At 44.5% G+C, this 87,907-nt stretch carries 47 protein-coding genes and 4 pseudogenes (1 of these 51 running past the window's edge); 34 read left to right on the top strand and 17 right to left on the bottom strand.

The features are described 5' to 3' along the window. The coding region (locus OIU26_RS20850; RefSeq protein ID WP_436449182.1) for an amino acid adenylation domain-containing protein at nt 1-15,891 on the top strand (15,891 nt) is incomplete at its 5' end. Nucleotides 15,892-16,433: 542 nt separating this feature from the next. Here the strand turns inward: OIU26_RS20850 and OIU26_RS20845 are convergent. Then, a complete protein-coding gene (locus OIU26_RS20845; protein WP_264217889.1) occupies nt 16,434-16,994 on the bottom strand; it encodes a hypothetical protein in 561 nt (186 codons plus the stop codon). A gap of 436 nt (nt 16,995-17,430) precedes the next feature. Here OIU26_RS20845 and OIU26_RS20840 point away from each other — a divergent pair. The 12 genes and pseudogenes from OIU26_RS20840 to OIU26_RS20785 all read left to right on the top strand — a co-directional run bounded on the left by OIU26_RS20840 (nt 17,431) and on the right by OIU26_RS20785 (nt 32,231). Beyond that, a pseudogene (locus tag OIU26_RS20840) lies at nt 17,431-17,865 on the top strand (Rrf2 family transcriptional regulator). 78 nt (nt 17,866-17,943) lie between these two features. After that, nucleotides 17,944-18,072: a hypothetical protein gene (locus OIU26_RS20835; RefSeq protein WP_264217888.1), complete on the top strand. Its 129-nt coding sequence runs from the start codon at nt 17,944-17,946 to the stop codon at nt 18,070-18,072. A 33-nt stretch (nt 18,073-18,105) separates the two neighbouring features. Further along, a pseudogene (locus OIU26_RS20830) lies at nt 18,106-18,756 on the top strand (FMN-dependent NADH-azoreductase). Nucleotides 18,757-19,224: 468 nt separating this feature from the next. Next, on the top strand, nt 19,225-21,132 hold the full coding sequence (locus OIU26_RS20825; protein ID WP_264217887.1) for a carbohydrate-binding protein: 1,908 nt from the start codon (nt 19,225-19,227) through the stop codon (nt 21,130-21,132). Between the two features lie 196 nt (nt 21,133-21,328). Then, nucleotides 21,329-22,042, top strand: a complete 714-nt coding sequence (bglS, locus tag OIU26_RS20820) for a beta-glucanase (RefSeq protein WP_013371213.1) — start codon at nt 21,329-21,331, stop codon at nt 22,040-22,042. A gap of 676 nt (nt 22,043-22,718) precedes the next feature. After that, nucleotides 22,719-23,342, top strand: coding sequence for a GNAT family N-acetyltransferase (locus OIU26_RS20815; RefSeq protein ID WP_264217886.1), 624 nt, complete (start codon nt 22,719-22,721; stop codon nt 23,340-23,342). Between the two features lie 443 nt (nt 23,343-23,785). Further along, the gene (locus tag OIU26_RS20810) at nt 23,786-24,526 is read left to right on the top strand and encodes a LytR/AlgR family response regulator transcription factor (protein WP_264217897.1); all 741 of its coding nucleotides are present in this window, start codon (nt 23,786-23,788) and stop codon (nt 24,524-24,526) included. A 1-nt stretch (nt 24,527) separates the two neighbouring features. Then, nucleotides 24,528-25,829 carry a sensor histidine kinase gene (locus OIU26_RS20805; RefSeq protein ID WP_264217885.1) on the top strand — a complete coding sequence of 434 codons (1,302 nt, stop codon included), beginning with the start codon at nt 24,528-24,530 and terminating at the stop codon, nt 25,827-25,829. 123 nt (nt 25,830-25,952) lie between these two features. Further along, nucleotides 25,953-27,995, top strand: coding sequence for a serine hydrolase domain-containing protein (locus OIU26_RS20800; RefSeq protein ID WP_264217884.1), 2,043 nt, complete (start codon nt 25,953-25,955; stop codon nt 27,993-27,995). Between the two features lie 316 nt (nt 27,996-28,311). Beyond that, the gene (locus tag OIU26_RS20795) at nt 28,312-29,295 is read left to right on the top strand and encodes a LacI family DNA-binding transcriptional regulator (protein WP_264217883.1); all 984 of its coding nucleotides are present in this window, start codon (nt 28,312-28,314) and stop codon (nt 29,293-29,295) included. Between the two features lie 198 nt (nt 29,296-29,493). Continuing rightward, the gene (locus OIU26_RS20790; protein WP_264217882.1) at nt 29,494-30,729 is read left to right on the top strand and encodes an MFS transporter; all 1,236 of its coding nucleotides are present in this window, start codon (nt 29,494-29,496) and stop codon (nt 30,727-30,729) included. A 26-nt stretch (nt 30,730-30,755) separates the two neighbouring features. Then, nucleotides 30,756-32,231, top strand: a complete 1,476-nt coding sequence (locus tag OIU26_RS20785; protein WP_436449185.1) for a glycoside hydrolase family 32 protein — start codon at nt 30,756-30,758, stop codon at nt 32,229-32,231. Nucleotides 32,232-32,481: 250 nt separating this feature from the next. On the opposite strand, the gene OIU26_RS20780 is transcribed toward OIU26_RS20785, so the two are convergent. After that, nucleotides 32,482-33,495, bottom strand: a complete 1,014-nt coding sequence (locus OIU26_RS20780; RefSeq protein WP_436449181.1) for a LacI family DNA-binding transcriptional regulator — start codon at nt 33,493-33,495, stop codon at nt 32,482-32,484. Nucleotides 33,496-33,812: 317 nt separating this feature from the next. Between OIU26_RS20780 and OIU26_RS20775 the strand changes: the two genes are divergently transcribed. The 9 genes and pseudogenes from OIU26_RS20775 (at nt 33,813) to OIU26_RS20735 (ending at nt 63,955) form a co-directional block, all read left to right on the top strand. Next, complete coding sequence (locus tag OIU26_RS20775; RefSeq protein WP_013371222.1) at nt 33,813-35,201, top strand: MFS transporter; 1,389 nt, start codon at nt 33,813-33,815, stop codon at nt 35,199-35,201. A 1,031-nt stretch (nt 35,202-36,232) separates the two neighbouring features. Continuing rightward, nucleotides 36,233-36,448: pseudogene (locus tag OIU26_RS20770) on the top strand (GNAT family acetyltransferase); the annotation flags it as partial. A 634-nt stretch (nt 36,449-37,082) separates the two neighbouring features. Then, nucleotides 37,083-38,294 (top strand): ACP S-malonyltransferase, encoded by a 1,212-nt coding sequence (gene fabD, locus OIU26_RS20765; RefSeq protein ID WP_264217878.1) that lies wholly within the window; start codon nt 37,083-37,085, stop codon nt 38,292-38,294. After that, nucleotides 38,281-50,928 carry a non-ribosomal peptide synthetase gene (locus tag OIU26_RS20760; RefSeq protein WP_264217877.1) on the top strand — a complete coding sequence of 4,216 codons (12,648 nt, stop codon included), beginning with the start codon at nt 38,281-38,283 and terminating at the stop codon, nt 50,926-50,928. The genes fabD and OIU26_RS20760 overlap by 14 nt, the downstream gene beginning before the upstream one ends. A 23-nt stretch (nt 50,929-50,951) precedes the next feature. Then, nucleotides 50,952-60,311, top strand: a complete 9,360-nt coding sequence (locus tag OIU26_RS20755; protein ID WP_264217876.1) for a non-ribosomal peptide synthetase — start codon at nt 50,952-50,954, stop codon at nt 60,309-60,311. A gap of 12 nt (nt 60,312-60,323) precedes the next feature. After that, a complete protein-coding gene (locus OIU26_RS20750; RefSeq protein ID WP_264217875.1) occupies nt 60,324-60,674 on the top strand; it encodes a hypothetical protein in 351 nt (116 codons plus the stop codon). Nucleotides 60,675-60,713: 39 nt separating this feature from the next. After that, entirely contained in the window at nt 60,714-61,406 is a 693-nt protein-coding gene (locus OIU26_RS20745) for a response regulator transcription factor (protein WP_264217874.1), read from the top strand. 4 nt (nt 61,407-61,410) lie between these two features. Beyond that, nucleotides 61,411-62,463 (top strand): HAMP domain-containing sensor histidine kinase, encoded by a 1,053-nt coding sequence (locus tag OIU26_RS20740; protein WP_165083924.1) that lies wholly within the window; start codon nt 61,411-61,413, stop codon nt 62,461-62,463. Nucleotides 62,464-62,788: 325 nt separating this feature from the next. Continuing rightward, the gene (locus OIU26_RS20735) at nt 62,789-63,955 is read left to right on the top strand and encodes an esterase FrsA (protein WP_264217873.1); all 1,167 of its coding nucleotides are present in this window, start codon (nt 62,789-62,791) and stop codon (nt 63,953-63,955) included. 184 nt (nt 63,956-64,139) lie between these two features. Here the strand turns inward: OIU26_RS20735 and OIU26_RS20730 are convergent. Together OIU26_RS20730 and OIU26_RS20725 are read right to left on the bottom strand one after the other, a co-directional pair. Next, nucleotides 64,140-64,385: pseudogene (locus OIU26_RS20730) on the bottom strand (TetR/AcrR family transcriptional regulator); the annotation flags it as partial. A gap of 140 nt (nt 64,386-64,525) precedes the next feature. Further along, on the bottom strand, nt 64,526-65,401 hold the full coding sequence (locus OIU26_RS20725) for a LysR family transcriptional regulator (protein ID WP_436449180.1): 876 nt from the start codon (nt 65,399-65,401) through the stop codon (nt 64,526-64,528). Nucleotides 65,402-65,534: 133 nt separating this feature from the next. Between OIU26_RS20725 and OIU26_RS20720 the strand changes: the two genes are divergently transcribed. From OIU26_RS20720 to OIU26_RS20705, 4 genes are all read left to right on the top strand, one after another. Next, on the top strand, nt 65,535-66,383 hold the full coding sequence (locus OIU26_RS20720; protein ID WP_264217871.1) for an alpha/beta fold hydrolase: 849 nt from the start codon (nt 65,535-65,537) through the stop codon (nt 66,381-66,383). Between the two features lie 156 nt (nt 66,384-66,539). Further along, nucleotides 66,540-67,778: a YbfB/YjiJ family MFS transporter gene (locus OIU26_RS20715; RefSeq protein WP_264217870.1), complete on the top strand. Its 1,239-nt coding sequence runs from the start codon at nt 66,540-66,542 to the stop codon at nt 67,776-67,778. Nucleotides 67,779-67,856: 78 nt separating this feature from the next. Continuing rightward, nucleotides 67,857-68,645 carry a glutamate racemase gene (gene murI, locus OIU26_RS20710; protein WP_264217896.1) on the top strand — a complete coding sequence of 263 codons (789 nt, stop codon included), beginning with the start codon at nt 67,857-67,859 and terminating at the stop codon, nt 68,643-68,645. 277 nt (nt 68,646-68,922) lie between these two features. After that, complete coding sequence (locus tag OIU26_RS20705) at nt 68,923-69,315, top strand: tautomerase family protein (RefSeq protein ID WP_264217869.1); 393 nt, start codon at nt 68,923-68,925, stop codon at nt 69,313-69,315. Between the two features lie 156 nt (nt 69,316-69,471). On the opposite strand, the gene OIU26_RS20700 is transcribed toward OIU26_RS20705, so the two are convergent. Then, nucleotides 69,472-70,023, bottom strand: coding sequence for a GNAT family acetyltransferase (locus tag OIU26_RS20700; RefSeq protein ID WP_264217868.1), 552 nt, complete (start codon nt 70,021-70,023; stop codon nt 69,472-69,474). A gap of 231 nt (nt 70,024-70,254) precedes the next feature. On the opposite strand from OIU26_RS20700, the gene OIU26_RS20695 reads away from it, so the two are divergent. The 5 genes from OIU26_RS20695 (at nt 70,255) to OIU26_RS20675 (ending at nt 73,980) form a co-directional block, all read left to right on the top strand. Then, on the top strand, nt 70,255-70,866 hold the full coding sequence (locus OIU26_RS20695) for an MBL fold metallo-hydrolase (protein WP_264217867.1): 612 nt from the start codon (nt 70,255-70,257) through the stop codon (nt 70,864-70,866). Between the two features lie 167 nt (nt 70,867-71,033). Continuing rightward, nucleotides 71,034-71,180 carry a hypothetical protein gene (locus tag OIU26_RS20690; RefSeq protein WP_013371239.1) on the top strand — a complete coding sequence of 49 codons (147 nt, stop codon included), beginning with the start codon at nt 71,034-71,036 and terminating at the stop codon, nt 71,178-71,180. Nucleotides 71,181-71,529: 349 nt separating this feature from the next. Further along, nucleotides 71,530-72,276, top strand: a complete 747-nt coding sequence (locus OIU26_RS20685) for a DeoR/GlpR family DNA-binding transcription regulator (RefSeq protein ID WP_264217866.1) — start codon at nt 71,530-71,532, stop codon at nt 72,274-72,276. Further along, complete coding sequence (locus OIU26_RS20680) at nt 72,273-73,106, top strand: Cof-type HAD-IIB family hydrolase (RefSeq protein WP_264217865.1); 834 nt, start codon at nt 72,273-72,275, stop codon at nt 73,104-73,106. Before OIU26_RS20685 ends, OIU26_RS20680 begins: the two co-directional genes overlap by 4 nt. Before the next feature lie 574 nt (nt 73,107-73,680). Further along, entirely contained in the window at nt 73,681-73,980 is a 300-nt protein-coding gene (locus OIU26_RS20675; RefSeq protein WP_264217864.1) for a hypothetical protein, read from the top strand. Nucleotides 73,981-75,387: 1,407 nt separating this feature from the next. Here OIU26_RS20675 and OIU26_RS20670 read toward each other — a convergent pair. From OIU26_RS20670 to OIU26_RS20660, 3 genes are all read right to left on the bottom strand, one after another. Then, the gene (locus OIU26_RS20670) at nt 75,388-76,608 is read right to left on the bottom strand and encodes a CynX/NimT family MFS transporter (protein ID WP_264217863.1); all 1,221 of its coding nucleotides are present in this window, start codon (nt 76,606-76,608) and stop codon (nt 75,388-75,390) included. 201 nt (nt 76,609-76,809) lie between these two features. Further along, nucleotides 76,810-77,607 carry a dihydrodipicolinate synthase family protein gene (locus OIU26_RS20665; protein WP_102163732.1) on the bottom strand — a complete coding sequence of 266 codons (798 nt, stop codon included), beginning with the start codon at nt 77,605-77,607 and terminating at the stop codon, nt 76,810-76,812. A gap of 312 nt (nt 77,608-77,919) precedes the next feature. Then, on the bottom strand, nt 77,920-78,108 hold the full coding sequence (locus tag OIU26_RS20660; protein WP_165083947.1) for a cupin domain-containing protein: 189 nt from the start codon (nt 78,106-78,108) through the stop codon (nt 77,920-77,922). A 465-nt stretch (nt 78,109-78,573) separates the two neighbouring features. Between OIU26_RS20660 and OIU26_RS20655 the strand changes: the two genes are divergently transcribed. Then, on the top strand, nt 78,574-79,488 hold the full coding sequence (locus tag OIU26_RS20655) for a LysR family transcriptional regulator (RefSeq protein ID WP_029515234.1): 915 nt from the start codon (nt 78,574-78,576) through the stop codon (nt 79,486-79,488). A 469-nt stretch (nt 79,489-79,957) separates the two neighbouring features. On the opposite strand, the gene OIU26_RS20650 is transcribed toward OIU26_RS20655, so the two are convergent. Then, nucleotides 79,958-80,905, bottom strand: coding sequence for a cation diffusion facilitator family transporter (locus OIU26_RS20650; protein WP_264217862.1), 948 nt, complete (start codon nt 80,903-80,905; stop codon nt 79,958-79,960). Nucleotides 80,906-81,195: 290 nt separating this feature from the next. Here OIU26_RS20650 and OIU26_RS20645 point away from each other — a divergent pair, with 290 nt between their 5' ends. Then, on the top strand, nt 81,196-81,495 hold the full coding sequence (locus OIU26_RS20645; RefSeq protein ID WP_436449184.1) for a Tn7 transposase TnsA N-terminal domain-containing protein: 300 nt from the start codon (nt 81,196-81,198) through the stop codon (nt 81,493-81,495). A 158-nt stretch (nt 81,496-81,653) separates the two neighbouring features. Here the strand turns inward: OIU26_RS20645 and OIU26_RS20640 are convergent, their stop codons facing one another. The 4 genes from OIU26_RS20640 to OIU26_RS20625 form a co-directional block, all read right to left on the bottom strand. Further along, entirely contained in the window at nt 81,654-81,830 is a 177-nt protein-coding gene (locus OIU26_RS20640) for a hypothetical protein (protein ID WP_264217861.1), read from the bottom strand. Nucleotides 81,831-81,870: 40 nt separating this feature from the next. After that, on the bottom strand, nt 81,871-81,975 hold the full coding sequence (locus OIU26_RS20635) for a hypothetical protein (RefSeq protein ID WP_264217860.1): 105 nt from the start codon (nt 81,973-81,975) through the stop codon (nt 81,871-81,873). 305 nt (nt 81,976-82,280) lie between these two features. Beyond that, entirely contained in the window at nt 82,281-82,625 is a 345-nt protein-coding gene (locus OIU26_RS20630; protein WP_436449179.1) for a LysR substrate-binding domain-containing protein, read from the bottom strand. Between the two features lie 23 nt (nt 82,626-82,648). Further along, the gene (locus tag OIU26_RS20625) at nt 82,649-82,879 is read right to left on the bottom strand and encodes a phospholipase D family protein (RefSeq protein ID WP_264217858.1); all 231 of its coding nucleotides are present in this window, start codon (nt 82,877-82,879) and stop codon (nt 82,649-82,651) included. 60 nt (nt 82,880-82,939) lie between these two features. Here OIU26_RS20625 and OIU26_RS20620 point away from each other — a divergent pair, with 60 nt between their 5' ends. After that, entirely contained in the window at nt 82,940-83,266 is a 327-nt protein-coding gene (locus tag OIU26_RS20620; protein ID WP_264217857.1) for a hypothetical protein, read from the top strand. Between the two features lie 220 nt (nt 83,267-83,486). On the opposite strand, the gene bla is transcribed toward OIU26_RS20620, so the two are convergent. From bla to OIU26_RS20600, 4 genes are all read right to left on the bottom strand, one after another. Beyond that, a complete protein-coding gene (gene bla / locus OIU26_RS20615) occupies nt 83,487-84,398 on the bottom strand; it encodes a class A beta-lactamase (protein ID WP_264217856.1) in 912 nt (303 codons plus the stop codon). Between the two features lie 1,048 nt (nt 84,399-85,446). Beyond that, a complete protein-coding gene (locus OIU26_RS20610; RefSeq protein ID WP_264217855.1) occupies nt 85,447-86,673 on the bottom strand; it encodes an MFS transporter in 1,227 nt (408 codons plus the stop codon). Beyond that, nucleotides 86,670-87,803: an MGDG synthase family glycosyltransferase gene (locus OIU26_RS20605; protein ID WP_264217854.1), complete on the bottom strand. Its 1,134-nt coding sequence runs from the start codon at nt 87,801-87,803 to the stop codon at nt 86,670-86,672. Before OIU26_RS20605 ends, OIU26_RS20610 begins: the two co-directional genes overlap by 4 nt. 22 nt (nt 87,804-87,825) lie before the next feature. Next, on the bottom strand, nt 87,826-87,907 hold the 3' end of the coding sequence (locus OIU26_RS20600) for a polysaccharide deacetylase family protein (RefSeq protein ID WP_058830807.1). It continues 620 nt past the right edge of the window; the window shows 82 of its 702 coding nt (coding positions 621-702); its start codon lies beyond the right edge, outside the window — the gene reads right to left on this strand; its stop codon occupies nt 87,826-87,828.

The following is an 87,907-nucleotide window of genomic DNA, read 5'->3' as shown; positions in this document are numbered from 1 at the left end:
GAACAGCTGGATCAGGTGGCGTATGCGTCCATTCCAGTAACGGAAGAGCGTAGCTTCTATCCACTATCCTCGGCGCAAAAACGACTGTATGTGCTGCATCAGTTCGATCCGCAGGATGTGAACTACAACATGCCGTCGGTGCTGCAAGTGAGCGGTCCGCTGGACGTGAAACGAGTGGAACATGTATTCCGTCAACTGATCGCCCGCCATGCGACGTTGCGTACCCGTTTTGAGCTGGTGGACAATGAGCCGATGCAATGGATCAAGGACACCGTGCCATTCGAGGTGGAATATACGAAGATACAGGCAGAAGATGTGATTACGGATACAGATCAGGACACAACTACAGATAGGTACACAAGGGTCAACATAGAGGCGCAACAGCTGGTGCGGCGCTTTGTCCGTCCGTTTGATCTCAACGCTGCGCCGCTGCTGCGAGTAGGCTTGGTGGATCTGGGCGTTCAAGGAGTAGAACAGGAATCCCAACATCTGCTTATGCTCGATATGCACCATATCGTCTCAGATGGGGTGTCCCTGGAGGTCCTGACTGATGAGTTTGTCCGTTTGTATGGCGGTGAAGAGCTGGCGCCATTGCGGATTCAGTACAAAGATTATGCCGTATGGCAGCAAAGCGAAGCCCATCAGGAATGGATGCAGCGTCAGGAAGCGTACTGGCTGAACACCTTCCGAGGGGAACTGCCTGTGCTGGATCTTTCTACGGACTTTGCCCGCCCAGCGGTACAGAGTACGGCAGGGGATACGATCGAATTTGTACTGGAGCGTGAGGTTAGTGAACGCCTGAAAGAACTGGCTGCCCAGACCGGCTCTACCCTGTATATGGTGTTGTTGGCGGCGTACACCACGCTCCTACACAAATACACAGGTCAAGAGGACATGGTTGTCGGTACGCCGATTGCCGGACGACCGCATGCCGAACTGGAGAGTCTGGTCGGTGTATTCATTAACACACTGGCGATTCGTAATTATCCGTGTGGCGACAAATCGTTCCTGGATTATCTGCAGGAGGTCAAGGAGCAGGCACTTAATGCTTATGAGCATCAGGACTATCCTTTTGAAGAGCTGGTTGAAAAACTGAATGTAGCGCGGGATACGAGCCGGAATGCGCTGTTTGACACGATGTTTGAGCTGAAAACAATGGAGCAGCAGGATTTCGAGCTGGAAGGGCTGACCTTGAGCTCCTATCCACTGGACAATCAAACGGCCAAGTTTGATCTGAGCTTGGAGACGATAGAGCAGCCGGAAGGCATTCTGTGCAGTCTGGAATACAGCACAGCGCTGTACAAGCGGGAGACCATCACACGATTGGCACAGCATTTTGCGGAAATCGTTCGAGCGATTGCCTATCATCCGCAGCAGCCACTGGCAGTTTTGAATATGGTAACCGATGAGGAACAAGAGCAACTCATCTACGGTTTTGGAGAAGTGGGCGTAACGGATGTTGCTGCGGTTGGAGTAGGAGCCCTGTTCCATACCTATGTGGAAGAACAGGCCCAGCTTATACCAGATCATGTGGCGGTGGTATACGAGGAGCAACAGCTTACGTACCGGAAACTGAACGAGCGTGCGAACCAATTGGCGCGCAGACTAAGAAATGAAGGTATCGGACGCGAGTCGATTGTCGGCATTTGGAGTGAGCGCTCGGTAGACATGCTGGTCGGCGTACTGGCAGTATGGAAGGCTGGAGGCGCATATGTGCCGCTGGATGCGGATTATCCGTCCGAACGCATTCGTTTCATGCTGGAGGACAGTGGTGCGACGGTGCTGCTAACGCAAACCGGTTTGCAGGAGCAAGCAAAGGCATGGCTCGAAGAAAGCCGACAGGCCTTGGCCGGAGGGCAGACTGAGAGTGAGCTGGAGACGGCGGTTAGCGTTGAAACGATGGAAAGAGACAACCTGAATAAAGGTTTGAGCTTGAAATCAGATTCGAAGTCTGACAGCGAAGCAGCATCTGAATCGGCAACAAAGCTGTGTCTGCGTACTGTATTGGCATTGGACGATGAGTCACTGTACATCGGAGATACGACAGACGTCGATCACATCAATGAACCGCACGATCTGGCGTATGTGATCTATACATCCGGAACAACCGGACGTCCGAAGGGCGTCATGATTGAGCATCGCAGCTTGGTGAATACAGCTGTGGCATATCGCCGGGAGTACCGTTTGAACCAGTTCCCAGTACGACTGCTGCAACTGGCCAGCTTCTCCTTCGACGTGTTCGTCGGGGATATTGCGCGGACGCTTTATAACGGCGGCACGATGGTCATCTGTCCGAAAGACGACCGACTTGATTTTAGCCGTCTGCACGGTTGGATTCGTGATTATCAGATTACCGTGTTCGAATCGACTCCGGCCCTGATCGTACCGTTTATGCAGCATGTGCATGAACAGGGGCTGGACATGAGCAGTCTGGAGCTGCTGATCACCAGCTCAGACAGTTGCAATGTGGCGGATTACCGGGTGCTGCAAGAACGGTTTGGCGCGGAGATCCGCATCATGAACAGCTATGGCGTCACGGAAGCGGCGATTGACTCCAGCTTCTACGACGAAGAACTGTCGAAGCTGCCAAGTAGCGGTCATGTGCCAATTGGTCAGGCATGGCTGAACGCACGCTTTTACATCGTGGACAGCCAGCTAAATCCGGTGCCGATCGGTGTACTGGGCGAACTGTGCATCGGCGGAGCCGGGGTCGCACGGGGGTACCTAAACCGTGCGGACCTGACGGCGGAAAAATTCGTAGCGAACCCATACGTACCGGGCGAACGACTGTACCGCACAGGCGATTTGGCGCGGTGGATGCCGGACGGCAATGTAGACTTTATCGGCCGAATGGATGATCAGGTCAAAATCCGGGGCTTCCGGATTGAACTGGGCGAGGTGGAAGCGCAGCTGCTGACTGTGAATGGCATTGAGAAAGCCATCGTCACCGCCCGGGAAAACGAAAACGGAGACAAAGATCTGTGCGCGTATGTCGTAGCCTCGGAGGTGCTGAATTTGCCGGAGCTGCGCAGCACACTCCAGCCCAAACTGCCGGGCTATATGATCCCGACGTATGTCGTACCACTGGATCAATTCCCGCTGACACCAAACGGGAAAATTGACCGCAAAGCGTTGCCAGCACCGGAAGCGAGCCTCGAAGGAGGCACGGAGTACGTAGCGCCGCGCACACCGCTGGAAGAACAATTGGTACGTATTTGGCAAAGCGTTCTGAATCATCAGCGGGTAGGCGTCAAGGATAACTTCTTTGAAGTGGGAGGACATTCACTGCGTGCCACCACCCTGATGGCGAAAATCCATCAGGAGCTGAATCACAAGCTGGCCTTGCGAGATATTTTCCAATATCCGACAATTGAACAACTGGTACAGGTGATGGGTGAAGATCAGACCCAGCAAACGTATGTATCCATACCTGTGGCGGAGGAGCGCGACTATTATCCCGTTTCCTCGGCGCAAAAACGGATGTACGTGCTGAGTCATCTGGAAGGTGGAGAGGTGAGCTACAACATGCCAGGAGCTTTGATTATCGAAGGTTCCTTGGATAAAAAGCGACTGGAGCAAGCCTTCCGCCAGCTCATCGCCCGTCATGAAACCTTGCGAACCCGATTCGAGATGATCGATGGCGAGGTGATTCAGCGGATTGAATCTAACGTCCCATTCAGCGTGGAGTATGTGCAGGCAAGCGAAGAAGAGACACCGCAGTACGCACAGGACTTTGTACGTGCCTTTGATCTCGCACAAGCCCCGTTGCTGCGGGTTCAGCTGATCGAAAACGGACCGGGGCGTCACGTTATGCTCTATGACATGCACCATATTATTTCGGATGGCGTCACGGAAGGAATTATCGTGCAGGAGTTCTCTCAATTGTACGAAGGCAAGGAGCTCCCGCCACTGCGTATTCAGTACAAGGACTATGCCGTTTGGCAGCATGCAGATATGCAAAGTGAACGTCTTCGTGCGCAAGAAAGCTATTGGCTGAACACCATGTCTGGTGAAATTCCGGTACTGGATATGCCAACGGATTTTACAAGACCCGCCGTACAGCGTCTGGAAGGAACTCGATTTGAGTTTGCGATCTGCATGGAGGACAGCGAGCAGTTGAAGCAGCTGGCCGCGCAAACCGGATCCACCTTGTACATGGTGTTGCTTGCAGCGTATAGCACACTCTTGCATAAATACACGGGTCAAGAGGACATCATCGTCGGCACGCCGATTGCCGGAAGACCACATGCGGAGCTCAGTAGCCTAGTAGGCGTATTCCTGAACACGCTGGCGATTCGCAATTATCCGTCTGGTGATAAAACGTTCTTGGACTACTTGCAAGAGGTCAAAGAGCATGCGCTCAGTGCGTATGAGCACCAGGAATATCCGTTTGAAGAGCTGGTTGAAAAGCTGAATGTAACGCGGGATACGAGCCGGAATGCGCTGTTTGATACGATGTTTGAATTGAAAACATTTGAGCAGCAGGAGTTCGAGCTGGAAGGGCTGACCTTTAAGCCGTATCCGACGGACGATCATACGTCCAAATTTGATTTGACCTTGGATGCTGTAGAGCAGCCAGAAGGCATTCTGTGCAGTCTGGAATACAGCACGGCGCTGTACAAACCTGAGACCATCGCGCGCTTTGCACAGCATTTTACTGAACTCGTACGAGCCATTACACTGCATCCAAAGCAGCCACTGGCCGCTTTGGATATGGTAACTGTCGAGGAAAAAGCACAAATCCTCTATGGTTTTGGAGATGTAGGCGTATCAGATGTTACTGCGGTTGAAGCAGAAGCCTTATTCCATGTCTTTGTGGAAGAACAGGCACAGCTTGTACCAGATCACGTGGCGGTGGTGTACGAGGAGCAACAGCTTACGTACCGGAAACTGAACGAGCGTGCGAACCAACTGGCGCGTAGATTGCGAAATGAAGGTATCGGACGCGAATCGATTGTCGGCATTTGGAGTGAACGCTCGGTAGACATGCTGGTCGGCGTTTTGGCGGTATGGAAGGCTGGAGGCGCATATGTGCCGCTGGATGCAGACTATCCGTCCGAACGCATTCGTTTCATGCTGGAGGATAGCGGCGCGACGGTGCTGCTGACCCAAACGGGATTGCAGGAGCGCGCACAAGCATGGCTGAGTGAAAGCCAAGGGGCTCTGGACGATGGAAAAGCTAAGGGTGAACTGGAGACGGCGATTAGCGCTGAAATGATGGAATCAGGTGCTCTTCATGGAAACCAAAATGGAACTGCAGATTCGAAGTCTGACAGCGAAGCAGCATCCCAATCCGTAGCGAACTTGCGTCTGCATACCGTACTGGCGCTGGACGATGAGTCGCTGTATACCGGGGATACGACGGATGTTGAACTGATCAATGAACCGCACGATCTGGCGTATGTGATTTACACCTCTGGCACAACCGGACATCCGAAGGGCGTCATGATCGAACATCGCAGCCTGGTAAATACGGCTGCGGCGTATCGCCGGGATTACCGTCTGAACCAGTTCCCGGTACGACTGCTGCAACTGGCCAGCTTCTCCTTCGACGTGTTCGTCGGTGATATTGCACGGACGCTCTATAACGGCGGCACGATGGTCATCTGTCCGAAAGACGACCGGATTGATCCAAGCCGTCTGTACGGATGGATTCGCGATTACCAGATTACCGTGTTCGAATCGACCCCGGCCCTGATCGTACCGTTTATGCAGCATGTGCATGAACAGGGCCTTGACATGAGCAGTCTGGAACTGCTGATCACCAGCTCAGACAGCTGCAGCGTGACGGACTACCGGGTGCTGCAAGAACGGTTTGGTGCGGATATCCGCATCATCAACAGCTATGGTGTCACGGAAGCGGCAATTGACTCGAGCTTCTACGACGAAGATTTGTCGAAGCTGCCAAGCAGCGGGAATGTGCCGATTGGTCAGGTCTGGCTGAACGCCCGCTTCTACATCGTGGACAGTCAGCTGAATCCGGTGCCGATCGGTGTACTGGGCGAACTGTGCATCGGCGGCATCGGGGTCGCACGGGGCTACCTGAACCGTGCGGACCTGACCGCCGAGAAATTCGTAGCGAACCCGTACGTACCGGGTGAACGACTATATCGCACAGGTGACTTGGCGCGGTGGATGCCGGACGGCAATGTGGACTTTATTGGCCGGATGGACTATCAAGTCAAAATCCGGGGCTACCGGATTGAGCTGGGCGAGATTGAAACGGCGATCCAGCGGGTGCCAGGTGTGCGTCAAGCCGTAGTCATCGACCGGACGGACGAGCGTGGACACAAGTATTTGTGTGGATACATTACGGGAGAAATCGAGGTGCAGATCGAGGAAGTGCAGGCAGAGCTGGAAGCCGGACTGCCAGCGCACATGGTGCCTGCACGTCTGATGCGGCTGGAGACGATCCCACTGACCCGCAACGGCAAAATCGACCGCAAGGCCTTGCCAGAACCGGAAGGCAGCATCCATACGGGAGCAGCTTATGTGGCCCCGCGTACGAAGGTGGAGCAAGTACTGGCTGCGGTATGGGCCGGAGTGCTCGGCGTAGAAGCGGTAGGCACGCAGGATAACTTCTTCGAGCTGGGCGGCGATTCGATCAAAGCCCTGCAAGTCTCGTCCCGCTTGCTGCAAGCAGGTTATCGACTGGAGATGAAAGATCTGTTCAGTCATCCGACGGTGTCTGCCTTGGCGCTGAAAGTCCAATCGGTGACAAGATTGGCAGATCAGAGCCAAGTGGTGGGCACTGTGAAGCTGACACCTGTTCAGCATTGGTTCTTTGAGCAGAACCTGACGGATGCTCATCATCATAACCAGTCCATTATGCTGCATAGCCAGGACGGTTTTGATGAAGTGGCCCTGCGCACAGCGATGGACCACATCGTTAGCCATCACGATGCGCTGCGGATCGTTTTCCGTTCTACCGAGCACGGGTATGAAGCTTGGAACCGCGCGGTGGGTGAGGGCGAGCTGTATACGCTGGAACATATAGACTTCAGCTATGAGATTGAAGTGTCTGCGGCGATCGGGGCCAAAGTAAATGAAATTCAGGCGGGCATTCATTTAAGCGAAGGACCGCTGGTGAAGCTGGGGCTGTTTCATTGCCCCGATGGAGATCATTTGCTAATGGCTATTCATCACTTAGTGGTGGATACCGTATCCTGGCGCATTTTGTTCGAGGATCTTACGACAGCCTATGAACAGGCATTGCACGGACAAGCGGCTCGTCTTCCGCACAAAACGGATTCGTTCCGTAACTGGGCTGAGGCACAGTCTCACTATGCGAACGGTCCAGAAATGGCAGCAGAGCTCGCATTCTGGCAAGAAGTGGAACAGGGAAGGTATGAGCCGCTTCCAAAAGACCAGCCACAGTCATCTTCCTTGAATAAAGACAGCGAGCTTATGACAGTCACGTGGACGGCTCAGGAAACGGAGCAGTTGTTAAAACAGGCGCATCGTGCCTACAACACGGATATGAATGATTTGCTACTGACCGCACTCGGCATGGCTATTCATCGCTGGGCGGGGATTGAACGCGTACTCGTCAACCTGGAAGGCCATGGACGGGAATCCATTTTGCCAGAGCTGGATATTACGCGCACGGTAGGCTGGTTTACGAGTCAATTCCCGGTTGTGCTGGATATGAGCGCAGGACAAGATCTTTCACAGCGCATCAAACAGGTGAAAGAAGGGCTCCACCGGATTCCGCAAAAGGGCATTGGCTACGGGATACTGAGATACTTGTCCGCCGCATGCGAGCAAGAGCGTTTTGGAACCGAACCTGAAATTAGCTTTAACTATCTCGGACAATTTGACCAGGATATGCAACATCAATCCATTGGCGTGTCTCCTTACTCTAGCGGTGCCGAGCTTAGCGCATATGCAGCCAGATCGCACACGCTGGATCTGAACGGATTGATTTCGGAAGGTCAATTGCAATTGACGATCAGCTACAGCCATCAGGAATATCGCAGGGAAACGATGGAGCGGCTAGCTGAAGCGCTCAGAACCAGCCTGCAGGAAATCATCACGCATTGCGTAGAACGCAAACAGCAGGAGCTGACGCCAAGCGATGTTATGCTTAAACCTGTAACCTTGGCCGAGCTGGATCAGTTGGTAGCGCGGACTCGTGACATCGGGGAACTGGAAAATGTGTATGCATTGACACCGATGCAAAAAGGGATGTTGTTCCATAGTCTAATGGATGCAGAATCAGGGGCTTATTTTGAACAAACGACCTTTGATTTGCGCGGACGCTTCCAGGCGGATATTTTCCAAGATAGCTTGAATCAACTGGCGCAGCGGCATGAGATCTTTAGAGCCAATTTCATCAGCGGGTGGCAGGATGAGCCCGTACAGGTGATTTTCCGCCATAAAGATGTTGGTTTTAGATGTGAAGATTTGCGTCATTTGGATGATCAGGAACGTGACGCGTATGTGCAGGAATTTATTCGCCAGGACAAGGCAGCTGGATTCGATTTGTCCCGGGATGCGTTGATGCGCGTGGCGATTTTGCGGACAGGTGATGAGGATTATTATTTTGTATGGAGCTCTCATCACATCCTAATGGACGGCTGGTGTGTGGCGTTGGTAACGGATGAGGTGTTTGAGGTTTACTTTGCAGCGATAGAACATAGAGAACCGAAGCTCGCCCCTGTGACTCCATACAGTCAGTATATTGCGTGGCTGGAAGCACAGGATGTAGAAGCAGCGGCCTCATACTGGAAGGAATATTTGCTGGGATATGATCAACAAACTTCGATTCCGACCGGAAAAGTAGGCGCGAAAGCGGACGGCGAACAATTTGAGCATGTACTGTGCGACCTAGGTAAGGATTTGACAGGACGCATGGAAATGGTAGCCAAGCAGTATCACGTGACCACCAATACGCTACTGCAAACAGCCTGGGGTTTACTGCTTCAAAAGTACAAGGGTAGTAACGACGCCGTCTTTGGCGGTGTAGTATCGGGTCGCCCGGCAGATATTTCAGGGATCGAAAATATGGTGGGCTTGTTCATTAACACCATTCCAGTACGTATCCGCAGTGGAGCTGAAGACATCTTTGCCGACCTGATTAGAGCGAATCAGCAGCAGGCGCTGGCTTCTCAAGATTACGAAACGTATCCGCTGTATGAAATTCAAGCCTTGACCGAGCAAAAGCAAGAGCTGATCCAGCACATTATCGTGTTTGAAAACTATCCGGTGGAGGAGCAGGTCGAACAGCTTGGCGAAGGTGCGGAATCGGATTTTGTCATCAGCAATGCAGGGATGATTGAACAAACCAACTATGATTTCAATCTGGTCGTCATGCCGCAGGAAGCGATGAAAATCCGATTCGAATACAATGCGAAGTTATATGATCGGGAAGCGGTGGAACGGACGCAGGGTCATTTAATACAGCTGCTGGAGCAGGTGGTAGCGCAGCCGGACATTCAAGTGCAGGAGCTGGATGTGTTAAGCGAGCAGGAACGCGAGCAAATTCTCCGTGTATGGGGAGATACAGCTGCTGAGTATCCAAGCAAGCAAACGATTCATGGCTTGTTCGAAGCACAAGCCGTGCAGACACCGGAACAGCCAGCATTGTACTTCGAAGGAGTGCAGTTGACCTATCGCGAGCTGAATGAACGTGCGAATCGTCTGGCTCGTACCTTGCGCAGTCAAGGCGTGACGAAGGATCGGCTGGTGGGTCTGATGACCGAGCGTTCGGTAGACTTGATTGTGGGTATGTTAGGCATTTTGAAAGCTGGGGGCGCATATGTTCCAATCGATCCGACATATCCAGAGGAGCGTATCCGCTACATGCTGGACGACTCGGGAGCAGAGTTGTTGTTGACACAAAGCCATCTGGTAGACAAGGTATCTTTCAATGGAAACGTGCTGGTGCTGAGTGGGGCACCGAGTGTGTATCACGAGGATGGCTCCAATCTGGAGCCGTTGTCCGGTCCGAACGATCTAACGTATGTGATTTATACGTCGGGTACGACGGGGCAGCCGAAGGGTGTCATGGTAGAGCATCGCAATGTTGTGCGTTTGGTGAAAAATACAAACTACGCGCAGTTGGATGCTGACACGCGCATTTTGCAGACAGGCGCGATTGTTTTCGACGCATCCACCTTCGAAATTTGGGGAGCTCTATTAAACGGTGGACAGCTTGTGTTAGTGAGTCAGGATGTCATTTTGGACGCGCTCAAGCTTAAGGAAGCTGTCCGCAGTCATGGCATTACCACGATGTTTCTGACCACACCGCTCTTTAACCAGCTGTCCCAGCAGAATCTGGCGCTGTTCGCGGGGGTACGGGAGCTACTGGTTGGTGGTGATGTGATGTCCGTACCACATATGAACCGGGTGCTGGAGGCCCATCCGTCCCTGCGAATCAGTAACATCTATGGCCCTACTGAAAATACGACCTTTTCCACAGTACACGCGATCACCGGTGTACAATCGGAATCGGTGCCAATTGGCAGACCAATCCATAATTCGACAGCGTATGTTGTGGACCGTTCGATGCGGCTTCAGCCCGTGGGGGTATGGGGTGAACTACTGGTAGGCGGTGACGGGGTAGCACGTGGTTACCGCAACCGTCCGGACCTGACATCCGAAAAGTTCATCGACAGCCCGTTCCGTAGCGGAGAACGCTGCTATCGCACAGGCGACATGGTACGCTTAAATGCGGATGGTTCGCTGGAATATAAGGGGCGGATCGATGCGCAGGTGAAAATTCGGGGCTACCGGATCGAACTGGGCGAGGTAGAAACGCAGCTGCTGAAGCTGGAGGCAGTGCGAGAAGCTGTGGTCATCGCACGGGAAGATGAGCAAGGGCAAAAGCAGCTCTGCGCTTATGTGGTCGCCGATGAGGAAGTTGTCGCAAGTGAGCTACGCAGCGCTTTGAGCCAGAAGCTGCCGGGTTACATGATCCCTTCCTATGTGGTACAGCTGGAACAAATGCCGCTGACACCGAACGGTAAAATCGACCGCAAGGCCCTGCCAGCACCAGAGGGTAGCCTGCAAATTGGAGGCGACTATGTTGCACCTCGGACATGGGTGGAAGTGAAGCTGGCGCAAATCTGGCAGGATGTACTGGGTCTCACTCAGGTCGGCGTGAAGGAAAACTTCTTCGAGATTGGCGGGCACTCACTACGGGCGACGACACTGGCCTCGAAGATTCACAAAGAGCTGAACAAGCCACTTCCACTGCGCAGTATTTTTGAAGCACCAACGATTGAGCAACTGGCCGTTGCACTGGAACAGCTGGATCAAGTGACGTATGCCTCTATTCCGGTAACGGAAGAGCGCAGCTTCTATCCACTGTCCTCGGCGCAAAAACGACTGTATGTGCTGCATCAGTTCGATCCGTATGATGTGAACTACAACATGCCGTCGGTGCTGCAAGTGAGCGGTCCGCTGGATGTGAAGCGAGTGGAACATGCATTCCGTCAACTGATCACCCGTCATGCATCCTTGCGTACCCGCTTTGACCTGATCGACAGTGAGCCGATGCAATGGATTGAGGACACCGTGCCGTTCGAAGTGGAATATACGAAGGTACAAGCAGAGGGTGCGACTACGGATACAGACACAAGGGTCGGCAAGGAAGTGGATGAGCTGGTGAGTCGCTTTGTCCGTCCGTTTGATCTCAAAGCTGCACCGCTGCTGCGAGTAGGTTTGGTGGATCTGGGCGTTCAGGGAGTAGAGCAGGAATCCCAACATCTACTTATGCTCGATATGCACCACATCATCTCGGATGGGGTGTCGATGGGGGTACTGACTAATGAATTTGTCCGCTTGTACGACGGGGAAGAGCTGGCGCCACTGCGAATACAGTACAAGGATTATGCCGTATGGCAGCAAAGCGAAGCCCATCAGGAATGGATGCAGCGTCAGGAAGCCTACTGGCTCGACACCTTCCGGGGTGAACTGCCTGTACTGGATTTACCGACAGATTTTGCCCGTCCGGCGGTGCGTAGTACAGCAGGCGATACCGTGGTGTTCGGACTGGAACGCGAAGTGAGCGAACGTCTGAAGGAACTGGCGGCGCACACCGGCTCTACACTGTATATGGTGTTGCTGGCGGCGTATACCGCCCTCTTGCACCAATACAGCGGCCAGGAGGACATCGTCGTCGGCACGCCGATTGCCGGACGACCGCATGCGGATTTGGAGCCGATCCTCGGCATGTTCGTCGGTACGTTGGCACTGCGAAACTATCCGACAGCGGAACATACCTTCCGCAGCTACGTGGAAGAAGTGAAGGTTCGCGCCCTGCAAGCCTACGAGCATCAGGACTATCCATTTGAGGAGCTGGTGGAAAAGCTGAATGTGAAGCGGGATATGAGCCGCCATCCGCTATTCGATACGATGTTTACCCTGCAAACGACCGAGGAGGGCGAACTGCAACTGGCAGACCTGAGCTTCCGTCCGTACGGCCTGGAACAAACGCCAGCGAAGTTTGATCTGACGCTGGAAGCCAGAGAGGAAGAGGCAGGCATCCAGTTCGGATTGCAGTATGCAACCGCGTTGTATCAACGGGAAACCGTTGAACGGATGACACGTCACTTTATTCGCTTGGCCGAAGCCGTCGCGGCGAACCCGGATGCGAAGCTGGGTGAGCTGGAGCTCATTACGACTGAAGAAACCGAGCAGATTCTGAAGGTATTCAATGATCCGAATGCGCATAGCGTACGCGGAACACTGCAAGGGCTGTCGCTCAGCGAACGTTTTGAAGAGCAAGCGAAGAACCATCCTGAGCGGATAGCCGTGGTGTCTGGGGATATGGCGCTAACCTACGCTGAGCTGAATGAGCAGGCGAACCAATTGGCTCGTGTGCTACGGGCGAAAGGGGTTGAAGCAGATCAACCAGTAGGCGTACTGCTGGAACGTTCTGCGGATCTTCTGGTGAGCATTTTGGCGGTACTGAAGGCCGGAGGCGCGTATGTGCCAATGGATACGATGTATCCGCAGGAACGGATCGACTATATGCTTCAAGACAGTGGGGCGAAGGTTGTAATCACAAGCAGAGCCGCCAACCTGTCACTTCAACTGCCATCGACAGTACAAGCTATCGTTCTTGACGATGAGGACGTACAGGCTCAATTGGGAGCACAGGATGCGAGCAACCTGATCCCTGTCGCCGGCCTGTACAACCTGGCCTATATGATTTACACGTCAGGTACAACCGGTCAGCCGAAAGGGGTCATGATCGAGCAGGGCAGTGTCAGCAATCTGGTAGATGCTTTATACGAGCGCGTATACAGCCGGTATGATCAGCCGCTTCACATCGCATGGCTGTCGGCCTTTGTATTTGACGCTTCGGTGAAGCAAATCTTTGCCAGCTTGCTCTTAGGCCACACCTTGCATGTGGTGTCCCGTGACGTCAGCCTGAGCGGGGAGCATTTGATTGCGTACTACCGCACACACCGGATTGATTTGTCGGACGGCACACCTGCGCATCTGCATATTTTGAACGAAAGTGTCAGCGTGACTGAAGCGCCGGATGTGAAGCATTACCTGATCGGGGGCGAAGCCTTATCCGTGCAGCTGGTAGATGTGTTCCTACACAAATGGTCCGGGTATCGTCCGGTCATTACGAACGTGTATGGTCCGACGGAAACGACGGTAGATGCGACGGCTTATACGATTGAAGATGTAGAGTCCCTGCATGTACTGCTGGAAAAAGGGGAGCATACGGTATCCATTGGAACGCCGATAGCGAACCAGGCAGTATATATCCTGAACAACCAGCAACAGCTGGTGCCGATTGGTATCGCGGGTGAGCTCTATATCGGAGGTGCAGGTATCGCACGAGGATACCTCAACCTGCCGGAACTGACGGCTGAGAAGTTTGTTCCGAATCCGTTTGCTAATGCGACAGCCGCTGATCAAGCGGACAGCACTTACGCAAACCGGATGTACCGAACGGGCGATCTGGCACGGTGGCTGCCGGATGGCAGTATCGAGTATTTAGGTCGGATCGACCATCAGGTGAAAATTCGGGGGTATCGGATTGAGCTGAGCGAGGTGGAAGCACAACTGCTGACCGTGGACGGCATTCGGAAAGCCGTAGTCACAGCATGGGAAAACGAGGACGGACACAAGGATCTGTGTGCCTATATCGTTGCTTCGGAGTCGCTGAGTCTACCAGAACTGCGGAATGCGCTGCAGCCGAAGCTGCCGGATTACATGATCCCGACGTACGTGGTACAGCTGGATCGTTTCCCGCTGACGCCAAACGGGAAAATTGACCGGAAGGCATTGCCAGCACCGGAAGCACGCCTTGAAGGAGGCCTGGAGTACGTGGCACCGCGGACGCCACTGGAGGCCAAGCTAGCCCAAATCTGGCAGGATGTCTTGAAGCTGTCCAGCGTAGGCGTCACCGACTCATTCTTCGATGTGGGGGGGCATTCCCTGCGGGCAACGTCGCTGGTGGCCAAAATCCATCAGGAACTGGACAGCCGAATGACACTGCGTGAGGTGTTCCAGCACTTTACGATTGAGCAGCAAGCCCAGCTCATCGTAACGCACGGGACAGATGCCTATACGGTGATCCCTGCCGCGACGAAACAAGCCTACTACCCTGCTTCCTCGGCTCAAAAACGACTGTACATTTTGAGTCATTTGGAAGGTGGAGATGTCAGCTACAATATGCCGGGTGTATTAGTAGTGGAGGGGCCGCTGGAGGCCGATCGACTGGAGGATGCGTTCTGTCAGTTAGTAGCCCGTCATGAAACGCTACGAACTTCCTTTGAAATGGTGGACGGTGAGGTCGTTCAGCGGGTTTACGATCAAGTGGAGTTTGTCGTAGAACGCCTGCAGGCCAGTGAGTCCGAAGCGGAAGTGTATATCGAGTCCTTTGTACGCAGCTTCGATCTTCGGCAGGCACCGCTGCTGCGTGTCCGTCTTATTCAAACCGGACCCGAGCGCCATCTCCTGATGTACGACATGCACCATATTATTTCAGACGGGGTATCGTCTAACAATATCGTGCAGGAGCTGGGACAACTGTACGAGGGACAGGCCTTGGAGCCGCTGCCAATTCAGTACAAGGACTATGCGGTGTGGCAGCAGCAGGAAATGCAGCGTGAGTCCTACCAGCGCCGGGAACAGTTCTGGCTGGAGCATTTAGCCGGGGAATTACCGGTACTGGATCTGCCGATTGCTTATCCTAGACCTGCTGTTCGCAGCTTCGAGGGGGCAATGTATGAGTTTACCGTGGCCCCGAATGTATCCGAGCAGTTGCACCGGATAGCGGCACAGACTGGAAGCACATTGTATATGGTGCTATTGAGCGCCTACACCGTCCTGCTGTCCAAATACAGCGGTCAGGACGATTTGATCATCGGTACGCCGGTAGCAGGCCGCTTGCTGCCTGAACTGGAGCCGCTGATCGGCATGTTCGTCAATACACTAGCCATCCGGCACCAGCCGCAGGGCAACCAAACGTTCCACAACTACTTGCTGGAAGCCAGAGATCGTACGCTGCAAGCCTTCGAGCATCAGGATTATCCACTGGAAGAGCTGGTGGAAAAGCTGGATGTAGCGCGGGATGCAAGCCGTAATCCGTTGTTTGATACTATGTTTGTACTGGAAAATACGGAGTCGCAGGAAGCGCAACTTGAAACACTATCCTTTAGTCCTTATGTTAAGGAACACAGGACCTCCAAATTCGATTTGACCTTGTCTATGAGTGATGAAGACGGGCAGATCAAGGGTTCCTTTGAATATTGCACAAAGCTGTTTGGCGCAGATGCTATTGAACGATTAACCGGAGATTTGATAGCAATCCTGTCACAGGTTGGAGCCAATCCAAATCTGCTATTAAGCGATATTCAGGTGAATTCGGACGAGCAGCCAGAAGGCTTCTCGCCGGATTCCATCGACTTTATGTTCTAGATCAGTTTTCAGTTTTCTAAAAAAAATGATTTCACTTTGCAGGCAAGGGCAGCGGCTCCGTCCGATGGCCCTTGCCTGAAATATTTTTCCTGATATAACAACGATCCGTTCTTATTTCGTCGCTCTCTCAAATTGCTTTACTCGGTACAATAACTGTCTCCTATACACTGACATGCCCATAAACACAGCCATGAAGCCCCAGCCATTATGCAATTTGATCACAATAGGGTAGGAGATGCACCAGACAGCATGAGTAGCAACATCATATTGTCTGAGATAATCAAGAGTTTGACGGTATGAGTTATGGTAACTAAACACTTATGTGAAGAGGCAGCACATGCTCAATCTGATTTGATCTGGACTATGTAAAATGATTAAACCCCAGGGACCTATCCATCTGGAAGGAGCCCTGAGGTTTTTTGTTATTGAGCAAGAAGGCCTTGCCTGTAGTAATACGAAGCGGTCTCAAAATCTTTTTGGTGATAATAAGCTTCAGCTATACGGATATACAATTCGCTCATTTTTTTGTGAGCTTGCTTTTGTTAATATATAGTGTGAGCTAAAAAGAAGTGATCCAGAGCTTGTGCTAGATTTCCATTACAGGAGTCAATGCGTCCTATTAATATATTGAGCTGGGCTTTTAAATCCAAGTTCATATTTACATGCAAAAAATCATCACAGATCCTTTTCGCTTCTTCAATGTTTTGAATATCAATGTATAGATCAGCAAGCTCTAGTTTGGAATTGATCAGGCCTTCTTCATCGGATAACAAGGAGTAAGGCTCAATAGATTTCTCGTTATAGGTTAAAGATTCATCATATTTCTTGATCTTTTTGTACAGAATACCCAATTTTTTATAGCATACTCCCATCGTCATTGAAATTTCGCCAGACTTATAAAATGTACTGTTTTGTAGATTAATTTGCTGAGCCTCCAATAAATGAGTTAACGCAGAAGTAATCTCATCCAGATGGCAGTGAAAGATGCCAAGGTTGAGAAGAACATTGACATAAAGCAATTTGTCGACTGTAAATTGCTTGGTCAGCAGCAGAGCATTGTTGGAGCTTTTTAAAGCCTCCGTCAACTGATTGGTGCGATACAAAATTTGACCCTGCAGATTATATGATTTGGCTCTAATAGCGTAATCAAAAGGAGGGGCATGCTGAATGACATCTTCAATATATATGAATGGATTCAGGGAATCAGTTCAGCCCTTCACCTGGTTCTAGAACTTCTCCTACTCCTTCCTGATGGACAGGAATATCATCCTCCAGTCTATTAGCAGATGGATTTAATCCATGATATATTGAATGCACAAAGAACCGTTTCTTTCATAAATGGTGGGTCGCACTTCCATTTTGCCAGGAAACGGTTTCCTTTTTGTTTTACATCTTTGAGAAAAAGCGGTATTCCTTTGGGGGGATGCAGTTTATGAACGACCAATAAAAGTAAAAAAAGTTGGTGCTTGCATTTCAAAACCCCTCTTGACTTTCATTTTAACCTGTAACTATAACGGTTTCATTGAGAAGGAACCAGTAATGAAAATAAGCAGCAGATTCTCAATAGCAGTTCACATTCTTTCCTTGCTAGCTACCGCCAAGAATGCGCACTATGCATCGATATGGATTACCGATATCGTCCGTACAAATCCGGTTATTATTTCGGAAAATAATCGGGCAGCTAAAGAAAGCGGATAGGCGGTGCGAGCTGGCGCAGTGAGTGCCTTTTTGATTAAAGGACTCGAAGAATTTATACGGTTGGATGTTTAACGGACGGTGGAAGTCGTGAAAGAGGGGAAGCTTTTCATATCCATGAACTGCCGAATCCCGACTGCTCGGTCTGTGCAAATGTCCAAGCTGTTCTGGAACTGATCGTTAAGAGGAGTCCCATATGCAATGGAAGCGATCCTGGCTGACATTACGATGTGTGAGTCGATTTCCGAGCTTGCAGAGCATATCAATCGGAAAAGGTGAAGTTTTTTTGAATCTGTTGTAATGTTTGTTATTACAACTTATAAATCCCGGAAATATTTGAGAGGGGAGGTACTCAGAATGGAAGTTGTTTTCCGCAGCTTCGAGCTCAATCCGAAAGTCAGAGAGACGTGGTTATGGATGTCCATTACATTCGATGCCCATCGGTTGGCGATATGGGCACGGGCACGACAGCAAACATATCCTTAATTATTCCAATCATAACAAAGGAGTAGATTTATCATGGCAACTGTATTGTACATAACTGCTCATCCTTTCAAAGACGATACTTACAGCTTATCGGTCGGTAAACAGTTTATCCAAACCTATCAGGAGGCCAACTCTGGCGATGAAGTCATTCATGTAGATCTGTACCGCATGGATCTTCCGCAAATCGACGCTCATCTTCTAAGACGTTGGGGGCAACCGCCAAGTGGTCCTTCCTTCGATGAATTGAGCCAGGAGTCGAAGGTCAAAGCGGAACGGATGCGCGAGATTGTCGATTAATTCATGGCGGCTGATAAAATCGTCATTGTCAATCCGATATGGAACTTATCTTTTCCGTCGGTTTTGAAAACGTACATTGACGCAGTTACGGTTACAGGAAAAACCAATAAGCGATCCGATAATGGGCTGCGGGGTTTGTCTGGTTTGACGGGGACTCAGCAAGGCAAAAAAGTAATGCACATTCAGGCTTCCGGTATGGTTCTCTCCCACGGGAAGTTTAAAGATGTCGAGTTCAGCCACAGTTATGTAAAAGCTATCATGAACTTGTTGGGTATTGATGAAGTGCAGGCTATTTTTGTTGAAGGTATCAGTGAGCAGCCGGACCAAGCACAGAGCATAAAGGAGCGAGCAATGCGTCAAGCCATATTGGCAGCTCAAGAATTTTAATGTAACAGCCTAAAGAAAAAATATTGAGTGCTATGTTTGGCAATTATCAAAACTTGATTTCGGCACAATATCTCGCTATGACTTAGTTATACCGATTGGGGGTCGAAGGTCTCAAGAGTGAAGCTAGGATCGCTTGATTAGATGTCAGTATTTCACGGAGCAAATCATTAGGTTACATCCCTTTTGATGTGCTCTTTTTAATTTAGAATGATATTGTTATATTTGGTAGAGTACGCTATAATTGTCCCAAATAAAACCATTATTATAAATAGAATTACATAATTGATGCTAGCGTTCCTTCTTGTAGAATGTTTCCAAACAACGATTTGTAAGCGATTTCAATCCAATTCTATCTCTTACCATTCTTCACGTCATTCTCCTTACGGGTAAAGGTCTGAGCATATCCATAAATTTGATATATTTACGGATAGCTCGGCTTTAGACCATATAAAAAACGGAGGTTATGTTATGATTAGAAAATGTCTAGTTTTATTTCTTTCCTTCGCTTTATTGCTGAGTGTCTTTCCCATGCTAAATGTAGATGCTGCCAATCGACCACTGGCTAAACTACCTGGAAATTCCAACCCTCTAATGGATCACAAATTGGGAGCTGACCCGTATTCATTGGTATATGATGGAAGAGTGTATATTTACATGTCAAGTGATACGTACGTGTATAACAAGGATGGATCGATTAAAGAGAACGACTTTAGTAGGCTGGATCGTATCCAGGTCATATCCTCCACAGACATGGTAAACTGGACGGATCACGGAACGATACCAGTCGCAGGTGCCAACAACAAAAACGGTGGAAGAGGCATTGCCAAATGGGCCTCTAACTCCTGGGCTCCAGCAGTTGCGCATAAAAAAATAAATGGCAGAGACAAGTTCTTTTTATATTTCGCCAATGGGGGAGCAGGTATTGGTGTCCTGACAGCGGACACGCCTATCGGACCTTGGACAGATCCCCTTGGCAAAGCACTTGTGACACATAGTACACCTGGGATGGCTGGCGTGACTTGGCTTTTTGACCCGGCTGTACTGGTAGATGATGATGGCACGGGATACCTGTATAGCGGTGGCGGAATTCCTAATGAATCCGATCCGGCTTCCATTGCAAATCCGAAAACCGCCAGAGTCATCAAATTAGGCGCAAATATGACAAGCGTTATCGGAAGTGCCACCACTATTGATGCTCCTTACCTGTTTGAAGATTCCGGTATTCATAAGTACAACGGCAAATATTACTATTCGTACTGTATCAACTTTGCCGGAACACACCCTCCACAGTACCCTGCTGGTGAAATCGGCTATATGGTTAGCGACAACCCGATGGGTCCCTTCACTTATAAAGGTCATTTCCTGAAAAATCCGTATACGTTCTTCGGCGTTGGCGGCAACAACCACCATGCTGTATTTAATTTTAAGAATGAATGGTATGTCGTATACCATGCCCAAACGGTCAGCAAGGCTCAAATTGGAGCTGGAAAGGGCTATCGCTCTCCGCATATTAATAAGCTGGTGCACAAGGAGGACGGAAGCATCTCTGAGGTGCAAGGGAATATGACAGGAATCGCGCAGCTATCCAATATGAATCCGTATACCAGAGTTGAAGCGGAGACCATTGCCTGGCAAGCAGGCATTACGACCGAACCCACGCAAGCCAGCGGCGGCCCGATTGGCAATCTGAATGTGACCAACATCCATAATGGGGACTGGATCGCTGTTGGAAAGGCTAATTTTGGCTCTACCGGAGCGAAGACGTTCAAAGCTAATGTGGCTACAAATGTCGGTGGCAACATTGAAGTACGGCTTGACAGTGAAACAGGTCCTCTAGTCGGTTCCTTGAAAGTACCTTCAACTGGAGGTATGCAAACCTGGAGAGAAGTAGAGACCACGATCAATAATGCAACAGGAGTTCACAACGTTTATCTGGTGTTTACCGGGTCAAGTAACGGTAATCTGTTGAATTTGGATGCCTGGCAATTCACTCCCAACACGGGGGAAAATACGGTAACAAAAGTTGAAACCGAGAATATAAATATTGGCGGCACTCATGCAGGCAAGATCAGTGCACCGTTTGACGGAGTCGCCTTGTATGCCAATGCTGACTACGCTTCATATTCACAGTATTTTGCCAACCCTACGCATAATATCTCAGTGCGGGGGGCTTCAAGCAATGCTGGTACGGCCAAGGTGGACTTGGTTATTGGAGGAACAACTGTAGGTTCCTTCAATTTCACAGGCAAAACACCAACTGTCAAAACCATGTCCAATATTACTCACGCTATCGGAGATCAGGAGATCAAACTCACCTTGACGAGCGATGACGGCACTTGGGATGCCTACGTGGATTTCATTGAATTTTCATTATGATCGCTCGTCGAAACAGTAGTTGTTTGGGACCTTTTGTAAAATCGAGAGATCCGCCCTGTTAGTCCAAGTGAGCGCGATCGGCGGTGAAATGTCCAGGCAAGCTCTATTAATTGGTTTTTGGCAGACTGTATCACGTTGCTGGAAACCGCATTCCACAACTTTATTCATATTTGAAATTATTCTTGGAGGTGTATTTATGAAGAAGAAGTATTGGTTTACACTGGTGATCACGGGTATAGTTTCTCTGTTTTTTTCGGTAAGCGCTTTTGCGGCGAATGTGTTCTGGGAGCCATTAAGTTATTATAATCCGAGTACATGGCAAAAGGCAGATGGATATTCCAATGGGGACATGTTTAATTGCACTTGGCGTGCCAATAATGTCAATTTTACTAACGATGGCAAAATGAAGCTTAGCTTAACGAGTTCTGCGTATAATAAATTTGACGGCGGAGAGTATCGTTCGAAGAATACTTACAGATACGGCTTATACGAGGTCAACATGAAGCCTGCTAAAAATACAGGAATCGTATCTTCCTTTTTCACATATACGGGACCTGCTAATGGCACGCAATGGGATGAAATAGATATTGAATTTTTAGGAAAAGACACAACAAAAGTACAATTTAACTATTATACAAACGGGGTCGGTGGTCATGAGAAGGTTGTCGATCTGGGTTTTGATGCATCAAGTGGCTTCCATACCTATGCATTCGATTGGCAGCCAGGATACATTAAGTGGTATGTTGACGGGGTTCTAAAGCATACAGCAACTACGAACATACCGAAAACGCCAGGCCAAATTATGATGAATTTATGGAATGGCACCGGAGTAGATAGCTGGTTAGGTCCATATAACGGAGTCAATCCATTGTACGCCGAATATGACTGGGTAAAATATACGAGCAATTAGTATGATTACAGCAGAAGAGGCAGCCCTGTAGGGCTGCTTTTGCGTGTTCAGGGGGAGATAGCTGAATAGACCGGCTAGGGGATTTTTTAGTTAACATAATGATAGTATGAAAAACTGCAAAAAAAAGTGATTTTACTTAAATTTCTAAATAGATTTAGAAATAGGATTATCTCGAAATTCTTTTGGTGTTATAACCTATTTCGTTTTCAATCCCATAAATAGGAATATAAGTATTTTAAAGCGAAACAGATGCCCTAGTCAACAGATGCCCTAGTCAATTTTTGAATTAATATAATTTCTGAAAAAGATCTATTGGTAGTTCTTTTAATTAAATTACTTAGATAGTTTGGATGAAAATTGAAATGCTTAGCTGTGGAAATTAAAGTATAAGTCATATAATTTTTCTCTAAGTAATTAAGTATTTCTATAACAGGTGTATTGTTGAGCACCATAAAGCAATCAATTATTTCATTTGAACATAAAGATTTATATGAGTTTCACCTGAAAATGCTGGACTCCTTGTAATAGAGTCCGGCATTTTTTGGTTCTCACCAGTCTAACATAACTATTTAAACGGTTAGTTGAAAAAAAGCATTGCATTAAATATTTGACTCTCCCCATTAGGGGATACATTAAACTCAATTTGTAAGCTAATCAATTAAAAGGAGGAATCAAAATGAACTTAGATATTAGAGACATTAGAAAAGAAGATATAGAACCTATTAAAGCAATTATTGCGGATACTTGGAACGCAAAGGATTTTATAGAGGATGAGGGCGTGATAAATGCAGCAGTTACAATGATGTTCATAAGTCCAATATTAAATAAAAGTACTTTTGGAAGAGTAGCTATATTAGATGGAGAAGTCATTGGTGTAATTTTTGGTTCAAGAGTTGGTGAAACAACATCTTATAGAATGCTACAGGAAGATTATACAAGTGAATTGCTACAACTCTTAAATCTAAATGACATAGAACGAAAAGTATTTGTTGAACTCACCTCCATGACTAATGAGGCATACAGCAAGTTAATTAGAGGAAAAGAAGATGAGTTTCAGGGTTGCTTAGAATTCTTTGCTGTTTCTGAAAAAGCTAGAGGAAAAAAGATAGGCAAAAAATTATTCAATGAGCTCATCTCTTACTTAAGAAATACAAAAGCAACTAAAATTTATGTGTATACAGACACAATGAGTAACTATGGATTCTATGACCACAATGGATTTGTCCGCCTTGATGAAGCAGTAACTGTATTTAATCTACCTATCGGCAAACTCGAAAATACAAATTTTGCTTATGAATAGTTGTCCTTAATATTTCTATTCGTTTATTAAGTTCCTCTAATTTCTTTATTTCTTTATAAATTTCTCCATTTTTCTGCTCTAAGTAAAGTTTAAGGTAATTAGTATCGGCTTTAGCAAATAAGGCTTTAATTTCTTTAACACTTACATTACTTTTCTTTTCTTACTAATTTTTATAATATCCAGATAGATGAATTGATTAATTATACTTTTTGTTCTCCATAAATTCCTCCAATAAGGCTTATGGGTGAAAGTCGTCGTTCCGCTAATACATCAATTCCTACCCTCCTAATAAATCACAAGTTGTGCTCTTACACAATAACTCGCATTTAAGGGATTTGAATTTGCGTTTTATCCAAAAGCTATGTATAGAATATTAAAATATTGTATACTGTTCAGACTATAATTCCACGCAACATGCAATGGGGAAGAGGTGTATGGCATTTATGTATAGAGTAGCTATTTGCGATGATGAGTACAAGCAAAGAGAGCTTGTTAAAAATATGCTGATTGCTTTATCCATCAAAACAAATATAGAATTTAAAATTGAGTTATTCAACTCAGGAGAACAGCTGGTAGCTCATTATTTAAACCATGAATCGCCATTCCATATCTTAATATTGGATATTGAAATGAACGGCATGAACGGAATTCAAACAGCTCAAAAAATAAGGAGTTTACGTCACCTTGATGAACAGATCATTTTTTTAACGAGCTATCCCGAATATATGCTAGAAAGCTTTGACGTAGTTACCTTTCAGTACTTAATAAAACCAATTGCTTCCCATATCTTTGAGGAAAAAATGATAAAACTGTGTCAGTATTTTCAATCTCTTGATAAAAAATTCGTTATCATCAAGTCAGCTTATGAAGAAGTGCTTTTAAAATATGATGATATCATTAGTATTGAAGTGGCCAAAAGCTTGACCATAAAAAACAAACTGCATTTTGTAACCTCTACACAAACCTATGATAGCAAAGGGATTCTTTCAGATTATGCTTTAGCATTAAAGGAATATAATTTTCTGCAAATTCATCGTTCGATTATTATAAACTTAATTCATGTCAAAAAATTTGCTGGCGGTGATGTTCTGATGTCAAATAATGTGAAGTTGCCTATTGGACGTTCTAAAATAAAAGAAGTTAAAGATCTATATACCAAATTTATGATCATGAAGATGCAATAATATGATGGAATATAACTCCCTGTTTCTTAACCTATGTGTTGTCTTGGTGATGTGCTTTCAGGTGAATTTTTACTTCAACTCGGTTTTTGATAAGTCCAGTCGAAAGCCGAACAGAATGATGTATTTCATTATTTTCGGGCTGCTGAATTTTTTATATTTAAGTGTTTATCTGTCTCCTACGTTTTCCTCCATTTTGGCGTTATTTGTCATATTTAGCTTGGCCCAGTCTTATACTGTGGAAATAAAGACAAAGATCATTTTTTCCATCCTTTATGCTGTGTTGATCACCATCGTTAATTTTATATCTCTTTATATTTTATATACTGTAGGCTCTGTTAAAGTTAGCAACCTTAGCCATTTGAGCAGTCAAGATCACTTGATATTTTCTAAGGTTATGTTACTCAGCTGTATTATCATGTTTGCTGTCATTCAGATTATACGATTATTTGCCAAACGCAGAACCTTCCCTTTGCATGCCCGTTATTACATTTTATTTCTAATCGTTCCTATCATAAGTATATACCAGGTCAATGTGTTATCTGTTTATAGTGAAAAGAATATGTATTATTTTGTATCTATTATTGGCTTTATTTCCTTAAATGTTTTTATCATATACATCTTCGATAATGTCATTGAAAAATTCCAGTTAATGCATGAAAATGCTCAACTACAACATCAGATGGACTACCAAGATGCTAACTACGAAAAAACAGTTCACAGCTTTAAAAATATGAAAAGAATCATTCACGACACACACCAACAGTTTTTGTATATTGACGAATGTATCAAGAGAAATGAATTAGCTGAGGCAAGTGAACATATTAAGGTCACATTAAATAAAATCGAAGGAGCCTATCAGAGGGTTAACACCGGTAATCTGGTTATAGATGCTCTTGTCACAAATAGTCTTAATATTGCTCAGGCCAATGGCATCAAGGTGGATACCCAGCTCAACCTATACTCACAGAAAGTAAATATTGAACGTTATGACTTGTGTGTCGCTCTGGGTAATATGCTGGATAATGCCATAGAAGCATCTAAAAAGGTCAAAATTGCGGATGATAGGTATATTCTTATTAAAATACATTCCAATGAATCTGCGCTTTTCATTCACATTCTGAATCATATGGAGAATGAAGTGGCCCATTTGCAAAGTCAAAAATCAAACCCGGATATTCATGGTATTGGCTTAACCAATATATCTAGAATATGTGACAAATATGGTGGTAACATGACCATTGAAATGAAAAATAAAATATTCAATAATATGGTTTTATTACCATTTTATAAAGACAGTCCTTAAACATCATGCTGTTTAGGGATTGTTTTTTTCGTTTTAGGGTGAATTTGCTATATAGAATCCTCGTTCATTGTATGATCAGTCCAGCAATAAATTCTGGGAACCTATAAGAGGAGGAAATATGGAATGAAGAAAATAATAGCTGTGTTCATTTCGGCTATGCTTGTTGTACTGCCGATGACGAATGCTTTTGCTCAAGACAATCCTGAACCCATCAAGGAAAAGGCCCGCAATCTGGCCTCAGAGCTGGTATCCAAATACGGTGCTAGCGGTGTGCAGTATGCCATTATGGATCATGGAAACATCGTATTATCGGATAGCGTAGGTGTAAAGAACAAAGCAACCAACGAGCCAATCACCAACGATACAATGTTCGGTATTGGCTCCACAAGCAAAATGTATGTATCTGCTGCAACGATGATGTTGGTGGATGCCCATAAGGTAGATATTGATCAGCCGCTCACAACATACATTAAGGACTTTAAAATGTCTGATGAAAGGTACAAAAAAATCACACCACGTATGCTGTTAAATCATTCGTCAGGTCTTTATGGTGCTCACTATAAAAATAGTATGTTGTTTAATGACAATGATACAGAAAATCATGATGAGCTATTGCTGAGATTACAATCAGAAACTTTAAAATCGAACCCTGGCGAATATTCTGTATATAGTAATGATAGTTTTCAATTGCTTGAAATATTGGTTGAACGGGTGAGTGGTCTAAGTTATACCGAATTTCTGGCAAAGCATGTTAGTGCCCCTTTGGGTTTGAACTCTACGAAAACACCACTCGATCAGTTTGATAGACAAAAGCTGTCCAAAACTTATTTTCCTGCGATTGAGGGAGCCTTACCCGTTGAAAATGCCAATGTCATCGGGACAGGGGGCTTATACTCTACCGCAGAAGAATTGACCCAGTTTGCAGAAGTATTAACAGGGAATAGAACTGATATTTTATCTGAACAATCAGCAAAGTCCATGCAAAGCCATGAATATCGAAAAGGAATATGGGTATCTGAAGAGACAAACAGCTTTAATTATGGCCTTGGCTGGGACGCGGTTCGTTTGGCACCATTTAGTGATTACGGAATAACTGCGTTGTCCAAGGGGGGAGACACTGTTTTGTATCACTCTGTCTTGATCACCCTACCAGAGCATCATATCTCTATGGCTGTGCTTTCATCTGGAGGGTCTTCCATCCTGGATAGTATTTTTGCTTCTAATGTTTTATTGGAGCATTTAAAAGACAAGGGCATCATTAAAGACATCCTACCGGATAAAACATTTGAGCCTCCTGTAAAAGTGGAAATGCCATCTGACTTGCTTTCTTATTCTGGATTATATGGCACTGTGGGTACAACCATCAATGTAGAGATTAAAAATGGAGAGTTTGAGTTACCAGCTTTACTGGATGGATTCGTCCCGGCGCAAAAATATGTGTATGCAGGCAATGGACAATTCAAGAGCAGTGATGGCAGTGTAGCCATAAGCTTTGACAAACAAATAAACGGAAAAACGTATATTAAGGCTAACTTATATTTAAACTTTCCGGGATTAGGTCAAATGGTTATGGTAATTTATGAATATCAAAAGCTTGATGCCAATCCTCTAAATACTACAGTTAAAAAGGCATGGGAACATAGAAACGGGAAAAATTATTATGCCCTGGATGAAAAGATATCTTCTATTTTTTATTTGGCTCCATCATTTATTACGAAAAAAATATCTGTTGATCATGAGGGATACGCAAGTGGTACTAAAATTGTGGATGAGAATAAAGCTGTTAATGCCGTTGAAATTCCAGTTATGAGTGGAAGAGATGCATTTGATTTGAATTTTACTACCAAGGATGGTTCAGAGTATTTAACCATAGATGGACAGTCCTACATCAGTGAGGATGCTATTAAACCTATCCTAGGTGGGAAATCACAGTACACTATACCATCCAATGGCCAAGCCACATGGTTTAAAATAGATAAAAACGCAGCCCATAAAACGATGACCGTTGATGTTCCAACAAGTGGAGGGTTCGCTGTCTATGATGAAAACGGAGCGGTTGTAGATTTTTCAACTGCCAGCCATAACAATTCGGTTGTTCTGCCCCAAGGGGGCTTGATCGTCTTGGGTGGCAAAGCAGGGGATGGATTTAAAATCAATATAAATTAAGCGTGTAGCCGCTCCTGAAAATTCAGGAGCGGCTATTATAATAGAATATCTCAAAACGCCTTGGCGCTATCGAACACGAGGGAAAGCAGGGCAACTTAGTACTTGGAAGCATCTTCAGCCAATTCATTGATGGGATGATTTTAAATGTAAACGCTTATTAAAAGCTTATATTAGCAGAATGGAAGAGCTAATGTGTATACAATATTCTCGATGCATATACAGCACGTAATGCTGGAGACATGTTTTTTCACGTTTAACCATGTTAAAATAATAGGATAATTGGAGACTTGGCATGGAGAGAAGGCAGGTTGAATCAATGAAACCAAAACTTAACGATGTTGCACAATTAGCCGGAGTTTCACCGACCACGGTTTCTCGCGTACTTAACAATCGTGGCTATATCAGTCAAGAAACGAAGGATCAAGTTCATAAAGCGATGCAGGAGCTAAATTATTTTCCTAATGATGTAGCTCGGTCATTATTTAGTAAACGAACAAATCTGATTGGATTAATCATTCCAACTACAAGCAACCCATTTTTCGGAGAGCTGACTTTCCATATAGAGAATATTTGTGCGTCATTAGGCTATAAGCTGTTGCTTTGTAACAGTTTAAATCAGCTGGATAAAGAAGAATCTTATGTCGATATGCTTATGCGAAATCAAGTTGACGGTATTATCGTCGGTACACACAACCGAGGTATCGTAAATTATGAACAGAAGAATATTGCTGTCATTGCGATCGATCGCTTCCTATCCGATTCAATCCCAGTTGTAGGATCAGATAATTATTTGGGTGGCAAACTGGCGTCAGAACTGCTTATTGAAAAGGGGTGCAAGCATATTTTTCACATAAATGGGCCTGTTGAATTGGAAACACCAGCAAGCTTAAGAAGAAAAGCATATGAAGATGTGATGGAGCAGTATGGTCGAAAGGCAATTACCTATGAAGTACATGATCCCTTTCACCAACAGAATCACAATGAACCGATTAAACGCTTGCTCGATGAACATCCTGAAGTAGATGGATTGTTCGCGAGTAATGACATGGTGGCTGCGTCTTTTATTGCTGAAGCAAGAAGAAGGGGAAAGCGGGTTCCTGAAGATATCCGCGTAATTGGGTATGACGGAACTGAAACAACCCGCAATCTTCTCCCTGAATTAACGACAATTCAGCAACCAATACAGGAGATCGCGAGATCTTCCATAGAGTTACTTATTAAAGAAATTGAAGGTGGATTCAGTGATGTCCCGCGAGAAACCTATCTACCAGTGAAACTGATTAAAGCTAGTACAGCTTAACACAATTTTCATAGTTTTCAGCATTGTGATATAAGATGGGCTATCCTTATTAGAGTAATTGAAATCAAAGAGGAGAGCTCTTTTTCTTTTGAAGATATGTCAAGCGGTTGACATATGAAAGCGGTTGACATATAATCGATCTGTAAATACGAAAGTGCTTTCATTTACATTAAATGTTCAACTAGAGGAGCGTTCGATATGAGAAAGTCAAAGAGCATGTACTGGAAACTAAGTGCCTATTTCTTCTTTTTTTTCTTTACTTGGTCAGCAAGTTATTCATTGTTCTCCATCTGGCTAGGGCAAGAAATCAGTCTGAATGGTGCTGAAACAGGTGTTATCTTTACTGTAAACGCTATCTTTGCGCTATGTATGCAACCGCTTTATGGCTATATATCTGATAAAATCGGATTGAAGAAGCATATTTTATTTCTAATCAGTTCTTTACTCTTATTTGTTGGTCCTTTCTATATCTTTATCTATGCACCGTTACTTCAATACAATGTATTTCTCGGCGCCATTGTAGGTGGATTATACTTGGGTATTGCTTTTTTGGCAGGGATTGGAGCCATCGAATCTTATGTCGAGAAAGTCAGCCGAAAATATGACTTTGAATATGGAAAATCTCGTATGTGGGGCTCGCTAGGTTGGGCAGCAGCAACATTTTTCGCTGGTCAACTCTTCAATATCAACCCTAACATTAACTTCTGGATTGCATCAGTATCTGCTGTCATTCTGTTTATCATTATGATGACAATTAAAGTTGAGATGACAGATTCCGAGATGGAGCGAGCAGAATCTGTTAACTTTAAGCAAATCGGCTATTTGTTTGCAAATAAGCATTTGTGGTTCTTCATTTTATATGTTCTTGGCGTTACTTGTATTTACAATGTGTATGACCAGCAGTTCCCGAATTACTTTTCATCGACGTTCTCAACGGTTGCTTTAGGCAATCAAGTTTACGGTTATTTAAATTCTCTACAAGTATTCCTGGAAGCAGGCATGATGTTCTTAGCGCCTTTCATTGTCAACAAAATTGGGGCAAAAAAGGGTCTGATATTGGCAGGATTCTTGATGGCGTTCCGGATCATGGGTTCAGGCTTAGTTATTGGACCTTATGGTATCTCAGCTATGAAATTGATCCACGCATTGGAACTGCCAATCATGCTGATCGCCGTATTTAAGTACTTGGCTGCTAATTTCGATACGCGTCTGTCTTCGATCCTATATCTGGTGGGATACCAGTTTACGAGTCAGGTAGGAGCTTCGATTTTCTCGCCAATCGCCGGTATGTCTTATGACATTAGAGGCTTTGCAAATACGTACGTAATTATGGGTGTTTTCGTATTCGCCTTTACAACCATCTCAATCTTTACCTTAAAGAAAGAACCGAAAAAGCTAGAACCCAAGCCTAACAAGCATATTAAAACAGCATAGGAGGAAGACAAATGAACAGCACATATATTAACAACACAAAGCAAGCTGAGGAAGCATTAAAACAAGCAGAAGCGAAAATGAACAAGCGGTACCGATTAGGTTATCATATTATGGCACCGGCAAACTGGATTAACGACCCCAATGGGTTAATTCAATTTAAAGGTGAATATCACGCCTTCTATCAGCATCATCCTTATGATGAGAACTGGGGTCCAATGCATTGGGGGCACGTGAAGAGTAAAGACCTTGTACATTGGGAGCATTGTCCGATTGCATTAGCGCCAGGTGATGCTTGTGACCTCGATGGCTGCTTCTCAGGCAGCGCAGTAGATAATAACGGCGAACTGACATTGATCTATACTGGCCATCACTATATTGATCAACCAAACAATATCTTTTTTCAAAATCAAAATGTGGCAGTTAGTACAGACGGCATTCATTTTACAAAACTAGGGCAGAATCCCGTAATCGCTGAACCTCCGACAGATAGCTCCCAGCATTTCCGTGATCCGAAGGTATGGAAGCATGAGGATACATGGTACATGATCCTAGGTAACAGCACGAAAGAAGATCTGCCGCGTGTTATTCTATATACATCTCCTGATCTTAGAACTTGGACTTATCATGGTGTGCTTCTGCAGGGAGATAAGAATATGGGCTTCATGTGGGAGTGCCCTGATTTCTTTGAACTGAACGGTAAGCATATATTTATGTTCTCCCCACAAGGTATTGATGCGCAAGGAGATAAGTACAATAACTTGTTCCAGACGGGATATTATGTTGGCGAATATAATTATGATAGTAATGAATATAAACATGGAGAGTTCATCGAGTTGGATAATGGTCATGACTTCTATGCGGTTCAAACTTTTCTAGATGATCAAGGTCGCCGCATTGCGATTGGTTGGATGGATATGTGGGAATCGGATATGCCGACGAAAGCAGACGGCTGGTCCGGAGCGCTGACGATCCCACGTGTAATTACGTTGGGCGCCAATAATAAATTGCTGATGAATCCAGTAGAGGAAATGAAGTTGCTTCGTCAAAGCGAACATGTTTTGTACCAATATCGCGATCGCGCTATTTCTGGAAGTTACTTGACGGAAGTTGAAGCGGATCTGCTTGAAGTGAAGGTCGCGTTCGACCTGACGAAGTCAAGTGCAGACCTGGTAGGCTTGAAGCTTCGCGGAACAGGTGAGGAGGAAACGGTTATCACTTATTCTATCGCGGATCAGAAACTTATGCTTGATTGTTCTAATTCGGGCAAAAAGACGGATGGAGTACGTCAAACAGCCTTAAGTGCAGAGGGGCAGCTGACGTTACATGTATATCTGGATCGCTCATCCATTGAAATATTTGCGAATGAAGGGCAAGCTACGATGACAAGTCGCATCTATTCGAGTGAAAAACTGCTAGGCATAGAACTCGTAGCGGAGCGCGGAGAGGCTCTAGTAAATGAGTTGACATACTGGAAATTGAAAGATATCTGGCAAGCTGAATAACTCGATGAAAAGGTTGCTTTCTGAGTCCTTGTAATGACTTAGAAAGCAACCTTTTCGGCAATGGCGACTTTCCCCAGGAAATGCCCACCTACATGATAGCCAACTAAACCGAGCCTGGTTTCTGCGTATCCTCAATCATGCCCTTTTGGAAAAACACAAGAGAACGTTTCCATTACTCGACGTCGGATTCGCTGAAAAGACCATCCCAGCCGGTTAAGCACTTCCAGTAACCGCGTAGGAGCATCAAAGGTTAGGATATTCCATGTTTTGTAATGCTGTCCCGAATTTCTAACTGATGCGATATGGACCAGTGGACAGCTGCTAATTCTTCTCCTCTAATAAGCTTAATGAGATTGCGGGCGGCAACCATGCCCAGTTCGGATGCTGAATATCGGACAGTTGATAATTTAGGCCGGATTATTGTAGCCATATCAATGTCGTCAAATCCCAAGAAGGAGACCTGTTCAGGTATTTTCACACCATTTTCGGCCAGAAAGTTCATAGCACCTATGGCAATTCGGTCCGTTGCGCAGAACACCGCACTAGGCAATGGGCCCGAATGATAAAGTTTTCTCATAGAGTTTATGCCGTCTTCAACTGAAAAGCCGCTTTCCAACACACGTTCGGCACGTACTGGCAGGTGAGCGGTCTTCAATGCCTGTTCATAGCCCAAAAAACGCTGATTGCCCACTGAAATATCCCCCGCTGGTCCCTGCAGCATCGCTATATCTTGATGCCCCTGCTGAATTAGATAAGTTACCGCTTCAAAAGCAGCCGTTATGTTGTCAACATGCACGGAAGGAATGGATTGGTCTCGAAAATCCCGTCCGACAAGGATGCAGGGAATTCCCGCCGCTTCAATGAGCGCGAATAGCGCATCCCGGATTTCGCTTACCGATATAATAATTCCGCTCGCCTGCATTTCACGGAACATGTTGTAATAGTGTATTTCAGAATCCTCGTCCCCGCCTGACAAGGCGATTATGACATCGAAGCCGTATAGATGCGCTACTTGATTGATACCTTCAACCATGTCATCAAAGACGTTGTTTTTAATCGCGGGCAGAAGTACTCCAATCAGAGATGTATCATTCTTTACCAGTGTCCGTGCTATGGCATTTGGACGGAATTGAGTGGCTTCAAGGACATCCTGAACTCGTTTGCGTATTTCACTGTTCACCGTCTGGCTGTTATTGATTACTCTGGAAACCGTTGAAATGGAGACGTTGGCCATTCGAGCCACATCTTTTATAGTCATTTTCATTGTACACACCGACTTTCAAGCAAGTATTTATTTAGAAAAAGTTTCTCAAAGTGGATTGAATTAATTATATCAGTTTATTGAATTGTTTATTGAGTTTAACAAAGATTCCAGAGCAAAGAAAGCGCTTGACCTTGGTTTATAAGGAGAGTATAATCAACCCCGGAAAACGTTTTCTAGTATTTTCTGGACAAAAACAATTGTTTTTACCAATAATCAGCTGGATTCAAGGTATTTCAGCTTGTTTTTTTGATGATTAAGAAAACGTTTTCTTAATGGCATTGAATTGTAGAGAATAACAAGGGAAAAGGAGCATGAGCATGAGAAGTTCGAGCGATATTGTTGTAATGGGAAATGAGACTTCAGTGCAAACCGGTTCAAATATTACGCTGAAAGAAAAAATTGGTTATGGATTCGGTGATTTTGCCAGCCAGTTGCTGTTTGCCGCCGCAATGACTTTTCTGTCCTATTTTTACACAGATGTAATCGGGATCAGCGCTGGGGTCATTGGTACTTTAATGCTAGTTGCACGCGTACTCGATGCGTTTATTGATGTCGCGATTGGGGCTTTGATTGATAAAACGAAGAGCAGACACGGGAAGGCCCGTCCTTGGTTACTGTGGATGTCCGGGCCATTTGCATTGTCTGGAATTCTTTTGTTCACGGTTCCAAGTGGAAATATGACGATCACTATTCTATACATTTACGTTACCTATCTGCTAATGAACTTTATCTATTCCAGCATTAACGTCCCTTATGGTGTGCTTAATTCCATGATAACGCAGGATTCTTACCAGCGTTCTCTGCTTAATATTTTTCGTATGAGTCTAGCGAATATTGGTGCCTTGCTAATTAATTATTTCACCCTCCCGTTAGTGAAGTCATTCGGCGGCGGTCAAAAAGGGTGGATTTACACCTTTATTATATTTGGCTTGCTCGGAACCTTTTTATTTCTCGTTACCTTCTTCAGTACCAAAGAAAGGGTTACTCCATCTGTTGTACAAAAGCCAATTCCGTTTGGACGCGCTTTTGGAGCGCTGATGCGTAATAAGTATTGGAAATTGATCCTTGGGTTTGCTGTGGTCTATTTTATAAATAACGCACTGGGCACAGGTATGAATATTTACTACGCACGTTATGTGTTAAAAGACGCCAATCTGATTGGAGTCCTCGGCATATCCTTACTGCTTCCTTCCCTGTTTGGTTATATGCTATTGCCCCCCGTCGTCAAGCGGATCGGTAAACGAAATTCCTCCATTATCGGAAGTATCCTCCTGATTGTCGGATCGCTTGTCATTGCCGTCAGCCCCACAAGTCTGATGGCGGTCTGTCTGGGACTCGTTATTAAAGCGCTTGGGCATGCCGCTATTCTCGGAACCTTCTTTGCTATGTTGGCAGATACCATTGAATATGGCGAATGGAAGACAGGGATGCGCACCGAAGGACTGGTGTACAGTGCGGGCAGTTTCGGCACAAAAGCGGGAGGCGGTTTGGGAGCGGCACTTATCGGTTGGGGACTGGCATTGGGAGGATATGCTGGTGGACAAGCTACAATCAGTACTACTGCGCTAGCGTCTATTCATTTCATGTTTATCTACGTTCCAATTATCTTGGCTATCCTGCAAATTTTATTGCTGGCATTTTACAATCTAGATAAATTATTTCCCGGTATTGTCAAAGAGCTTGAATTCTTAAAAAACGCTGAATAGCTACTTGGTAAATGAGGTGGCCCATGAATGAACTCATCCTATTGTTGAAGTGACTAGCAGTAAGGCAGTTCAAGAGGGGCTGCTTTTTTCATTGAGGGGTATTCGGATTTTATTCATTTATAAAAGGACAGGGCAGCGTGGTATTATCCCCTTCTAGTAGACAAGAGAGAAAAGACATCTGTTAAGATGGACTTAATCTTGTTGAACGGAGGGGATTTTTCATGGCTAAAAAGGGACAATCATTCCGGCAATACTCCTTAGATGTAAAGATGGAGGCAGTCCGGTTGGTGAACGAAGAACATATGAGTATTCGTGAAGTGACGAAACAATAATCGCTGCGGTTCGAACTGTGGGTATCCATAAATTTGAAAATGGCTAAAGGAATTCCAAGTCATTTCCTGCAGCTGACCTAATAGGCGATAATCTCATTGTTATATAGGTCTTTGATGGCAGATAGGTTTTAACTCCTCATCTCGTTCATCAAGCTTCTTCTCGACCCACACTTTGACCCGTCGATAATCGTAGATTCCTCTTATCTCTTTACAACATCCGCTATCTTCATTTTGATCTGTTCGTCCTCGAGCTGTGTGGAAGAAGTAAACTGATTCGTTTTCACCACTTATGTGTGTGAGTATGAATCCTCTATATAGTACAAGAATAACAATAATTTAAATCAAAATTCATAAGGGTGAATTAAAAATTCATAAAAATGAAACGGCAATATTCTCTTTATCACACACTTAGTCTCTACCACTCTTTGCAGAAATTGATAGTTTATTGTTATACGAAATAATTTTCACTCCAATAGAACTATTTTCATTTCTTCATAAATTACTACATCAACCTAGCTTTATTATTTTTAATCCTCAGTTAGCCCAAAGCATGATTGATGCTGAGTTTATGTTGTATAACATTTTTAGTGGCAGACACATTCATTTGGGTATAAAGAAAGAAGATAATTCGGACTTTTACGATCCTGTTACTTTTTTGGAGCGTAAAACCTCTTATCAAGGAATGACTGTTGTTAAAATTCCTACGAAGCGTACGAAACGATCCGGCAGTTGGGAATCCAGTGGCCTGCCGCTCAGGCAGATGTTGCTCTCATTCGTCAGAACATTAAACACAATGATTGCTATGTGCTGGAAATTGACGGGGTCATTCAGGCTACTGTCAGCCATTTGAGATATAAGACCCTTGATTTTATAACCGACTTGCCGTTTGTGATGTGGTTCGCTGTAGACCCGGCTAACTGAAGTAGTTCCGATTACAGGGAACGGACGAAGCTAATTCATTTAACGAAAGGGGCTTAATGATCCGTGCCATGATCTGTTATTACAAACCATGCCTGATTTTTTAGACAAAAAAGGACATGGTTTGTGTGTATAATATACTTAACATTATATTGCCATACTTTAATTTACTTTTAGGCTTAATGTAACAAAAACATTCATATCTCATCATTTTCTCTTATTAAAGGAATTGGATGGATATTGACATTTTTCGAGTCCATATTTAATATATAAATAAAATATTCCATATTTAACGCTTACTTATAGAAAAACACCCTGTATGACTCCAGTAATTTCACACCATTCATCTATGATGCTGAATTTTAGCTTTCAAGCCTGAAATTTCAGTATACTCCAAGGTTTTTACACTTCCAAGTCTACTCACACACCTGACTTTTGATCACAATCACACCACGAACGGAACCCTATTACCAATTCACTTCCATATGCCGATTACCATTTTTTGGCAATCGACTTCGTTGCTTTTTACTGCAGTTTTCTCTACATCTTAATGTCACCATACATATGTATACATACATGAAATGTAAAGATACCTTTGTTCTTCCATAATTTTTGTGGAAAGGGGTTTGATATGAATCGTATGGCTTTGGTTTTTCCTGGACAAGGATCTCAGTATGTAGGAATGGGGGCTACATGGCATAGCGGCTTTGCAGAAGCGGATCGCTTATTCGAAGAGGCTGCTGATATTTTGGGATATGATCTGAAAGCTTTATGCATAGCAGGTCCGATGACCAAGCTATCCAGAACATTCTATACGCAGCCCGCACTTCTCACGATCAGTGTCATTGCATTCCGGCGTTATATGCATGAAATCGGAATTATCCCTGAATTTTCAGCTGGTCATAGCCTAGGTGAATATTCAGCGCTGGTAAGCAGCGGTGTTCTGTCCTTTGGAGACGCTTTACGATTAGTCCAAGAGCGGGGACGCTTTATGGAAGAAGCCGCAATGACAAAGCTGGGCAGCATGATTGCCATTCGCGGAGCTGAGCTGGGCGAAGTGGAAGAATGCTGTCGTTTGTACTCCACAGTCGATCAGCCTGCAGCCATTGCATGTTACAATTCACGTAGCCAATACGTCGTTTCAGGTCATCATACCTCTGTCGCTTTGGCAGCTGGCGAGTTAGAACAGCGAGGAGCCCAAATTACGCGGTTGCAGGTCAGCGGCCCTTTTCATAGTCCGCTTATGCAGCCTGCTGCGGACAGACTGGCCGCAGAGCTGCAAAAGTACACTTTAAATGAAGCGAAGTGGCCCGTGATCTCCAATGTGACCGCTCAGCCATACCGCGATCTTGACAGCATACGCCAAGGATTGATTTTGCAAATGACTCACCCGGTTCGATGGATTCAAACCGTGCAATATATGATGAATCATGGCGTAAAACAAGGCATCGAGTTAGGTCCACGAACAGTGCTGAAAAATTTAGTGAGGGAAATAAGCCCTAATATCGAAGTGCTGTCCTTGGACAGAGACTTGGATCGCTTTGAACTGGGCCGCCGTTTCTCGATCCGTGATTGGATTGCCTGTTCCCTGTCACTAGCAGTGTCTACTCCCAACGCCAATTGGAATGAAGATGAGTATCGAAAGGGTGTTATTTTACCTGTGCGCAGACTGGAAAAATTACTGCGAAACTTGGAATCAGGCAGCAGTTCGCCTCCTGCTTCTGAGCAAAGACAGGAAATACTGGAGTGTATTTGCCTTGTGTTGCAAACGAAACAGGTCTCCGAAGGAGAGCGGAAAGCAATGCTAGAGCAATTGAGGAGGGATCAGGATGGAGCAGTTTAAAACCTTAATTGAAATCATTCAGGACCGTGCAAGCCGGGATGAGAACGGAATCATTTTTATTTCCGGTGATAAACAAGAGGAATACGTATCCTACAGGAAACTTCTGGAGCAAGCATTACAGGTGCTTTATGAATTACAGGAACAAGGAGTAAAACCCGGCGATGAGCTGATCATACAGATCGACGACAACCATAACTTTTTGAATGTATTTTGGGGTTGCCTGATTGGTGGAATCGTTCCTGTACCTGTAAGCATAGGGAATAATGATGAGCATAAAATGAAATTGTTTAAAATCTGGAACACACTCTCCCGCCCATATATGGTTGCAGATGACAAGGTATTAGAGCAGCTTGAAAAATACGCGCAAGAGCACGAGCTGCTGGATTCCTTTGAGCCGGTTAAAAAAGCGACTTTTTCAAGCCATAGATTCGATTATTCCACTCAGAATAAAGGTGTAGTTCATGTATCGAAACCGGAGGAGCTAGCTTTTATCCAATTCTCCTCGGGTTCTACAGGCGATCCCAAAGGAGTCATGCTGACGCATGAAAATCTAGTTTACAATATCCGGGATATTGCAAATCAAACAGACATGAGCTCCAAGGATGCTTATTTGGGCTGGATGCCGCTTACGCATGACCTGGGATTGATCGCATTTCATTTAACCTGTGTGATTGCTAATGCCAAACAGCTGATTATGCCGACGGCACTTTTTATCAGGCGTCCGTCTTTGTGGCTGAAAAAAGTATCGGAGCATAAGGTTACTCAAATATGCTCTCCCAATTTTGGATATAAATTTTTTCTCGATCAGTATAAACCTGAAACAGCAGCTAACTGGGATTTGACGAGTGTTCGTATGATTTTAAATGGAGCTGAGCCAATATCTGTAGAGCTTTGTCATGTGTTTATGGATGCAATGAGTGTTCATGGTTTGAATAAAAATGCCATGTTACCCGTCTACGGGCTGGCAGAAGCGAGTGTAGGTGTTTCCTCTCCGCCTCTGGACAAAAACACTTTTATTCCCATTCATTTGAACCGACACCAGTTACACGTTGGTGAGCCTGTAGAAGAAGTGGACAGGTCTGACAAGCGGTGTCTTACTTTTTTGGATTTGGGTTATCCATTGGCTAATACCTCTGTCCGTATTTGTGATGAACAAAACCAGGTGCTTGATGATGGGGTGATTGGATACACGCAAATCCGCGGCAAAAATGTTACATCCGGATATTATAACAATCCAGAAGCTACCGCAAAGGTTATAACGGAGGATGGCTGGCTTATTACTGGAGATTTAGGGTTTATGCGAAACGGACGCCTGACTATTACCGGTAGAGCCAAGGATATCATTTTTGTGAACGGACAGAATGTCTACCCACATGATATTGAGAGAATCGCCGAGGAACTGGATGGTGTGGAACTTGGAAAAGTAGCTGTGTGCGGTGTACATGATAAGCAAACGAGGCAGGATCGTATTATAGCCTTTGTAATGCACGCAAAAAAAATAGAGCATTTTGTACCGCTTGCCCAAAAGCTGAAAAGCCATCTGAATTACCGGGGAGGCTGGCATATTCACAAGGTGGTTCCGATCCGGCGTATACCTAAAACAACCAGTGGAAAGGTTCAGCGCTTCAAATTAGCCCAGAGTTATGAGCAGGGCGAATTTGATGAAATATTGACAGCACTGGCCGAGGCTGTTCGGGTCACACAATCAGCTGAGCGTGCGGTCTTGCCTCAAGGAGAAGTAGAGAAGAAGCTGATTGGAATATGCCAGGATATTTTAAATATAAAGTCGATCGGGACAGACGACAGCTACTTTGATATCGGAGTAACTTCCTTGCAGCTTGTTCAAATTGTGGACCAATTGGAGGATCAATTAGGGATTCATATTGAGGTGACGGACTTCTTTTCCTATCCGACCATCGCCAAGCTGGCTGCGTATATCTCCAGTCAAAATCTAAGCGGAGATGCAACTGCAACAGCAGAGTCCAAAGCCAAGGAAGAAGCAAATGTCCGAGATATCGCCATCATCGGCATGTCAGGCAGGTTTCCTCAAGCGGAAACATTGGAGCAGTTTTGGGCGAATGTAGCATCAGGCGCTGATAATATCAGCCCGTACAGCGACGAAAGAAGAAAAGATGCCGAAGCTTTTCTTTCGCGTCTGAATACGGAAGGACGGAATATGCAAATTGCAGAAGGCGGTTATCTGGATGAAGTAGACAAGTTCGATTACTCCTTCTTTAAACTGACTCCAAGAGAGGCTTCGCTCATGGACCCGAACCAACGGTTATTTCTAGAAACAGCCTGGAGCACGATTGAGGATGCAGGGTATGGAGGAAAACAACTGGCGGGCCAAAAGGTCGGTGTATATGTCGGCTTCTCCAAGACCAGCTTTGAATATGAGCGTTTGTTGTCCGAGGTAGAACCAGGCGCGCTGCCGAACTTTGCCATTGGTAATTTACCGTCCATTATTTCCAGCCGGATTGCATACTTGCTCGATCTGAAAGGTCCGGCAGTAACAATTGATACAGCATGCTCTTCTTCACTCGTGGCAGTGCATTTGGCCTGCAAGTCCATCCTTAATGGAGACTGCGACATGGCCTTGGCAGGTGGAGTGAAAACGATTTTGCTGCCGCTGAAAGCCGGTATTGGCATGGAATCCTCCGATGATCGGGCACGCGCCTTCGACGACCAGTCGGACGGAACAGGCTGGGGTGAAGGAGTTGGTGCTGTTTTCCTGAAATCGCTGCGCAAAGCGGAACAAGACGGCGACCACATTTTAGCCGTGATCAAGGGTAGCGCCATCAATCAGGACGGCAGCACGATTGGTATTTCCGCGCCTAATGCGCTGGCTCAGGCAGAAGTCATTTTGCAGGCGTGGCGCGATGCACGGACTGATCCTGAAACGATCAGCTATATCGAAGCGCATGGAACCGGAACCAAATTGGGCGATCCGGTTGAGATTGACGGCATTACCAAGGCTTTCCGCAAGCATACACAGCGTAAGCAGTTTGCGGCGATCAGCACGGTCAAAACGAATATCGGTCATTTATACGAAGCCGCCGGGATTGCGGGCTTGATCAAATCCGTGCTGTCCATGAGGCACCAGCAAATTGCGCCGCTTGTTCATTTTCGCACACCAAACCAGAAGATTCATTTTGAGGAATCCCCGGTATATGCCAATACGAAGCTGAGGGAATGGAAGACGGACGGATTCCCGAGAAGAAGCGGGGTGAGTTCCTTTGGATTCAGTGGGACGAACTGCCATGTGGTGCTGGAGGAGTATATAGAGAAGACAAAACCAGATCCAAGTCCAACGGGCAGCAACAATAAATCATCACCGCTGCTGTTGACCCTGTCGGCGCGGAGTGAATCCGCTTTGCGCCAGTTGGTCGGACGATACGCAGAACGGTTCGGGCGCGTGGAAGAGATCGTGATGGAGGATGTATGCTATACGGCTAACACAGGCAGAAGCCATCTGAATCACCGGATTGCTGTGACTGCTGCAGGAGCGGATGCGTTAAAAGCGAAGGTGCTTCAGTTGCATGAACAAGGCAGAGTCGTCGAAGGTGTATACACTGGAATAGCGGATAGCATAGGCAGCGCAGAGATGGTCACTGGAAGCTTGGACACGCTCCAATCCCTGGAGCAGCTGTCTGCCAAGTATGTGCAAGGAGCGCAGATCAATTGGAATGCCCTCTATGCAGGTAAGCGTTATAAAAAGGTTTCTCTGCCTACGTATCCATTCGAACGGAAAAGATGCTGGATTAACGTGCCTGAACAGGTTCGAGCGGAACAGAAAACGTCAGTTCATGAAAACTCAACAGTAAAGGAGTCTGGAATGATGGGGAACGAGTATTCAGCGCCAGCATCTGCTGCCGATGATCAGCATAAATCATCTATACTTCAAAAGCTAGCGAAAATGATCGGTAACGTGTCCCAGCTCAGCCTGGAGGAACTGGAGCCGCAGACACATTTTCTCGAGCTTGGATTGGATTCCATTAATTTGTCCCAGGTTCGCCACAGTATCAAGGATACCTTCGGACTGGACATTCCAATGAACGAATTTTTCGAATCGTTGACCACGCTGGAACGGTTGGCCAGCTACGTAGCCGAACGGGCGAGCATTTCTACTTCTGTTGAACTCCCGGGTCAGTCTATGGAAAATCGTCCAGAAGCAACGCTGAAACAGTTTCATCATGCAGCTTTTCCGTTAACCCAACCGACTCTTGAGTCCGCCGTTCCGGTTGGACCCACACGGGCTCCAAACTTTCCAATCGCTACAGCTTCTACGGCTGTAGAGCGAATTGTGCAGCAACAGCTGCATCTGATGTCACAGCAGCTTGACATTCTCCAGCATCAGCCGGCTACATCCGTAATAGCTTCCGAGTCATTAAGCCCTCAAACAAGCGCCTCTCCATCGGGAATTAGTGAAAGCACGCAGATCATCCATACTGAACCGAAGCAGAAAGTTGCGGCTGGCTTAGCACCAGCTCCATCCGTAAAGGCTGCTTCCAAGCAGGCAGGACATGAAGCCAAGCCGTATACGCCCTATAAAAAGTTGGATGTTAAAGCAAGTGAATTGCTTTCGCTCCGTCAGGAACAACACCTGCAAGAGCTGATAGAGCGCTACACGGCCCGTACGTGCAGCACCAAAAAATACACTCAGCAGTACCGTTCCGTATACGCAAATAACCGGAATGTGGCTGGCTTTCGGCCTGTTTTGAAGGAAATGGTGTACCAAATTGTATCCCACCGTACAGACGGGGCTAAAATCTGGGATTTGGATGGCAATGAATATGTCGATTTGACGATGGGCTTTGGCGTAAATCTGTTCGGGCACAATCCGGCCTTTATTCGTGAAAAAATTGAGGAAGTGCTGAAGCACGGCATGTGTATCGGCCCCATGTCCAACATAGCCGGACAGGTGGCCGAACGAATATGCAAGATGACCGGGGTGGAACGAGTTGCCATGTATAATTCCGGCACCGAGGCCGTTATGGTCGCGCTCCGTTTGGCGCGTGCTGCCACAGGACGAGCTAAAGTCGTCATTTTTGCTGGCTCGTATCACGGTACATTCGACGGGGTGCTGGCGCTGGGGAGTGCAGGTGACAACAAGGAACATTCGACACCTCTAGCTCCAGGCATCTTGCAGCATATGGTAGACGATGTCGTCGTGCTTCCTTATGGGACGGACGATTCCCTGAATTATATTCGCACTCATGCGCATGAACTGGCCGCGGTCATGGTGGAGCCGGTGCAAAGCCGCCGACCTGATTTTCAGCCCAAAACCTTTTTGCATGAAATTCGCCAGATTACGAAGCAGTCGGGTACTGCCTTCATTTTTGATGAAGTCATCACAGGCTTCCGAATTCAGCCTGGAGGGGCTCAAGCGTGGTTTGGAGTACATGCGGATCTCGTGACCTACGGTAAAATCATTGGCGGTGGGCTACCCATTGGGATCGTAGCCGGGAAAACCGCCTTTATGAACGGGATTGACGGGGGTACGTGGAGATTCGGGGACGATTCCTATCCACAGCATGAGCAGCAGCGAACCTTTGTCGCAGGAACTTTCTGCCATCATCCGCTGGCCATGGCTGCATCTTTAGCGGTGCTGAACCATTTGGAGAAAAATGGCGAGCAGCTGCAAAATCGCTTGAACAGCCGTACCTCGGCGTTAGCGGCGGAGCTAAACAGCTATTTCACTGACGAACACGTACCTATGAAGATCGTTCACTTTGGCTCCCTTTTCCGCTTTGTGCTCAAGGGCGATCTGGAGTTGTTCTTTTATCACATGCTGGACAAAGGAATCTATATTTGGGAAGGACGTAACTGCTTTTTGTCCACGGCCCATACCGAGGAAGATATAGCGAGAATCGTACAAGCCGTCAAGGATAGCGTGGACGAGCTGCGCAAAGGTGGCTTTTTACCGGACCCGCCCCCGAATGGGAACAGCCCGGGGCCGGGCAGGCAGCCTGTAACGGTACCTGCAGATGCTGAAGCAGCTGATGCTGTTATTGCGTTAACGCCAGATCAAAAACAGCTTTGGTTCGCCTCTGTTTCAGAACGCGGCGATTCTCAATCCTTACACGAAACCGCCTTGCTGCGGTTTCGTGGTCCGCTTCAGCAGCAAGCGTTCAACGAGGCTGTCCAGACGGTCGTAAACCGTCATGAAGCCTTACATATCTATATGAGCGGAGATGGAGAAACTCAGGTGATCGCTCCTGAGATGAAAGTGGAAGTCCCGCTCTATGATTTTACCAGTCACCGTCCCGATGAACAGGAGCAGCATCTCCGGGCATGGATGATCAAGAACAGCGAAACACCGTTTAACATGATGCCAGGCGAGCCGCTATTCCGGATTCACTTACTAAAAATATCAGATGAGGAGCATCTGAGTGTCTTTACGTTCCATCACTTTATCGCGGATGGTTGGTCAATCGGTGTATTTATTGAGGAACTGGAACACATCTATTCTGCGCTTGTCCGGCATGCTGACTACAACCTTCCTGAACCCATACCTTTTCGGAATTATGTGGTTTGGCAGCAGGACCAGTTGAAAGCAGGAAAGGAAGAGGCCCTGGCTTTTTGGTCGGCGATGCTGGAAAAACAGCAGCATGTCCTCCAGCTGCCATCTCCAGTGAGGGGAATGCAGATTCTGTCCTCTAGAGGAAGCAGACATACCCTAATTCTTGAGGCGCCGCTTGTTAAACAATTGAGGTCCGCTAGCATAAAGCTTGGCAGCAGTCTTTTTATAACGCTGTTATCCGCCTTTCAGATTTTTCTGCATCGCCTGACAGGGCAGCGGGAAATAACGGTGGGGGTTCCCACCGCGGGACAATCCCATATGGACGCATTCTCTTTGATCGGCAACTGTGTCAACCTGCTTCCGGTCATCAGCGAAGTGCGTCCTGATTCTACTTTTATGGAGCATGCTCACACGGTCAAAAAGCGCATGAATGAACTGGAAAGCTATCAAAAGTACAGCTTTGCCGGACTCGCTCAGCTGGGGCTAAAACATTTGCCTATCATAAAGGCTGTATTCAATATGGATCGACCGATTCCGCGTTTTCAATTCCATAAACTGGAGACGGAGCTCGTTGAACATGAGGTATCATTCAGTAAATATGAGTTGTTTTTGAACGTGACAGAGGCGCAGAAGCAATTACGTCTTGATTTTGACTATAATGCAGATCTTTTTCAGCCAAACATAATCTTGGCCTGGTCGGGGTATTTCCTGAATCTGCTGCATTCCCTTGTAGAGGAAGAAGGGGCTCGCGTTTCCGCGCTGACGTTACTCCGTGCGTCGGAGACCGAAAAACTTCGAGCAGCATGGGCAGCGAATACCGATGCCAATGGAAACTATCTTTGCGCCCTCGGCACCTCTAAGCATCTGGCACCTGTCGGAACAGCAGGGGAGGCGTATCAAGCCTCAGCAGCAGGTCTGCTGGGAACGACCCAGGAATGGGTTTATGTGGAGAACGATGGCAAGCTGCGGCATATCGGAAATTTGAATCGGGTCATCCATATTCGCGGGCATCAGGTTAATCTGGAGCAGTTGGAGAAGCACCTGCTGCAGGTTTTCCAATTGGAGTCCTGCGTCATTACACCGCAAACGGACGAAACTGGAAACGTCTCGTATATAAGTGCCTATGTGGTCGCAAACGCATCGAAGCCTTGGGAAGCAGACACATTAAAAAAGGCTGTAATTGAAATGCTTCCAGATTATACGCAGCCCCATTTTTGGATTCTGATGGATCATATTCCTCTTCTGCCGAATGGCCAGCCTGATCTACAGGCTTTGCCAGCACTGGGACAAGCAGGCGTATTCGCTAAAACAGGCATCGCTTCAGAGAACCGAGGTATGGAAGATCAACTTGTGGACATTTGGAAGGACGTTCTGAATGTAACGGATATCAGCCATGACGATAACTTTTTTCAACTGGGCGGTGATTCGCTAAAAGCGACGGTTATTCTGTCGAGAGTCGGTAAGGAATTGGGGGTACACATTCCGCTTAGCCGCATTTTTGAGCTGCAAACGATTGCTGATCTGACTGCATATATTGCGGGTGGGAGCAAGAGGGCCTACGAACCGATTGTAGCTGTGAACACACAAGCCTTTTATCCGGTATCTTTTGCCCAAAAGAGAATGTACGTGCTTGAACAGCTAGGAGCCGGAATGGCCTATCATGTCCCTGGCCAGCTTTTCATAGAGGGAGCACTGGAGGTTCCCCGCTTCATTGAAGCCGTTAAGGAAGTTATTTCTCGTCATGAATCTTTTCGGACATACTTCGATCTGGAAGACGGGGAAGTGGTGCAAAAAGTTCGGGACACCATTCCATTCGATATCCCGCATACCCGTATTTCCAAGGAAGAAGCAAAACAGGCCAGGACCTTGTTTGTTCAGCCTTTTCAGCTGGGAACAGCTCCTTTATTCCGCGCCGAACTGCTCGAATTTATCGAAGGTGGCTTCAATCTGCTCGTGGATATACATCATATCGTGTCTGATGGTTTTTCCATGGCTGTACTGCTTAATGAAATCATTCAACGGTACCAGGGTAGACAACTTGCGAACATTCAGCTTCATTATAAAGACTTTGTTGCTTGGCAGAAGCAGCAAATAACTGATGAGGCATGGCAAGCGCATGAATCATATTGGCTTCAGAACTTGAATGGGGAGCTTCCTATTCTAAATATGCCAACGGACTTTACGCGTCCGCAAGTACAAAGCTTTGAAGGTGACAGCTTGACCGTCACATTGGAATCCAAACTAGCGAGCAGACTCTATAAATTGGCCCAGGATACAAAGTCCACGATCTTTATGGTGCTTTTGGCGGCTTATAATGTCCTGCTGGGCAAATATGCGGGTCAAGAGGACATCATCATAGGTACACCTGTTGCCGGAAGACGGCATGTAGACACGCAAGCGATGATTGGCATGTTCGTCAATACGCTGGTGCTTCGTAACCAGCCGCAATCTTCTTTAACGTTCCAATCCTTTTTGCAGGAGGTTAAGCAAAACTTGCTGCTGGCACTGGAGCATCAGGAATACCCGTTTGATAAGCTTGTAGACAAGCTGGAACTGGTACGCGATGTAAGTCGAAATCCGATATTCGATACGATGTTCAGTTTGCAAAATGTCGGCACAGATATTGTGGAAGCAGGAGGTATTCGTTTTAAACCGGAGGAATTCAACGCGGGCATATCCAAGGTGGATTTTTCATTGCATGTGACCGAAGAAAAAGAACGATTGTTCTTCACTTTAGAATATGGCACAAAGCTGTTTAAACCGGAGACCGTCCGGCGGCTGGCAGAGCATTTTGTACGAATTTTGGAAAAAGTAACGCAGGATGCAGGGATGCGGTTGGCCGATATTACGATTATTTCAGATGAGGAGAAGCAATTACAGCTAACCGTATTTAATCGTACCGTCGTACCTTTCCCGTTTAATGAGACAGTACACGGGCAGTTTGAAAAGCAGGTTGAACAGACGCCGAGTCATACAGCATTGGTGTTCGGAGACCAGCGTCTGACCTACCGGGAGTTGAATGAACGTGCTAACTCACTGGCACGGGTGCTTCAAGCGAATGGTGTAGGACCCGATAAGCTAGTCGGTTTGATGGCGCCGCGTTCAGCGGAAATGATAATCGGCTTGCTTGCCGTGCTAAAAGCAGGTGGTGCTTATGTGCCTATCGACCCTGAATATCCGTCAGCCCGTATCGAATATATGCTGAGTGACAGTGAGGCTGCCGTACTCCTGACCAGCCACGATCTGGCAGGAGAACACCATTATAACGCCAACATCCTGTTTATTGAAGATGAGGAATTATATCAAGGAGAAAAGACCAATCTGGAAGTTACGACTCAGCCGGAGCATTTAGCCTACGTTATCTACACCTCTGGCTCAACCGGAAATCCGAAAGGAGTGATGCTCCAGCATCGCTCGGTGCTGAATTTTATCACTGGGATGCGTGAAGTGATTGACTTTGCAGCGAATAAAACGATTTTATCGCTAACTACCATATCGTTTGACATTTTCGTTTTGGAAACGATTCTGCCCCTGTTGGGCGGCATGACCGTCGTGCTGGGCGATCGTCATCATCAGGTCGATCCTCAGACACTTGGCGAATTGATTACTACACTCCACGTTGACATGCTGCAAATGACACCATCCCGGCTGCAATTGCTGCTGGGCCATGAGGAAGCTTTTCGTGCGCTGCAAGGTGTGCAGGAAATTATGGTCGGGGGAGAAGCACTTCCGTCTAGGCTGCTGGAAGCATTGCAGAAATTGAACGGTCCCCGCATTTATAACATGTATGGACCTACGGAAACAACAGTTTGGTCGGCAGTGCAGGAACTTACCCATGCCAAACAGATCGACATTGGGCGCCCTATCGCGAATACGCAAATGTATGTCATAGATGCGCAGGATAGATTACAACCCATCGGCATATCGGGCGAGCTATGCATTGCAGGGGAAGGGCTGGCCCGCGGCTATTGGAACCGCGAGGAGTTGACGGCGGAAAAATTTGTGGTTAATCCATTCTCCACAGGCACACGAATGTACAGAACGGGTGACCTGGCTCGCTGGAAAGCAGATGGAAACCTGGAGTTTATCGGCCGAATCGATCATCAGGTAAAAGTGCGCGGATTCCGGATTGAGCTGGGCGAGGTTGAACATGCCTTGATGAGGCATTCTGCAATTCAGGAGGCTGTTGTCACTGTCAATGAAAGCCAAAATCATGAATCCGTACTATGTGCCTACATTGTACTGAATACAGAAGAAGCACCTAGCTTGACGGCCATTCATGAACATGCTGCCAAACTGCTTCCCTATTACTCGGTTCCGTCTCACTTCGTTTTTCTGGATCAGATACCGTTGACACCGAACGGCAAAACTGATCGAAAAGCATTGCCAGAGCCTGAAGAGCTATCCCGACCGGGTGTGGCCTATGCAGCGCCACGAAATGATGTGGAAGAGGCTTTGGCCGCCGTATGGCAAGATGTTTTGGGACGCGATCAGGTAGGCATTCAGGATAACTTCTTCCTGCTCGGAGGCGACTCTGTTAAAGCCGTTCAAGTCATCGCGCGTATGCGTCTTCACGGGTATTCGCTGGATATCCGGCACGTATTGGAGCATCCGTCCATTGAAATCCTGAGCGGCTATGCAGAAGCACTGGCCCTTCCGATTGAGCAAAGCCCAGTAGATGGGGAGGCGATACTGACACCGATACAACGACATTTAATCCATTGGTTCGAACGGTGTTCAGCATCCGAGGCACTTCCTGCTGCAGCGTCAGTACTACTGTTAGGAAAGTCGGGCTTTGAAGAGCCGCCCTTGCGTGCCGCATTGAAGAAAATTGTAGAGCACCACGATGCTCTGCGCCTTGGCTTATTACAAGAGGCTGACGGATCAGTTGTGCAAACTCACAAAGAGTTGAATGAGGAGCTAATCACTTTGGAGGTGCTGTCGCTAACGGGAACGGAAAGCGAAGCACGCAGCCAATTGGCAGCTGAATGTCAACGTCTTCAAAGCAGCCTGCGGCTGTTTGAAGGACCGCGAGTTCGAGCAGGGCTTTTCCGAATGGGTAGCGGTGATCATCTTTTCCTTGCTATAGACCCGCTAGTGGCTGACGCCATTTCATGGAATATTTTGCTGGAAGATCTGGCAACAGGCTACAGGCAAGCGCTGGACAAGGAAACGATTGTCTTACCGTACAAAACGAATGCTTACCAAACGTGGGCAGAGCATCTAGAGCATTATGCGAATAGCAAAGAGCTGCTCAAGGAGCAGGATTATTGGAACAAGATAGAGGTCTCTGAGTGGGGGACGCTTCCCAAAGACCATGGAGTCATTACTGATTCTGGATCGGAGAGACCGACACACCAGCTCCACCTGCAATTATCACCAGACGAAACCCGGCAACTGATGACACAAGTTAATCATGCCTACAACACCGTGCCAGATGAAGTGCTGCTGTCCGTACTAGGTCAGACAGTATCCGAATGGTCAGGACTAGAACGGATTGCACTCTACGTGGAAAAGCCGGTCCGAGAGCCGGGAGAACAGAGTTCGCTGGATTTCTCTAGAACGGTGGGGCAGTTTACGTCCGTGTATCCAGTTGTACTGGACATCAAATCTGCAGATGATATTTCGATGCTGCTCAAACGTGTGAAGGAGACCATTCGACAGGTTCCCAACCAGGGGCTGGGCTACGGTGTATTAAAATATCTGACCGAAGTCAGTAATCAAACGAATTCCAGCATTTCTCGTTATCCGGAAATCGGGTTCCGTTATATAGACTCCGTGGACCCGGAAACGGTATATTTTTCAACATCGCCGCTGGAAGCTAAGGTGGCATCAGGTTTCCAGGCTGCAAATAGCGCTTCACTTTATGCTCTCTATATAAGCAGCCGAATGGAAGATGGAAAATTAAACATCCGACTAACCTATGACCGAAATGCATACGAAGAGTGCACGATCAAGCAGCTTCTCTCTCGCTTTAAAACTCACCTGTTAAATGCCATCTGTCATTGCCTGGATCACTCCGGTCAGGAACTGACACCAACAGACGTAGGCGCGGATGATCTGGACCTGGAAGAGTTTGAAGAGATGAAGCACTTCTATGAAAGCCTATAATATTCGGCCGAGGGGGAAATCCGATGAGTAAAAGCCTTGAAATCGAAAAAGTGGCTAATTTAACGCCTTTGCAGGAGGGGATGCTCTTTCATACAGTGATGGAGCCAGAATCACAGGCTTACTATGAGCAGGTACGAATGACCATTAGGGGTGAACTGAACCTGGAGGCTCTGCAAAAGAGCTTCCAGACTCTGGTGCAGCGTCATGAGGCGCTTCGTTCGAATATTTATCATCAAAGCGCCTCCCGTTCGCGGCTCATCGTGTTTAAGGAGCGAAATGCGGTGCTTCGTTACGAGAATTTGATAAATATTCCCGAGGCAGAGCAAGCTGCAGCCATTCACAGCTATGCAGACACAGATCGGAACCAGCGTTACGATCTGAGCAAGGATTTACTCATTCGTCTGACGGTGCTTCAAACCAAAACGCACGTATATACGCTACTTTTAAGCTTTCATCATATAATTATGGACGGTTGGTGCCTCGGCATCGTTATGGAAGAGCTGTTCGCGGCTTATGAAGCACTGAAAGCGGGTAAGACTGTACAACTGCCGACACCGCAGCCTTATACGGGCTATGCCCGCTGGCTGGATAAGCAGGATAAGAAGGCGGCGAAGGAGTACTGGCAGTCCATTCTGAACAGCTATGATCAGCCAGCCGTGCTGCCGACCCTGCCTGTAGCACATTCACTCCTGGCAGATACCGGGTACCTGCTGCATGAGCATAAAATAACACTCACGGATGAAACAACCCGTCATTTGCGAACGGTGGCAGAACACAACGGCACAACCCTTAGCAGTCTGTTTCTGGCCGCATGGGGAGTGGTGCTTGGTGGATACAACCAAAGTGAAGACGTCGTTTTCGGCACCGTTGTTTCCGGTCGGCCGCCGGAGCTTGCAGGTGTAGAACAGATGTTGGGACTTTTCATAAACACCATACCGGTACGAATCAAATGGGATGCAGACCAGCTGTTTTCAAGTCTGCTTCGTGAAGTGCAGCGTAACATGGTTCAATCACGGGCATATGACTATTGTTCACTCGCTGAAATACAGGCCCAGTCAGTGCTCAAGCAGCAACTTATGGATCATTTTGTTGTATTTGAAAACTACCCACTAGAGGATATAGTTGGTCGGCCTGATTTGCAGGAACGGCTTGGATTTGTCGTAGAGGACGCCCAGTTGTCTGAAGAAACGCCTTACCACTTCAATATCGAAGTAGAAGACGGAAAAGCACTGGGCTTTATGCTGTCCTACAACAGCTATGTCTACAGCGATGAAGCCATGAAACGGTTAGCCGGACATTTGGAGCACGTACTCGTTCAGATTGCACATGCACCTGAACTCCCGCTGGAGGACATTCGCCTGCTGACTGCTAGCGAGAAGGCTGAGCTCACCAATGTATGGAGCGGACCGGTTGCCGCCTATCCTGCTGGGACGTTCCATGGAATATTTGAGGCGCAGGCAGAACGTGTGCCGGAACAGACTGCTGTCATCTACGAAGATAGCGCACTGACCTATCATGAGCTGAATGAGAAGGCCAATCTGCTTGCTCAAGCGCTACAAAGCCGCGGAGTCGAACGCGAGCATCTCGTCGCCGTGATGCTTGAGCGTTCAGCAGATATGATTATCGCTGTGCTAGGCATTATGAAAGCGGGAGCTGCCTACGTACCTGTCGATCCGACCTACCCGAAGGAGAGAATTACTTACATGCTGCAGGATAGCAGGGCTACGATTATGCTCACGCAATCTTCCCTGACTGAACTACTGGCAGATGTGGATTTTGTAGGTGAAGTGCTGGATTTGCCAGTATTACTTCAACAAGCTTCGCAAGCGGAGCAGGCCTACCAACAGGGGCCCACTTACACACCTATCCATGATCCTGAGGCTTTGGCTTACGTCATTTACACATCGGGAACGACGGGCAACGCCAAAGGCGTGATGATCGAGCATCGCCATTACGTAAATACGGCGTGGGGCTATAGAGAAGCTCACCAGTTAAAAGAATTTCCAGTCAAGCTCCTTCAGATTGCCAGTATGTCGTTCGATGTCTTTGCAGGTGATCTGGCCAAGACATTTGTGAACGGGGGCACCATGGTCATCTGCCCGCAGGATGTGCGCAACGATCCTCCAGCTTTGGCGCAGGTCCTCGAGCAGCATAAAATTACGACGTTTGAAGCTCCGCCAGCCTTGTTGACGCTGCTTATGGACTATGTATATGAACACGGTACAGATGTCAGTGCCATGAAGCTGCTTACTACAGGCGCGGACAGCTTTGGCGTTGATAATTATCGGACACTTTTGAATCGCTTCGGTGATACGATGCGCATCATGAATACCTATGGTGTAACCGAAGCTGCAATTGATTCCAGCTTTTATGAAGAAACTGCTGAACGTATGCCTTCATCCGGTATCGTCCCGATTGGAAAGGCACTGCCCAATCATAAAGTATATATCCTGGATGAGGCTTTGCGTCCGCTCCCGATCGGTGTAGCCGGGGAGCTGTGCTTGGGCGGTGCCTCAGTAGCCCGCGGATATTTGCACCGTCCTGACTTGACGGCGGAGAAATTTGTACCGAATCCTTTTGTGAACGGAGAGCGTCTGTACCGCACCGGAGATCTGGCACGCTGGCTGCCGGATGGCAACATTGATTTCATCGGCCGAGTTGACTTTCAGGTGAAAATTCGTGGCTACCGGATCGAGCCTGGGGAAATTGAGTCGGCCTTACTCCAATTGGATGAGGTACGCCAAGTGGTGGTCACGGATAGAACGGATAAGGGCGGACAAAAGTATTTGTGCGCCTACGTAGCAGGTGCAGCCAACAAATCCTTCCTGCGGACAGAGCTGGCCAAGCAGTTGCCGAGCTATATGGTGCCCGCACATATTATCGTGCTGGATCAATTGCCTTTGACCCATAACGGCAAAATTGATCGTCATGCGCTTCCGGAACCCGAAGATTTTGTGTTGACCGATACCGAATATGAAGCGCCGCGGAGCGAATTGGAGCAGACACTCGCTTCCATCTGGGAGGAAGTTCTTGGCGCTAATCCGATTGGCCTGCGCAACAACTTTTTCGAGCTCGGCGGAGATTCTATCAAAGCACTGCAAATTGCAGCCCGGTTGAATGCAAAGGGCCTCAAAATGGACATGAAGGATTTGTTCCGTCATCCGCAGATTGATTTGATCGTTCCTTATATTAAGACAATAACACGGATCATCCCGCAAGGGGCAGTCAAAGGTGCAGTGGAGCTGACGCCAATCCAGTGGGAATTTTTTGAGTATCATCAAACCGAACGTCATCATTACAATCAGGTTGTCATGCTCCAGAACACCGAAAGATGGAATGAAACCTGGCTGAGAAGCGCCATGGATAAGCTGACCACGCACCATGATGCCTTGCGAATTACCTTTGATGAGCGAGAAAAAAAACCTGTCGCCTATAACAGAGGCACAGCCGAAGGTGAATGCTTCACAATGGAAAGCTACAACTTATTACATGCTGATCAACCTGAGGCAGAAATCTTACAATTGGCTGACGCGTTACAACGCGGCTTTGATTTGCGTAACGGCCCGCTTGTGCGTTTGGCTTTATTCCGGCTGCAGGAAGCCGACCATTTATTAATCGTCATTCACCATCTTGTCGTAGACGGTGTATCGTGGAAAATTCTGTTGGAAGACCTGGAAAAAGCCTATCAGCAGGCTGCTAACGGTCAAAAGCTACAATTGCCTGCCAAAACTGATTCCTATAAGGAATGGGCAGCACGTTTATCCAAGTACGCGCATAGCGCGCAGGTGCGTCAGGAAATAAACTATTGGAATGAGGTAGAAGCCCGTGAGGTACGTCCTCTGCCAAAAGATCATGAGGTTTCGGTTAGCCTCATCCGTGACGCACACCAATCAGAAGTGACACTCAGCCGGGAAGAAACTGAAAACCTGTTGAAACACGCGCACCATGCCTACAATACAGAAATAAATGATATTTTACTGACGGCGCTAGGATTAGCTTTTTATGAATGGAGCGGACATGCTGAAATTGCAGTCCAGGTGGCTAGTCATAACAGGACGGATTGGATTAAAGACATTGACGTATCCCGTACAGTTGGCCGGTTTACGTCCGTATATCCGTTTGTGGTACATGTGAGCAAGCCCGAAGATCTGGCCTATCAAATCAAGCTGATTAAAGACAATTTGCGGCGTGTACCCAACCAGGGTGCTGGCTATGGTATTTTACGCTATTTGACCAACAGGGAGCAGCAGGATAAAACAACTTTTTTTTCTGCCAAGCCACCTGAGATCAGCTTTAACTTTGACGAAGAAGCCAGAGAAGGTACAACATGGCGTACCTCGGCACTATCCATGTTTGCCGGTTCCGCAATCAGCCCTCTGACTGAAAAAGCACCCGGCTTTGGTATTCATGGTGTGGTGGCTAATGAAAGACTCAGCATTGTATTCGAATATAACGCGCGTGAATATGAAGCATCGACGGTGGCGCAACTTACAGCCAGCTTTAAGAATCATCTGATCGAACTTATTCGCCATTGCTGTGCTAAGGAAACAGCAGAACAAAGCCCGACGGATTTTACATATGGGCAATTGTCTTTGGACCAGTTTGAAAATATTGCAAATCGTTTGACAGATAAGCTGTTAAACCACCAAGTGAAAATTAAAGACCTCTATCCGCTTTCCCCGATGCAGGAGGGAATGCTATTTCATGCCATAGCTGATGAAAAGTCAGAGGCTTATTTCGAACAAACGATTATTACCATTCATGAAGCTATGGATACCGACCTAATCAGCCGAAGCCTACAAAGGCTGATTGACCGCTATGATATTTTCCGTACGGTATTCGTGTATAAGGAGACGGATCGTCCTCTTCAGGTTGTACTGGAGGAACGATCAGCTACTCCTGGGCATACCGAAGATGTGCGCGGTCTACCGGAGGCGGAAAAGCAGAGACGACTCCAAGCCATTTTACAGGAAGAGCGGCAGAGAGGTTTTGACCTGGAGAAGGAAGTTCTTATCCGGTTAGCGCTTGTGCAGTGGGATGAGGATATCTCGAAGCTTATCTGGATTTCTCATCATATAATTATGGACGGCTGGTGCCTGCGAACGGTAGCCAAAGATTTTTTTGAAATTTACACATCACTTCGGGACGATACACCTTTAAAATTAGAGCCCGTCTATCCATTCAGCAGCTTTATTCAGTGGTTGGAAAGACAAAATAAAGAGGAAGTAGCAGCATACTGGAACCATTATATAGATTATTTTGAAAATGAAACCATTGTGCCCGGCTATACCCGATCCGTTGATTCTTCGTTTCAGGCAGAGCAGCTCATATGCACATGGGGAGAGCAGCTGACCCAAGGCATGGAGCAAATGGCCAAGCAAAACTGTGTTACCGTCAGCACTTTATTTCAAACCGTATGGGGCTTGTTACTACAAGCGTACAACAATAGTAATGATGTCATTTTCGGGTCCGTTGTGTCGGGCAGACCTGATGAGGTCTCTGGGATTGAAAATATGGTCGGATTATTCATTAATACCATACCTGTACGTATTAAAAGCTCCGCAGAACTTCGATTTTCCGACTTGCTTACGTCTATACAGGATTCCTTGATGGAGTCCAATCGGTATTCCTATTGTTCCTTGGCTGATATTCAAGCCCATAGTGTACTAAAACAAAACCTGATCCAGCATATTGTTGCCTTTGAGAATTTCCCAGTTTCGGAAGAACTTGTGGACACGGAAGTAAAATCCAAATCTCTCCGTGTTGGTAAAGTTGAGGATATTGAACAGACCAACTATGATTTAAATGTAATCGTCATGCCTGGGCGCGAGCTGGAAATCAAATTTAGTTATAATGCATTGACGTATAACAAAAATGCGATCAAACAATTGGCTGCCCACCTCATCCAAATCATGGAGCAAGTGATTCAGAACCCAAATATCCGGGTTTCGGAGATTGATCTTTTGACGGCAGAGGAAAAACAACAGATTTTGTTTGAATTTAACGATACACGAAGACCGTACCCATCCGATCACACTATACATCGCGCCTTTAAAGAACAAGCAGAGAAAACACCGGAAGCAGTAGCGGTTGTATTTGAAGATCGTGAGCTAACCTACCGTGAATTAAATATAAAAGCTAATCAACTAGCCTCGAAACTGCGGAAACTGGGCGTTGTGTCAGAAACCATCGTAGGCATCTTGACTGAACGTTCACCAGAAATGATTATCGGTATTCTTGGTATTTTGAAGGCGGGTGGAGCCTACTTGCCGCTGGAGCCTTCTTATCCGCAGGAACGGATTATGTTCATGCTTCAGGATAGCGGCAGCGAAATTTTGCTAACCCTGTCCGGCAAGGGAAAACAGATGAACACTTTCAATTTCTCCGGTATGGTTCTGGATCTGGCAGACATCAACTCCTACGATTCAGACGACTTCATTCTTTCTGAATCGATGACGGCAGACGACCTGGCGTATGTCATGTATACATCCGGTTCGACCGGGCGTCCCAAGGGTGTCATGGTTGAACACCGGAATGTCATACGGCTAGTGAAGAACACCAATTACATGCCATTTGCCGAGAACGAACGCATTTTGCTAACAGGGGCGCTCGTGTTCGATGCCTGTACCTTTGAAATTTGGGGAGCTTTGCTGAACGGATTGCGCTTGTACATTGTACCGGAATCCGTAATCTTGGATGCTGTTCAGCTTGGTGAAGCGCTGGATCGATATCATATTACAACGATGTGGCTGACATCGCCTTTGTTTAATCAGCTCACCCAGCATAAACCAAATCTCTTTGCTTCGCTAAAGCACCTGCTGGTGGGCGGGGACGTGCTTTTACCCGGGATCATTAATACGGTGAGAGCATATTCTCCGGGGCTGAACGTTATCAACGTTTATGGACCCACGGAAAACACCACCTTTTCTACTTATTTCCCGATTGATAAGGAATATAACAGTATTCCTATTGGCCGTCCGATTGGCAATTCAACCGTTTATATTATGGATTCTTCAAGCAGGCTGCTGCCCATTGGTGCTCAAGGAGAAATATGTGTTGGCGGGGATGGTCTTGCGCGTGGCTACCTGAACCGGGATGATCTGACCCAGCTAAATTTTGTCCCTAATCCATTCATTCCGGGCGGAAAAATGTATCGGACAGGTGATTTGGGCAGATGGCTACCGGATGGCAATCTGGAGTATCTCGGACGGATAGACCAGCAGGTTAAAATCCGCGGATATCGTATTGAACCTGGGGAAATTGAAAACCTGCTCATGAGACATGATGCGGTTCAGGAGGCGCACGTAGCGGTAAAAAGCACGAAGGATGGCCAAAAAACGCTCTGTGCTTATATCGCAACTGACGTACCGCTATCTAAGCATGATATGAAAACCCATTTGACTGGCCAGTTACCGGCTTATATGATTCCTGACCATTATGTGTTCCTACCGGCTTTTCCTCTGACAACGAACGGTAAAATCGACCGCCAAGCATTGCCTGAACCAGAAATGACCAGCGGTTCCGATATGGAATATGTTGCTCCGACTAATGAAGTGCAACAACAATTGGCCAATCTGTGGCAAGCAGTGCTTGGCGTTGAAAAGATCGGCATTGACGACGGATTTTTCGAGCTTGGAGGTCATTCATTGAAGGCCATTCAGTTGGTATCCAAAATGCAGGAATCGAACATTCCACTAGATATACATCAATTGCTGCGATATCAAACGATCAGAAACCTGGCCAAGCTGTTACAACGTGGTGAAGAGGGCGGAGAGAACACGGATACGCTTATTGCGAAAACTCAGGAGGTTGAGCAGGCAATTGCCGATGCGTTTGGTGTACAGGCATGGCTTCATTTCGTATCCGCCGATAAGCAAGACTATTTGTTCCTGCAAGTTAAGCCTTTTCACACAGAACAAGTCCAGGCAATCACAGCGTTTATCCAATCTCGTATCCATCCAGACCTTCATCCCCATTATATCGTTCGCTGGGGAACCGACGAACCAGATAGAATTTTTGGGACTCTACCAACTAACGAAGAACAAGAAACCTTACTTAAACTACAAGCCGATGAATGGCTTACTAGCATTGCCGAGTCAAATATAAGCTGGAATACCAATATATTAAGTCTAAATGCTATTGGGTGCTATCCGCTTGCACCAGCTCAGCAGTATCATTTGCAGCATTTTACAGGCTCAGGCATGGCTATACAGTTAGATAGCTACTTGGACACCGAGCGTTTGACCGCAACAATTCAGCGGCTTCTTCACCGCCATGAATTGCTAAGAAGTGTGCTTGTTCAATCGTCCGGAGCATGGGAATGGGAGCTGCATCCAGCTTCAGAGCATCTTTCTATACCGATTGTTGATCTCTCGGATCAGCCGGTACAAGCACAACGTAGGCTACTTTTATCTATCGCTTCCAGCCTGTTTTTAGAACCTTATGAACTTACACAATCGTTGCAGTACCGGATTGTCCTGGTTCGCTTAAATTTGCGTGAACATCTGTTGTTATTTCCTTGCTCGCACATCATCTTTGATGCTACGAGCAGCGACATCTTACGCAGACAGCTTCTTGATGAATATCATCACCCGCAACAGGAATATACGATAGAAGAGGTGCAGTACCGGGATTATGTGAACCATATCCGTCAAGGCCCTCAAGGAATCAGAGATCAGGAAATCAGCGAGCAATTCGAACTTCAGAGGTTTGGTGAGAATAATGAACGTATCCACGCGCTGACCGAAGAACGCAACTATGCTGACACTACTAGATATCGCTGTACGCTGAATTTAAGCGGAATTTCAGAGCAGCACGGCCCTGCGATGATGTGGGAGATTTCGCTTCAAATGGCTGTACGTTTTTTCAGCAGCTATTTCGAAGGCTCTGATGTTCCGCTTTGGCTTACTAATTATGGAAGGCAATATGGCGACCGGAATTATTTTGGAATCGTAGGCGAGTGTATTGATCATATCCCCGTTGTACTGCAGGAAGATGACATGGAACCCTATGAAAAGAGCATCCATACCCATCTGGACTTTGCTTCACGCTATCATTTGAACTTTTTCAACCTGATCTTCAATGCGGAAATGGAGGAAGCTTACCCAGTATCCAGTAGCTTTTTGAAAAAGGGACTTGGACAGCTGCCCATCGTATTCAACTATTTAGGTGAGGGACGCGATAATGCAGAATTGCTCGACAATCTATATACTGAAAGCACACAGACTAATGTCAACAAGGTCATTTTCTTCGAGTCAGAGCATGTAGGGGATATTCTGAAAATTTCACTTACTATTCCATATAAAGAAAACCGGCAGTATATCCATCAAATCTTCCAGACTGCTCGTGACAGGCTTTTGAATGCTTTGACTATTTTGCAGTAAGAAGATGAAGATGTGAATCTATTGTTTAAGGATAGCCGTTTTATCCGTTTCTTCGCATCTCGTACTTCTGCCAATATCGCGGATAGCATTTATTCTATCGTCCTGCTGTATTTTGTTCAGCAATCGACACAGTCGGTGGCGATGACCAGCTTCACGTATACGGCCGTATCTGCGGCGTCGATTTTCAGCTTTCTCGGGGGTCCTTTGGTGGACCGTTATTCACCGCCTTTGTTAGCCAGCATCGCTTTGTTTACGCAGGCTGTGTTAATTTTGGCCGTCCCGTTTCTCATTCAGGGCGGGATGGCCAATCTGGTCGCTATTCTTGTTATTGTATTCATTGCATCATGCTGCCGCAACTGGTAGACTCGCAAAAGTATATTAAAGCAGCTCGGAGGTGCAAAAGTGCAAAAAAAGATATTAATTGTAGATGATGATAAAGATATAGTAAAACTCATAACAAAGAGTTTAAGTTATGAGGGATTTGAAACGATTCCAGCATATTCTGGGAAAGAAGCCTTATGTGCATTGAAAGAAAATCACATTGATTTCATCATTCTTGATATAATGATGCCTGGTATGAATGGTCTTGATGTCTGCCGAAGCATCAGAAATTCTTATAATGCTCCAATTCTGTTTTTAAGCGCTCGGGATAAGGATATTGATAAAATCGTTGGGCTCGAAATAGGGGCAGATGATTATATGACAAAGCCCTTTAGCATTCAGGAGCTTACTTCCAGGATAAGGGCCAACTTCAGAAAAGTTGACAGGCTGCTTAAAGAGTGGAATGAACTTAGTCCCAATAGAGAAAGGACAGATTCTCCTCTCATCTTGAATGATAAGACCTTTGAAGCATTTCTAAATAACAGAAAGCTTAACTTATCAACAAAGGAATTTCAAATATTGTCCATGCTCATGCATAACCCCAATAATGTATTGACTCGTGAGCGGATATATGAATATGTCTGGGGAGACGAATACGGAGAATTAAATACCGTAACGGTTCATATAAAAAATATCCGTAAGAAACTTGGTCCTGAATATGACTTTATTAAAACAATTTGGGGCATCGGATATAAGTATAAGGAAAGAGAGTAATGGTATGAAACTGAAAATAAAGCTGCCTTTACTGTTCCTAGTGATGTTTATAGTTTTTATGGTTTCAATTGGAATCTATTTAAAGTTTATCTTTGCAGCATATTCACCTATATCCAGTTCATTACTGAATCCCTCATATATAGGATTACTCTTTCCTATATTTGCTATTGCCTGTTTCATCTTTATTATTTTGATTATGTATATTTATTTTTTTATAGAAAAACCAATCGGACTGCTTAATACCAGATTGGAAAGAATAAATATTGTGCATCCATTGCCTCCACTTGCATTAAGGAGTAATGATGAAATTGGAGACCTTTATAATCACTTTAATAAGATGGAAAAGAGGCTCCAACTAGCACACAAAGAGCAAACGGATATCATTGCTGCCATTGCTCACGATCTAAAGGCACCATTAACATCTATTAATGGTTTTGCTGAACTGTTAGCTATGCAAAAGGGTCTATCAGAAAATGAAAAGCAGGAATATTATGAGTTGATACAAAAAAAGTCAAAATATATGGCTGAACTCATCAATGACTTTGTAAGCTTCACCAAAGAGAAACAGGATTTAGAATCCATGACTGTGAAACCCGTTGATGCATCAAAATTATTTGAAAACATTGCCCTAGAATATGAATATGAGCTATCAGGACTTGACTGTGAGCTTGTTTACAAACATTTATTCACGGGAAATGTAATGCTTATGGTCAATGAAATTATGATTGGTCGGGTCTTTGGTAATCTCTTCAGTAATGTTGTAAGATATGGAGGAAATAATGAGTTGAAAGTGTATATGACTGGATACTCACAAGGTTCTTATGCCTATTTTGAAATTGAGGATAATGGGACTGGAGTGCCGGATAAGGATATCTCTTCACTATTTCTTAAATTTTTCACTGTGGATAAATCTCGGCAAATTGAAAATGGCGGGATAGGGCTTGGACTTGCAAGCTGTAAATCAATTATTGAACATCATGGTGGAGAAATCTATGCATATTCTTCTGAGTATGGCGGTCTGGGCATAAAGTTCAGCCTTCCACTTGCAAAACATTAATTTTATTTTTTTACAATAATTTAGAGGCCGCTGCTGGTTGAAAGTACAGAACATAGGCAGTGGTCTTTTTGCTTTTTAGTACTTTATGATTTTCTATATTCTCTTTATAAAGATTTATTTTCCTTTTAGAGAAGCTTTATTTTTATATCTTAAAATTTACTTGTAGCTTAAACACTACAAAAAAATTAATAGGAGGAAATGATATGGTAGAAAATCAAGTTTACGGCACCGACATAGATAGGTGCTACCATTTCGAAACATACACCCTTGCTTAATCAGAGAAGAACGGGAGTAATCAATAGAACTAGAAAAGGAGGATACTGCAATGTCAATTGAATTCAGTCGTTGGCCAAACAACTATATGATGTCATATCAAGTAACTAAAGCTCTAGGCATGGCAAGTCTTGGTGCTACTGATGTCACCGAAATTTATGAAGCATGCAAAAAAATAGATCCCAATGATAAGGAAACATGGCATAGGGAATGGCTCATAACAGCAGAGGCCATGGAAAGGCATGGCAAGGAGGCAGAAGCTTTTGGAAACTGGTATACAGCACGTAACTGCTACATTCGTGCTTGCAATTACCACCGAATCGCTGAATATGCTGTGATGGATAATGACACCGAGAAAATCCGTATATTTAGGAAGGTAAATGAACTCTTCGAAGCTGCCGGAAAGTACTTCGATGTCAAACCAGAGAAAATCCAAGTAGATTATGAGGATGTCAAGTTGGATGGGTACTTTTTCTCACCTTCTTGGATAAAAGGTCCGAAGCCCACAATTTTGGCTCTTAATGGTGGTGATGAGTGGTCAATTGAGAACTATTTCTGGTTAGGGCCTGCCTTTATTTCGTGTGGATATAACTTTATGGTCTATGACCAGCCTGGGACCGGTCTCTCAATGTACGAAAAGGGAAAGGGCAGACGAGCTGACAGCGAGGCTTTTCATTCAAGAGCAATCGACTTTCTTCTGACTAGACCGGAAGTGGATCCTAGCAAGATTATTGTCCATGGTGAGAGCTTTGCGGCATACGACTCCCTTAGATTTGCTTCCTTCGACCACAGGATTGCTGCCGTCATCTCTGACGGAGGTACCCACGCATTCGACTGGGAAGCAATGCTAAAATGGATGCCGCCGAGTTTGGCTGCTCACGGCATGAGAATCCTGGGTGCAAAAAGCTTGGATGACTTTGCGGAAAATCCTCGTTTTGCCTACAATCTCGAGGGCGTGCTTCACCAGATAGAATGCCCGCTTCTTGTGATGCACGGTGCGGAAGAGATATTAGTTCAGCCCAATCCACTAACGCAAGCTCTTAAAAATTACGAGCAGGCTGGTTCGAAAAACAAGACGTTCTTCGCCATAGAGGATAGAAGACTTGGCGGATTAGAACACTGCCAGGTAGACAACATCAACGTGCTGCATGAGGTAGTACTGAATTGGCTTTGTTCCATTGGTCTTGGCCCTTCTGCACCTAGACCAAGTGATTGCTAGGACATTTTTTAGTTAATTAGAAGGTGGATCTTATGAAACTTACATTAGTTACGGGTGGAAATGTGTTTGTTAGAAAGCATGTAGCGAGATATTTTAATTTAAGGATCATGAAGTTTAATATAAGGGGTCTCGCCAACATTTTAACCGTTCTATACGCTTATCATTAGCAGACATGGATTTTTGGCTGCAAATATGGAACAAGAGCATCAGCCCATTCCATCTGACATGCCCAGGTATCTATTTTCTTTTAATTTATTAATGTGTGTCTCCATGATTTGATTCAATAAATCATATTTGTCCTGATAATGAAGATAAATCGTACCACGGTTTACGTTTGCTTGGTCTGCAATGGTTGAATGGTAATGTTATCGAAGTTTTTTACAGCCGTTAGCTCTATAACAACAAGAAAGCAGCCGACCAATGTGATCAGCTGCTTTCTTTGTTTTGTTGCCCATGACGCCAGTCCGCTAGAAGGCTGCGGTTTCTATAAGTTAATTACACAGTATGGTTTGTTCTCGTTAATATGGTGCTCTAAAATGTAGGATATTGTCGATAACTTTCGATGGCAGATTACGTAAGAATGAACCTCTGTTTTGAAATCCGGATAAATTCGGATATAGCTGCAGTTTCATAAGTATCTTTACGACGTATGAATAGAGTCGGGGTTTTATAGAATTCTTCCGAGATTTCTTGAGATCGCAAGTTATATTGAACCGTGGCTCTTTCAACCACCGAGCGAGGTAAAAGGGATACTCCGAGACCAGCATGAATACATCCAAGGATTCCTTCCAATGTTCCGAACTCCATGATCTTAGCAGGAATAATTCCTTGCAAATGTAACCAATCCTCGAGTTTTCGTCGGTATGAACACCCAACACGAAATACTAGTAAAGTAAGATTTTGCAATTGTTCAGGCTGATCTATTGAGGGGAATTGTCCTCCCGATATAAACGCAAGTTCCTCAACCCCTACCTCAGTAATATCGAGCTCAGCATGATCAACTGGCGCAGCTACGAAAGCTCCGTCCAACTCGTATTTCAACACTAAATGGATAAGTTCTTCCGTCGTTCCAGTTTTTAATGCCAAATCCACCTCTGGATAGGATTTATGGTAATCAGTGAGAATAGATGGTAGCCGAATCGCAGCTGTGGTTTCAGGCGATCCGATCCGAAGCGGGCCTCTTGGGATTGAGTTATCTGCCACGACTCGTTCTGCCTCTTGAGTAAGAAAGACAATTTTCTCAGCATAGGACTTGAGTGTCTCTCCGGATGTTGTGAGCCGAACCCCTTGCCGGCCACGACGAAATAACGCTGTTTTCAGTTTCTTTTCAAGCTGCTGGATACGGATGCTTATACTCGACTGAACATATTCCATTTTTTCGGCTGCTTTGGTAATGCTTCCTTCGTTCGCAACCGCCAGAAAAATCTGCAAGTCCCGGATGTCCACCGTCATTCCTCCATTTTATTATTGATAATTTTGATATTACAAATCGTATAAATTCATTTTACACGATATTTTTGAGGAGTTACAATTAGTTTAGTAAACGGCAGGTCTTATGAAGAAAACAGGAGGTTATAGTATGAGGGCTTATCATTCATTAGAGATAGAAGGATTAAACGTATTTTATCGTGAGGCTGGTAATCCCAACAAGCCAGTCATTTTATTGCTTCATGGCTTTCCATCCGCAAGTCATATGTTTAGAGAGCTAATACCTATTTTAGAAAAAGACTACTATTTAATTGCTCCTGATTATCCGGGGTTCGGGAATACCTCATCACCTGACAGAGAAGATTTCCAGTATACATTTGACCATATTACTGAAATTATCGAAACTTTCATCGATAAACTAGGGCTTACTAAATATGCGTTATATGTCTTTGACTACGGAGCCCCTATTGGCTTTCGCATTGCCAAGCACCATCCAGAACGTGTAACAGCAATAATAAGCCAAAATGGCAACATTTATCTTGAAGGACTAGGAGGAAAATGGGCGGCACGAGAAGATTATTGGCGTTATCCTACACAAGAAAAAAGGGAAAGTTATAGGACAGCATTTGCGCCTAACACAATCAAGGGCCAATATGTTGATGGAACAAAGGAAAGTCAAGTTTCCCCAGATGGGTATACTCTTGATATTGCTTATATGTCCCGGCCGGGAAATGATGAGAAACAATTGGATTTAATTTTTGATTACCAAAATAATGTAAAAATGTACCCGGAGTTTCAACAGTATCTCCGTGAATATCAGCCGCCCTTGCTAGCAGTCTGGGGTGAAAATGATGTTTCCTTTATTCCGGCTGGTGCTGAGGCTTTTAAGAAAGATTTACCTAAAGCCGAGATTCATTTATTAGATACTGGGCACTTTGCATTGGAAACACATGCATATGAAATTGGAGAACTAATGTTGGATTTTTTAGGAAAACAATAGAATTTGAAGATTCAAAAGTTGGTAAATCCCGGATGGTGTCTACCGTCATTTCTTTGTTATAAGAATTGTTTTTTTTAATGTTAACCAGGACTTATGTTCATATTAATTGATGTATTAAGAGGTAAATTGAATTTAGAAGGGTGACAGGTCAGTCTCATGGAGAATTCAGGAGCTAAAAATGCGAAATTGTTTAATTCCACAAAGACCATGATCGGTGGTTTAGTTATGCTCATTATTGCAATGGGAATCGGACGTTTTTCATATACTTCCATACTTCCATTGATGCAATCACAAGCTCATCTATCCGCTACGGAATCCGGATATTTGGCAGGGAGTAATAACTTGGGTTACCTTATCGCTGCCTTTGGTGCAGGTTTCATAACCTGGGGATCCCGAAGAGCCTATCATCTTCGGATGCAATTGGTACTCTGCATCATTTTAACGGGACTTATGGGAATCACTTCATCATTTTTGTGGTGGATGATTTTGCGCTTTCTTGCTGGAATTAGTAGCGGCCTTATTTTCGTTCTATCATCAAGTTTAGTGTTGGATGCGTTGTTTTCAGATAAGCGTGAAAATTGGGTAGGTATATTTTACGGAGGAGTTGGCGTTGGTATTGTTTTAGTTGGTTTACTTGCGCCTTTTCTTAGCATTTTCACTTGGAGGGGGCCTTGGATCGGCCTTTTGATCATTAGTATCATCCTTATCGTACCCGTTTGGTCATTTATCCACGATAAAGAGCCGAAACCTATAACTCAAAATGCTGAATCCCTGAGTTCATCAGCGGAAAATCCATCTATTTTCGGCTGGCTACTTATTGCTTATGGACTTGAGGGGTTAGGTTATTTAGTAAGCGCGACGTTTCTTGTAGCAATGGTTAAGCAAATGCCTCATATGTCAAGTTTTGCTGACTTTAGCTGGATTATCGTTGGGATAGCGGCGGTACCATCAACAGTGATCTGGTCCTGGTGGGCGAGTAAAGTCGGTTACATCAAACCATTGATTATTGCGCTTATCCTGCAGGCTGTTGGGGTCATACTACCGGTATGGCTTCCCAATATATTCGGCGTGACGTTAGGATCTGTCCTTTTTGGAGGCACTTTTATGGGCATTTCCATGCTCGCTATCGCCGCAGCACGTATGTCTAGACCATTTAGTGGTAATAGAGCAATTGCTTTGATGACAGGATTTTTTGGTATCGGGCAAATACTCGGTCCAATCGGAGTCGGAATCGTTTTAGAAGTGGCGCATAGCTATAGCCTATCACTACTTCTTGCCACTTTGGTGCTTGTTGTTGCTGCTATAATATTGCTATCCGGTGCAGTCATTTCAAGTCAAAAAGGAGCGATAGGAAATTTGAACCATGCTCGTATTCATCCTGATCAAGAGCTTTAGTTAGATCCTGGGTAATTTACATTGGAACCAGATACAATTGGAATTGGTGAATTAATTCCTTATTGGAGGAATAGAAAAATGCAAATAGGTTTTTTTGATTCTGGTATTGGAGGCATTACTGTATTGCATGATACATTAAAAGTTTTACCTAATGAAGATTATATGTATTACGCAGATACAATAAATGTTCCATATGGGCACAAAACGAAAGATGAAGTTAAAAAGTATGTTTTAAATGCTATAGAATTTATTAGCCAGCAAAAAGTAAAAGCGATAGTGATTGCTTGTAATACTGCCACAAGCGCAGCAATCGAAGAAATAAGGGGAAAATACAGTATTCCAATCATTGGTATGGAGCCTGCCGTAAAACCAGCTGTTAAATCAAAAAAAAATATAGATAAACGAGTTTTAGTAACTGCTACTGCTTTGACTCTAAGGGAAGAAAGACTTCAAAATCTTATTACTAAATTAGATAACGAACATGTTGTTGATTTATTACCTCTTCCGAAATTAGTTCAGTTTGCAGAAAGTTTTGAGTTTAACGAGCAAATAGTGCTGCCTTATCTTCAAGAACAATTATCTATATATGATTTAAGTAAGTATGAAACTATTGTTTTAGGATGTACTCACTTTTCTTACTATAAAGATATATTTAGAAAATTATTTTCATCGGATGTTAATATAATTGATGGAAATAATGGAACTGCAAAAAATCTAAAAAAAGTACTGGAAGAAATGAATTCTTTAGATGAAGGCAACGGTAATATTTCTTTCTATTGTTCAGGGGTCAAAGTCGAGGATAAGGCTAAATTAAAAGAGTTTAATAAACTGTTCAAAAGATTGAATGCTATTAACGAATATAATTAAAAAGTCTGCCAGCCTTTCGGAGTAAACTTCTTTCTGCCTGAGCAATCAGAAGATTCGGAAGAAGCAGTTTACCGGATCACAGATTATCTGAATAAATACCGCATAAAACTTAGAACTGCCCTCAAAATCCATCTCATATGAAGTTTTCAGAATCATTTGAAGAGCAGCTACTGGTACTGTTGGAGGAGCGTGTACCCGTAGTCCGATAATTTTCTTTTATTAGAATGGTTGATAATAAATAGGGAAAAATAATTTTTATTAAAGGGAGGAAGTTAGAATGCCATTACTTCGTTTTGATCTTATTAAAGGACGAGATAAAGCAAGCCTCAAAAAACTTTTGGATGTTGCCCACCAAGTTGTTGTGGAAGCTTTTGACGTTCCTGAGCGAGATCGTTACCAAATCGTTCACGAACACCCGGCGGACCATATGATTAATGAGGATACTGGGCTAGGATTTAACCGTACCGATAGTCTAGTTATTCTCTCCATAATAAGCAAAGCCCGGCCAAAAGAGAAGAAACAAAAGCTCTACTCCTTGCTGGCTGAAAGGTTAGAAGCTGAATGCGGCATCGCACCAACCGATTTAATGGTATCTATTGTTGAAAATAATGATGATGATTGGAGTTTTGGACTGGGGGAGGCACAATTTTTGACCGGTAAGTTAAGCTGATTCAATGCTAGTCGTTTCGATCTTAATCGGTAATATCTCTAATTCTAATCGCCCTTAAATTGGTCTGGTAGGTTAGTTGAAGGGCGATTTCCATGAGGTTTGGTATTGAGATGTAAAATAGGCTTATGGATGGTCCAAAATTACAATTACATCCAATCATTCTGATGTGAAACAACCCAATTCATAGTAAGTATTATTGTTGAAATCAAAGCTTTTAATCACGTCAAGACCAAGCTTTTTGGTATGGGCAGCGTAAGATCTATGATTGATGTGGTTTATAAAAGTTATCAATATCGGATATTTTTTACTCATTTGCATTCTGGAAAAATCAAAAACCTTTCGGAGTACTACCGTCCCCCTGTAATCCATATCAATGCAAATTGGCCCATACTGATAAGTGTTTTCAGTAGAAAGCGTAATCCCCTTATATTCTGTATCTTTCAAATCGTCAATCATAAATTGAAAAAGAGGCCACTTAGCCCAATACTTCCATGAGGCAGCCATCACATAAGCAATAATCTTCTGGCCATGACATGCAATTGTAATTCCATTTTCTTTTTCAATTAATTCCTTAAATTGTTCTTCTGTAAATAAGGTTGTTACGAAGCCATCGTGTTTGTCTTTTTCACTAATGGTTGTAATGTGATATTTTTTTTGTAATTCCACTATAGCAGATATATCATCAACAGTAGCGTTTCTATAAATCATTGTTATCCTCCTATATGGAATGAGCTTAAAAAATTTTACTTCAGCATTCGACATATTGCAACCATTTTAAGTTGTAGGTTTTTGCGAGAGGAAGGCTACACTATGAGAAAATAAAGATTTAGACTGAAAAATAAAGTATTAGACTGATGATGCTTCATTAAGCTAACGGGCAAAATTTCAATGCTAAGTGTATAATTTAGAAGACGTAAAGAATCTAATTTGGAGGCTTCTATGATTAGAGATCGTTGGTTTACAGTGCAACGGATTGATGATAATACATACGCAATTAGTGAATACGGACATTGGGAGAAAGTACATTCATTTTTAGTATTGGGAAATCAAGAAGGGGTATTAATTGATACAGGGCTTGGGATTGATAATATCAAAAGAATAACAGAGCAGTTGACATCTTTACCTCTAAAAGTTATTACGACACATGTCCACACTGACCACATAGGTAACCATGGCGAATTTGAACGGATCTTTGTCCATAAAGGAGATGAAGACTGGCTAATTAACGGGATTCAAGGCTTAACAATAGAGCAAATCAGGAAGAATATTAGAAGAGATATAACCTTGCCTACTCCAGAAAGGTTTAATCCGGATACATACCAACCCTTTAAAGGAAAGCCGACAGGTTTGTTGAAGGATGGTGATATATTCGATCTAGGGGACAGAAGATTAATTATATATCACACTCCAGGACATTCTCCTGGCCATATTTCAGTTTTCGATGAAACAAAAGGGTATTTAAAAATTGCAGTTAAATTTCTGAGGGAACATGATCTCGTCAAATTTGGAACTGGGATTCATAAATTCAACGGATTTAGTGTTCAGTTCTAATAATCTTGTCAAACTAACGGGAAACGTTAGCTCAATAAAATAGCGACAGTCTAGGACTTTATTTCGTGTTATTAGGTCAATCAGAGATTTCTGGTTGGCCTTTTTTCTTAGGCATCATATGATGGCGGTAGCCGAGAGAACGTTGACTTTATTGAGGCGGGCCCGTCGTGAAAACAGTTCTCTCACTGCCCTCAATGACCATGTTTGAGCTGGTTGAGACAGGGATCTCTTATCACAAGCGAAGCTATGGGGGAACCATCGTGGGAGTGGCCGCAACTTTAATATTAGGGAGTGTGTTATGGAGCCGGTTGTAGGATTAGATGTGGATTAGTTTCCTATTTTAATACGCGAGGAGTGCAAGCATTTTATAATCAATCCACTTCAAACTAAACGTGCGAGAAACACGCAACTGCGAAAAGTAAAAACCGACACTGCAGATGTCAAAAGATTGAATTTATCAATAATTAGGCAAAATGAATAAAGTCCCTGGACTCTTAATGCGATGTGCATGCGGATCGGGGACTTATCATGTGAAATACTCAATATAAGCAGTTTGCTTAATTTTTTAAAAAACACTTAAAAACACTTAACAAAAAGCGTTAAATTGCTTATGATGAATATAGGGAAAGGGGGAGGGATTATATTCACCAAGAGGAACGACTTTTGAAAATTTTGGAGTATCTCCAAAGCCGTAACCAATTATCAAATTCGGAAATTTGCGATTTATTGAACATCTCGAGAGATACGGCAAGAAGGGATATTATTAAGCTTGTTCATGAAGGGGGGGTTATCAGAACCCATGGAGGTATTGCCTTACCCTTATTAAAAGAAGAAATAAGAGCCTACAAGGAACGTGTAACCTCAGCAACAAAGCAAAAGATGCTTATTGCAAAAGCAGCTTCTGAGCATATCGCTGACGGAGATGTATGCTTCATGGATGTATCGACTACCATTCAACTGCTCTGTGGGCAATTGGACAAGAATCTGACGGTTTACACACACTCGTTGGATAATGCAGAAGCTTTATCAGCAAAAAGTGAAATTAACATAAATTTGCTCGGGGGCAAATTTAATCATGAAAACCGTTTTTTTTATGACTACGACACGGCTATGCAGTTGAACGATGTTTTTTTTGACAAAGCTTTTTTAGGAGCTGCCGCCATTATGGAAGACGGAGTGTATTTTGCGAACCGTGATGATGCTTTAGTTAAAAAGCTGGTATCGAGGCGTGCCAGAGAAGTATTTTTACTTGCCGATTTCAAAAAATTTAATTTAACAAGCCCGTTTAAAGGTCTGAATTTTTCCGAAATTGATATTCTAATTACAAATCAGAATGCCCCGAAGCATTCATTGCTGATGTTGCAGGATAGCGGAGTAGAAGTTATCAAGGTGCTTGAGGAAGAAAAATGATAAAAAATCGCAAGGGAGCATGGGCCATGATACAAGCAATCTTTAGCGATATTGACGGGACGTTGTTAAATTCAAAACATCAAATTACATTCGACACCAAAAATACAATCCAAAAGGTTGTGGGAGGAAATATCCCTTTTGTACTCGTTTCAGCGAGAATGCCAAGCAGCATTTTTCCTCTTCAGCAAGAGCTCAATATTAGCGCTCCCGTCATTTGTTATAGCGGTGGTCTAATATTGGGCTGTAATAGGGAAATCCTCCATAGCATCTGTTTATCGAAAAAGAGCATTAAACAAATATACGATATTGTATCGGATCATTATCCTTCTATTAGTTTTAACTTATATGGCTATGACCAGTGGATCGTTGATAACACTCAGAATCCTTGGGTAATTCAGGAGGCGGGAATTATTAATGGCTCTCCCATACAGAGGGTGCTTTCCTCATATATAGAAGAAGATCATGATACTCACAAAATTTTATGCATGGGACCTCCCGAAGACGTTGAGCGGCTTGTACAACAAATCAAAAATGAAGTTACTGGTATCAGTGTCTATAAATCCAAGGGAACCTATCTGGAAATTATGGATGAGATGGTGTCCAAATCGTATGCCATTCAGGAACTCGAGGGGATATTTAATATTACTTATCGTGAATCGATGGCCATTGGAGACAACTATAATGACATGGATATGATTTTGTACGCAGGCCTAGGAATTGCAATGGGGAATGCGCCAGAGGAAGTTAAGAAAATTGCCGACTGGGTCACATCGAGTAATGATGAAGACGGTTTGAAAATAGGCTTGGAGAAATACATTTTGTCCGTTTGAAATAATCCAGTGACATTGGATATCCAAACACCAAAAAAATGTAGGCATTAGAAATAGAACAGAGGGGACACATAACCCTGAGGATACTGAGTTTGTATCTTCTCGGTCTGCGAGTGACGAGAACGGTAGAAAAAGAAAAGCAGAGTGAGACGACAAAAAGAGATCAACGTGTTCCGACCGTTGATCTCTTTTTGTTGTGCTCAATCAGCACGACAGATTACAAAAGAGATGAGGAAAGTTAGGTTAGGAGTTTGGTCGTCTAGATTTGTAGTGAAGAGCTTATTTACCTGTAATGCAGAAGAGCAGAAGGGATTAGCGATGCACGTTCTTATTAGGGAAGTTTAATGAATATATAAGTATACTAAATATCACATTCACATAGGAAATCATACGAAAAGGTCCCTATATATCCATTTTTCATCAGCAAGATCAGAAAATAATTTGGCAAAGTTCATTTACTTCTAGATGGAGGTGAGTTGCATTTTGTATTAGGTGTGTTTTTAAATAATGTTCTCCAGCTAATTGACAATTTATCATTTGTCGGGTGACAAGATTTCAGGACTGGGGAAGTGGTGTGGAGGAATCATCGTTTCAAGACGATAAATCTAGTGTTTATCTAGAAGTTTATAATCATGGAAATATCCCAGCAGAAAATGTCATGGTTGAGATTGCGGTTGATTTTGATGAATTAAATGATTTTATGAAAGATCATACTGCTTTCAATGATGAAGATAATCATTCATTTTATCTTTCTGAGGAAGAAGAAAAAGTCGTTATTTCATTTAATAAAGTAGAAAATATCAACATGAAATCAGTTTTCATCTTGAGGAATTGGGAACGATTCATCCTGTTGGCGCAGAAAAACACGGTATAAAAATACATCTTCCTAAATGGTACATATACTTATTGAGCATAAAGGCCTTTAATGAAAACTTGGATTTATTCAGTATGAATATCATATTGGTGTACAAAGATCCGAATAATGAAAGTAAATTATGTACATAAGAGTGAACCTGAGATACATATGGCGAAGAGGGAAGAAGAGCATTCTAATAATAAGGTGAAGTATAGAATTAAGGGTGAGTTAATAATAGAATAACTGTTTGGCACGGTTTATACGGCTTCCAGTAGGTAGTCGTTCTTTTTTTATTTCAAAAGATACTTAACAATATCCTGGCAGCCAGCTACAAGGCAATTAAAATGAACAAATGGACTTCAAGGATCAATGTGAAATCGGTGAACCTATTTAGGTAACTTTGCGTCATTAATGTAGGAACATTTTTGTCATTGGATAAAAATGGGGAGAATATGGACTAAGTAATTGTAGTGACACAAATCTTCCCTAAGTCTAGCCTCAGGGATAAATACAGTGAGATTGATGAATTTTACCTGATTTATAATATCCTTTAAAGGGGAATACTTTGTGTCACTGAACATTAAATCGTTATATCAATGAGATCAACTCTTAGCAAAGGATTCAAAGAGTCCATGAGATATGGAATTTCATAGTCCACATGAAAACAAATCTACTGAGGTTGATATAGCAAAATAATTTGGGAATCTCATGAAGAATCCACGTTGCTATACGGGTTTTCTAAGACATCTTCACAAAACCCGTATTTCTTTTAGTTTGATTAAATTATTATTTAGTCTTTATTTAATAAGGATTTTATATATTTGATTGTAAGTATAGGTTTAAGCCATAGACACATCGGCAGAGGGATAGCCACAGAAGCAACAGCGAAAGCCATAGCTTCTATCCATTCTGAAAAGAAACATGAATTCATTCATGCTTTTTGCAATCCTGCTTCTAATGTCATTTGTCGCAAGCTTGGCTTCTTCTTATTGGTGAATGTGATTTTGAATACCCTGTTGGTACTACCATACGATGTAATGACTGGAGGCTGAGGGTCGGGGACGGCTTATCTTAGTTGTGTAAAATAGATATTAATTGTAATTTGCAAGAAATATGTCGTACCGTTCGGCACAATAGCATGCAGCGCTTCCATGAGCTTGAGTGAGGAAACTAAATCATTTCCAGGGAGCTTAATGATTAAGTGAATTTATGAATCCCAGTACGGATTAGCATTCAGTTCTAATAATCTTGTCCAACTCACGGGAAACGTTAGTTCGATAAAATAGCGACAGTCGGTAAGAAGTTCTCTTGTTTTCAACTATCCATTCCCCTTTATATATTAATACCAATTACAAAAAAATCCCAAAAACAAATGTTTTTGAGACTGGGTTAAAAACCAAGTATTCTTGTTTACTGACTGGTATCCTATGCTACATATTCATTTTTTCCTGCGCCTATACCCGTGATAAAGATAATAACAGAAGTTAAAACTAACATCAGTAAGGAAGTATTCCAATTATGTGTCACATCATGCAACCATCCAAATAAGACAGGGCCGATAGCAGACAAAAGATAACCTAATGATTGAGCCATGCCGGATAATTCTGCTGCCTCATTCGTATCTTGAGTACGTAAACTAAAAAACATCATAGCTAAACTAAAGGCAAATCCCACTCCAATTCCAACCATGATTATCCATATTGAAATAAGGATCGTGCTTCCATGAAAGATACCGAATACCCCTCCAATAAGCAAGACGACTGAAACCAGTACTAATGAATGCTGCTTCTTTAAACGTCCAGCCAAAATAGAGACAATAAACGTAGTAGGAAGCATAGCAAATTGCATTAAAGACAACATCCAGCCAGCTTCATGAGTGTTCAGCCCTTTTTGTTCAAGAATTTCAGGAAGCCACGTTATCATGGTATAAAAGATTAAGGATTGAAAACCCATAAATAACGTGACATTCCATGCTAGTTTAGAATGCCATAAGTTTATAGATTTAACTTTCTTTTTAGTTTGTACAAATCTAATAGGTTCATGTTGATTTTGTATTAGTGGTAACCAAAAGAAAAGTGTAAGAAGAGATAAGATTCCCCAGCATCCGAGACCTCCTGACCATCCTAATCCTGATAATGAGGAGATGGGGATACTTATACCGGATCCAATAGCTCCACATAAATTCATAGAGACTATATAAATCCCTGTTATCATTCCTACATTTTGTGCAAAGTTATGTTTAATGAGACTGGGGAGTAATACATTACCAATGGCAATACATGAACCAATTAAGATTGTTCCTATAAATAAGGTTATTACACCACCAAAAGAACGTATTCCAAATCCAATGGTTAATAAGATTAAAGAAATAAATAGGATAAACTCCGTACTAAAACGTTGAGCTAACTTAGGGGCAAAAGGGGATAAGAATGCAAAAGTAAGTAAAGGTACTGTAGTTATTGTCCCTGCTAGTATATTAGATATGCCTAAACTGTCACGTATAGAATTTATTAGTGGACCCACTGATGTTAGTGGGGCTCTGAGATTGGCTCCCATTAGGATGATACCTATAATAAGTAATCCCATTTTAGGCTTTAGATCCGGTTTCGGTTGTCCTAGTTGATTGGTTTTTTGTGAAATACCCATGATCGCTATAGATCCTCCGTATTTAATACTAAAGCTTTTCTAAATTAGGTAATCAATTCATTTATTGTTTGGATTGCCACACTTCTATATTGTTCCACAATAGTAACCGTAAAGCAGAGAACATAATAAAATGTTGTTTTCTACTTGACGGTTACTTTTAAACATTTTAATTAAATTAAGCGAATTTTTGGACTTCTCCCGTTAGTTAATAGGAGAACGACATGCCCCTACTTTTATACCTAAAGAATTATAGTGATTTTTTATGTTTATGATGGCTTGACCACTTGTAACTTTATTAATTAATTGTTTTATCTTCCAAAGGTCTACTGGTTTATTCATTAATAAGTCATTAAAAATTTGTTTGATTTCTTGTGGGTAAACATTTCCTACCATACTAGAAAGTCCATTACAGCCATTCATTATCTTTTCTGTAAGATTTACATCTCCACCAGCGAACATGATGAAATCATCTGGTAAGTCAGTATTATGGTGACGTTTGGCATCACTCTCTTCTTTAAGTCCTACAAGGTTAGAGTACTTCTGGTTAATAACAGTCTTTAATGATTCAGCACTTAGCTCAAATCCTGTTCGGAAAGGATTATTATAAAGGACAACGTTTTTGGTGGTATGTTGTAGCAGCTCATTGATATAAGAAATAGCTTGTTGTTGTGTCGGCTGAATGTAAGGTGGAAACTGAATTAGAATAGAATCAAAAACAGATTCCTCAAGCTTTTTAACCAGTTTTATTGCATTTCTTGTTGTTGTAGCTGATACGCCAAACATCAGTTCAACATTTTCAAATTTTTGTTGATTAAAATAATCAATAATATGGATACGCTCTTCAATGCTCATTGAATTTTGTTCGCCTGTCGTAGCAGACACAAGTAGTGAATCTATCCCGTTATCTGTTAAATGTTTAACAATAGGATTGAATCCTTCTAAATATAAGCTCTCATCATCACGAAAGGGAGTTGGAATAGCAACATTAAAATTTTTCATCAGTTATATCCTCCAGTGTATATACATTACAAGAACTAATTTGTACATAAGGTCAAATACTAAATCCTTTCAGATAATTTTTAAAAGGTATATTTGAATGACTAAATTGTTCTATGTTCATGTTGTTTAAAGTTTGGTTACATTCTTCAGGCCAAAAGTATTAACTAATCTTTTCTAGTTATTCTTTATTTGTGTATCTGGTTTGACTATGTGACGAGGTGTACTACCCACCGGTTTCTCTAAAAACCAAGTGCCCATTGAAGTAAGAACCGGTACATTTTGAAACGTGTAAATAATAGCATCCTCTGTTTGCTAAGTGTTGCAATGCTCATGAGCAGAGCAAGGAGGAGCTAAGAATAGGTCGCCTTTTTTCAATTCAATCTTTTCTCCATCCACGATACTATAACCCTCGCCCTGAAATACTAGATTGAGAGCTACATTAGTATGACGATGAGCTTTATTATGCCCACCAGGTTTGAAAATTTGGACGACTACTTTCATAGTTGATGAAGTTCCATGCGTATCCCCTGTATGATTATGAATGAGTGACAATGTTCCACGGCCACTTTAAAGAAAGCCTTCCGATACAGATTAATTGAGTAATGGATAAATGTCTTTCCATTTCCATGAACATGCTCGAACGGCAGGCTTACTACTCTTTATTAAAAACTCACTGTAGTAGATAATCTCTGTTTTTTGACTACCCATCTTATCACCCCCACAAAATTTTTACACAGTTTAAAGAATTTATACTTTTAGGATTAAATGGATCTCTGTGCAACTAATAGTCTAAGACAGTTCAATCAATAGTACAATTCAATTATTTATATAATAACCATAGGTTTAACCTATGATATAATGTGTAATATCTAAGATTGTTTATAGTATTCCTATTGAAATTCATGTTAATAAACTTGCAAAATGTAAAGGTAGGAACTATTACCGTTTAAATCAGGAGGCTTAAGAATGGAGTTAAGACAACTTGAATATTTTTACGCTGTGTGCCAAGAGCTACATTTTACAAGAGCAGCAGAAAAGGTAGGGATTTCTCAACCTTCTTTAAGTCAACAAATTCGTTTGTTAGAACATGAAATTGGCACACTTTTATTTGATCGCATTGGTAAAAAGACGGCTCTTACGGAATCAGGGGAATTACTCTTAAAGTATACACGTAACATTTTTCATGAACTGGAACAGGCAAAAACCTCAATAGATGAACTAAATGGCCTTCAAAGAGGAACCATTTCTATAGGCACCTTGTTAACCGTTGAAAATTACCTCATTCCGCCCACATTACGTAGTTTTCATCATCTATATCCTGGTGTTAAGATATCTGTGTTTGGATTACGTACTGGGGATATTCAAAAACAACTGTTAGAAAATAAGCTGGATATAGGCATTGTTTTTTTACCTATGAAAGGGGATGAATTAGAAACCATTTCTTTATATAGAGAGGAAATGGCGTTTGCAGTGCCTGTTGGACACCCCTTAGAGAATCAGGATAAATTAGGTATAGAAGTCTTGCAAACAACACCTTCCATCTTACTTCCTGAACAATATTTTATAAGACAGCTTATAAATAAAGCTTGTAAAGATGTGGGGTTTATTCCAGAACCGGTCTTTGAAATTACAACCATGCAATCTTTAATTAATATGGTTATAGATAGGATAGGGGTAACTATATTACCGCGACCTTACTTAGAGTACCTTAACCATCCTCGTATCAGAATTATTCCCATTTTAAATGTTAATCTTGCTCGATATATAGGAATTATCTACAGGAAAGATAAATACCTGAGTGCTGCGACACGTATTTTTATTAATACTCTAAAAGAGACTTCACTCCATTTGACTCAGAATTTTATGAAAGGCACTGATTAAACAGTCCACTCATTTTATTAATCTTTATTTATATACTACTGGACATATAAAAGAAAGAAGCTACGACGGTCAGTTCTTTTTTGGATTGGAAAAGTCAGAGGGAATAGCTTCAGGTGCTATTAATATGTAAAGAGAACGGAAAAGTCACCATTTCAAAAATAATAAGGTCACCTTGAATCACTGATTGAATCGTATCAAAGGGCAATCGCGTAGGTAAAGATGCGTACGAAAAACCGTATTGTGATGGTGGGCAGACTTGAATTATCTCGATTCAGATATGAATTTGACTTTTGAGAAAATAATGAGGTTTATACTAGATGCCATCGCTCCATTTAAGAAGGAATGACCCATTTTGCGTTAACAGACTTGGATCTAAGTCTACAGAACAAATTTCCAAGGAGTGCATTGGTACTTAGGGGAGCGGTCGAGGATTCAGCCGCTCCAAAAAAGTCAAACAGTCCTCCTTTTATTAATGGCTATGATGTGCATGTGCATCCGGCGCACCTGACTCTATAGTGCACATAATGGATTCATCGTGTCTATGCTGTTCGGACTCGATCTGCAAAGTAGAGTGAGGAATGTTCTTATGCTCCAGCATATGCTCGATACTATGCAGTAGGGCCTCGGTTTCATACACTGTTTTATTTCCATCAACTACAATATGCGCAGTCAGAGCGTTTAAGTTGCTAGTAATTGACCAAATATGCACATCATGTACGGCTTTCACACCTTCGAACTGCGAAATGGCTTGTACGACTTCCTCTACATCAATGTTACGGGGTGTTCCTTCCATAAGCACATGCAGGGAAGTCTTACTAACAAAGTAACCACTGCGAAGGACAAGTACTGCGACAATTACACTAGCAAGTGGGTCCGCCCAACCCCATCCCAAGAGCATCATCAGAAGAGCGGCAATAATCGCTCCAACAGATCCCAGCATATCGCTGAGGACGTGCAGATAAGCACCTCTCATATTCAGGTTGTGCTCTGTATCGCTACCTCGCATCATAATCCAGGCAACGAGTATATTAATGAACAGGCCAACAATACTGATAACTAGCATCCCCACTGTAGCTACTTCTGGAGGATTTATAAACCTTTCAATCGCTTCGTAAAAAATGTATAAGGCAATCGCAATCAGAGTAACACCGTTTAGCATTGCAGCCAATATTTCAAATCTCCTGTAACCAAAGGTTTTTTCCTTATTGACAGCTTTCTCTCCAAACTTAAACGCGAACAAAGCGATCGCCAACGCAAGAGAATCCGATAACATATGACCTGCATCCGAGAACAAAGCTAAACTATTGGTAATAAATCCACCAAAAGCTTCGACCAGCATGTAAGTAGTGATGATGATGAAGGAGATCAGCAAAACTTTTTTATTGTTGTGTCGATGTCCATGATCATGTCCTGCCATACATATCCCAGCTTTCTATTTTATTAACACATGAGCAACTGTTCATATGTTTTATTGACTTTAATTATATGTGGGGAAAATCTACACGTCAAGTGCAGCATGGCGCAACATCAGTATTTAGTTGCCTTTAAGTTTTATAAAGCATTAAAGCACTTCCGTATTGAGAAAGTGGTTAATAGGTCTAACGTTGTTTTAGTGTATCTATTTTATGGTGTATATAAAGAGGGGATATTTTAAACAGCTTTAAGAAGTCGAGTAGGAGCGTCGAATTTAAAAAATAGAAACAAGCAATCAAAGCTTATTGTGAACAATATCCTAAGATTAGCTATGCTTTTAATGGTGAGCTACATACAAGTATTTTTGACATGTGGATTCAGTTGAAAGATGGAACTGTAAAATGTTGTGAGGTTAAATATGAATTCGAGTTAAATCCCGAAAATCCGCGTAACTCCCGAACATTGAAACAAATAAAGGCACAGAAAATTTGGTGCGATAATAACGGGATTATACATGAAGTTGTTACAGACAAAGATCTAAGAAAGAACCACTTAGAATTGGAAAATAAATCAAAGGTTATCTCTATAATTTAAATTAATTACGAGGTTTCCCTTATACATATTCACAAAACTCGTATTTTGTACATATGTATTACATGAGCTGCTGAGATAAAACTTCTTCTCAACAATTGTTGTCGGATGACAAGAACTTGATAACATTCCCCACCCATACAACGTGTCACCTAGTCTGACTATTTCATCTGTTCCTGAACCCAGATCGCAGAACCGGCCAGCATCTCCATCAATCCGTCAAAGTGAGGCGCTACCTCCTGAAATGGATAGTCTCCTGCATAGTCGTGGATAAGCATCAGAACTTTACCCGAATTCCGTTTCAGAACAGCAATGCTTCCTTCTCCAAAAACCGCCAATCGGGAACGGATTCAGGTCTTCAGGCAGGTCGTACTCTTTCTAATACTCATGATACGCTTCCACAAATGCAGGGTATGCCCAGTCCAATTCCTGTACGGAATAGAGCGCAGGATCACCGAAGTGGCAGGCACCGTAGTACAGCAAAAGGTCCCGGTACGACTCGGGAAGAATAACGTTGTGCTTTTACTCAAAATCAACGATCGCCTGCTCCGATTCCCGCGTACAGCTCTTCCCCATTACGGTCTGATATGCCTGATTCAAAAGAGCCCGAATTGGTTCTAATGCCGCTGATTCCATGAAACATCCTCCTTTTATAGGTGAGATAAAGCCTGCCATCATTGTACCGATGTAAAATATTATTGATTAGGCCCTCGATCTAACGAATTCGAGTTCGTCCCTCACTGTTAATAACAATACAACCCCGATAGAGTTTTATGAAATAGAATTTTTTAGCCTTCGTTACTCCTGGTTGTCATCATCTCCAGCAAGCCACGTAATGCGGCCGATAGATGTTCACTTTGGGCATGTACAAGTCCCACTTCCAACCTGCAGTATGGCTCTGGCAAAGATATCACTGAAACCTCTCCTCTTAATTCGGCTTGAACAACCGAAGATCGCGGGAGTAAAGATACCCCTATTCCGGCAGATACACCACTTAGGATCGTGTTCAGTGTACCAAATTCCATTACATTGAGCGTATGGACACCACGGCTATGTAGAAAAGCTTCAGTTTGAATTCTGTGTGTACACCCGATCTCAAAGAACAACATCGGTTTACCTAATACTTCGGGCATCTGATGCAAGCCGGGTTCCGCAATCAAAACCAGTTCTTCATCAAACACCTTGATTCAAGGATTCCATTGAAGTAATCGGAACATTCATTAGCAAAAACCGGTTCATTCTCTATTAACATACCAAATTCATGGCTCTTATAGAAACCATTAAACGTAAAGTTAGCAGATCTGGTAATAACCGAAGTCCCATCGAATATATATAGCTTTGAGTGTAGGTCCTGCAGCGCATATATGTTGGCACCAGCACTTAACAATCTATCTAAGCCATCAATGAGCGTTGCAATGAATATGGAGCCGAGTATACCCCGGTGCTCATGAACGAATTTGATGGAGCCGGTGTATATGGAGATTCTGGCTGGGAACCGCGCTTATTCAGCGAGGATTATCAAGCTGATTTGCTCGGCAAATCGCTGAAGCTCTTTCGAAGCGATCCGAAGATTAGTGGCACTTACGTTTGGCAATTTGCAGATACACGGGGCCAACTTCTGAGCCATCAACCGCACTTCAGAGACCGGGCACGCTCCTTCAATAACAAGGGGCTGGTTAACGAATATCGCAAACCCAAGCTTGCCTATCGTGTGGTGAAGGGTATTTACACCGACCACAGTGATCCGTATGACTGGGGTTCTACACTGAAATGAGTTTGTAGAGATTCTATAAGTTTTTTTGAACTCGCACTAATTAGGGGGTACTTTTGGAACACGTACTTATATGGTCATAGGGGAATACTCTAATCCAGAGGAATTCTTACGATTCCCTGTTTGGCAAACAGGTCGAGAACAGGAGCATGTTTCCCCTTGTCTCGACCTTTTGTGCTTGGTTTAAATAGCCCTATCGACTTACCCAGCAGCTCTGCTACGCTTACTCCAGAGCCTTAAAGGCCGCCTTGGCTGCCTCAGCGATTAGGGCATTGTTATACTCTGCATCTTCGGTATCACGGCTGGACATTACGGCAATAATGATCGGATCCCTGTCCGGAGGCCATACGACGGCAACATCGTTGCGTGTGCCATAGCTTCCTGCGCCTGTCTTGTCACCAACTACCCAGCCCTCTGGCACAGCCGCCCGAATTAGTTCGTCACCGGTAGTATTTTCCTTTAACCAGCCGATAAGCAGTTCTTGTTTGTCATTAGGCATGGAATCGTCAATCGTCAGCACTTTTAAGCTGTTGGCAAGGGCGTTGGGCGTACTCGTATCACGGTGGTCCCCAGGAATCGCTTCGTTCAACTCTGTCTCATAACGGTTGGCCATAACCACAGTGTCACCGTTGTCTCTCATCGCTTTTTCGAACCCTTCGGGCCCGCCGAGCGCCTTTAGCAGCAAATTTCCTGCCGTATTGTCGCTATAACGAATAGCCGCATCACTGATTTCCTTGAGATTCATCCCGGTATCCACATGCTGTTCCGTAATCGGTGAATACGTTACCAGATCATCCTTGGCAAACTTAATGACTTTGCCCAGTTCATCGTTAGACTTCTGCTGCAGGACCGCGCCTGCTGCCAGTGCCTTGTAAGTGGATGCATAGGCAAAACGTTCATCGGCCCGATAGGCAACCTCTTTCCCTGTTCCCGTATCAATAACATATACGCCCAGCCGCGCGTCAAACTTGACTTCAAGCTGTTTAAAAACCACATTCGCTGCGTTTGAGTTTGGTGGCTCCTTTTCAGTCGGCGGAGTTGAAGCCCCCTGTTTTGTACAGCCAACGAGCAGCACAAGAAAGAGTGTCATCGCAAATAAAGCTATTCTATTTGTATTTAATACGTATTTTTTCAAGATTTTAGCCTTCTTTCCCTAAAAATATATCGTCTGTTTGAACCCCTGCCAGCAGGTTATACCCGATGTCCTCCTCTCTTCTCATTTCCATATGTATTACAAATGTAATATTTCAGTTATTATATTTGTGGTTTTTAAAAGTCAAGTTACAGAATTTTGATAGTAGAGCTCACCGACCGAATATAAAATACGCCGTCGTTATGTCCCTAGTACATCTTATCTATTTTGAAATCGTTTTCTTCTGAATGCGGACATACGTGCCTCGATTGCATAAAACGACGGTTAATTATAGCAGAATCCGACATTCGCCCTCAAATAAAGGGCGCGATGTCGGCTTTAAACTTAACGGCCAAACTCCTTATCGATTATTTTATTGTGAGCCGGCTCCACTTCCGGGGCTACCGAGTTGATGCACGTTACCAAAATGCGCTGCCCGCCTAAAGATCCGAAGGCTCTTGATTCAAATCCCAAAGTACCGCCGGTTTGTCCCCAGAATGATTGCCCGTCAGAAGTGCTACTCCTTTTCGAATGGTGAATGATTTCATAACGCAATCACTCCTATTATTTTAGAATGTTGTTCTGCTTTACCCCCTCACCTTACCTCCGATATTGTTAAATCGAACAGTGATAAAACCGCCAAACTTTTAATGACATCGTACTTGGACCTGTCACATATACCGCATGACAAACTGTCAACTGTCTTATATGACGTGCTTGCTAAGATAAGGATCTCTAGTACAAAAGGTGTTAGGACAACAACCTTTACCGATAGGCAAAGAAACATGCCCAGAATGAGTTGTTGTTCTAACTGTGTTATTTGATAGAGCTAATACAATTTAGTTAGTAAGGATAAACTAGTGTACTTTCTTTTTTGATTGCAATCGTAGGAGTCCTGCTTGAGAAAAGCCGACAGCCCATGAAGCACATCTTTAGAGGCTAAGAAACCGATATAGGTCAAGGTGTTGTTGCTCGGGGGAATGGGGAGCGCGATGAAGTTAGCTGCAAGTTGATGAGCAAGACCAGGTATCCATATTCGTGAAACAATTGTTCAACTAACCCGATCAGGTCCATGAGCATTCTCCCTCTTGTGCTGCAATGTCCCGCGAGCCGAGACAAGCTTGTTTTGCGGCAAAATTAAATAAAAAAGTGCAAGAACAGCCAGTAAAGCAGCGCTGATGCTAATGGCAGCTTCATTCGTATACTGGCTGGCTATCCATCCCCCGATGACCGGACCAATCATAATACCGAGCCCTTCAATCCCGGAGAGTACTCCCCACCCGGTCCCTTTCTGATCCTCCGGAACAAGGTACGACAGCACCGCATTCCAGGCCGGAAGCACGGCTGAGTAAGACAATCCCAGCATAAAGGCAAACAGCATCGTTAATGCAGGCGGCGGCATGGATACGATTAACAGAGCCAATATGACCGTAAGCGATACGAAACCGGCGAACAGCATTTGCTTGTGCCCCCATCGATCGGCCAGCTTCCCCATCGGGACCAGAAACAGCATCGCACCGGCCCCGCCGAATATGAGCATTATCGAATATTGCGGCTGGCTCAGACCTAGATGGTCAGCGGCAAAACCGGGCAGTATCGGCAGCAGCAGTCCCGCAGCGGTCATCTGCAGGACCATGCCTGGCAGTAGCCATTTCAGCTGAACGAGTCTTCTTCGCAGTCCTGTCGCTTGTTCGGCAAAGCTGACGTTCTGGAGATGCAAGGGGGTTGTTCTGTTAATCCCGAACGATGCGATGCAGCCGACGGCGAGCAGCGCAGCCATCAGCCGGAAGGCAGGTACGAAGCCATAATCGAAGGTGAGATTGATTGTGATCGGCCCCAGACCGATGCAGGCCAGCCACACGGTGTATATCGCCCCAATCTGGGCTGCCCGCTCCGTCAGCCGGATTTTCTCCAGACAAATGAGCCATATAGGCGACGCCCCCATCCCAAGCATCACGGAACCGGCAACGAGCCCCCAGGCATATGGACTAAAGAACACAGCGGCTAGTCCGGACAGCATCAGGACGAAAGTGGCGGGCAGCAGCCAGCGCAGCGAAAACCTGTCCAGCAAATATCCAGCCACACATTTAATCAGCGTATCGGCTGTATAATGAAGCGAGACGGCAAGACCGACCAAAGCAACGGTTTGCCCCGATTCGTTGACGGCAAAGTTCGGCAGGAACGAGAACAAGAAAGCACTTCGGACAAACTCTGTGCAAAAAAGCACCGTGAACAGCATCAGAGTAGAAAGCTTGAACGCGCTCCTCCCGTTCATCATATTCCCCCCCTTCTTAAGGGGCTTGCCTCAGGAAACAAATGCCGAACAATATGGTCCGCAGACGTTTTCTGCCTTGCTGCGAGCAGCCCGTTCATCATTGACTGCTTGATCGGCTCAGAGGAGATCATCGCTTGTATCTGCAACACCAGATCATGAATCGTAAAGGCCACGGCTGCCGCTCCTTTGCGCTGCAAATACAAGGCATTTTCCTTCTCCTGCCCCAGAAACGGATTTAGGATGAAAATCGGAACCCCGGCCTGAATCGTCTCGGATAGTGTAACGCCTCCCGCTTTCGTGATGACGCAGCAGGCACTGCTCATCAAAACATGCAATTGATAGGTGAAGCCGAATACATCCACTCTTGCATCATCCGCCCAGCTCTCCGCAAGTCTCCGTCTCCATCTTTTCTGCCGGCCGCAAATCACTTGAATGCGGACGCCTGACAAGAGTAGCAGCTTCCCGATGAGCCTCGATAGCGATTGCAATGTGCCACAGACGTTGGCCATAAGCAGAATCACATGCTCATCTGCCTCTTTAACGGAGCTGGAACCGATCATTGCCGCATCATAAAATGACTCCCTGACTGGAATTCCGGTCACGGTAATACGACTCTCGGGGACGCCTTGCCTGACCATGGCCTCTTTGACGTCGCTGGCAGGGACAAAATAGTGATCCGGCTTGGCGAACAGCCATCTCCGGTGAACGTCAAAGTCCGTTATGACAACAGCAGTCCGGGGACGGATCGCAGATAATGCTTCGCTGCTTGGCAAGCTGCCGAACGGGAATGTATAAATGATGACCTCCGGCTGGTACTGGAGGATGATTTTCTTGAGCCTGTCGCCGCCAAGACTGTTCATCCAGGCCGCAATCTTTCCCTTCATGGGAAGCCGGTTGGTCAGATGGTAGATCCATCCGTAATAGGGAATGCCTAAACTGGCTGCATGCGGGCTTTGCCGGTATAGAAAGCGGATTATTTTGTTCAGCACAGGATAAGCTTCCCGGAACAAGTCGACAACCGCCACCTCGCTATAACCATTGCGAATTAAGCTTTGCTGCAACACCTTGGACACCTGATGATGACCTTCTCCGTAATCGGCCGTTAAAATTAAAATTTGTGGTTCCTGTCTCACTATTGTCACCTCATTTCACTTGTCAAGCCATTTCATCCAGACGAACGAATTGCAAGTTGCGTCCCTGTAATTGATGTAGTACTTCCTCCAGAGCCTGAAGCATA

It is taken from the genome of Paenibacillus sp. BT-177 (assembly GCF_025846815.2).
Classification (GTDB): Bacteria; Bacillota; Bacilli; order Paenibacillales; family Paenibacillaceae; genus Paenibacillus; species Paenibacillus polymyxa_C.
This window is presented reverse-complemented; position numbering and strand designations above follow the sequence as displayed.

Bases quoted from the DNA above. Each gene is read 5' to 3' on its own strand.
- OIU26_RS20670 (WP_264217863.1), bottom strand. From the start codon at position 76,608: ATGGGTATTTCACAAAAAACCAATCAACTAGGACAACCGAAACCGGAT.
- OIU26_RS20680 (WP_264217865.1), top strand. From the start codon at position 72,273: ATGATAAAAAATCGCAAGGGAGCATGGGCCATGATACAAGCAATCTTT.
- OIU26_RS20755 (WP_264217876.1), top strand. From the start codon at position 50,952: ATGAGTAAAAGCCTTGAAATCGAAAAAGTGGCTAATTTAACGCCTTTG.
- OIU26_RS20715 (WP_264217870.1), top strand. From the start codon at position 66,540: ATGGAGAATTCAGGAGCTAAAAATGCGAAATTGTTTAATTCCACAAAG.
- OIU26_RS20705 (WP_264217869.1), top strand. From the start codon at position 68,923: ATGCCATTACTTCGTTTTGATCTTATTAAAGGACGAGATAAAGCAAGC.
- OIU26_RS20780 (WP_436449181.1), bottom strand. From the start codon at position 33,495: ATGAAAATGACTATAAAAGATGTGGCTCGAATGGCCAACGTCTCCATT.
- OIU26_RS20720 (WP_264217871.1), top strand. From the start codon at position 65,535: ATGAGGGCTTATCATTCATTAGAGATAGAAGGATTAAACGTATTTTAT.
- murI (WP_264217896.1), top strand. From the start codon at position 67,857: ATGCAAATAGGTTTTTTTGATTCTGGTATTGGAGGCATTACTGTATTG.
- OIU26_RS20800 (WP_264217884.1), top strand. From the start codon at position 25,953: ATGAAGAAAATAATAGCTGTGTTCATTTCGGCTATGCTTGTTGTACTG.
- OIU26_RS20775 (WP_013371222.1), top strand. From the start codon at position 33,813: ATGAGAAGTTCGAGCGATATTGTTGTAATGGGAAATGAGACTTCAGTG.
- OIU26_RS20695 (WP_264217867.1), top strand. From the start codon at position 70,255: ATGATTAGAGATCGTTGGTTTACAGTGCAACGGATTGATGATAATACA.
- OIU26_RS20740 (WP_165083924.1), top strand. From the start codon at position 61,411: ATGAAACTGAAAATAAAGCTGCCTTTACTGTTCCTAGTGATGTTTATA.
- OIU26_RS20610 (WP_264217855.1), bottom strand. From the start codon at position 86,673: ATGATGAACGGGAGGAGCGCGTTCAAGCTTTCTACTCTGATGCTGTTC.
- OIU26_RS20620 (WP_264217857.1), top strand. From the start codon at position 82,940: ATGAACGAATTTGATGGAGCCGGTGTATATGGAGATTCTGGCTGGGAA.
- OIU26_RS20655 (WP_029515234.1), top strand. From the start codon at position 78,574: ATGGAGTTAAGACAACTTGAATATTTTTACGCTGTGTGCCAAGAGCTA.
- OIU26_RS20760 (WP_264217877.1), top strand. From the start codon at position 38,281: ATGGAGCAGTTTAAAACCTTAATTGAAATCATTCAGGACCGTGCAAGC.
- OIU26_RS20810 (WP_264217897.1), top strand. From the start codon at position 23,786: ATGTATAGAGTAGCTATTTGCGATGATGAGTACAAGCAAAGAGAGCTT.
- OIU26_RS20660 (WP_165083947.1), bottom strand. From the start codon at position 78,108: ATGAAAGTAGTCGTCCAAATTTTCAAACCTGGTGGGCATAATAAAGCT.
- OIU26_RS20665 (WP_102163732.1), bottom strand. From the start codon at position 77,607: ATGAAAAATTTTAATGTTGCTATTCCAACTCCCTTTCGTGATGATGAG.
- OIU26_RS20825 (WP_264217887.1), top strand. From the start codon at position 19,225: ATGATTAGAAAATGTCTAGTTTTATTTCTTTCCTTCGCTTTATTGCTG.
- OIU26_RS20700 (WP_264217868.1), bottom strand. From the start codon at position 70,023: ATGATTTATAGAAACGCTACTGTTGATGATATATCTGCTATAGTGGAA.
- OIU26_RS20815 (WP_264217886.1), top strand. From the start codon at position 22,719: ATGAACTTAGATATTAGAGACATTAGAAAAGAAGATATAGAACCTATT.
- OIU26_RS20650 (WP_264217862.1), bottom strand. From the start codon at position 80,905: ATGGCAGGACATGATCATGGACATCGACACAACAATAAAAAAGTTTTG.
- bglS (WP_013371213.1), top strand. From the start codon at position 21,329: ATGAAGAAGAAGTATTGGTTTACACTGGTGATCACGGGTATAGTTTCT.
- OIU26_RS20835 (WP_264217888.1), top strand. From the start codon at position 17,944: ATGGAAGTTGTTTTCCGCAGCTTCGAGCTCAATCCGAAAGTCAGAGAG.
- OIU26_RS20795 (WP_264217883.1), top strand. From the start codon at position 28,312: ATGAAACCAAAACTTAACGATGTTGCACAATTAGCCGGAGTTTCACCG.
- OIU26_RS20805 (WP_264217885.1), top strand. From the start codon at position 24,528: ATGATGGAATATAACTCCCTGTTTCTTAACCTATGTGTTGTCTTGGTG.
- fabD (WP_264217878.1), top strand. From the start codon at position 37,083: ATGAATCGTATGGCTTTGGTTTTTCCTGGACAAGGATCTCAGTATGTA.
- OIU26_RS20735 (WP_264217873.1), top strand. From the start codon at position 62,789: ATGTCAATTGAATTCAGTCGTTGGCCAAACAACTATATGATGTCATAT.
- OIU26_RS20630 (WP_436449179.1), bottom strand. From the start codon at position 82,625: ATGCCCGAAGTATTAGGTAAACCGATGTTGTTCTTTGAGATCGGGTGT.
- OIU26_RS20790 (WP_264217882.1), top strand. From the start codon at position 29,494: ATGAGAAAGTCAAAGAGCATGTACTGGAAACTAAGTGCCTATTTCTTC.